This is a genomic window from Rhodospirillales bacterium (genome assembly GCA_016699855.1).
In the GTDB taxonomy this organism is placed as follows: Bacteria; Pseudomonadota; Alphaproteobacteria; order Reyranellales; family Reyranellaceae.
The window spans coordinates 4059442-4174364 of record CP064988.1; the positions used below are offsets into that span (position 1 = coordinate 4059442).

Genomic DNA, 114923 nt, shown 5'->3' on the forward strand with positions numbered 1-114923 from the left:
GACGCTGCTGCCGCTGCTGCTCGACCACATGAACGCCGGCCGGTTGTCGCTGGCGCGGCTGGTCGACCTCACGTCGGCCGGCGCGCAGCGGCTGTTCGGGCTGGCCAACAAGGGCCGCATCGCGCTGGGCTACGACGCGGATTTCACGGTGGTCGACCTCAAGGCGCGGCGCGAGATCACCGAGCGCTGGATGGCGACGAAATCGGGCTGGACGCCGTACGCCGGCATGGTCGTGACGGGCTGGCCGAAGGCGACGATCGTGCGCGGAAACGTCGTCATGCGCGACGACGAGCTCCAGGGCGCGCCGTCGGGGGCGCCGTTGCGGTTCACGGACACGTTGGCGAAGGAAGGATGACTGGAATGGCGACGTTCAGGGCGCTGGTGTCGGAGCAGGGCGCCGACAGGAAGGTGACGAGCTCGATCCAGGAGGTCGACGAGGGCCGGCTGCCGCCGGGCGACGTCACCGTGAAGGTCGAGCACTCGACGCTGAACTACAAGGACGGGCTGGTGCTCACGAGCGGCGGCGGCCTGGTGAAGACGTGGCCGCATGTCGGCGGCATCGATCTGGCGGGCACGGTCTCGGAGTCCGCGTCGCCGTCGTTCAAACCGGGCGACCGCGTCGTCGTCAACGGCTACCGCGTCGGCGAGCTGCGCTGGGGCGGCTACGCCACGACGGCGCGCCTCGAGGCCGGCATGGTCGTCAAGCTGCCGGACGCGATCTCGACGAAGCGGGCGATGGCGATCGGCACGGCGGGGTACACGTCGATGCTGTGCGTCGCGGCCTTGGAGCGCCACGGATTGTCGCCCGACAAGGGCGAGGTGCTGGTGACCGGCGCGGCCGGCGGCGTCGGCAGCGTCGCGGTCGCGATCCTGGCGAAACTCGGATACAGCGTCGTGGCCGCCACCGGCCGGCCGCAGGAGGCCGACTACCTCCAGGGGCTCGGCGCCGGCACGATCATGGAGCGCCGCGAGTTGACGGAGGCGGCCGACCGGCCGCTGTTGAGCGAGCGCTTCGCGGGCGTCGTCGACACGGTCTCCGGTGTGATGCTGGCGCGGTCGCTGGCGATGGTGAAGTACGGGGGCGCGGCCGCGGTGTGCGGTCTGGCCGGCGGCGCCGCGTTCCCCGGCAGCATCATCCCGTTCATCCTGCGTGGCGTGTCGATGCTCGGCATCGAGTCGGTGATGCTGCCGATGGCGCCGCGCGTCGAGGCGTGGCGCCGGCTGGCGACCGACCTGCCGTTCGACAAGCTTGACGCCATGGTGGTCGACGCCAAGCTCGGCGACCTGCCGGCTCTGGCGCCCAGGATCCTGAAGGGCGAGGTGCGCGGCCGCGTCGTGGTCGACGTCGCGGGCTAGTTCCGCCGCGATGCCGCGCCGCCTGCCGCCGCTGGGGTCGATCGAGGCGTTCGCCGCGGCGGCGCGTTCGCTCAGCTTCACCGAGGCGGCGCGGCAGCTCGGCCTGACGGTCTCGGCGGTGAGCCGGCGCGTGGCCGCGCTCGAGGACGCGCTGGGCGCGCGGCTGTTCCACCGTCTCAACCGCGCGCTCCGGCTGACGCCGGCCGGCGAGGCCTACGCGGCCGCGATCGGGCCGGCGCTGGCGTCGCTGCGCGCCGCCGGCGACCGCGTGCGGCCGCCGCACGGCGGCGCCCGCGTCACCGTGTCGATGCCGGCGTCGTTCGCCACGCTGTGGTTGCTGCCGCGCCTGGCCGGCTTCGCCGCGCGGCATCCCGCGGTCGATCTCGCCGTGGTCACCGCCACGCGCGCGCCGGAGGCCGGCCGGGGAGACGTCGACCTCGCGGTGGCGATCGGCACCGGGCGCTGGCCGGGCTGGGCGGCCGAGCGGCTGCTGCCGATGCGCGTGCGCCCGGTCTGCGCGCCGCGCCTGCTGCGCGGCCGCGACGCGCTGCGCACGCCGGCCGATCTACGCCGGTTCCCGTTGCTGGGATTGTCGCAGCCGCGCGGCTTCTGGCGGCGGTGGTGCGCCGAGGCCGGCGCGCCGCCGTTCCGACCGCTGCGCACGCCGCGCTTCGAGGGACTCCATCTGCTCTACGAGGCGGCCGCCGGAGGATTGGGCGTGGCGCTGGCATTTGACGATCTCGCGCGCCCCTATCTCGACGACGGCCGTCTGGTCGAGCCGTTCGATGTGTCCTACGTGCCCGACGAGGCGTGGTGGCTGCTGCGCCGCCCGCGCGACGCGCGGTCGTCGGCCGTGGCCGCCGCGCGCCGCTGGCTGCTGCGCGAGGCCGCCGCCGGATAGTGCCGCCGTTTCGGTTGCGCCGGACGCAACCGAAGCGGCGGCGAATGCGTTTGCGGCGGCGTGCTGCCCGCCGGATTCTGGCGCCGACATGGAGGTCGGCATGGAAACCGCGGCGCCGGCGTTGCCGGCCGGATTCGAACCTTTCGCCTACAGCAGCCCGTTCCTCGACGCGGTCGGGCCGTTGTTCGAGGGCGCCGCCGAGGACGGCGCCCTGCTGCTGGGCCTGCGCATAGAGGCGCGGCACTGCAACCGCCGCGGCTTCGCGCATGGCGGTCTGCTGGTGACGCTCGCGGATCTCACCCTCGGCTACTCGCTGGGCTCGGTCACGGGGCGCCGCGGCTTCGTCACGGCCAATCTGTCGACCGACTTCGCCGGCGCGGCGAAGCTTGGCGAGTGGGTCCAGGCGCGCGCCGACGTGCAGAAGGCCGGCGGCTCGCTGGCCTTCGCCAACTGCTACATCACCGCCGACGGCAGGCGCATCGTGCGCGCCAGCGGCATCTTCAGCGCGCCGCGCGCCGCCTGAGCCGGCCGCGTCACAGCATGCACAGCGACAGCAGCGCCTGCATCGCGGCCTCGCTGCCGCGCAGGTGCAGGCGCAACGGCGGGGCGGCCCGGCCGGGCGACGCCGCCGCGCGGTCGACCACCACGGCGTTGCCCGCCCTCAGGCTGTCGACGACGCCCGGCGACAGCGGCCGCGACAGCCAGTCGCCCCGGTCGACGTGCTCGAGCTCGACCGGCGCCTGCGCGTCGATCCGCGCCGACATCGCGCCGCGCCACTCCCGCGGTCCGTGGCCGATGTCGGGATCGGCGTAGTGCAGGCGCAACGCGGGTTCGCGGTTCTCGACAGAGCAGACGACGTTGAGGATGGCGCCGCCGCGCAGGCCGCGCGGCTCCATGAACGCGGCCGGTCGCGCGACGGCGATCGAGCGCCAGTTGCCCTTGTCGGCCTGGACGGCCGACCACACGTGGTCCGGAGCGGACTGCGCGGCCGCCGCGGAGGAGAGCAGGACGGTCGCCAGGACGGCGAACGTGGACGAACGCGCCGTCGGACGGGTCGGCATGGCGTGCTCCCGGTCTTGACGCCGCGAGGATAGCGCGATTAGCGGCCGGCGGCACGCCGCGACGCCGTCTCGCGCCGGCGGTCGCCGCGGTATAGGATGCCGGCGACCGCCAACCGGAGCCTCGCCAGATGTCGTCCGCCTCTTCCTCTCAGCCCGTCGCCAACAACCTCGACGCGTTCTTCATGCCGTTCACGGCGAACCGCCAGTTCAAGAAGAACCCGCGGTTGCTGGCCAAGGCGAAGGGCGTGCACTACTGGACGCCGGACGGGCGCCGCGTGCTCGACGGCACCGCCGGTTTGTGGTGCGTCAACGCCGGACACGGCCGCGAGGAGATCAAGGCCGCGATCGCCGCCCAGCTCGACGAGATGGACTACGCGCCGTCGTTCCAGATGGGACATCCCCGCGCCTTCGAGCTGGCGGCGCGCCACGCCGCGATGCTGCCGGGCGACCTCAACCACGCCTTCTACTGCAATTCCGGCTCGGAGGCGGTCGACAGCGCGCTGAAGATCGCGCTGGCGTTCCACCGCGCCCGGGGCGAGGGCACGCGCACGCGTTTCATCGGCCGCGAGCGCGGCTACCACGGCGTCGGCTTCGGCGGTATCTCCGTGGGCGGCATGGTCAACAACCGCAAGTTCTTCGGCACGGCGCTGCCGGGCGTCGACCACCTGCAGCACACGCACCAGCCGGCCCGGAACGCGTTCTCGCGCGGCGAGCCGGAGCACGGCGTCGAGCTGGCCGACGAGCTGGAGCGCATCGTCGGCCTGCACGACGCCTCGAACATCGCCGCCGTGATCGTCGAGCCGTGCGCCGGATCGACCGGCTTCCTGCCGCCGCCGAAGGGCTACCTCAAGCGCCTGCGCGAGATCTGCGACAAGCACGGCATCCTGCTGATCTTCGACGAGGTCATCACCGGCTTCGGCCGCCTCGGCACCGGCTTCGCCGCCGACTATTTCGGCGTCATCCCCGACCTGATGACGGTCGCCAAGGGCATCAGCAACGCCACCGTGCCGATGGGCGGCGTGTTCGTGCGCAAGCACGTGTTCGACGGCCTCGCCACCGGGCCGGAGAACGCCATCGAGCTGTTCCACGGCTACACCTACTCGGCGCATCCGCTGGCCTGCGCCGCGGCGTCGGCTGTGCTCGACATCTACAAGAGCGAATCGCTGTTCGAGCGCGCGGGCGAGCTGTCGACCTACTGGGCCGACGGCGTGCACTCCCTCAAGGGGATCGGCGGCGTCGTCGACATCCGCAACCTCGGCCTCGGGGCCGGCATCGACCTCGAAGCGCGCGGGCCGGTCGGCGCGCGCGGCTACGCCACCTTCGTGAAGGCGTTCGAACTCGGCCTGATGGTGCGCCAGACGGCCGACACGCTGGCGATGTCGCCGCCGCTGATCATCGAGCGGACGCAGATCGACGAGATCGTCGACATCGTCGGCAAGGCCATCCGGCAGGCCGCGTGAGACGGAGGCCGACGATGCTCGCGCGCCGCGGCCTCGCCGCCGCCCTCGCCGCCGCGGCCGTCGTCGCCGGCTGCGACCGCCCGCCCACGAAGGCCGACATCCTCAAGAAGGGCGAGGGCGCCAAGACCAAGGCCGAGCTCGAGAAGGCGCTCGGCGCGCCTGGCGAGGTCGACAAGCTGGGACCGATCGAGCGCTGGTCGTACAAGGCGTCGGACGGGTCCGTGACGTACATCATCGTCTCCGACCGGGTCCAGACCAGCGTCACCGACGACCGCAGGAAGTAGCGGCGACGGCGCGGCCCCGCGGTTCCGCGCCGCCGGCGGACCGCAATCGGCGCTTGCGTTCCGCGGCGCGACCCCCTACGATCCTCCCCAATAACGCGATCGTCCGACAACTGGACGCTGAATTGGGAGGAAGACATGGCGAACACGAAGCGTCGCGGCCTGGTCAAGGCCGCTGGTGGCGTCACGGCCGCGCATCTCGGCGGCCTCGCGGGCATCTTCGCGCCCGGCAGCGCGCCCGCGTACGGGCAGACCAAGACCGTCCACTGGCTGAAGTGGAACGACTTCGTCCCGGCCTCCGACCAGCTCCTGCGGCGCGAGATGCTGCCGGCGGCCGAGAAGGCGCTGGGCATGAAGATCAACCTCGAGACCGTGAACGGCAACGATCTCCAGCCGCGCGTCACCGCCGCGATCCAGGCCGGCGCCGGACCGGACCTGATCATGGCGTTCAACAACCAGACGCACCTCTACAGCAACAGCGTCGTCGACCTGAGCGCGCTGGCCGAGGACCTCGGCAAGAAGGAGGACGGCCTCTACAAGTACGCGCGCGCCATCTGCAGCGACGGCAAGATGTTCATGTCGATGCCGTGGGCCGTGATCGGCGGCATGATCGCCTACCGCAAATCGTGGTTCGACGAGGTCGGCGCGACGTCGTTCCCGAAGACCTGGGACGAGTACCGCAAGGTCGGCAAGCTGCTGAAGGCCAAGGGACGGCCGATCGGCCAGACGCTGGGACACACCTTCGGCGACGCGCCCGGCTTCACCTATCCCTACATGTGGTCGTGGGGCGGCAAGGAGGTCGAGGCCGACGGCAAGACGGTCGTGATCAACAGCAAGGAGACCGTCGAGTCGGTCAAGTTCATGACGGCGTTCTGGAAGGAGGCCCACGACGAGGGCGGTCTGGCCTGGGACGACACCAACAACAACCGCGCGTTCCTGTCGCAGACGATCTCGGCGACGCTCAACGGCGCCTCGATCTACATCGAGACGCTGCGCAAGGCCGACCAGTACAAGACCGACAAGGGCGGCCCGATGAACAAGGACATCCTGCACGCGCCGCTTCCGGCGGGACCGGCGGGACAGTACGGCTTCCATCTGCTGCAGTCCCACATGCTGATGAAGTACTCGAAGAACCAGGACGCCGCGAAGGAGTTCCTGAAGTGGATCCACACGGAGTCCAACTACGAGAGGTGGTTCATCTCGCAGAAGGGCTTCGCCACGCCGTGCACCGCCAAGTGGGAGAAGCACAAGGTGTGGGACGAGGATCCGGTGATGACGCCGTTCAAGGTCGCCGCGAAGCTCGGTCAGGCCGTCGGTCACGCCGGTCCGCCCAACGGCAAGGCCGCCGAGGTGCTGTCGAAGTACATCGTCACCGACATGTACGCCAAGGCGGCGCAGGGCATGCCGGCGGAGGACGCCGTCAAGTGGGCCGAGGGCGAGCTCAAGAAGGTCTACGTCTGAGCGCGCCGCGCGTCCGGGGCGGCGACCGCCCCGGACGACGCGCCGTCCGATCCTGACGACTGGCGGGAGTTGACGAGATGGCCGTGACGACGACCGCGGGGACCGGCGGCGTGCGCCCGAGGCCGCGCATCCGCCGGTTCGAGGACGAGCGCTGGCTTGCCTACGCGCTGCTGGCGCCTACGGCGGTGCTGCTGGCGCTGTTCATCGCCTACCCGTTCGTGAAGGGCGTGCTGCTGTCGTTGACCAGCTCCCGGGTCGGCGTCGAGGGCGAGTTCGTCGGACTCAAGAACTTCATCAAGGTCTTCAACGACGGCATCTTCCGCGAGGCCATGTGGAACACGTTCTGGTACACGGGCGTGACCACGGTGTTCAAGCTGGCTCTGGGGCTGTGGTTGGCGCTGCTGCTGAACCGCAATTTCAAGGGCAAGGCGTACCTTCGGGCGGCCATCCTTCTGCCGTTCATCATCCCCACGGTGCTGTCGACCTTCGCGTGGAAATGGATGTTCGATCCGACCTTCAGCGTGATCAACTGGGCGCTGTTCAAAGTCGGCCTGATCGAGCAGCGCATCAACTGGCTGGGCGATCCCGACCTCGCGATGGCGTCGATCATGATCGTCAACATCTGGCGAGGGGTGCCGTTCTTCGCCATCAGCCTGCTGGCCGGCCTCCAGACGATCAGCCCCGAGCTCCAGGAGGCCGCCGCCATCGACGGCGCCCGTCCGCTGCAGCGCTTCTGGTACGTGACGTGGCCGCTGCTTCTGCCGGTGACGATGGTGGTCGTGCTGTTCTCGGTGATCCAGACCTTCGCCGACTTCCAGCTGGTCTACGTCATGACCGGCGGCGGCCCGGCCAACGCCACGCACCTCTTCGCCACATACGCCTATCAGCTCGGTATCGGCACCGGGCTGTTGTCCGAGGGCGCGGCGGTATCGCTGGCGGTGTTCCCGTTCCTGTTCCTGATCGTCGTCGTGCAGCTCCTGTACATCCGCCGAGTGGAGACCCGCTGACATGATCGAGGGAGCCCTCTGGCGGAAGTGGGTGTACTTCTACATCCCTCTCGCGCTGTTCGTGTTCGTCCTGCTGTTCCCGTTCTACTGGATGGGGATCACCACGTTCCGCCCGGACGGCGAGCTCTACCAGCCGTGGAACTCGCCGCGCTATCAGCCGTTCTGGACCAACAACCCGACCTGGGACCACATCGCCTACCTGCTCGAGGAGACGTTGTTCTCGAGATGGATGTGGAACACGATGCTGATCGCGGGCGTGTCCACGATCGTGTCCCTGTTCTGCGGCGTCCTGGCCGGCTACGCGCTGTCGCGGCTCAACTTCCCGTTCGCGGGCAGCCTCGGCACCGTGATCTTCATCACCTACCTGGTGCCGCAGACCCTGCTGTTCATCCCGCTGGCCGAGATCATCCGGAACTTCCAGCTCGGCGACACGCCGTGGTCGCTGATGCTGACCTACCCGACGTTCCTGATCCCGTTCTGCACCTGGCTGATGATGGGGTACTTCAAGGCGATCCCGAAGGAGCTGGAGGAGTGCGCCCGCATCGACGGCGCCTCGCGCTGGCAGGCGATGGTCTACATCATCATCCCGATCGCGGTGCCGGGCATCCTGTCGGCCGGCATCTTCGCCTTCACGCTGTCGTGGAACGAGTTCATCTACGCGCTCGTGTTCCTGTCGTCGCCCGAGCAGAAGACGGTGCCGGTCGGCGTCACCTCGGAGCTGATCCGTGGCGACGTCTTCTTCTGGGGGTCGCTGATGGCCGGAGCGCTGCTCGGCTCGATCCCGGTGGCGTTCGTCTACTCGTTCTTCGTCGAGCACTACGTCGCGGGCCTCACCGGCTCGGTCAAGGGCTGAACCAACGCGCCGCGCCCGCCGCGGCCCCGGGGGAATCATGGCGCAGGTAACCATCCGCCAGGTCAACAAGATGTACGACGGCGCCGTGCACGCCGTGAAGGACGTCAACCTCGAGATCCACGACAAGGAGTTCGTGGTGTTCGTGGGGCCGTCGGGATGCGGCAAGACCACGACCCTGCGCATGGTCGCGGGACTGGAGTCGATCACCTCGGGCGAGATCCTGGTCGACGACGTGGTCGTCAACGAGCTGCCGCCGATGGACCGCGACATCGCCATGGTGTTCCAGAACTACGCGCTCTATCCGCACATGAGCGTGTTCGACAACATGGCCTTCGGCCTGAAGATGCGGAAGTTCGAGCGCGCCGAGATCGAGAAGCGGGTGCGCGAGGCGGCCGACATCCTCGACATCGGAGAGCTGCTCAAGCGCAAGCCGCGGCAGCTCTCGGGCGGCCAGCGCCAGCGCGTGGCCCTCGGCCGCGCCATCGTGCGGCACCCAAAGGTGTTCCTGTTCGACGAGCCGCTCAGCAACCTCGACGCCAAGCTGCGCGTGCAGATGCGCGTCGAGCTCAAGAAGCTGCACGAGCGGCTCGGCACGACCGCGATCTACGTCACCCACGACCAGGTCGAGGCGATGACGCTGGGCGACCGCGTCGTCGTGATGAAGGACGGCGTCGTGCAGCAGGTCGGCGAGCCGCTGACGCTCTACAACGAGCCGGCCAACCGCTTCGTGGCGGGCTTCATCGGCTCGCCCGGCATGAACTTCCTGCCCGTGTCGGTCGAGACCGGCGCCGACGGCGTCTGGGTGGCGGGCGGCGGATTGCGGCTGCGGCTGCCTGAGCCGCTCGCCGGCCGGGCGCGCGCCGCCGGCGTCAAGGCCGGCACGCTCGGCGTGCGGCCGGAGAACCTCCACGTCGCGACCGACGCCGATTCCGACGACCGCTGCTTCACGGCCGAGGTCGAGGTGGTCGAGCGGCTGGGCTCGGAGATCCTGCTCGACATGCGCATCCCCGCCGGCATGGTCGTCGCCAGCGTCGAACCCACGGTGCAGGTGCGCGCCCACGACATGCTCCGCCTGTCGGTGAAGCCCGAGCGGCTGCACCTGTTCAACGGGGCGGACGAGGTCGCCGTCTGACCGTCCGCCGCCGCGCGGCGGCGGCGCGGGGCGATTCCACCGGCGGGGGAAACCATCTAGGCTGCGGCCGTGGCGGCGGCGCGGTGTCGCGCCTGTTCCGATGGAGGGCCGCATGAAGGTCGTGATCACCGGCGGCGCCGGTTTCCTCGGCAAGAAGCTCGCGCGGCGCCTGCTCGCCGGGGAGGCCCTGGTCGGGCCGGCCGGGCGGCCGCAGCGCGTCGGCGAACTGGTGTTGTTCGACGTCGGAAAGGCGGAGGGGCCGGGACTCGACGATCCGCGCGTGCGGACGGTGGCGGGCGACATCGCCAACTTCGCCACCGTGCAGTCCATCGTGCAGGGCGCCGCCACCGTGTTCCATTTCGCCGCCGTGGTCAGCGCCGGCGCCGAGGCCGATTTCGATCTCGGCTACCGCGTCAATCTCGACGGCGCGCGCAACGTGCTCGAGGCCTGCCGCGCGCTGGGCACCGCGCCGCGCGTGATCTTCACCTCCTCGCTCGCGGCCTACGGCGGCGATCTGCCGCCGGCCGTCGGCGACGACACGCCGCTGACGCCGCAGACGTCGTACGGCGCGCAGAAGGCGATCGGCGAGTTCCTGGCGCGCGACTACACGCGCAAGGGCTACGTGCGCGGCACCGCCATCCGGCTGCCGACGATCTGCGTGCGCACGGGCCGGCCCAACAAGGCGGCCTCGACCTGGGCCAGCTCGATCGTCCGCGAGCCGCTGTCGGGCGTCGACGTGGTGTGCCCCGTCACGCCCGACTCCGTGATGGCGGTCCTGAGCCCGCGACGGACGGTCGAGGCGTTCGTGCGCGCGCACAACCTCGATGTCGACGCGTTCGGCCCCGGCCGCGCCCTGCTGCTCAACGGCATCTCGGTCACGGCGCGCGATCTCGAGGCCGCGATGCGGCGCCATGCCGGCAACCGGAAGCTGGGCAACGTCGCGTGGGAGCACGACCCCGCGATCCAGCGGATCGTCGACGGCTGGCCGCGCGGCATCGATTCGGCGCGCGCGCGTCGGCTCGGTTTCGAGACCGACCGCGACCTCGACGAGATCGTTCGGCACTTCGTGGCCGACGACCTCGACGAGCAGATCGCGGGGCTCGCCGTCTAACGGGCGGCGCGGGGGCCGCCCCAGACGCGGCCGAGCGCCTCGCTGAGCAACCACATGCCGAGGCCCCAGAAGGCGTAGACGAGCGGCGCGATGTACACGCCGGGCGCGCGGAAGCCGTTGCCGAGCGCCGCGCCCTTGAGCGGCGCCACGATGAACCAGTTCGCCAGCGTCGGCACGATCATCGCGAACAGGATCCAGCCGACGGCGCCGGTCAGGCCGGCGGGCAGCCGCGGCACGAGAAAGGCGCCGACCACGCCCCAGAGCCCGCCCCAGAACATGTAGGAGAAGATCAGCGGCACGCCGAGCGGCTTCGTCGCCGTCATGGCGTAGGTCGTGGCCTTGATCACGCCAAGCTGCGTCAGGACGAGGAACCCGACCTGGTGGAACGCGACGATGGCGACGGCGCCGGCGAAGAAGCCGATCAACGCCGTGCGCAGGACCTAAGTGTCGTTCATGGTGATAGCCTCCCCCGCGTCGCCCGCGCGGCGGGAATATCGTCGCCGACTTTCCCGCCCGTGGCCAGTCGGCGCACGGGCGACGCGGCGGTGCCTAGGTTACCGTGCCGTCATCTCGTCGCGTTCCGTCGGTGCCGGAACGTCCCGTCGTCAGGGCCGCATCCAGTACCGCGCCTCGCCGCCGCGGACCGGCGCGGCGAGATTGGCGAACTCGCACAGCAACCGGCGCGTGTCGCGCGGATCGACGATCTCCTCGATCCAGAACGCCTCGGCGCTGCGGAAAGGCGAGCGCAGCTTGTTCAGCCGTCCCTCGATCTCGTCGAGTTTCGCCTTGGGGTCGGGCGCGGCGTCGATGTCGGCCCGGTACGCGGCTTCGATCCCGCCCTCCAGCGGCAGCGAGCCCCAGCGGCCCGAGGGCCAGGCGTAGCGCAGCGCGACCCGGCCGGTGTTCTTGTGGGCCGCGCCTGCGACGCCGAAATTGTTGCGCACGATGAAGGTGCACCACGGCACCGTGATCTGGTGCATCGCCGCCATGGCGCGCACGCCGGCCTTGATGACGCCGCTGCGCTCCGCCTCGAGACCGATCAGGAAGCCGGGGCAGTCCTCGAGATAGACGACGGGGATGCGGAAGGTCTCGGCCAGATCCATGAAACGGATCACCTTCTGGCAGGTGTCGGCGGTCCAGGCGCCGCCGTAGTGCGTGGGGTCGCTGGCCATCATCGCCACCGGCCAACCGTCGATCCGGCAAAGTCCGGTGATCACCGAGCGGCCGTAGAGCTTGTTCATTTCGAAGAAGCTGCCCTTGTCGACGACCGAGTTCACGATCTGCCGCATGGCGTAGACCTTGCGCGTGTCGCGCGGGATGATGGACAGGAGCTTCTCGTCACGGCGCGCCGGATCGTCGGTCGCGGCGCCGCGCGCCGGTGGATCGCCCGCCGATTGCGGCATGTACGACAGGAACCTCCGCGCCATCGCGAAAGCCTCCTCCTCGCTGTCGACGGCCTCGTCGACGGCGCCGGCGCGGAGCTGGATCTCCCAGCCGCCCAGCTCCTCCTTGGTCAGGGCCTGGCCCAGCCGCGCGACCACCGGCGGGCCCGCGACGAACATCGCGGACAGTCCCTTGACCATGACGGAGTAGTGCGACGCGGCCAGCCGCGCCGCGCCGAGCCCCGCGACCGAGCCCAGCCCGAGCGCCACCACGGGCACCGCGCCCATGTTCGCGGTGACGACGTCGAAGCCGATCACGCCCGGCACGTTGGCGCGGCCGGTCGTCTCGATGGTCTTGACCGAGCCGCCGCCGCCGGAGCCCTCGATGATGCGGACGATCGGGATGCGGTACTGGTTCGCCATCTTCTCGGCGAGGAGATTCTTCTCCTTGATCGTGGCGTCGGCCGAACCGCCGCGCACGGTGAAGTCGTCGCCCGAGACGACCACGGGGCGGCCGTCGATCGTGCCGCGCCCGGTCACCGAGTTCGACGCCACGAGCTCGACCAGGTCGTTGCGGCCGTCGTATGTGGCCATGCCGGCGGCGCTGCCCCATTCGCGGAAGCTGCCGGGATCGAGCAGGCGGTCGATCCGTTCCCGCACCGTCAGGCGGCCGCCGTCGTGCTGGCGCTTGACCTTGTCCGGGCCGCCCATGCGCCGGACCATCTCCTGGCGGAGCTTGAGTTCGTCGAGTTCCGGTTGCCAGCTCATCCGCGATCCTTCCGTCCCTTGCCGGGTCGGCCACGCCCACGGGGCGGCCGCCGGGGCCGCACCCTAGCATCGCGCCGCCCGATGCGAGTGGCGGCGCCGTTGCGCGGGGAGCATGGCTGCATCGAGCCGGTTCCGCCGGCGCGTCGGGACGGCCGGCCGGGGCCGCGTCGGCCCCGGCGGGCGTGCCGGCCGACTAGGCGGCCGGTGTGTCGCGGCCGGTGTCCGACGGCCCCGTACCGGCCTTGCCGCGCGCCGGATTGGCCAGGAAGAAGCTCAGCACCAGGGCCGAGCCGCCGACGCCGAGGCTGTAGACCAGCAGCATGTTGCGCAGGGCGTTGAACACCACGCGCTCGGGTCCGGGCGTCGGCAGGACCGCCTGCGCGACCGGGAAGGCCAGCAACGACACCGCCGCGGCGAGGAGGCCCCGGCTGAAGACTTGGTGCATCGTCGAGGCGAACGTCACCGACCAGAGTATCAACGCCAGGACCGGCAGCAGCAGGCCGACGCGGGCGATCGGCGCGTCGATCACCAGCCCGTGGGTCACGACCAGCGCCGGTGGCGCGGCCACCATCGTCATCACGAACGCGACGGCGACGCGCATCATGAAGTCAGAGGCCTTCGAATCGTCGAGATGCGACATGTCCATCATTCACTCCATGGTCTGCCGCGGGCGGCGGCGTCCGGCCGCCTCCGGTCGTGGTCGAGGGTCAGGCGGAGGCGGAGGCGGAGGCGGAGGCGGAGGCGGAGGCGGAGGCGGAGGCGGTCTCGGCGGTCGCCTCGGGGGCGGCCGCGTTGGTGGCGCTGCGGTTGACCAGCCAGCCTAGCGCAAGGCAGGCGGAGCCGGCCGCGAGGTCGTAGCTCACCAGGAAATCCTTGCAGACGGCCGCGATGTCGGCGCCGCCCTCGGCCAGCGAACCGGCGTTCGCCAGCACGACCACGACCACCGCCAGCGGGAACAGGATCAGCATGACGCCGGCGGTCAGCAGACCGCGCGCCAAGCCGAGCTCCGGTGTCGGCGCGCGTAGCACGACCACCAGGGGAAACAGCAGAAGCCCGCACAGCAGGATCATCGCCGTGATCGCGGCGTCGTGGATCACCGTGGTGGTCGCGATGACGACCGGCGGCGCCGCGACGAACACCGTCAGGAACGACAGCGCGATGCCGATCGGGCGCTGCGCGGACTGGAATGCCTTCATTCTGGCCATCTGAGAATTCTCCCGCAATATAGATTGGCGCCCTAACTCTTACGGGCAGGCCTTGATCGATCGGATCGATTAGGCGTTCACCCGGAATATTCAGACTAAAATTTTAACTGCTGAAAATTATACTTTAGAATTAACGATTTGCAAAATCTTTTTAATCTCACATATCACGTGATAATTTCTTTTCACGATTATTCTAGCGAAATCAGTTGTCTGTGGCTTTGGCCAAGCGTATAAATAACGTGAAATTATCATTAATTTATTTAACTTCAGAGATTAGTTATGACTCGTAAGTTCATGATCTTGCTGATCTTTGTGTCGCCGATTGTCCTCCTCGCGAAGTTTGGCTCGGAGGTGCGGTATTGGTCGAATAGCGCGCTCTACAGCGTCGAGCAAAAAGTGCGCACGGCGGTGCGTGTGCAATTCTGATTACCGCCCGCTAGTCCCAGCCGGGCATTCCCGGACCGGCGACCCCGCCGATCAGATTGGCGCCATGGAGAGCGGCGAGATCGATGCCGCCGGCCGGGCGTGCCGGCACCAATCCCGCCACAGCCGCCTTGATCCGGATCTCGAGCGCCCGCCGGGCCGATTCGGCGGTCGCCACGTCGACCGCCGTGAAAGTGACGCTTTGCCCCGGCAGCAACCGGCACGTCCGGGGCAGGTCGGCGGAGATCACGGTGGCGATCTTGGTGTAGCCGCCGACGGTCTGGCGGTCGGCCAGCAGGACGATGGGCTGTCCGGCGCCGGGCACTTGGATCGCGCCCGGCGCGATTCCGTCGGACGCGATATCGGCGCCATTGGCATGCTCGACGCGCGGACCCTCCAGCCGGATTCCCATGCGGTCGGCCTCCTTGGTGACGACGTACGGGCCGCTCAGGAAGGCCGCGATGCCGGCGGCGGAGAAGTAGTCGTCCTGGGGGCCGAGCACGACGCGAACCGGTCCGGCGCCGTAGTCGAACGGCGCGCCGAGCCTTAGCTCGCCGCGCGCCGGCGCGTCGGCGAGCGCCAGCGGCAGCGCGTCGCCGTCGCGGAGCTTGCGGCCGTCGAGACCGCCGATCCCCGCGCGAGCGTAGGTCGACAAGCTGCCCATGAACGGCGCCAGCGCGAATCCGCCCGCGACGGCCAGATACCCGACCGGCACACCGTCCACCATGCCAACGCGCACCGTCTGGCCGCGTGTCAGCAGATGCGAGCGGTTCGCTTCGATGGGCCGCGCCGCGCCGCCGTCGACGTCCGTCAGGACCGGCGCCACGGGGCCGACGACGGCGATCCGCGCGCTGTCGGCCTCGATTCGGATCTCGGGGCCCATCACGCCGATCTCGAGGCAGGCGGTGTCGTCCGGGTTGCCGACCAGCGCGTTCGCCAGCCGCAGCGCGACGGAATCCATCGCGCCGGCGGTCGGCATGCCCAGCTCCTGGAAGCCGATCCGCCCGAGATCCTGCAGCGTGTCGAACAGGCCCGCCCGGACGATGCGTAGCGCCGGCGCGGTCATGGCCGGGCTCCCGGCGCCACGCGGAACCGGCCGACATCGAGCGTTCCCGCCTCCTGGGACGCCAGCAGCGCGTCGTACTCGGCGCGGCCGATACGGCGGAACCAGGTCGTGTCGCCCGGTCCGTAGAGCGACGGTTCCGCGCGGCGCGGGTCGAACATCGCCACGGGGGTGCGGCCGATCAGGTGCCAGCCGCCCGGGCTGTCCCACGCGTAGACGCCGGTCATGACGCCCGCGACCGCGACGGAGCCTTTCGGCACCCGCACCCGGGGCTCGCTCCGCCGCGGCAGCTCCAACGCCTTCGGAAGGCCGCCGATATAGGGATATCCCGGCATGAATCCGAGCACGTAGACGGTGAACGTCGCGCCGGTGTGCAGCGCGATCACCTGCTCGACGGTATGGCCGGTGCGCGCCGCCACCTCCGGCAGATCCGGCGCGAACTCGGGGTCGTCGTAGCAGCAGGGCACGATCCACGCCCGGCCGACCGACGCCGCGGCGCGGTTCTCGGCGACCAGCGAGGCGACCAGCGGCTCCAAGGCCGCGCGCGAGGTGGTCAGCGGATCGTAGTGCACCAGCAGGGCGCGGAAGCTGGGAACGGTCTCGACGACGCCGGGCAGGCGGCCGGCGGCGGCCTCGGCCTTGATCGCGGCGTGCAGGCCCATGACGCGCGCGTTGATGGCGGGGTCGATGCCGGTGCCGAACTCGACGCTGAACGCGGTGTCGCCGCAGCTGAGGTACCGCACGCTCAATTCGGCCCGCTCTCGTTTCGCGCACGGTTGACCGGCGCGGCCATGGAGCGGCTAAGATAGCGCCGGCGGCGCGCCGCGCCACATCTATCGCGCCCGCGACCAGGAGCGACGGCCATGAGCAGCGAAGTCAACATCAACGCCGACCTCGGCGAGAGCTTCGGCGCCTGGAAGATGGGCAACGATCCCGACCTGCTGAAGGTCGTCGTGTCGGCGAACGTCGCGTGCGGTTTCCACGCCAGCGACCCGTCGGTGATGGCCGAGACCGTCCGCCTGTCGGTCAAGAACGGCGTCAGCGTCGGCGCCCATCCCGGCTTCCCCGACCTGCAGGGTTTTGGCCGCCGCGTGATGCGGTTCTCGGAGGCCGAGATCGAGGCGATGATCGCCTACCAGATCGGCGCGCTGGCCGGAATCGCGGCCGCCAACGGCGGCAAGGTCACGCACGTCAAGCCGCACGGCATGATGGGCAACATGTCGGCCGAGGACGCCGGCATGGCGGCGGCCATCGCGCGCGCGTCCAAGGCGGTCGATCCGTCGCTGATCTTCCTCGCCCAGGCCAACACCGAGCAGAGCAAGGCCGCCCGCAAGGCCGGGCTGCGGGTCGCCGAGGAGGTGTTCGCCGACCGCACCTACACCGACGCCGGCCTGCTCACGCCGCGCTCGCTGCCCAACGCGATGATCCACGACGCCGACCAGGCGCTGGCGTCGGTCCGCCGCATGGTCGCGGAGCAGGCCGTGTTCTCGACCAGCGGCAAGCGCATCCCCTGCCAGGTCGATTCGATCTGCGTGCACGGCGACGGCCCGCACGCGGTCGAGACCGCGCGCGCCGTGCGCTCGGGGCTGGAGGCGACGCAGATCCGCGTGCTGCCGCTGCCCGCCATGGCGCGCATGGCCTGACGGCGCTCCGCCGCGCCGGTCCCTACCACTTGCCGTAGCGGCCCACCAGCGCGCGCCACAGGGCGTTGCGTTCGCCGGCCAGCGACTCCTTGCCGACCGAGGCGTTGCGCGCCGCCGCCGTGATGACCAGCGCCAGCCGCAGCTCCGGATCGACGAAGATCGACTGGCCGTAGACGCCGAGCAGCGCGAAGCGCCGCTTGTCCGCCGGGAACGTCCAGAACTGGTAGCCGTAGCCGAAGAACGGTGTCGCCACCCGGGGCGCGAACGCGGCGGGCTGGCGGCGCCAGTCCGTCGCCTCCAGCAGCCAGTCGCGCGGCACGATCTGCCGCCCGTCGCGCGCGCCGTCGTCGGCCAGCAGGACCGCGAGCCGCCCCCAGTCGCGCAGCGTGGCGCTGAAATTGCCGCCGGCCCGCTCCGTGCCGGTGGGATCGACCACCCACGTCGCGTCGGCCTCGGCGCCCATCGGCCGCCACAGGCGTTCGCCGATATACGCCGACAACGTCTGCTTCGTCGCGGCGTGCAGCACGACGGCCAACGTCGAGGTCTCGATCGAGGCGTAGTGGAAGCGCCGGCCGGGCGGCGCCTCGCGCGTCGTGAAGGCGCGCAGCCCGGCGACGGTGCCGTCGCGCGCCTGGATGCCGGCGAACTTCGCGGCGTCGTCGCGGCCGTCGTAGCGCTCGCTGAACGCGACTCCCGAGGACATCCGCAGCAGGTCGCGGATCGATGTATCGCCGTAGGGCACGCCGGCGATCGCCGGGACGTAGGCCGACGCCATGTCGTCGACCGAGCGGATGCGGCCCTCGGCCACGGCGAAGCCGACGCCGATCGAGGTGATCGACTTCGCCATCGACTGCGACACGAAGCGGTGCGCGGGCGTGCGGTCGTACTGGTAGCGCTCGGCGAGGACGGCGCCGCCGCGCACGACCATCAGACCGGTCACGCGTTGCCGGGCGAGGAAGTCGTCGATCGAGCGGGCGCCACCCTCGAACGTGTACCGCAGATCCGCGAGGTCCTCGCCGCGCGGCAGCGGGCGCGGCGCCGGCGCGCGCGGCAGCCGGTTGTGCGGCATGATCGCGTCGAGGTTGCTGAACGAGCCGACGCGCACGCGCTCGTCGTAGAACCAGTTCGACCGCGTGCCGACGGGATAGCCCGCGCTCCGCCCGAGCGCCTCCTCGTCCGGGGCGGCGCGCGCGCCCCCGGCGCCGAGCATCGTCGCGCCGGCGCCGATCAGCGCGCGGCGGCGCGTCGTGGTCGCGAGCGTCCGTGCCATGCGCCGAGCCTAGCATGGCGACGCGCGATTTTGTCGCCCGCCGGGCGAATTTCGCTATAGTCCGCGCTCCCGAAAAACGGGGCGCTCGCCGGCGGCGTCGGCGGGCCGCCCGGTATGGATCGAATCCCGGAGGAGTGGACGATGGCGGCGTTCGGCAAGGCCCAGTACATCCAGCGCGTCGAGGACCAGCGGCTGCTCACCGGCACCGGCGGCTTCGCCGACAACGTCGACGCCACCGGCGCGGCCGTCCACGTCGTCCTCGTCCGCGCGCCGCACGCCCACGCCAGGATCCTGGGTATCGACACGTCGGCCGCCAAGGCCGCGCCGGGCGTCGTCGCGGTCTACACCTGGGCCGACCTCGAGGCCGACGGCGTCGGCGATTTCGCCTTTCCCGGCATGTTCCCCAACGCCGACGGCACGATGCCGGAGATGACGCCGCGCCGGTCGCTGGCGAAGGACGTCGTGCGCTTCGGCGGCGAGGCCGTGGCCGCCGTGGTCGCCGCGACCCGCGCGCAGGCGGTCGACGCCGCCGAGCTGGTCGACGTCTCCTACGAGCCGCTGCCGGCGGTGGTCACGATCGAGGACGCGCTGAAACGCGGGGCGCCGCTGGTGTGGCCGGGCGCGCCGGGCAACCTCGCGGGCTTCAACAAGTTCGGCGACCAGGCCAAGGTCGACGCCGCGTTCAAGGCGGCGGCGCACGTCGTGGCGCTCGACATCGAGCACCAGCGGCTGGTGGTCAACGCCATGGAGCCGAGGGCGATCACGGCGGAGTGGGATTCCGCGTCCGGCCGCATCACCGTCAACATCGGCAGCCAGAACCCGTCGGTCACGCGCGACCAGCTCGCCGAGACCGTGCTCAAGATGCCGAAGGAGAGCGTCCGCGTGCTGGTCCGCGACATCGGCGGCGGCTTCGGCATGAAGGTCGGCATCCAGCCGGACGAGGCGGTCGCGGTGTGGTGCTGCAAGACGCTGAAGCGCACCGTGAAATGGCGGGCGGAGCGTGGCGAGGAGTTCCTCGCCACCACCGCCGGACGCGACCAGTTCCACAAGGCGTCGATGGCGCTCGACAAGGACGGCCGCATCCTGGCGCTGCGGGTCGAGGCGTGGGCCAATATCGGCGCCCAGCCGGCGCGGGCCGGCGTCGCCATCCCGCTGTTCGTCGGCCCCAAGGTGTCGACCGGCAACTACGACATCCCCATGGTCGACATGCGCATCAACTGCGTGCTGACCAACACCGCCACGATCGGCGCCTACCGCGGCGCCGGCCGGCCGGAATGCATCTTCAACCTCGAGCGCCTGATGGACACCGCGGCGCGCCAGATGGGGATCGATCCCGCCGAGCTGCGGCGGCGCAATTTCGTCAAGCCGTCGCAGATGCCCTACACGACGGCGATGGGCGAGAAATACGATTCCGGCGATTTCGACCTGTTCCTGACCAAGGTCCTGAAGGCGGCGGACTATGACGGCTTCGCGGCGCGCAAGGCGGCGGCGCGGAAGCGCGGCCGGCTCTATGGCCGCGGCCTGGCCACCTACATCGAATGGACCTCGGCGCTGGTGTTCGACGAGATGGCGCACTACGAGGTGACGGGCGACGGCAAGGTCCGCATCTGGATGGGCACGCAGGGCATGTGGCAGGGGCTGCAGACCAGCTTCACCCAGCTCGCCGCCGAGCTGCTCGACATCGACCCCGGAAAGATCGAGATCGCGATGGGCGATTCCGACCGCGTCGGCGGCGTTGGCTCGATGGGCTCGCGCTCGGCCTATATCGGCGGATCGGCGGTCATGGTCGGCTCGCGCAAGCTGGTCGACCAGGGCAAGAACCTCGCCGCCGACGCGCTCGAGGCGTCGGCCGGCGACATCGAGTACAAGGCCGGCGTCTTCGGCGTGGTCGGCACCGACAAGCGCATCGGCCTGTTCGACCTCGCCGCGCGCCAGCCGGAGAAGCGCATCTACATCGAGAACGTCAACACCGTCGAAGGCATCGCATGGCCCAACGGCGCCCATGTCGCGGAGGTCGAGATCGACCCCGACACCGGCCGCGTCGAGATCAAGCGCTACACCACGGTCGACGATGTCGGACGCCCGCTGCACCGTCCCATCGTGTTCGGCCAGATCCAGGGCGGCTGCGGCCAGGGCCTCGGGCAGGCGCTGCTCGAGGGCGCGGTCTACGACCGCGAATCGGGCCAGATGCTGACGGCGTCGTTCATGGACTACGCCATGCCGCGGGCCGACGATCTGCCGAGCTTCGACAACCAGCTCGACGATTCGGTGCCGGCGCGCAGCAATCCGCTGGGCGCCAAGGGCGTGGGCGAATCGGGCACCGTCGGCTCGACGCCGACCCTGATGAACGCGATCATGGACGCGCTGTGGCCGCTGGGCGTGCGCAACCTCCAGATGCCGGCGACGCCGCTCAAGGTGTGGGAGGCGATCCAGGCCGCGAAGAAATAGGCTCGGGTCGCCGCGCCGACGGCGGTCGCGGGCACGTTCCCGCCACGCCAGTCAGCGCCGCCTCGCCCGCACCTCCGTCATCCCGCGCGCGGCGAGGGTGTGGATTCACATTCGAGGCGCAACAGTTTGTCGAAGAAGACCTCGGCCGGGGACCTGAAGGCGAGGCACTTGCGGGGCGTGTTGTTGTAGGCGGCAATCGCGGCGTCGAGGCGGTCGAGAGTGATCGTGTCGAGGTCGGTCTTGCGTGGCAAGCGTCCGCGCAGGCGTCCGATGGCGTTCTCGACGCCGCCCTTCTGCCACGGGCTGTGGGGTCGCAGAAGAAGGCGCGGAGGCCGAGGGCGTCGGCGAGCGAGCCGTGGCGGGCGAACTCGGTGCCGTTGTCGAAGGTGATGGTGCGTCGCAGGCGGGGATCGAGCCGCTGGAACCAGGCGAGAAGCCGCTCGGCGACGGGTCCGGGGAGCTTGCCGGGCTGGTGCGCCGCCAGGACCAGACGGGACTTGCGTTCGTGGGCGACGAGGATGGTCCGGCCGGGCGTGGCGAACGACATGAGGTCGCCCTCCCAGTGGCCGAAGGTGCGGCGGCCGTCGACGCCGGGGGGCCGTAGATCGATGGGGACGCGGCCCTTGATGAGATCGTCGACGGAGCGTTTGCGCCGTCCGAGCCGGCCGCGGCGGTGCTTGCGGCGCGGCAGGTAGTTGCGCCAGGCGGCGTCGTTGGTGCGACGGCGCTGGGCGTGGATGAAGCGGTAGATGCTCTCGTGGCTGATGCTGGCGGCGCGCTCGCGTCCGAGGCGGCCGGCGACCTGCTCGGGCGACCAGCCCTGGGCGAGGCGCCCGAGGACGAGGCCGCGCAGGTCCGCGTCGCGTTCGAGGCGGGAGCCGGTCCATCGCCGGGCGCGGGCCTGCTCCTGGGCGTAGGCCGGCCTGTAGCCGACCGTGGTCCCGCTGTTGCGCCTCAGCTCGCGCGAGATGGTCGATGGCGCGCGATCCACAGCTGCAGCGATCTGGCGGATCGACTGGCCGGCTTGTCGAAGGCGGGCAATCTCGCACCGCTCGTCGAGGTCGAGGTGGTCGTATCGTGTACCCATGGCAACACCTTAAGCTGGTGTTGCGCCTCGTTTGTGAACTCAGGGGGATCTTTCAGCGGCGGAAAGATCCCTCGCTGCGCTCGACATGACGACCGGGTCTTTCTCGGGGGCGCCCTATCGCCCCTTGCCGCGCTGCTGCGCGCCACTCCCACGGCATCTCGAACTGGCTGTTCCAGATGCCGCGGCGGGCCTCCTTGGCGTCGGCCTCGTCCTTGGCGTAGGCGTCGGTCTGGCGCGTGTTCTGGACCGCCCAGCCGTTGCGCACCATCCAGCGCGACAAGCTCTCGCCGCCCAAGGTGCAGTCGCCGACCGCCAGACGCCGGATCTTGTCGTGGGTGATGACGAGGCAGCGCACCTGCTTGCCGCTGACCAGGCGGTCGAGCGCGCGGGCGGCGTCGCGGCCGCAGGCCCACGGCCGGCCGCCGCGCTGGCACGTCTGCGCCATGTCGGGCGCGTCGATGCCCCACAGCCGGATGCGCTCGCCTTGGACGGCGATCGAATCCTCGTCCAGACCCGCCGCTTGTCCCACGATGAACGTCTCGGCGCGCGCGCCGGCCCCGGCGACGACGACACCGGCGGCGACGCAGCACGCGAACAGGGCGGCCGGGGCGGGCTTTCTCATCGGGGCGGATCGTGGACGGCGCCGGCCGGAGCGTCAACGCGCATGCGCGTGACGGTCGCCTCGCGAGCAGGAAGGAACGAAATGGTGCTGCCGGACAGGATTGAACTGTCGACCTCTCCCTTACCAAGGGAGTGCTCTACCACTGAGCTACGGCAGCGTGCGTCCATGGGCGCGGACGCGGTCCGCCGGACGCGCGGCGGTATGCCATAGGGGGGCGGGGGGTTCAACCCCCGCGCCTTCGGGCGCCGGTATCCGCGTCGGCGGCGGCACCGGCCGGGCCGTCGATGGCGATGGCGTCGGCCCCGGCGCGGCGTTATGCCATATCCTGCCGCGCGCGGACCGCCGGCGCCGCCCCGCTTCGAGGTTTCCGATGAGCTACACGACCTTCGACTACGCCGTGACGGACCACGTCGCCCACATCCGCTTCAACCGGCCGGAGAAGCGCAATTCGATGACCCGGGCCTTCTGGGACGAGATAAAGCGCGTGTTCGCCGAGGACATCGCGGGCGACGCCGCCGTGCGCGTCGCCGTGATCTCCTCGACCGGGCCGCACTTCACGTCGGGGATGGATCTCTCGGTGTTCGGCTCGATCACGGCGAACGAGGGCGATCCGGCGCGCCGGCGCGAGCGCTTCCGCCGCGGCCTGCTGGCCTACCAGGAGTCGTTCTCCGTCATCGAGAAGAGCCGGGTGCCGGTGCTGGCGGCGGTGCAGGGCGGCTGCATCGGTGGCGGCGTCGATCTCGTCTCGGCCTGCGACATGCGCTACTGCGCCGCCGACGCCTTCTTCGTGGTCAAGGAGATCGACCTCGCGATGGTCGCCGATGTCGGCACGCTGCAGCGCCTGCCGCATCTGATCCCGCAGGGCCTCGCCCGCGAGCTGGCCTACACCGGCCGCGACCTGCGCGCGCCGGAGGCGCTGCGGTCCGGCCTCGTGAACGCGGTGTTCGACAGCCAGGCGGCGCTGCTCGACGGCGTCATGGCGGTGGCGCGGACCATCGCCGCCAAATCGCCGCTGGCCGTCTACGGCAGCAAGGAGATGCTCAACTACACCCGCGACCACAGCGTCGACGAGGCGCTGAACTACATGAGCGTGTGGAACGCCGCCTTCATCCACGGTGCCGACATGCCGGAGGCGTTCCGCGCCACGCAGGAGAAGCGGGCGCCGAAATTCGCGAATCTGGCGCTCGATGGCAGCTTGTGAGCGCGAAGGCGCTTGAGTCGTGAGCGTGTGTTCATCTACAGTCCGGTTCCATCCGCGATGGGGGTCGCGCGATGGACACACGGGACCGCCCGCCACATTGTGACGCGGCGGTCGCGGGGGGCCGCGGGGGGATGAAGATGGCGACGCTCTACATCGGCGGGAAGCTGTTCGACGGCGAGACGGCGCGCGACGGCCACGCCGTGCTGGAGGAGGGCGGCCGCGTCAAGCGGGTCGCGCCGGCGGGCGAGTTCGCCGGCTTCGCGGGTCCCCGGATCGACACCTCCGGCGGCACCCTGCTGCCCGGCCTGATCGACTGCCACGTCCATTCGCTGTCCGGCGCCGAGGGCAATCCCGGCCTCGCCCAGGACCGGCTGAGCGCCGCCCAGATCGCCATGCGCGGCCTGGAGTACATGCAGCGCACGCTGCAGGGCGGCATCACCGCCGTGCGCGAATGCGGCGGCAAGGACTACATCGAGTTCGCGCTGCGCGACGCCATCAACGCCGGCCGCTTCGCCGGCCCGACCATGCGCTGCTCCGGCCGCATGATCTGCATGACCGGCGGCCACGGCAACCGCACCGGGCGCGTCGCCGACGGCGTCGACGAGGTGATCAAGGCCGTGCGCGAGCAGATCCACGCCGGATCGGACCTCGTGAAGATCATGGCCACCGGCGGCGTCATGACGCCGGGCGTCAATCCCGAGGACGCGCACTACACCGCCGAGGAGATGTCGGTCGGCATCCGCGAGGCGACGCGCTTCAACAAGACCACCGCCAGCCACGCCCAGGGCGCCGAGGGCATCCTCAACGCCGTGCGCGGCGGCGTCACCTCGATCGAGCACGGCATCTTCATGACCGACGAGTGCGTGCTGGAGATGCAGTCCCGCGGCACCTGGCTGGTGCCGACCCTGTCGGCGGTGCAGAACATCCTCAAGGGCGCCGATTCGGGCGACAAGACCATTCCCGACTACGTCGTCGAGAAGTCGCGGCGGGTGTTCGAGCGCCACATCGACTCGGTGAAGATGTACTACGCGGCGGGCTGCAAGATCGCGATGGGGACCGACGCCGGCACGCCGTACAACCACCACGGCGACAATGCGATGGAGCTGGAATACATGTGCGGCGTCGGCATCTCGACCCGCGACTCGCTGTTCTTCTCGACCGCCAGCGCCGCCGACCTGATGCGGCTGTCCGACCAGGGCCGCGTGCGCGAGGGCAACAGCGCCGACCTTCTGGTCGTCGAGGGCGATCCGCTGCGCGACATCGCCATGGCGGCGCGCAAGGAGAACCACCGTCTGGTGGTCAAGCGCGGCGCGATCGTGCGCGACAACCGCGGCGCCGACGCCGCGATGCGGGTGGCCGCCCAGTAGGGCGGTCCGGCGCGTCGGGGGCGGGGGAACGGGGCGATGGAAGGTTTGATGCTGCTGGGCGTGCTGGTGGTCATCGCCGCCCTGTGCACGCCGATCATCGCGATCATCGCGTTCGCGCGCGCCGGCGACGCGCGCCGCCGCGTCGAGGCGCTCGAGTTCAACGTCGCCGATCTGCGCGCCCGGCTGGCGCGCGGCGAGTCCATGGAGGCGGACCCGGCCGCGGCGGCGCCCTCGATGGTGCCGCCCGAGGCGGTGCCGCTGGGCATGCCGCCGGCCCAGCAGGCGCCCTACGCTCCGCCACCGCAGCCGTATCCGCAGCAAGCGCCCTATCCGGGCACCGCCGCGCCGCCGCCGCCGGTCGCAGCGCCGGGTACGCCATGGGCGCCACCGCCGCTCGCCGCGTCGACGGCCGCGCCGCCGCTCTCCGGCGACATCCCGCCGCCGTTCCCGCCGGGTCCGCCCGCCCCGCCGGTGACACCATCTGCCGGCGGCGGCCGCTCGAGCCTCGAGCGCAAGCTCGGCGCCAACCTCTTCGTGTGGCTGGGCGCCATCGCGTTGGCGCTCTCGGCGCTGTTCCTCGTGCGCTACGCGATCGACGCCGGCTACCTGTCGCCCGCCGTGCGCCTGACCCTGGCGGCGCTGTTCGGCGCCGGGTTGATCGCCGTCGGCGAGAAGCTGCGCGCCAAGGACGCCCGCATCGGCCAGGCGCTGGCCGCCGCCGGCGTCGCCGCCCTGTTCGGCACGTTGTTCGCGGCCGTCGGGATGTACAAGTTCCTCGATCCGCTGACCGGCGGCGTCCTCGCCACCGCGTTGACGGCCGGCGCGGTCCTGCTGGCGCTGCGGCACGGGCCGTTCGTCGCCGCGCTGGGCTTCGTCGGCGGCGTGCTGTCGCCGATCTTCCTCGGCAGCGAAGCGCCCAACGTGCCGGTGCTGTTCGGCTACCTGCTGGCGATCTCGGCCGGCACGTTGTGGGTGATCCGCCTGCGCGGCTGGTGGTGGCTGGGCTGGGGCGTGCTGGCCGGCGACGTGATCTGGTCGCTGGCGTGGATGTTCATGCGCCTGTTCGGTCCCACGGCGCACCGGGGCGAGCTGATCTGGGTCGGGCTGTTCCAGGTCGCCGTCGCCGGTCTGTTCGTGTGGGCGACGTGGCGTCGTGTGTCGGAGGAGGGCGACGCGCCCGCCCACGTCGTCGCCAAGGTGTGGGCCGCGACGCTGACGACCGGCGCGTTGCTGGTGTTCGGCATCGCCGGCGACGCGGCGAACTGGACGGGGTGGCTCTGCCTGCTGCTGCACGCCGGCGGCATCTACGCGCTGGCGCGCTACGTGCCGCGCTTCCAGTGGCTCGCCGTCGCGCCGATGATCCTGTCGCTGGCCGCGTTCGCGCTGTGGCACGGCGCGCTGTGGTTCGACTGGCGCGCGACGCAGACGGAGACCTACGCGCGCACCATCGTCGTGGTCGCCGGCCTGCTCGCGGCCGGCGCCTACGCGCTGATGTGGAACGCCGGGCGGCCGGGGTTCTGGGCGGCGCTGTCGGCCGGCGCCGCCTTCCTGCACTTCGTCCTCGCCTACTTCACGCTGCGCAACCTGATGCCCGACGCGACCTGGGGCCTGATCAGCCTCGGGCTGGCGCTGCCCTACGTCGCCGCCGCCGAGCGTCTGGCGCGCTGGCGCCACTCCATGGCCGGCGCCAACGAGGCGCTGGGCATGGTGGCGGTCGGCGCCACGTTCTTCATCGCCGCGGCGGTGCCGTTCGAGCTGCGGCGCGAATGGATCACGGTGGCCTACGCGCTCGAGCTGCCGGCGGTGGCGTGGATCGCGTGGAAGCTCGACCTGCCGATTCTGCGCCGGCTGTGCTGGATCCTGGTGGCGATCGTCTCGATCCGCCTGGTCGCCAACCCCTACGTGCTCGACTATCCGCTGGGATCGGTCCCCGTCTTCAACTGGATCCTCTACGCCTATGGCGTGTCGGCGGCGGCGTTCTACGTCGGCGGCTGGTTCCTCAAGCTGCAGCGCGACGACGCGTTGACCGTCGCGGTCGACGCCGCCGCCACGCTGTTCCTGTTCCTGCTGGTCACGCTGGAGATCCGCGCGCTGTTCAATCCCGAGGGGATCGAGCGCGGGCCGGCGCTGTTCATGGAGCGCGCCAGCTACGTGGCGGCGTGGGGCGTGTTCGCGCTGGTGGCCCTGTTCAAGGACAGCCAGGCGCCGACGCCGCTGGGCACGTGGACCTGGCGGATCGCCGGCGCGCTGGCGCTGTTCGGCGCCGTCGTCATGCAGTCGCTGCTCGTCAATCCCGCCTTCGTCGGCGGCGAGGCCGGCCGCCTGCCGATCGTCAACGGGCTGATCCTCGGCTACGCCGTGCCGGCGCTGCTCGCCGGCGTCGCTGCGTGGTGGCTGGGCCGCTCGTCGTACAACGTGTCGCGCGTGGTCGCGGCGTCGAGCTCGGTGTTCCTGGTCTTCGTGTTCCTGACGCTCGAGGTCCGGCACTTCTTCCGCCGCGACTTCGCCGGCAACCCGTTCGACGCCGCCGGGACCGAGCTCTACGTCTACTCCGTCGTGTGGCTGGTGTTCGGCGCGGCGACGATGTTCTACGGCATGTGGCGCGGCCTGGCGATCGCGCGCCACATCGGCATGGGGCTGGTCTGCCTCACGGTGTGCAAGGTGTTCCTCGTCGACATGGGCGGTCTCACCGGCCTGCTGCGCGTGTTCTCGTTCATGGGGCTGGGCGGGGCGCTGGTGGCGATGGGCTACCTCTACCGCCGCTTCGTGTTCACCGACGCCGAGGGCAAGGCGCCGCCGGCGTCCTGACGGGGCCGGCCGCGCGCGCGTTGACGGGGGCTCGATGGTGCCGACGCCGTTTCCCGAGATCGGCCTGTCGCTGGACGCGTTGCGGGCGCTGCAGCTCGCGCGCCTCCAGCGCACGCTGCGCCACGCCTACGCCCACCAGCTGCCGTACCGGGCGAAATGCCTGGCGGCCGGCGTCCATCCCGACGATCTGAGGACGCTCGACGACCTGGCGCGGTTCCCGTTCACCGCCAAGAGCGACCTGCGCGACAACTATCCCTACGGCATGTTCGCGGTGCCGCGCGAACGCTGCGTGCGCGTGCACGCGTCGAGCGGCACCACGGGCCGGCCGACCGTCGTCGGCTACACCGCCAACGACATCGCGCTGTGGTCCGACCTGATGGCGCGGTCCATCTGGGCGGCAGGCGGCCGGCCGGGCGACGTCGTGCACGTCGCCTACGGCTACGGGTTGTTCACCGGCGGGCTGGGCGCGCACTACGGCGCCGAGCGGCTGGGCTGCACGGTGGTGCCGATGTCCGGCGGCAACACCGAGCGGCAGGTGCAGCTCATCCGCGAATTCGGCGCCCGCGTCATCCTCGTGACGCCGTCCTACATGCTGGCGCTGGCCGACGAGTTCGAGCGCCAGGGGATCGACGCGCGCGACACCGCGCTGCGCGTGGGGATCCACGGCGCCGAGCCGTGGACGGCGGCGATGCGCGACGAGATCGAGCGCCGCACCGGCATCGACGCGGTCGACGTCTACGGCCTGTCGGAGGTCATGGGGCCGGGCGTGGCGCAGGAATTCGTCGAGACCAAGGACGGCGCCACGATCTGGGAGGACTGGTTCCATCCCGAGATCGTCGATCCCGAGACCGGCGCGCCGGTGGCCGACGGCATGGCCGGCGAGCTGGTGCTGACCTCGCTTGGCAAGGAGGCCCTGCCGGTCGTGCGCTACCGCACGCGCGACCTGACGCGGCTGCTGCCCGGCACGGCCACGGCGATGCGGCGCATGGCCCGCATCACCGGCCGCAGCGACGACATGCTGATCGTGCGCGGCGTCAATCTGTTCCCCAGCCAGGTCGAGGAGCAGATCCTGCTCGATCCCGCGTTGTCGCCGCACTACGTGCTCGAGCTGACGCGCGAGGGGCCGCTCGACGCGGTCAAGGTGGTGGTCGAGGCGCGCGCGCCGATGCACGCCGGCGCGCGGCGCGACGCGGCCGCGCGTCTCGCGGGCCGGATCAAGTCGATGTGCGGCGTGACGGCGGCGGTCGACATCGCCGAGTCCGGCGCCGTCGAACGCTCGATCGGCAAGGCCCGCCGCGTCATCGACCGCCGCGGCGCCTCCTAGGCGGCGGGCGCCGGGATGGGACGCCGTCGATCCGCCAGCGGGGCTCCGACATGACGCGCCGCGCGCTGTTCCGCTGGGTCGTGGCCGCGATCTGCGTCTACGTGCTCTACGGCGCTGCTGGCGTGGTTCAAGTTCGTCGACCGCTTCGACGAGCTCTACACCCTGCTCAAGGACGGCGCGATCTTCGTGTCGGCGCTGCCGGCGGCGTGGCTGGCGGCCTGCTTCCAGCGCCGCACCTCGTTCCTCGAGCAGCTCCGGGACCTGTGGTCGCAGCTCGTCGACGGCGTGCAGGAGGCGATCCAGTACACGCACCTGCCGTCGCCGGACCGCGCCGACTACGCCCGCGTCATGAAGCGCCTCAGCGCCGTGACCGACGAGTTCCGCTCGGTGTTCCGCAATCTCGAGGAGGGCCGCGACGACCCCGGCTCGGGTTTCTACCCGTTCGAGTCGATCAAGGAGATCCAGCGCATCGTCTCGACGCTGGGCTTCGGCGACTCGTTCGACCCGGCGCGCGCCATCGAGGCGCGCGCGGACATCGTCGCGCTGTGGCGGCGCCTGCGCCAGCCGCTGCTGGCGGAGTTCGACCGCCAGAAGCCGTCGCGCACCGACATCGATCCGCCGCCGTAGCCGCTCCGGCTCAGCGTCTCGGCCTCGGCAGGATGTCTCGCGGACGTGGTCGCCGCGCTTCCACTCCGGGTCGGGCGGCTGATGGCCCGGCCTGGGCGAATACACGCTGGGCTCGACCAGCGTCATCGCCGGGATGTAGCGCGGGCAGTTGCCGCAGATGTGCGTGGCGCGCACGCGCACGACCGCGTTGCCGGCGCCGTGGTGCCGCGCGAGGTCGGCCTCGCCGAACAGCAGCTCGGCCCGGCCGTTCACGCGCAGCCGCGTCGAGCGGCCGTCGAATGGCATGAACAGGATCCCGACGGTCGGGCTGGCCGCCATGTTGCCGAGGCTGCGGTACATCGAGTTGCCGTCGTAGTCCGGCCATTCGAGCGTGTCCGGCGCGACGATGCGCACGAACCCCGGCTCGCCGCCCTTGAGCGAGCAGTCGACCGCGCCGTCCGACGCCGTCGCGAGGAAGAAGAACCGGACCGAGCCGATCAGCTACGCGTCCTCCGCCGTGAACGCCGTGCGCATGCGGGCGCCCGCGATCGCGTCGGCGACGCGGCGGCCGTCGAAGCGGTCCTGCAGCGCGCGCATGTCCCCGGTGAAGAACTCCATCGCGGCCTCCCTCGGGGCGGGCGGTCCTCAGGCCCGGGCCACCCGCAGGATGTTGGTCGCGCCGGGCGTGCCGAAGGGCACGCCGGCGGTGATCACCAGACGCTCGCCCTCCTTGGCGATGCCCTCGCTCGACGCGATGCGGCGGGCCTTCTGCACCATGTCGGCGAAATTGTGCGCGTCCTCGCCGTGCACGGCGTGCACGCCCCACACCAGCGCCATGCGCCGCGCCGTGCGCAGCCGGGGCGTCAGGCACAGGATCGGCACGTCGGGCCGCTCGCGCGCGGCGCGGTAGGTGGTCGAGCCCGACGTCGTGTAGGTGATGATCGCGGCCGCCGACAGCGTGTGCGCGACCTGCCGCGCGGCGGCGCTGATGGCGTCGGCCGAGGTCGGCTCCGGCTCGTGCCGGCCCGAATCCGTGATGCTGCGGTAGGTGGGATCGCGCTCCACCCGCGCCAGGATGCGGTTCATGATCGACACCGCCTCGACCGGATAGTCGCCCGACGCGGTCTCGGCCGACAGCATGACCGCGTCGGCGCCGTCGTACACCGCCGTCGCCACGTCGGAGGCCTCGGCCCGCGTCGGGGTCGGCGCGTGGATCATCGAATCCAGCATCTGCGTGGCGACGATCGCCGGCTTGCCCTCGTGGCGGGCGGCCCGCAGCATCATCTTCTGGATCGGCGGCACGTCCTCCGGCGGCAGCTCGACGCCGAGGTCGCCGCGCGCCACCATCAGCCCGTCCGACAGCGCCAGGATCTCGTCGAGATGCTCGACGGCGGCGGGCTTCTCCAGCTTGGCGATGATCGAGGCCTGGTCGCCCACCAGCTTGCGCAGCTCGGCGATGTCCTGCGCCCGCTGCACGAAGGACAGCGCCACCCAGTCGACGCCGAGCTCGAGTCCGGCGGTGAGGTCCTTGCGGTCCTTCGGCGTCAACGGCGACAGCGGCAGGATGACGTCCGGCACGTTGACGCCCTTGCGGTTCGACAGTTCGCCGCCGATCTCGACTTCGGTGTCGATGGTGTCGCTGGTCCGCTTTTTCACCCGCAGCCGGATCTTGCCGTCGTCGATCAGGATCGCGCCGCCCGGCCGCGCGGCGCGGAAGATCTCGGGATGCGGCAGAGACGCGCGCTTCTGGTCGCCCGGCGTCTTGTCGAGGTCCAGCCGGAACGCCGCGCCCTTCTTGAGCGTGACCTTGTCGCCGACGAAGGTGCCGACGCGGATCTTCGGCCCCTGGAGGTCCATCAGGATCGCGATCGGCCGGCCGGTCTCGGCCTCCAGCGCCCGCAGGATGTCGACCCTGGTCTTGTGGTCGTCGTGGGTGCCGTGGCTGAAATTCAGCCGGAACACGTCGGCGCCGGCGAGGAAGACCTCGCGGATGCGCTCCGGCGTCGAGGTGGCGGGCCCGAGGGTGGCGACGATCTTGGTGGCGCGGTTGCGATGCATGGTGCCGCCACTCTACCCGCGCCGTCCGCCGCTGCCAAAGGCCGCGATGCCGGGCCGTCAGGCTCCGGTCTTGCCGGCTTTCGCGGCGATATCGAAGCCGCCGGCCGTCTCGTAGACCTTGACGACGGCGGCGTCGTCGATGCGGCCCCAGCCGGCGGCCGAGGCCATGAGGAACAGCTGGTGCGCGGCCGCCGCCAGCGGCAGCGCCTGCTTCACCTCGCGGCCGGTGTCGAGCACCAGCCCGAGGTCCTTGACGAAGATGTCGACCGCGGAGAGCGGCCGGTAGTCGCCGTCGAGCATGTGCGGCACGCGGTTGGCGAACATCCAGGAGTTGCCGGCGCTGTTGGTGATCACCTCGTAGAGCGCCCGCGGATCGGCGCCCGCCTTCGTGCCCAGCGCCATCGCCTCGGCGGCGGCGGCGATGTGCACGCCGGCCAGGAGCTGGTTGACGGTCTTCACCAGCGAGCCGACGCCCGGCGCGTCGCCCAGCCGGTAGACCTTGGCGGCGACGGCGTCGAGGATGGTCTGCGCCTGGTCGTAGGCGCCGGCCGCGCCCGACGACATGATGGTGAGCTCGCCGGTGTCGGCGCGCGCCCGGCCGCCCGACAGCGGCGCGTCGAGCAGCGGATGGCCCGCCGCCGCGAGTCGTTCTCCCAGCGCCTTGGAGAACGCCGGCGGCACGGTGGCGCACTGGATCACCACGCGCCCGGCCGGCAGCGCGCCGATCGCGCCGTCGGGGCCGAACAGCACCTGCTCGACCTGCTGCGCGTTGACCACGACCACCACCAGCGCGTCGGCCGCCGCGGCGGCCTCGCGCGGCGTCGCCGCCGCCGCGCCGCCGGCCGCCACCAGCGCCGCCCGCGCGTCGGGGTTCATGTCGACGCCTGTGACGGCGTGGCCCTTGGCGAGCAGGTTGCGCGCCATGCCCATGCCCATCGATCCCAGCCCGACGAAGGCGACGCGCGGCGTGTTGGCGGTCATGGCGGTGTTCCCCGTCGGCCCGGATCAGGCGTGGATGCCGTAGCGGCCGGCCCAGCGCAGCCCGGCGGCGGTCGTCGTCTTCGGCTTGTACTCGAGGCCGACATGGCCGTCGTAGCCGAGCCGGTCGAGCGCCTCCAGCGTGTAGAGGTGGTTGGCCTCGCCGATGTCCGGCTCGTTGCGATCGGGATTGCCCGCGACCTGGACATGGCCGATCAGCGGCATCAGCGCCTCGGCCCGGCGCACCACGTCGCCCTCCGTCACCTGGCAATGGTAGAGGTCGAACTGGATCTTCAGGTTCGGCGCGCCGATCTCGCGGATGATCGCGGCCGCCTCCGTCGTCGTGTTCAGGAAATAGCCGGGGATGTCGCGCCGGTTGATCGGCTCCATGCAGACGGACAGGCCTTCCTTCGCCGCGCGCTCGGTCGCGCGCTTCAGATTGTCGACGTAGGTCCGCCGCATCGCCGACAGGTCCATGCCGGTCGCGATCAATCCCGACATCACGTGCACCCTCGGGCATTCCAGCGTCAGGGCGTAGCCGATCGCCGTCTCCAGCGCGGCGGCGAACTCGGCCTCGCGGCCGGGCAGGGCGGCCAGCCCGCGCTCGCCCTTGCTCCAGTCGCCCGGCGGGAGGTTGAACAGCACCTGCCGCAGCTTGCTGGCCTTCAACCGCGCCGCGATGTCGGCCGCCGGGAAGTCGTAGGGGAACAGGAACTCGACGGCGGTGAAGCCGTGCGCGGCGGCGGCGGCGAAGCGGTCGAGGAAGGCGATGTCCTGGTACAGCCACGACAGGTTGGCGGCGAGCTTGGGCATGGCGGCTCCTAGGACGTGAAGGTTTCTTCGAGGTCGCGGACCTGCGCCGCCGTCAGCGCGCGGACCGGGCGTCCGTCGAGCAGCAGATGCAGCTTCGCCGTCTCCTCCAGCTCCTCGATCGCCGCCGTCGCCGCCGACAGCGACGTGCCGGCGACGATCGGGCCGTGGTTGGCCAGCAGCACCGCGCGGTGGCCGGCGGCGTAGTCGCGGATCGCCTCGGCCAGCCGCCGGTCGCCGGGCCGGAAATACGGCACCAGCGGCAGGCGGCCGACGCGCATCACGAAGTACGGCGTGATGGCCGGCAGCACCGAATCGAAGCGATGCGCGGGGTCGGGCGCGGTGGCGGGGTCCTCGGGCTGGTGGGGATGGCGCAGGCACGACACCGCGACCGCGTGGGTCGAATGCAGATGCACCACGGCGCCGTCGCCGGGCCGCACGTCGTAGATGGCGCGGTGCAGGAAGCTCTCCTTGGTCGGCGCGTCGCCCGACACCACGCCGCCGTCGAGGTCGAGCCGCGTCAGCCGCGCCGGCTCGAGCTCGCCCAGCGAGGCGTTGGTCGGCGTCATCAGCCAGCCGTCGGGCAGGCGGACGCTGATGTTGCCGGAGGTGCCCGGCGCCAGGCCGCGCGCCGCCAGCTTGGCGCCGACCCGGCAGATCTCGTCGCGCAGCGCCGTCTCGGTGGGGCTCATGGCGCGGTCGCGAACGCCTTGGAGAAGAAGTCGACGGCGCCGAAATTGCCGGACTTCAACGCCAGCGCCAGCGACCGCCCGTCGGCCAGCGTGGCCGACGTCCACGGCACGCCGGGGTCGATCTCGGCGCCGATGCGCAGCGCCCGCGCGCCCAGCGCGCCGACCACCGCGCCCGACGTCTCGCCGCCGGCGACCACGAGGCGGCCGACGCCGGAATCGACCAGGCCGCGCGCGATCGCCGCCATCGCCTCCTCGATGCGCCGCGACGACTCCTCGACCCCGAACCGCGCCTGCGTCGCCTTCACAGTCTCCGGCGGGGCGCTGGCGGCGACCAGCAGCGGGGCGTCGCCCAGCCGCGCGCGGGCCCAGCCGAGCGCCGGTCCGACCACATCGGCGCCGCCGCACAGCGACATCACGTCGAGCTGGAGCGTCGGCCCCTTGGTCGCGAAATCGGCGACCTGGCCCAGTGTCGCGGTCGAGCACGAACCGGCGATGATCGCGGCGTGGCCGCTGGAGGCCGGTAGCCGCGCGGAGTCGCCTCCCGACGCGAGCAGACCGGCACGCTGGAAATTGGCCGGCAGACCCATCGCGACGCCTGAACCGCCGGTCACCAGCGCGGCGTCGGCGCAGGCCGCGCCGATCGCCAGCAGGTCGGCGTTCGTGGCGGCGTCGACGACGGCGTAGGCGACGCCGTCGCCGCGCAGGCGGGCGAAAGCGGAACGGATCGCGTCCACGCCCGCCAGCACCGTCGGCAGCGCCACGAGGCCGACCTTGCGCCGGGTCTGGCGCTGGAGGACGCGCACGAGGTTGGCGTCGGTCATCGGCGTCAGCGGATGGTCCTTCATCCCGGACTCGCTCAGCAGGACCGGGCCGACGAACAGGTAGCCGTTGAAGATCGAGCGCGCGTTGGCCGGGAACGCCGGGCAGAAGATCGCGAGATCGGCGGCGGTGGCGTCGAACAGCGCGTCGGCGACGGGGCCGATGTTGCCGGCGTCGGTCGAGTCGAAGGTCGAGCAGTACTTGAAGAAGATCTGCCGGCAACCGCGGCGGCGCAGCTCCGCCAGCGCCGCCAGCGATTGCGACACCGCATCGGCGGCGGGGGTGGTGCGGCTCTTCAGCGCCACCACGATGGCGTCGGAACCGTCGAGCGCCACCGCGGCGTCGGGCACGCCGATGGTCTGCACCGTGCGCATGCCGTGCTTGACCAGCATGCCGGCGATGTCGGTGGCGCCGGTGAAATCGTCGGCGATGACGCCCAGCAGGGCCATGGTCCGTCCTTGGAGAGGGTACGCGGTGGCGCAGAGTGTCAGACCGCGAGCGCCTAGGGCAAGCGGCGGCGGTTCCGGGCGCCGCTCACTTGAAGAACGCCGCGATCTTCCCCGCCGCGAGGTCGGGCGCCTCGACATGCGGGAAGTGGCCGGCGAACTCCGCGAACTCCAGACGGTAGTCGGTGAAGAATTCGTGCAGCCGGTCGGTCCATGCCGCGCGCAGGATCGGATCGCGCCGGCCCCACAGGAAGCGGCTACGTGTCGCGATCGGCGGCGGGGTCGGTCCCGCGCCGGCCATGATCGCCAGGCGCGCGCGGTTGATCGAGCGGTACCAGTTGAAGCCGCCCTGCAGGTTGCCGGGCTTCATGAAGTTGTCGACCCAGGTCTCGAGTTCGCCGTCGAACGCGCCCTTGTCGTGCGCCCAGTGGCGCAGGAAGTGGCCGATATAGGTGCGGCACGACCCGCGCGAGGCGCCGACCAGCGCCGCCGCCCAGGGCTGCTGGTTGAACGACTGGTACCAGACCTCGTTGATCTGCGCGCCCTGCGCCCAGCGTGCGCCGATGCCGGGGTAGGGGCAGTCGAAGAAGAACAGGCCCGACAGGCGCTCCGGCCAGCGCCGCGCGAATTCCTGCGCCGCGAAGGCGCCGACATCGTGCGAGACCAGCCCGACGCGGTCGAGGCCGAGCGCGTCGAGCAGCGCGTGGAGATCGGTGGCGAGGATGTCCGGCGCGCAATCCTCGGCGGGTCCCGGCGAGGTCTTCTCGCTGTCGCCGAAGCCGCGCCATTCCGGCGCGATCGTCGTGAAGCGGTCCGACAACCGGTCCATCAGCGGCCGCCACGTCCGCCAGAACTCCGGCCAGCCGTGCAGGAACACCAGGGGCGCGCCCGAACCGCGCGACACGACGTGGTGGCGGACGCCATTGGCGGTGACGAAGCGGCTGTCGTAACCGGCGGGGATCGTCATCGCGTCAACCCGGATCGATCAAGGTGACGCGGAAATCGTTGACGTTGGTGCGCGTCGGGCCGGTGACCACCGAATCGCCCAGCGCCTGGAAGAAGCCGTGGCCGTCGTTGTCCTCCAGGCGCGCCCTCGGATCGATCCCGACGGCGCGGGCGCGCGCCAGCGTGTCGGGCCCGATCATCGCGCCGGCGATCTCCTCGGCGCCGTCGACGCCGTCGGTGTCGGCCGCCAGCGACCAGGCGCCGGGCAGCCCGTCGAGCTCCAGCGCCAGCGCCAGCAGGTATTCGACGTCGCGCCCGCCGCGCCCGCCGCCTTGACCTCGACCGTGGTCTCGCCGCCGGAGATCACGGCCAGCCGCCGGCCCTCCGTGGCGCGCCGGCGGATCAACGCGGCGTGCTCCGCCGCCAGCGCGCGCGACAATCCCTCGAGCCGGTCGCCGAGGATCACCGGCGCGTAGCCGCGCGCCCGCGCGGACCCGGCCGCCGCCTCCAACGCGCGCATCGGCGTCATGATCACGACCGCGTCGCGCGGATCGAAGCGCGGATCGCCGGGCTTCGGCGTCTCCGCGATCCGTCCGGCGGCGCCGTCCGCGAGCCGGCGTCGGATCGACTCCGGCGCCGCGATGCCGTGCTTGGCGAGGATCGCGATCGCGTCGGCGAAGGTCGTGGCGTCGGGCACGGTCGGGCCCGAGGCGATCACGCCGGGATCGTCGCCCGGCACGTCGGAGATCATGTAGGTCGCGACCCGCGCCGGGCGCGCCGCCAGCCCGAGCATGCCGCCCTTGATCGCCGACATGTGCTTGCGCACCGCGTTGATCTCGCCGATCGGCACGCTCTTGCGCAGCAGGTCGCGGGTCAGCGCCTGCTTGTCCGCGATCGGCACGCCCTCGGCCGGCCAGGTCAGCAGCGCCGAGCCGCCTCCGGAGACCAGGCAGATCACCAGATCGTCGGCCGTCAGGCCGCCAACCATCTCGAGGATGCGTCCCGCCGCCGCGCGGCCGCGCTCGTCCGGCACGGGATGGCGCGCCTCGACGCATTCGATCCGCCGCAGCGGCAGGCCGTGGCGCTCGCGGGTGACGACGAGCCCGGAGAGATCGCCGGCCCAAAGATCCTCGACCGTCCGCGCCATCGCCGCCGCCGCCTTGCCGGCGCCGATCACGATCGTGCGGCCGCGCGGTGGCGCCAGCGCCGCGATATGCGGCGCCAGGCATTCGCCGGCGCTTGCGGCCGACACGGCGGTGTCGAACAGCGCGCGCAACTGGGCGAAGGCGGTGTCGCGGTCCATGGGATCCGGCGCGGGAGGAGGGCGGAGGGCTGCCGACGCCATACGCCATCCCGACTCGACTGTCATCCCGCCGCCGCGATTGGCGTCGTCGGCGGTTCCTCGGTAGGGTCCGGGGTCGGACGCGCGCCCGCGCCGACGCCGTACGGGGTCCGACGCGATGCGGTTGCCATCGGCCATCCTGCTCCTGACCGTCCTGTCCGCGCCGGCCGCCGCGCGCGCCGGGACGACCACGGCACGGCCGTGGGGCGACGGCCGCGACGGCGCCTGCGCCCACGCCAACGTCGCCGACACGACCGTGGTCGGCGCCCGGCGTTTCGAGGCGAGGCCCGAGCATTTCGGCTGCGCCGGCGGCCACGCGCACACCGCCCCGGTCGGCCGCTCACCCGCCAACGCGACCGGGCTGCGCGACATGCTCGGCAACGTCCGGGAATGGGTCGCCAACTGCTGGAATCCCAGCTACGCCGGTGCGCCCGCCGACGCGGACGCGCGCCACGACGGCGACTGCGCCAGGCGCGCCGTGCGCGGTGGCGGCTGGTTCACCAATCCCGCGCTCGTGCGCCCGGCCAACCGCTTCGGGGTCGACATCGCCGACCGCGACAGCGACATGGGCTTCCGCGTCGCGCGGGTCGACTAGCGGCCGGCGTCGCGTCCGCTCCCGACACTCCATCGACCGATCGAGATGCCGCATCCCCTGTTGAGTCCGGACGATCCGCCGCCCTTCACCACCAAAGGCGCCGTCGGCCGCCGCCCGTTGCTGCTGCTGTGCGACCACGCCTCGAACGCGGTGCCGCGCTCGCTGGACGGCCTCGGGTTGCCGGCGACCGAGCTCGGCCGCCACATCGGCTGGGACATCGGCGCGCTCGACATCGCGCGCCGCCTCTCCGACCGCCTCGACGCGCCGTTGGTGGCGTCGGGCTATTCGCGGCTGGTGATCGACTGCAACCGCTGGCCCGGCGGCGAGGGCTCGACGCCGGAGGTCAGCGACGGCACCCGCGTGCCGGGCAACGCCGCGCTCGCGCCCGCCGACGTCGAGGCGCGCGCCGCGGCGTGTTTCCGGCCTTACCACGACGAGGTCGAGCGCCGCATCGCGGACTTCGCCGCGGCGGGCGTGAAGCCGGCGTTGTTCGTGGTCCACACCTTCACGCCCGTCATGAACGGCGCGCAGCGGCCGTGGCATCTCGGCGTGCTGTGGCGCGAGGATCCGCGGCTGGCCGTGCCGTTGCTGCGCGAACTGCGGAGGCTGCCGGACACGTTCACCGGCGACAACGAGCCGTACTCGGCGCGCGATCCCTACGAGTACACGCTGACCGCGCACGCCGACGGCCACGGCCTGCCGCATTGCTCGATCGAGGTGCGCCAGGATCTGGTCGCGACCCGCGCCGACGCCGAGAGGTGGGCGGAGCGCATCGCGCCGGCGCTGGCGGCGGCGGTCGACGAGGCGGTGGGGTAGCGCGGCGGCGGGACGACGGGGAATCTACATGCTGTTCATGGTGATCGAGCGTTTCCGCGACGACGACATGGTGCCGGTCTACGAGCGCGTGCGCGACGTGGGGCGCGCGCTGCCGGAGGGGCTGGAATACGTCGATAGCTGGATCGAACCGAATTTCTCGCGCTGCTTCCAGCTCATGCGTTGCGACGACCTGCGGCTGTTCCAGGAATGGGCGCTGCGGTGGCGCGGCACCGGCGCGACGTTCGAGATCGTGCCGGTCGTGCCCAGCAAGGACACCCAGGACGTGGTCGCGCCGTACCTTGCCGCCCGGAAGCCGGATTGACGCGCCCGGCCCGCCGGCCTATCGCATAAGGATCGATGGCCCCCGAAAGGGGCTTGAGGGAACGCCGTGAGGCCCGTGAGGGCCGAATCGGCGGCTGTGCCCGCAGCTGTGAGCGGCGAGCGCAGGTCCATCGCGCCACTGGGTTTCGACCCGGGAAGGCGGACCTGTCGCGACGACCCGTGAGCCAGAAGACCTGCCGTCGATAGCGTCGTCTTCCCCCGGACGGGAACATCCGATGGGACGGTCATCCGCACGATGACGCGCCAACGCGTATGTCGTCGCAGGAGGACCGTCCCGTGAAGCCCCGTTCCATCGACCGCTGTCCCGTACCGCGCCGTCTCGCCATCGCCGCCGCCGGCCTGGCCATCTCCGTCGCGCCGGCGCTGGCGCAGGCCCCGCCGCCGCAATCGGCGGCCGCGCCGGTGACCACGCTGCCCGACACCGTGATCGCGGCCGACCGCATCGAGGTGCCGGCGTCGCAGGTCAACGCCAGCGTCACCGTCGTCACCGCCGCCGAGATCGAGCGCCGCCAGTTCCGCACGCTCAACGACGTGCTGCGCGCGGTGCCCGGCGTGACCGTGTCGCAGTCCGGTGGCGCCGGGAAGATGACGACGGTGTTCACGCGCGGCGCCAACGGCAACCACACGCTGGTGCTGATCGACGGCGTGCGCGCCGGCGATCCCGGCAGCATCAACGGCGCGCCGAACTTCGCGCACTTCATGCTCGACAACGTCGAGCGCGTCGAGGTGGTGCGCGGGCCGATGAGCACGCTCTACGGCTCCGACGCGATCGGCGGCGTGATCAACGTCGTCACCAAGCGCGGCAAGGGCGCGCCGAGCGCGACGGCGTTCGCCGAGACGGGGACGCGCGGCACGGTCGACGGCGGCGCGGCGCTGCAGGGCGCCGCCGGCCGGTTCGACTACAACGTGGCCGTCGTCGCCGCCTCGACCCGGGGGCAGACGGCGACGCCGCCGAGGTTCTCGCCGGGCATCAAGAACGAGCCCGACGGCTACTGGAACGTCGCGCTGAACGCCCGGCTCGGCGTCGCGCTGGCCGAGAATTTCCATCTGTCGTCGTTCACGCGCGCGGGCGTGGCGCGCAACGAGTACGACGCCTTCCCGAGCGAGGACCCGAACCTGCGCGAGAAGGCGAAGCAGGTCTCGCAGCGCCTGCAGGGCGACCTCGAGCTGTTCGACGGCCGCTGGAAGCAGACGCTGGGCCTGTCGTTCCTGCAGGTCACGCGCCGCGACACCGACGGCGAGGACCCGGTGAACTTCACGCCGTTCGCGCCCGATTCGCGCAACCGCGGCCGCCGCTGGCAGCTCGACTGGAAGAACGACCTGCGCGTCGACGACATGCTCGGGGCGGTGTTCGGGATCGACGCCGAACGCACCAGCCTGCGCGGCCGCAACACCTACAATTTCGGCTTCCCCTCGACCGCCGTCGACAAGTCGGTCGGCACCGTCGGCGGCTACGTCAACCTGCGCTGGATGCCGGTGGACGGCACCACGCTGACGGCCGGCGGCCGGCTCGAGGACAACAGCGCCTTCGGCACGGCGGCGACGTTCCGCGTCGGCGGCGCGCACGAGTTCAAGTCGAGCGGCACGCGGGTGCGCGCCTCCTACGGCACGGCGTTCAAGGCGCCCAGCCTCGACCAGCTCTACTACGACTTTCCCGCGTTCGGATTCTTCGCCAATCCGAACCTGAAGCCGGAGCGCAGCCGCGGCGGCGAGATCGGTGTCGACCAGAGCCTCCTCGGCGAGCGCCTGAAGCTCGGCGCCACCGTCTTCCACACCGACATCCGCAACCTGATCGCGTCGGCGCCGTGCGGCGCGTTCTGCACCACGCTGGTGAACGCCCGCCGGGCGCGCAGCCAGGGCGTCGAGACCTACGTCGAGTTCCGGCCGTGGTCGGATTTCACGATCCGCCTCGACTACACCTTCACCAACGCCATCGACCGCACCGCCTCCGAGTCCCTGCTGCGCCGTCCGCGCCACGCGTTCGACGTGACCGCGACGTGGACGCCGATCGAGCGCCTGACGCTCGGCGCCGAGTTCAAGCACCGCGGCGGCAACGTGGACCGCGATTTCACCGCGTTTCCCTCGCCGATCGTCCATCTCGAGGCGTACAGCCTCGTGCGTGTGACCGCGTCCTACGACGTGACCGAGGCCGTGCAGGTGTTCGGCCGCGTCGAGAACCTGTTCGACAAGCGCTACGAGGAGCCGTTCGCCTTCCAGGCGCCCAAGCTCGCCGCCTTCGCGGGCGCCCGCTTCCGCTTCTAGCGGCGGCGCCCGCGCGTACGCCGCGCGCGTAACGGGCGACCCGTCGTCCCGAGCGCGGCGAGGGATCCAGGCGCCGTCGCTGCATCCCCCCGCCGCGCTCGGGATGCCAGGAGTGATGGACCGCGCTGGCGCACCGGTCCGGCCGCCCTGGCCACGCCCCGCGCCGCCGTTGCGTCGGCCGTGCCGGAATGGGACCATGCGCGCCCGTTCCGAACGCGCCACGCATGGACCCGCACCTCCGCACCGACCGCGTCGCCACGCCGTCGCCGCTCGCCGCCGGCGATCTGCTGGCGCGCCATCTCGCCGATCCGCGCGCCGGCTGGAGCGTCGGCGTGTGGGGCGGCATCGCCGAGTTCCAGTACGACGAGGGCGAGGCGGTGACGTTCATCGATGGCGGCCGCGGCGCGGTGACCGCCCGCGGCGGCATCCGGCTGGCGCGCGATGTGGCGCCGCGCGCGCTGGAGCTGCGCCGGACCGGGTCCGACCACGTCGACGAGATCGCGTTCTGCGTGGCGGCGGACGCCGCCGCGGGCGGCGCCACGACCGTCGTCGAGCTCGGCCCCGATGCGGACGCGCTCGATCCGGCGGCGCGCGGCGACATCCTGTTCGATCTCGGACTCGGCGCGGCGCATGTGTCGGGCGGCGTGCGCGTGCGCGCGGGCGACGCGGCGCTGCTGGCGGCGCTGCGCGCGGGCCGCGGTCGCGCCATCCTCGATCCCGCCAATCCCGCCGGCGCGGCGGTCGTCGCCGCCAGCCCCGCGCGCGTGTTCCGCTCGCCCGTGGCGCGCATCGAGGTCTACCAGCCGATCCCGCCGGCCGACGGTCGCGCGCCGCAGGGCCCGCACACGCATCTGCTGCCGGCGCTGCTGCGCGAGCGTCGCGCGCACGCGCCGGACTCGCCGATCCCCGAGGGCTGGCTCTGCGCGCTCAGCCTCTATCCGCGCACGCGCATCTGACCGATCGCGCTACTGCCGGTGCAGCCGCACCGTGAAGCCGGTGGCGCGCTCGCGGGTGATGCCCTGCTCGGGCAGGTGGATGTTGGTCTCGCCGCTGCACTGCGCGACCTTGTCGGCGCCCTGCACGCACACCAGCCGGTCCTGGGTCCATTGCGCGCCGTCGCTGCACGTCGAGTCGGCGTCGACGATCAGCAGCTTGCCGCCCTCGTAGCGCGCCGTCGCCGGCGCCTCGCAGGTCGAGCCGCTCGACCAGTGGAAGGTCAGCTTGCCCTTGCCCTTTTCGTCGAAGCAGTAGGTGTGCGCGCCGGGATTGTGCCGCGGCGTGTAGCGGAACGAATCGCCGCGCCAGCAACCCTTGAGGAACGACATGTCCTGCGTCGGCTTGTCGGGCAGGCGCAGCATGCCGTCCGGCTTGGTCGCGGCGGTGGCCGGCGGCGCCGGCGCGCGCGGCGGCGCGGCGGGCGCCACGCATTGCGCGCGGCGCTTCTGGAGGTCGTCGCGCAGCGACGCCAGGATGGCGCGCAGCCGCGCGTCCTCGGCGCGCGCCCGTTCCATGTCGCGGTTCAATCCGGCGGTCGGATCCGGCGCCGCCGCGCCCGCGACGACGATCGTCATCGGCGACATCTGGCGCAGCACCCACGCCAGAAATAGCCCGAGCAGGAAGGCCAGCAGCCACACCAGCAGCATGCGCAGCCACGGAAACGGCGTCGCCGCGATGGCGGCGGCGCCCGCCGCGGCCGGCGCCGCCGCCGGCATGCCCATGAACGGCGCCGGCGCGAAGGGCGGGGGCACGGCCGGCGCCGCGGCCGCGGCGGGCGCGCCCGCCACGCCCGGCAGAAACGCCGCCGGCAGCACGGCGCCGGCCGCGCCGGTCTCGTAGCCCCAGCACACCACCACCGGCTGGTCGCCGACCATGAACAGATATTCGTCGGCCGGCCGCGTGGCGGCCATGCGCAGCGAACGACCGGCCAGGCGGGCGTCCTCGCCGCTGCCGGCCTCCAGCGTGGCGCCCAGCTTGTCGATATCGGCCATCAGCCGGTCGATGTCGGCGCGCACCGCGTCGCGCTCGTGCGGCGGCAGCTCGGCCAGCGCCCGGACCGGACCCTCGGCGTCGCTGTACCAGTCGATGCGGCCGCCCAGCGCGTGCGGCTCCGGCTCGGCCAGCACGCGGTGGTGCCGCTCGCCGAGACGGCGGCGCACGACGCCGCGGATCTGCTCCTGCGCGTGGTGCAGCGGCTCGCCCCGGACGCCGAGCGGGCGCAGGCCGGTCAGGGTGGTGCGGACGAGGGTCGTACCGGGCATCGCGAGGAAGGTCCGCCGCTGGGAGCGATCACGGCAGAATGCGCCGCGCCGGCCCCGCCGTTAAGCGCCGGCGGCGTCGGTCCCCGGCTCAGTCCGTTCCGCCACCGCCGCGGACCGTCGCGATCGCGACGGCCGCCGTCGCCATCGTCAGCATGCCGGTGACGACGATCAGCGCCGTCGACGCGGAGACCACGGTCAGCGTCGCGCTCGCGATGATGACGCCGGTCGCGTTCGCGGTGCGCAGCAGGGCGAAGACCTCCGGACGCCGGTGCGGTGGCGCCAGCTTGTCGAGGACGAGCGAGTAGTGGGTGCCCAACGGCGCCAGCACCGAACCGATCAACACGGCGCCGGCGACGGTCGCGGCGGCGGACAGATCGAGCGCGCCGAGCGCGGCGCCCGACGTCGCGACGCCGAGCTGGGCCAGCACCGTCCGCCTTCCCGCCATCCGGTTGCGCACGCTGGTCCAGATCCCGCCGGCCACCGAGGCCACGCACAGCGGCACGGTGAAGAGGATCGCGAGCGCCGGTTCGTGCCCGAAGCGCAGCGCCAGCGCGACGGCGCCGACCTCGATGGCCGCGACGGCGGCGCCGCTCGACGCCGCGCACATCAGCCACAGCAGGATCGAACGGTCGAGCGCCGTGCCGCCGGCCCGTCGCGCCATGTCGACCTGCGCGGCGCCGGTGTCCGGGACCAGGAGCGCCGGGAGGGCGCCGATGGCCACGAGCGCGAGGACCGCGAAAACCGGCGAGACGGTGCCCAGGCCCGAGGCCGCCACCGGCGCCAGCACGAAGGTCAGCTCGTTGAGCGTGGCGGCGATGCCGAGCGCCCGGGGCAGCCGCGACGCCGGCGCCAGCCGGCTGAGCACCGCGCGCAGATATCCGAAGGCCGCGCCGTTGACCGATCCGGCGACGGCGGCCGACACGACGAGCCAGGCGAACGACGCTTCGTACGCGATCATCGGGACGATGGACGCCAGGGCCAGCGTCCGGATGGCGATCAACAGCCGCAGGAACGCCGTCGGCGGCAGGTGCGCGCCGAGCCGCACGATCGGCACCGCGCCCGCCACCTGCGCCAGCGTCATCGCCAGCATCATGGCGGCGCCGCCGCGGGTGTCGCCGGTCATGCTCAACGCGACCAGCGCGAAGGCGACAGGCCCCGCCGCCTGCGGCACGCCGAATGTCGCCGAGGAGACGTACCAGCGGAGCAGCGGCCACCGGCCGGCCGGATCCCCGGGCCGGTTCGGGCTTCTGATCATGCCGCGCATGATGCGGACGCGCGCACCGTGCCACAAGCGGCGCGCGGCCGCCGGTCCTCCGCGGGGCTATCGGTTGTGCGGCGTTCTCTTCCCTTCTCCTCCGTCTTCGGGGGGGAGAAGGTGCCCGAAGGGCGGATGAGGGGTTTTCGCTGTCCAGGCTCTTTGGCAGGCGCACGCCGGCGCGACGATCACGTCCAACCGTACCACCGCGCCCCTCATCCGGCGCTGCGCGCCACCTTCTCCCCCGAGGACGCGGGAGAAGGGAGGAGAATACGGAAGATCAGATGCCCCGCCCGCCTACTGCGGGCAGTTGAGCGAGTAGCTCCACTCCGTGCCGCGCTGCGGGCCGATCATCTCGACCGTGACGGAATAGTCGCCGCCGACCGGCACGAAGTTGAACGACAACCCGCCGGTGAAGCTGACCATCCGGTTGGTGCTCGCGACCAGCTGACCCCGGTAGTAGACGTTCATCTGGTCGGGCTGGACCTTCATGTTGTAGCGGATCGTCACCAGGCCGGGCTTGTCGCCGACATAGTGGCGGTTGCGCGTCACGCCCTGGCCGCCGCTGGCGGTCTCGGCGTTGCACGGCAGCATGCCCGGCGGCGGCCGCGTGACCGGCGGCGCGGCCGGCGGCGGCGGCGGTGGTGGCGGCTTGGGCGGGTCGGGTTTGCGCTCGGCGACGACCGGCGGCTTGGGCGGGTCGGGCTTGCGCTCGGCCACCGGCGGCGGCTTGGGCGGCTCGGGCGGTTTCGGCGGCTCCGGCGGTTTGCACAGCGCGCGGCGCGTCTCGAACTCCTCGCGCAGGCCCGCGAGAATGGCGCGCAGCCGGCCTTCCTCGGCCTGCGCCGCGCCGATATCGGCCTGGATGCGCACGCGCGGATCGGGCGGCGCTTCCGGCGGCGGCGGGGCCGGCGGCACCGGCAGGGTCGCGATCTGGAGATCGGGCGGTACCGGCAGCAGGTGGCGCAGACCCCACGCGGCGGCCAGCAGCAGCAGGATGCTGGCCAGACCGATGAGCAGCGCCAGCAGCCATGGAAACGGCGCGCGCCGCGCCGTGGCCGCCGCCGCGACCGGACCGGCCGCCATCGGCGCCCCCGCGAACCCCCCCATGCCGGCGCCGGCGCCCAGCGGCGCGGCCTCGGCGGGCAGGGCTGCCGGTGTCGCCAGCGACGGCAGGAAGGATTTCGGCAGCACCGCGCCGACATGCTCGGCGTCGTAGCCCCAGCAGATCAGCAGCGGCTGGTCGTCGAGCTTGTGGAGATAGGCGTCGTCCTTGGGCCGCGCCGCCGCCAGCCGCAGCGATTTGCCGGCCAGCCGCGCGTCCTCGCCCGGCGCCGCCTCGAGCTGGCGGCCGAGCTTGTCGATGTCGGCCAGCATGCCGTCGATCTCGGTCCGCAGCGCGTCGCGTTCGGCCTCCGGCATGTCCGGCGCCGCCCGGACCACGCCGGCGTCGGCGGTGGTGCCGGGCACGTACCAGTCGATGCGGTCGGTCTCGGGATGCGATTCGGGCTCGGCCAGCAGGGTGGCGTGCTTCGCGCCGAGCCGGCGCCGCACCACGTCGCGCAGCTGCACGTGGGTGTTGTGCAACGCCTCGCCGCGCACCCCCAGCGGGCCGGCGCCCATCCGGGTCGTCGCGATCTTGGTGCCACCGGCGGCCATCTTGCCCTTCGTCTCCGCGCTCCGGCGTCAAGCATGCGGGGCGAGCCGCCATCGCGCAAGCCGGCCGCGCGACCTTGGAAGGGTGGCCGAGCATTGCGGCGAGTCGAGGGCGCGCGCCGGACGTTTTCGCGACGCGCCGCAGTCGGCGTCCGCGCGGCCTACTGTCCGACGCGGTGCAGCGCCACGTTCCAGCGCTCGGTGCGGTTCTCGCCGCGGCAGTCGGCGACGCCGCCGGCGCCGGGGGTGCAGTCCAGCCGGTCCTGCGCCCACGAGCCGCGCGGGTTGCAGGTGGTGTCGGCGTCGACGATGCGCAGCGCGCCGCCGCCGGCGTAGCGCGCGGTGGCCGGGGCGCGGCACACCGTGCCGTCGACGAAGCGGAATTCCATCGTGCCGCGGCCGTTGGCGTCGAAGCAGTACAGCGCGAAGCCGGCCGGCACGCGCGGACCGTGCTTGAACGTGTCGGTGCGCCAGCAGCCCTGCAGGAACGAGTAGTCGTTGGTCGGCGCCTTGGGCATGCGCATGCGGTCGTCCGGCGGCTTGGGCGGCTCCGGCGGCTTCGGCGGCGGCTCGGGTTTCTTCTCCGCCACGACCGGTGGCTTGGGCGGCGGCTCCGGCTTTTTCTCGACCACCGGAGGCGGTTTGGGCGGTTCCGGCGGCTTCGGTGGCGCCGGCGGCTTGCACATCGCCGTCTTCCGCGCGATCTCGTCGCGCAGCGACGCGAGGGTCGCGCGCATGCGGCGCTCCTCCTCCATCGCGCCCTCGAGCGCTTTGGTGAGCCCCGGCGTGGGATCGGGCGGCGCGGGCGCGGCTGGCGGCGCGGGGGGCACGGGCAGCAGCGTGGCGGTCAACTCCGGCGGCACGGGCAGGAAATGGCGCAGCAGCCAGGCGCCGCCGAGCGTGATGAGGATCGCCAGCAACCCCGCCAGCAGCGCCAGCAGCCACGGGAACGGTCGTGCCGCCACGGCAGCGGCGCCCCCACCGGCGAGGACGGGCGCGGCGCCGAACGGGGCCGCCGACGGCGCCATCGCGCCCGGCAGGGTCGCCGGCGCGGCGCCGGGGGCGAACGCGCCGGGCAGCACGGCGCCGGCCGCCTCGACGTCGTAGCCCCAGCACACCGCCACCGGTTGCTCGCCGACGAGGAACAGGTGGTCGTCGCCCGGCCGCTTGGCCGCCAGCCGCAGCGAGCGGCCGGCGAGCTGGGCGTCATGGGTGGTGCCGGCCTCCATGGCCGCGCCGAGCGCGTCGATCGAGGCCAGCAGCGCGTCGATCTCGGCCGCGACCCGCGCGCGCTCGTCGGCCGGCAGGTCGACCAGCGCCCGCACCGGGCCCTCGGCCTCGCTGTACCAGTCGATGCGGCCGCCGGTGGCGTGGGTCTGCGGCTCGGCCAGCAGCAGGTAGGCGCGCTCGCCCAGCCGCCGGCGCACCACGGCGCGCAGCTGCGCCTGGGCGTGGTGCAGCGGCTCGCCGCGCACGCCCAGCGGGCGGACACCGGTCAATGTGGTGCGGACGAGCGTCGCGCCGGCCATCAGCCGCCTCGTTGGATGTCGCGGATGCCACGGGGATACGGCGTCCGCGCCGGGTCCATCCCCGGCGGCGCCAATCTACCGTCGGGATTGTGGCGCGGGGCGGGCGGAGGCCCGTCCAATCGCGCGGCGGTCCGCCGCCGCCGCCGGTCTTGATCTCGGGTCCGGCGCGTGCATTCGTTGCCGGGTCATGATCGAAATACTGGTGACCGTCGGGCTGATCGCCCTCAACGGCCTGTTCTCGCTGTCCGAACTGGCGGTGATCTCCTCCCGCCGCGCCCGGCTCAAGCCGCTGGCCGACCGCGGCAACGCCGGCGCCAAGGCGGCGCTGGCGCTGGCCGCCGACCCCGGCCGTTTCCTGTCGACCGTGCAGATCGGCATCACCCTGGTCGGCATCCTGGCCGGCGCCTTCTCCGGCGCGACGCTGGGCGGGCAGCTGGCCGACATCCTGGCGGGCCACGGGCTGCGGCGCGAGATCGCCGAGCCGCTGGGCTTCGGCATCGTGGTCGCCATCGTCACCTACCTCTCGGTCGTGGTCGGCGAGCTGGTGCCGAAGCGGCTGGCGCTGCGCTCGCCGGAGCGCATCGCGATCTTCGTGGCGCGGCCGATGGCGCTGCTGTCGCGGATCGCGACGCCGGTGGTGGCGCTGCTCGATCTCTCCTCGGCGTTGATCCTGCGCGTCACCGGCGCGCCGGCCGCCGACTCCAAGACGGTGACCGAGGAGGAGATCAAGTCGCTGATCGCCGAGGGCGAGTCGGCCGGCGTGGTCAAGCCCGGCGAGCGGCGCATGATCGGCGGCGTCATGCGGCTGGCCGACCGCGGCGTGCGCGCCGTCATGACGCCGCGCCACGACGTCGAGTGGATCGACGTCGGCGCCGCCGACTCCGCCATCATCGACGCCATCCGCGCCTCGGACCGCACCTGGCTGCTGGCCTGCGACGGCAATCCCGACAACGTCGTGGGCGTGCTGCGCGCGCGCCGCGTGCTGCAGGACCGGCTCGACGGCCACGGCACGCCGGTGCGCGAGCTGATGGTCCAGCCGGTGCCGCTGCCCGAGACGCTCAACGCGCTGCAGGCGCTGGACCGGCTATCGGAGTCGCGCCACGGCTTCGGGCTGGTGATCGACGAGTACGGCCACTACGAGGGCATCGTCACCCGCGCCGACGCGCTGCGCGCCATCCGCGGCGACCATCCCGGCGAGGTCGAGGACGCGCCGATGGTGGTGCGCCGCGAGGACGGCTCGTTCCTCGTCGACGCCGCCCTGCCGCTCGACGCGCTGGCCGACGCGGTGCCGATCTTCCTGCCGCCCGACGCCGACTACCACACCGTCGCGGGGCTGGTGCTGCACGAGATGCGCCGCGTGCCGGCCGCCGGCGACGTCGTGCTGGTCGGCGGCTGGCGCGTCGAGGTGCTCGACATGGACGGCCGGCGCATCGACAAGATCCTGATGAGCCGGGTGGGGTAGGGGGACATTCGCGGGAACGCCGATTCCGGCGTCGCGCGAATCGCGGCGGGGCGATTCGGGACGCCCGTTCCACCGGCATCGGATCGATTTTGGCGCGTCCCGCGGCGGCCCGATTTGGGATTTGTATATTGTATTTTGTATACAATATGCAAAACGGCCGTTTCAGGCCGAATTTCCCTTATCGGAGGCCGGAAAACACTGATTCTCGTTTCCGGAAGCCGCGTGTGGCGTCCGGCCTGCAGAACGGCATTTTCATCTCGCCGCCGGTCGCGGAATTTGCCGTTTTGCAGGCCTGAGCCACTACGCAACGCTTCGTCATATCTCCCAGCAGTTCGCTTCGCGAATTGCCTTCGCGACGACCGGCCCAAAGTATCTAGGACGCGATCCCGGGGGTTGCGGAGTGACAACCGAGGGCTGCGGAGCAACAATACGCATAGGGTCCCTTTGGTTCAGGCCCACCCACGCGTCACAGGCGTACGCGGAGCCGCTCTTCTGAAGCAAAAACACGTCCTGTGGCGCGCTCCAACCCACAACTACATAACCTTGCTGAATCAGCTCTTTTGCTTTGGTCTGATTGAGCGGAGTGGGCGGCGGTGCCGGTATAGGTCCAGCCGGAGCTGGGGTAGTCGACTGCTGCGCCAGAGCCGATGAACTCAAGACGATCAGACAAATAGCCGTCACGGTCAGTCGATACATGGTCCTCTCCCTTCGCGCCGCTTGACTGGGTCAGGCTGACCCCAAGGCCGGGCTAGTGCCGGGTGGGCTTTCTCCGGGCCTTGTTGCGGGCGACGAGCTTCCGGCGCCGTTCGATCTCGCGGATCGCCCGATCCAGGGCCAGGGCGATCACATGCGCGCCGGTGAACTCGTCGGTGCGGAAGGCCGGCCAGATGGCGGACGTCGGGGACCCCCACAGCGGCCGATCCTCGATCGGCTCGGGCGGTCCCTCGCCGCCCCAGAAATCCGACCATTCCGCGGCGCGGTGGTCGGAGTGCTGGACCGGCGGCCCCGTGCGCAGGAACGGCGGCACGGGCCAGCGCGACCGGTCCCAGCCGACGCTCCTGCCGATCACCGGCCAGGGCCGGCGGATCAGGTCGATGCCGTCAAACCGGATGATCTCGATGGCGTCGTCCGGGCGCAGCGCGGCGACCGCGTCGAGCGACGGGACGTCGGCATGCGCGGTCGCGAAGAAGTATCCCATCATCGCCGTCGCGTCCGGCGCGACGCGGGCGATCAGCGCCGGCGCGTGGCGGCGGTCCGGCGGGGGACCGAGCGGCACCGCCACCCACGTCCCTTCGACATACGGATGGACCGGCGCGCCGGCGTGGAGACGGTTCATCAGGACGGCCTCGGGGTGTCCCGGGCCCGCGTAGCCGTCGCCGGGCGGCTCGGTCACGAGGTAGGGCAGCGGCACGCGGCGCCGTGCCGGACCGACACCGGTGCCGGCGGGATCGAACGCCCACGCCCATAGGGCCGCCTCGTCGAACCGTACCGGCGGCGCGAGATGCGTCGGCACCTTGTGCCAGCCCGCCGGCCGTCCGACGAAGGGCCACTCTCCGGAGCGTAGGCGCGAGTCGTCGCAGGCGAAGGTCCGCAGCGCCTGCCGCGGCCGCATGCCCGCGAGATCGAGATGGGTGGGCATTCCGTCGAGGACGGCGGCGAAGATGGCGACGACCATCGTGCGCTCGGCCGACGACGCCGCGAGGACGATCCCGGGGGCGTACCGTCCGCGTCCCAGCGGTACCGCGAAGGCGTCGCCGATCCGGGGCGCGTGCGGCAGCGGCGCGTCCGGCGGCGATCCCGGCCCCGCCACGAGGGCGCGCGGCGGCATGGCGGCGAGGATGCCGGCGATCGCCGTCTCGATGGTCGCGCCCGCCCAGGCGCCGGGCCGCTCCAACGGGTCGCGCTTCAATTCGACGCTCAGCGACTCGACCACGCGCCACAGATCGTCCGGGTCGTGGTCGACGCGCCGCGCCCACCACGCGCCGGGCGACCAGGACATGAACGGCGGCAGCGGCCAGCCCTCCCGGCGCCAATCGGCGCGACGGCCGATGACGGGCCATTCCCCGGCCTTCAGCGCGCGGTTCGAGACGATGTGCGTGGACACCGCCTCCCCCGGCGAGGTGAAGGGGATGTCGGACAGCGCCGGAACGCCGGACCACCGCCCCGCGAAGAAATGCGCGACGACGTGGGGCTTGGCGCGCGGCGCGCGCACGAGCATGCCGACCGTCCACTCGCCGGGCGCGAGCGGCACGGCGAACCAGTCGCCGTCGTCGAACTTTCGCCGCCGCGTGGTCACGGGACGGGTGCGTCGGGGAGGGGGGAGGTCGCCGGTGACATGGCCTCATGGTATCGCGATCTGGCCGGGGCCGCGAAATGGCGTCCACCGTAGTGCCCCGAACCGTCAAATTCGCTGATATTTCGGCCCGATCTTGCTACACCTCGATGCGCTAGCTGAGTGGACAGCGGTAAGAGTGGCTCATATCTGCGCCTGGGCGGGCCAATGAAATTCAAGCAGCGCACCCTCGAAGCAATTGCCAACATGATCTGCGGTGACGACAAGAATGGGATGCTCCCATTCTTCGGCTACCGCAGCAGCAGCTTCCTCACGCAATTCTTCGCTGACTGCGATACGGATTATCGACACGATGGAACGACCCGTTTCTGGTGGGTCACGCTCACGCTCGAGAAAATCCTCAACGAGCCGCACCCTAACGCCACGACGCCTCCGAGTACGTTTAGCCGGGTTGTCGCGACGCTGATGGACCAGGAGGATGCCAAGGACGAGCTGCATGATCGACCGGGCGCCTTGGCAAAACTCAACGCCGAGCTCAAGCGCGAGGGCTTTGAAGCGTTCTACGGCCCAGACCGGAAGTGCTACCTCCGGCATGTCGCGACGAACACCATCGCTATGGCGTCACCGAACCCGCACCGACCATTCTCGGCTGCGGAAATGGAGAAGCGCGAGCGACTCGGCGCGTATCTCGACCAATGTTCGGAAGATGACCTTATCGGCGAAGTGCTGCTGCCCCTGTTCCGGCAGCTTGGCTTCCATCGAATCTCGGCCGCCGACCATGAGGACAAGGCGCTCGAATACGGCAAGGACATATGGATGCGGTTCACACTGCCGACGCAGCACATCCTCTACTTCGGCATCCAGGCGAAAAAGGGAAAACTCGATGCGGCGGGTGTGAGCCGCAGCTCGAATGCCAATATCGCGGAGATCCTCAATCAAGCGACCATGATGCTCGGGCATGAGATCTTCGATCCGGAGCCCGGCCGCCGCGTCTTGGTCGACCATGCGTTCATTGTCGCCGGCGGCGAGATCACGAAGGCCGCGAAGAACTGGCTCGGGAACAAACTCGATGCATCGAAGCGCAGTCAGGTCATGTTCATGGAACGCGACGACATCTTGAACCTCTACGTCGTCACAAACCTCCCTTTGCCGGGCGAAGCGCCGCGACCGAAGCCATCAGCTGATGACGAAATCCCATTTTGAACGGAAAGAGCGGAGCAATTGGTCAGCGGGTCTGTCGTAAACGACGTTTATGGGAGCTTTCGGTCATAATACAATCGGGTCAGGCCTGCAGAACGGCTCTATTGGCGTGCGGACGATCATCGAGTTTGCCATTTTGCAGACCTTGCCCCGCTACGCTACCACATTGGTCTGTAACGTCGTCACTCCGACCGAGCCAAGAGGCCCGGTCGGAGCGAGCAGCTCAGCGCTGCGCGTGCTTCCATTTCACGTCCGTCGATTTCGACGCGCACAAGCCCATCTTCAACCAAAGGCGCGAGGTCGCGTGCGGCGAAGCGTGACAGTAGCTGGGCGGAGACATAGAAATCGTGCCAACGCCCGGCTCTCACGGCCTTGTCCGTAAATCCCCTGGTCCCTTTGAAGCTCGCAGCTCGCTGAATCGCGAACTGCACGATCCAGCGAGTCCGCGTCGGGTGGTCTTGATCGACTACCTTAACCCAAACGTGGTGGTGCCTGCGCTTCGGCACGACCATGCTGTGAACGTGAGGGTTGCCCTTAAGAATATGAATAGTTGCCATGACGTACCCCTTTCGCGGGATGCGTCCTCGATTAAATAAGGTTGGGGCTGGGAGGACGCACAGGCAACCGACAACCTTCGCATCGATCGTGATGCGAACCGTTGGTCGGTCCCCGTTTTCTCGGGGATTCAAGCCTAGTGCCGGGTCTTGCTTTCATCCGACTTCAAGTCGGATGCGCCCTCCGTGCTTGTACTTGGTGTCGATCGCTATTTTTGCAAGGTGCGGGGCTACGCGTCTTTGGGCATCCTTCCCCCTAAAGCGCCTTCGCCCAGTCGCGCAGCACGAATTTCTGCACCTTGCCGGTGCTGGTCTTGGGCAGGTCGCGGAACACCACGGTGCGCGGGATCTTGAAGCCGGCCATGCTGGCGCGGCAATGGGCGATGATCTCCTCGGCGGTGGCGCTGGCGCCGGGCTTGAGCACGACGAAGGCGCAGGGCGTCTCGCCCCATTTCGCGTCGGGCCGGCCGACCACGGCGGCCTCGAGCACGGCGGGGTGCTGGTACAGCGCGCCCTCGACCTCGATGGTCGAGATGTTCTCGCCGCCTGAAATGATGATGTCCTTGGAGCGGTCGCGCAGCTCGATGTAGCCGTCGGGATGCGCCACGCCGAGATCGCCGGAGTGGAACCAGCCGCCCTCGAACGCCTCCCTCGTGGCGGCGGGGTTCTTCAGGTAGCCCTTCATCACCAGATTGCCGCGGAAGAACACCTCGCCCATCGTGGCGCCGTCGCGCGGCACCGGCAGCAGCGTCGCGGGATCGAGCACGGCGACGGCGTCCTCGGCGGCGTAGCGCACGCCTTGGCGCGCCTTGATGCGGGCGCGCTCGTCGCTGGGCAGTTCGTCCCACTCGTCGCGCCAGGCGCAGATCGTGGCCGGGCCATAGACCTCGGTCAGGCCGTAGACATGCGTGATGTGGAAGCCCTGCTTCTCGACGGCCTCCAGCACGGCGGCCGGCGGCGGGGCCGCGGCGGTCATGAACTGCACGGTGCGCGCCAGCCTGCGGCGCTCGGAATCGGCGGCGTTGATGATGAAGCCGAGGATGATCGGCGCGCCGCACATGTGCGTCACGTCCTCGTCGGCCAGCGCGTCGAAGATGTTCTTCGCGGCGACCTTGCGCAGGCAGACGCTGGTGCCGGCGACCAGCGCCAGGGTCCACGGGAAGCACCAGCCGTTGCAGTGGAACATCGGCAGCGTCCACAGGTAGCGCGGGTGCATGCCCATCGCCCATTGCGTGGCGTTGCCGTAGGCCGACAGCGTGGCGCCGCGGTGGTGGAACACCACGCCCTTGGGATTGCCCGTCGTGCCCGAGGTGTAGTTGAGCGCGATGGCGTTCCACTCGTCGGTGGGATAGCGCCACTCGTAGTCGGGATCGCCGCCGGCGATGAAGTCCTCGTAGGTGGTCGCGCCGACCGGCGCGCCGCTCTCGGCGGCGGGATCGTCGATGTCGATCACCAGCGGCTTGACCTTGGCCAGCGCCAGCGCGTCGGCGGCGACGCGGTGGTACTCGCGGTCGACGATCAGAACTTTCGTCTCGCTGTGGTCGAGGATGAAGGCGATCATCGCGGCGTCGAGCCGGGTGTTGAGCGCGTTGATCACCGCGCCGCACATCGGCACGCCGAAATGCGCCTCGTAGATCTCCGGGATGTTGGGCGCCATCACCGCGACCGTGTCGCCCACGCCGATGCCGGCCTTCTCCAGCGCCGAGGCCAGCCGACGGCAGCGCGCGTAGGTGTCGGCCCAAGTGTAGCGCCGCGCGCCGTGCACGATGCTGGGCCGGTCCGGATAGACGCTGGCGGTGCGCTCGAGGAACTGCAGCGGCGTCAGCGCGGCGAAATTGGCGGCGTTCTTGTCGAGGTCGCGCTCGAAGATGTTGGGATTGGGCGCGGCGCCGGAGCGTCCCGCCACCGGCCGCGGCGCGGGATTGCGCGCGACCGAGGGCCGCGCCTTGACCGGCCGGCGTCCGGCCAGCGCCCGCGACGCCACCAGCGCGCGCTTGCCGGCTGATGCGGCGATCGGCTTGGCGGCGGGCTTCGGCGCCGGCTTCGCGGCGGGTCTCGGCGCCGTCTTCGCGGCGGCGACGCGTTTGGCGGACGCGGATTTCGGCGTCGGCTTCGCGGCGACGACGCCTCTGGCGGCGACCTGCTGCGGTGCGGGTTTCGTCGGCGCCGATCTTTTCGGGGCGGGATTCTTCGGCGCTGACGTCTTCGGCGCGGCCTTCCTGAGCGCGGGCTTGCGCGCCGCTGCGGGCGTCGCCTTCGCGGCGGATTTGCGTTTGACGGGGGCCTTCGCCGGCTTCTTCGCGACCTTGGCGGTCGATCCGCGCGCGGCGCCCGTCGCCGCCGTGCCGCCGCGTCCGCTTTTGCCGCCCGCCTTGCGCTTCGCCATCTCACCCACTCCGCGTCCGGTCCACCGCGGCCGCGAATTTCGCACATCGCGGCGGCGCCGTCCAGCGCCGCCGGGGCGGCTGGCGTGTCTTCCTCCCTCTCCGCCCGCTTGCGGGGGAGAGGGAAGGGGCCCATGCGAAGCATGGGAAGGGTGAGGTGGGTCGTCGTGACAGCGAGGCGTTCGATATGGACGTCCGTCGCCCTTCCATCCGCACCGACACGGATACGGCGACCACCTCACCCTCCCACGCCTTCGGCGCGGGCCCCTCCCTCTCCCCCACTTCGTGGCGGAGAGGGAAGAAAGGCGCGCCGCTACTCCAGCTTGAGGTCGAGGTCCTTGATGAGCTTGGCGAAGTAGGCGGTGTCGTCGGACACCTGCTTGGCGAACACCTCGGTCGGCTGGTGGTGGACGGCCTGGGCCACCAGCGCCAGCTTGTCCTTGACGTCGGGCATCGCCGCGATGCGGCCGAGCTCGGTCGAGAGCTTGGCGACGATCGCCGGCGGCATGCCTTTGGGCCCGAACAGGCCGAACCAGCTGCGATCGCGGAAATCCTGGATGTCGAGGCCCAGCTCGCGGGCGGTCGGCGTGTCGGGGATGTCGGGCAGCCGCGCGCTGGTCGCGGCCAGCATGGCGCGCACCTTGCCGGCCTTGGCCTGCGGCAGGAACGAGGGGTCGAACACCATGTGGATGCGGCCCGCCATCACGTCGCCGACCGCGTCGACGATGGTCTTGTAGGGCGCGTGCTGCATCTTGATGCCGGCGACGCTGGTCAGCACCTCGCCGGTGAGATGCGTGATGGTGCCCAGCCCGGACGAGCCGAACCAGAACTTGCCGGGGTTGGCCTTGGCCAGCGCCACGAACTCCGGCCACGTCCTCACGCCCAGCTCGTTGGTGACGTAGACCACCAGCAGCGGCGTCGACAGCCGCGCCACCGGCATCAGGGCGGCGGGATCGTAGGGCACCTTCCGCACGGTGGGCGTGATCGACATGATCGCGGTCGGCGACAGCAGGTAGGTGTAGCCGTCGGCCGGCGCGGCCGCGACCATCTGCGCGCCGACGCCGCCCGAGGCGCCGGGCTTGTTCTCGATCACGACCTGCTGGCCGAAGGCCTGCGTCAGCTTCTCGCCGTAGATGCGCAGCACCTGGTCGGCCGAGCCGCCGGGGCCGTAGGGCACGATCATGCGGACCGGCTTCTCCGGCCACGCCGCCTGGGCGCGGGCGCCGGCGGCGGACGAGAGCAGGGCGAGGCCGCCCAGGGCGCGGTGCGACGACGTATCATCCGGTTTCCTCCGATGGCGGCCTTGGCGGCGGCTTCGCGCGGATGCTATCGCGGCCGCCGCCGGCGGTGGAAGGGGCGCGACAGCACGGCAGTTGCCCCGGCCGCGCCGCGGCTCGTAAATGAGGGCAACGAACACGCGGAACGAGGGAACGACCATGGCCGCAGGCGACATCTACCGGGCGCTGCACGCGCGCTCGCTCGCCGATCCCGAGGGTTTCTGGCTGGAGCAGGCGCGGGAGATCGCGTGGACCAAGGCGCCGACGCGGGCGCTGGACCCGTCGCGGGCGCCGTTCTACCGCTGGTTCCCCGACGGCGAGCTCAACACCTGCCACAACGCGCTGGACCGCCATGTCGAGGCCGGCCACGGCGCGCGCAAGGCGCTGATCTACGACTCGCCGGTCACCGGGACCCAGCGGACCTACAGCTACGCCGAGCTGCGCGACGCCGTGGCCGAGCTGGCCGGCGCGATCGCGGCGCTGGGCGTGGGCAAGGGCGACCGCGTCATCATCTACATGCCGATGGTGGCCGAGGCGGCGATGGCGATGCTGGCCTGCGCCCGGCTCGGCGCCGTCCACTCCGTCGTGTTCGGCGGCTTCGCGGCCAACGAGCTGGCGACCCGCATCGACGATTGCGCGCCGAAGCTGATCATGGCGGCGTCCTGCGGCATCGAGCCGGGCCGCATCGTCGCCTACAAGCCGCTGCTCGACCAGGCGATCGCGCTGGCGGCGCACAAGGTGCCGAAGGTGCTGATGCTGCGGCGGCCGCAGGCCGAAGCGGCGATGACCGAGGGCCGCGACGTCGACTGGGCGACGTTCGTGCCGGGCAAGCCCAAGGCCGCCTGCGTGCCGGTCAAGGCGACCGATCCGCTGTACATCCTCTACACCTCGGGCACGACCGGGCAGCCCAAGGGCGTGGTGCGCGACAACGGCGGCTACTGCGTGGCGCTGCAATGGTCGATGCCCAACCTCTACGGCGTGAAGCCCGGCGAGGTCTGGTGGTGCGCCTCGGACGTGGGCTGGGTCGTCGGCCACAGCTACATCGTCTACGGCCCGCTGATCCACGGCGCCACCAGCGTGCTGTACGAGGGCAAGCCGGTCGGCACGCCCGACGCGGGCGCGTTCTGGCGCGTGATCGCCGAGCACGGCGCGGTGGCGCTGTTCACCGCGCCGACCGCGTTCCGCGCCATCAAGAAGGAGGACCCGCAGGGCACCTTCGTGAAGAAATACGATCTGTCGAAATTCCGCACCCTGTTCCTCGCCGGCGAGCGCGGCGATCCGCCGACCATCGAATGGGCGCAGGGCCTGCTGGGCGTGCCCGTCATCGACCATTGGTGGCAGACCGAGACCGGCTGGCCGATCTGCGGCAATTTCCAGGGGCTCGACCCGATGCCGGTGAAGCTGGGCTCGACGGCGGTGCCGTCGCCGGGCTGGAAGATCGAGGTGCTGGACGAGCGCGGCCATCCCGTGAAGGCCAACGAGATCGGCGCGCTGGTGGCGAAGCTGCCGATGCCGCCGGGCGCGCTGCCGACCTTGTGGAACGCCGACGAGCGCTTCCGGCAGGCCTACCTCGCGGAGTACCCCGGCTACTACAAGAGCGGCGACGCGGGCTTCATCGACGAGGACGGCTACGTCTCGGTGATGACGCGGGTCGACGACGTCATCAACGTCGCCGGCCACCGGCTCTCGACCGGGCAGATGGAGGAGGTGCTGGGCGCCCATCCCGACGTCGCGGAATGCGCGGTGATCGGCGTCGCCGACGAGCTCAAGGGCCAGGTGCCGCTGGGCTTCCTCGTGCTCAAGGCCGGCACCGGACGGCCCGACGCCGAGATCGTCGCCGACGTGGTCAAGATGGTGCGCGAGCGCATCGGGCCGGTGGCGTTCTTCAAATCGGCCGTCGTCGTGCCGCGGCTGCCCAAGACGCGCTCCGGCAAGATCCTGCGCGGCACCATGCAGAAGGTCGCCGACTCGCAGGAGTTCAAGACGCCGGCCACGATCGACGACCCGATGATCCTCGGCGAGATCCGCGAGGCGCTGCGCCCGATCGGCTACGCGAAGGCGTAGGGGGGAGCGGACCGGCCGAGGTGGCGCCGCGTCATTCCCGGCGCTTGCGACCGTCATCCCGAGCGCCGCGAGGGATCTTCCTTTTGCCAAAAGATCCCTCGCGGCGCTCGGGATGACGGGAGGAACGTCGCGCGCATGAACCTCCGCATTGTGTCGATGCGTGTATGTGGGGCTTGGAGCCACACCCGCGACATCGGCTTCCGGAGTCTCGTCGCTATTTCCGGCTCCGCTGTCATCCCGAGCGCAGCGAGCAACCGTGGTCGAAGTCAAGCGGCGAGGCGGGGCGTCCACGGGATGTCGTCGCGGATCATGGCGTTGAGGGTGACGACGATCTTTCGGGCGCAGGCCATGCAGACGAGCTGGAAGGGCTTGCCGTCGGCGCGGAGCCGCTCGGCGAAGGCCTTGATGTCGGGGTTGAAGCGCATGGCGTTGAGGGCGGCCATGTGGAGGACCTCGACGAGACCGTCGCGGCCGCCGCGGACGGTGGCGCGGGCGCGGCCGGCGCCGCTCCTGCGGTCGGCGGGGGCGGTGCCGGCGAGATGGGCGGCCTGCCGGCGGGTCAGGGAGCCGAGCTCGGGCAGCACGGCGAGCACGCTGGCGGCGAGCACCGGGCCGACGCCGCACATCGAGCGCATGAGGGAGGCCTTGCGGCGGCATTCGCCGTCGGCCTCGATCGCGGCGGCGATGTCGGCGTCGAGGGCCTTGAGGCGGCCCTCCAGGCCGGCGCGGTGCGCGAGGACGAGTTCGCGCAACGCCGGCTCGCGCAGGTGCTCGAGCTGGTTGCGTGCGTCGTCGACGGCCTTGCGCAGCATCGCGCGCACGCGCAGGAACTCGGCCAGGCGGCGCCCCGGGCGGCCGGCGGACGACGCCGGCCTCGGGAAGTGCCGGGTGAAGAGGGCGATCACCCGGGCGTCGATCGGATCGGTCTTGGCCAGCACGCCGGCGGCCTCGGCGAAGCGCCGCACGCGGCGCGGGTTGAGCAGGTGGATCCGCCAGTCGCCGTCGGCGAGGCCGTCCAGCACCTCCTGCTCGTACCCGCCGCTGGCCTCCAAGGCGATGTCCGTGACGCCCGCCTCCCGGCAGCGCCCGCGCAGCGCCGCCAGGCCGCGCCCGTCGCGCGGCACCACGAAGGCGCCGCCATCCGGCATGACGACGTCGAGCTTCGCCTTGCTGACGTCGATGCCGGCCACTGCTATCGTCGTGTCCATCTTCGTGACCCCATCTTGCATGCGGTTTGCGACCAGCCAACCGTTCGGGCTTTGCGAAGAAGGCGACGCGCGCACCATGCTCGCTGTCGGGGTCCCTGGGGGCCGCCGGATATCCGTCGGGCTACGCGCCGCCGACGCGCGCCGGGGGTGGCCACCCCCGGCGCGCGTCACCGCCACTCTGGCATCGCCAGCGAGGCGGAAACACCATGCAAGGGATCCAGGGACGGCGCCTGGATCCCTCGCTGCGCTCGGGATGACAGCGGGGGCGGCGCGGCGGAGAGGGCGAAGGCGGCGACGCCGGGATGCGCGGGTCAACTCGCGATCACGGGACGCCCGGGATGCCGCCGCGCGGCGGTGGACGATAGCCGCGGCGTATCGCCGACCATGCTAGGCTCGCGGCCGTTCAACCCTGGAGGAGCGGGCGCATGGCGCGGCTTGAGGATCTACCGGTGGCGATGGCGCAGCGGCTGCGCGATCTCGACTGTCCGGCGTACGACGCGGCGCCGTTCACGGCCGGACCGCCGCTGGCGCGCCGCCGCGTCGCCATCGTCAGCTCGGCGGCGCTGCACCGCCGCGGCGAGGCGCCGATGGCGCCGGGCAGGAGCGAGTTCCGCGCGCTGCCGTCGTCGCTGGCCGCCGGCGACATCGTCAGCACCCACGTCTCGGTCAACTACGACCGCACCGGCTTCATCCGCGACGCCGACACGGCCTTTCCCGTCGAGCGGCTGCGCGAGCTGGCGGGCGAAGGCGCGATCGGCTCGGTGGCCGACACGCACTACGCCGTGATGGGCTCGAACGACCCCGCCGGCTGGGGGCCGATGGCCGACGAGATCGCCGCCGCGCTGCGCGCCGATTCGGTCGACGCGGTCTTGTTCAGTCCGGTCTGACCGTTCTGCACGCGCGCCGTGAGCGCGCTCGCCCATCTGATCGAGAGCCGCGGGATTGCGACCGTCGTGGTCGGCCTGGTCCGCGTCCACATGGAGAAGGTCCGGCCGCCGCGCGGCCTGTGGGTGCCGTTCGAGCTCGGCCGGCCGTTCGGCGAGCCGGGGGACGCCGCGTTCCAGCGCCGCGTCGCGCTGGCGGCGCTGCGGCTGCTGGAGCGGACCGACGGGCCGGTGATCCTCGAGGACTATCCGGAGGAGGCGCCGGGACGGGTGCCCGCCGCGGATTGGACGCCGGCCATCGCGCTGCCGCCCGCGGGCGGCGCGCCCGCCGACGCCGCGGGTTGGGCCGCCGCCCTGCGCGCCGAGATCGCGCGGGTGCGGCCGGCGTGGGAGGCCGCGAAGGCCGCCCGCGGACGCACGACGGTCGGCGTGTCGGGCGTCGATCCCGCGGCGTGGCCGGCGCTGCTGGCCTCGTTCGCCGCCGGAACGCCGGCGGTGGAGAGCCCGATGCCGGGCCTGCGCCCCGTGCAGGCGGCGCGCTACGTCGTCGACGATTTGAAGGCGATGTACCTCGAGGCGGCGATGGCGCCGGGCGACCGGCCGTCGAGCACGCAGGTCCACGACTGGTTCTGGAACGCGACGCTGGCGGCGGCCGCGATCCAGGCGATCCGGCGGAGCTGCCTCGCGAGCGACGACAAGACGCTCAACCTCGTCGGCGGTGGGCAGTTCGTGCCCGGCGCGCGGGTACCGCCGGCGTAGGGCGGATGCCGCGGAGGCGCGCCCGCCTGTCCATCCCGTCATTCCGAGCGCGGCGAGGAATCTTCGCGCCGCGTAAGGATCCCTCGCTGCGCTCGGGATGACGGACGCGCCCGGGATGACGGATGCGCCCGGGATGACGGATGCGCCCGGGATGACGGAGGGCGTTCGGGGCGGCGGCCGCGCTCGGGACGACCCGGCGATCGGACGCGCCTGCCGCGTCGAAACGCACCGCCGACGTGGGATGCTCGAACGTGTCGGCGGCGGGCGGTTCGTGCCGGGCGCGCGGGTGCCCGCCGGCGTAGGGCGGATGCCGCGGAGGCGCGCCCGCCTTTCCATCCCGTCATTCCGGGCGCAGCGAGGAATCCTTCCGCCGCGGAAAGATCCCTCGCTGCGCTCGGGATGACAGGAGGCGTTCGGGGCGGCGGCCGCGCTCGGGATGACAGGATGCGGTCGCAGTGACGGGACGCGCCCGGGATGACCGATCCGCCCGAAGAGGGCGAGCGCGCGCGCCCGCCGCATGGAGCCCGCGCCGACGTGGAAAGGGCCCGGCTTGCGGCCGGGCCCTTTCGTCGTGAAGCGTCGTGGTATCAGATCGCGGTGAAGGCGAAATCCGCGACCGTGATGTTGGCGAGGGTCTCGCCGACGAGGTGGATGAACTGCGTGCCGCCGATGGTGACCAGCACGCCGCCAGCCTCGGCCGCGAGCGTCACGTTGGCGGCGAACGTGCCGGCCGTGATGCCGTAGGCGCCGATGTTGATGCGCTCGTTCGTGCCATCCTCGAAGTCGGTGATGGTGTCGTTGCCCGAGCCGGGGCCGAAGCGGAAGATGTCGCCCGTGCCCGATCCGCCGGTCAGCGTGTCGTTGCCGTCGCCGCCGTTGAGCGTGTCGTTGAGCAGACCGCCGAGCAGCGTGTCGTTGCCGGTGTAGCCGTTGATGAAGTCGATGCCGTCGCCGCCATCGACCGAGTCGTTGCCGCCGAGCGCGTCGATGCGGTCGGCGCCGGCGCCGCCGTAGATCACGTCGCCGCCGTTGCCGCCGAACACCGTCTCGGCACCGTCGGCCAAGGTAAGCGTCAAGCCCGTGTCGGAGTAGATGTACCAGAACTCGGCGTCGTTGTCGGTGTAGCTGTAGTTGTTGACAGACACGTAGACGGTGTCGGTGCCGCCGCCGCCGCCGGCCTCGTCCACGACGTCGCCGACATTGTCGACATAGTGCAGGTCGTCGCCGCTGCCGCCGGTCATCGTGTCGGCGCCGGTGCCGCCGTTGAGGGTGTCGTTGTTGTTGCCGCCGTCCAGCGAGTCGTTTCCGGCGCCGCCGACGATGAGGTCGTTGCCCGTCCCGCCGAACAGGGTGTCGTTGCCGTCGGCGCCGAACAGCGAGTTGTTGTCCGCGCCGCCGGTCATCACGAAGGTCGTGTAGCCCGAGGCGTAGACGTAGCCGACCTCGACGTTGGCATCGAGCGTGTCGCCGGTGATCGAGACGTAGGCGGTGTCGATGCCGCCGGTCGCCGTCGTCGTGTTCTCGGTGACGACGTCGGTCAGCGAGCTGATGAAGAACAGGTCGTTGCCGGCGCCGCCGATCATGGTGTCGTTGCCGGCGCCGCCGTTGAGCGTGTCGTTGCCGGCGTCGCCGGTCAGCGTGTCGTTGCCGGCGTCACCGAAGATGGTGTCCAGACCCGTGCCGGCGCCGCCGAACAGCACGTCGTTGCCGCCGGTGCCGTACATCAGGTTGTCGGTGGTGCCGTTGCCGGTCAGCGTGATCGCCGAGCCGGAATTGGCGATGATGACCTCGACGTTGGACGCCATGGTGGTGCCGCTGACCGACACCCACACCGTGTCGGTGCCCTCGCCGCCGCTCTCGATCACCACGTCCCCGAGCTGGTCGTAGCGGTAGCGGTCGTTGCCGGCGCCGCCGGCCATGCTGTCGACGCCGGCGCCGCCGTCGATCGTGTCGTCGCCGCCCTGGCCGTTCAGCGTGTCGTTGCTGGCGCCGCCGAAGATGGTGTCGTTGCCGTCGCCGGCGTTGAACGTGTCGGCGCCGATGCCGCCCAGATAGGTGTTGGCGGTGGTGCCGACGGCGGTGACCAGCAGGGCCGAATCGGTGTTGGAGACGATGTACTCGACCTCGGCGCCGACCGTGCCGCCGCTGGCCGAGACGTAGACCGTGTCGGTGCCCTCGCCGCCGACCTCGATCAGCGCGTCGCCGACGTCGTCGAGACGGTAGAAATCGTTGCCCGCGCCGCCGGCCATGCTGTCGCTGCCGGCGCCGCCGAAGATCGTGTCGTTGCCGCCGGCGCCGTTGAGCGTGTCGGCGCCGCCATAGCCCAGCAGCGTGTCGTTGCCGCTGCCGCCGGTCAGGACGTCGCCGCCCTCGCCGCCGAGCATGGTCACGTTGACCGTGGCGACCGAGGTGATGGCGATGCCCGCGTCGTTGTTGGCGGCGATGACCTCGACGTGGTTGCTCACGGTGTAGCCGGAGACGCCGACCCAGACCGTGTCGGTGCCGTTGCCCGTGAGTTCGACGATCGTGTCGGCCAGCGAGTCGACGCTGTAAAAATCGTCGCCCTGCCAGCCGTACATCCAGTCGTTACCGGTGCCGCCGAACATCAGGTCGTTACCGATGCCGCCCAGCAGAGAGTCGTCGCCGCCGTCGCCGCGCAGCGTGTCGTTGCCGCCGGCGGAGCCCACCTCGGTGCCGCCGAAGATCGTGTCGTCGTCCGGAGTCCCGGGAAGGAAGTCGTCGAGCGTGTCCGAACCCGTGATAACAGCCATCTGAAGAACCCCCCGGCTCAATCGATAACGCGCCGCCAGCCGGCTGTCCGGCGAAACGACGCCCACAAAAACATCCCCGTCGGCCGCGCGATCGCCCGACCGTATAGAGGGGTATGTTTTTCTGATTTGTGAGCGGACATTAACTTGTGTCGCGGTCGGTTGACAAGCAATTCACGTTATCCGTTCGCGTGAAAAATAGGGTGATCTGCAAGTTTATTGAGAATCAATCCGTTGCGGTGGTTATTGATCTAATCGCTTAAAAAAGGAGACATCCTGGAACGCTCGGATGGGCGGATGGAGTGGTCTTAGGATTAGGATTGTTAATGGATCGTAAGCATCTGAGAATCGGTGGTTTTGACCCGAATTGTATTCCCCGGAGACGCTACGCCGGGCCGGGCGCGCGCGCGATCCGTGCCGACAGCGAAACGGCGGCCTGTGGGCCGCCGTCGTCGTCCATGTCGCGGAGGGCGGCTCGACCGCGTCCGCTCAAACGTCGGGCTGTTCGGCCTCGGACGGGTCGACCGCCGGCGTCGGCGGCGGCGGCGGCGGCGCGCCGCCGGCGGCCTTCTGCTTGGCCGAGGCCTCGCGCGCGGCCTTGCGGCGGGCCTTGTCGAGCGCCTCGTTCAGATCCTTCGAGGCGCACAGGCCCAGGGTCACGGGATCCTGCGGCTTGAGGTTCGAGGCGTTCCAGTGGGTGCGCGTGCGGATCGACTGGATCGTGCTCTTGGTCGAGCCGACCAGCTTGGCGATCTGCGAGTCCTGGAGCTCGGGATGGGTGCGCACCAGCCAGGCGATGGCGTCGGGGCGGTCCTGGCGCTTGGCGACCGGCGTGTAGCGGGGCCCGCGGGCGCGGGTCAGCGGCACCGGCCGGTCGTGCTTGGCCATCTGGATGCGCACGTCCGGATCGGCGATCGCCTTGGCCAGCTCCTCCTTGGTGATCTGGCCGCTGGCGAGCGGATCGAGCCCGACCATGCCGGTCGCGACCTCGCCGTCGGCGATCGCCTGGACCTCGAGGATGTGCAGGCCGCAGAACTCGGCGATCTGCTGGAAGGTGAGCGCCGTGTTCTCGACCAGCCAGACGGCGGTGGCCTTCGGCATCAGCGGCGCGGCCATGGGAGGACTCCTGCGGTTCCGACCCGGAAGCCGCCCGCACCCGCTTGGTGGCCCCCGTCCGAGATGTTCTGAACGAAGCAGCGTATATAGGCGCCGGGGCACCACAGGTCAAAGATTTACGCGGCCACGGGCGCGATTTGAGATGTCGCCGTCATCGTCGCGATCCCATGGGCCCTCCCCCTCAGGCGCCTGGTAAGGCGCCGATGTGGGGGAGGGTCGGGGTGGGGGTGCCGCAGGTCGCGATGATCGCTGGAATGGCGTCGCTGAAGCGAATCTACGAGCGGAATGCGTGCGGTAGCACCCCCCACCCCGGCCCTCCCCCGCAAGGGGGGAGGGAGCGTGAGGTAACGACGCCGACAGCGACCGCTCAGACTTCCCTCTCAACCGCCAAACCTTGATCGCCCCAGATATGGTGCCAACCGGGGCTTCCGTCGCTACCCGTCGTGGATCATCGCGTCGGCGATCTTCTCGGCGATCATCACCGTGGTCAGATGGGTGTTCGCCCGGCAGTCGGCGGGCATGACGGAGGCGTCGACCACCCGCAATCCGGCGGTGCCGCGCACGCGGCAGGCGGTGTCGACCACGCCGTCGGGCCCGCCGTCCGGCGCCATGCGGCAGGTGCCGGCGGCGTGCTGCGCGTCGGCCGCCTCCGCCAGCATCAGCCCGTCCAGGTCGGCGTCGTCCATGGCGGCGGCGCGCGCCAGCGGGGTGCGCGTCAGGCCCATGAGGATATCCTCGGCGATCCCGGCGACGGCGGGGTGGGCCACCATCGCGAACTGGCGGCGCAGGCCGTCGCGCATGCGCGCGACGTCGCGCGGATCGGACAGCATGTTCTCTTCGATCAGCGGGTCGATCCGGGGATCGGCCGCGCCGAGGACGACCTCGCCGCGCGAGAACGCCTCGAAGATCGACACCGACAAGCCGCCGGGCTGGACCCGCGCGGGATCGTCGTCGGCGAAGCCGCGGTGGTTCATCGCCAGGAAGATCATGTCGTTGAAGCCGCCGCCGCCGATGCCCGAGCTGTGGGTGACGCAGACGTTGGTATGGCGCGCGTCGATGTCGCGCTGCCGGTGCGGCGGCTTGAGCCGGAGCTCGGCCCGCACGACGGGATGGTCCATGAAGTGGCGGCCGACCGCCGGCAGGTCGTTCACGACGGCGATCCCCAGCCGGCGCAGGACCGCGGGATCGCCGATGCCGGAGCGCATCAGCACGCAGGGCGAATGCACGGCGCCGGCGCTGACCACGATCTCGCGGCCGCGGTACGTCCGGCGGACACCGCCGTGCAGCACCTCGACGCCGGTGGCGCGCGTTCCCTCGAACACGACGCGGTCGATCAGCGCGTCGCCGACGATGGCGAGGTTGTTGCGGCCGCGCGCCGGCTCGAGATAGGCGTCGTTGGTCGACACGCGGCGGCGCGCGCGGCAGGTGATGGGATAGTGCGCCACGCCGGTGGACCCGGGCGCGTTGAGGTCGTCGCTCCACGGATAGCCCAGCGCCAGCGCCGCCTCGGCGACGGCGCGGTCGACCGGGCCCCATTCCGAGCGCGGCGCGCGCCACACCGGCAGCGGCCCGTCGGCGCCGTGGTGCGGGGACCCGCTGAAATTCTCGTCGCTCTCCAGCCGGCGGAAATACGGCAGCACGTCGGCGGCGCCCCAGCCGGCGCAGCCCAGCGCGCGCCAGCGGTCGAACGCCTCCATGACGCCGCGGATGGCGATCTGGGCGTAGACCGAGGACGAGCCGCCCATGCCGCGGCCGCGCCAGTAGAGCCTCGGCTCCTGGACGCGGGTGCGCCGCGCCATCAGGCCGGGCCACTGGTACTGCGCCTGCAGACGCGGCGGCAGGATGACGCGCAGCGGGTTGACGCTGGCCATCTCCGGCGGCGTCTCCGCCGCGCGGAAGTCGCGGCCGGCCTCGAGCAGCAGCACGCGCCGGCGGCCGTCGGCGCTCAGCCGCGCCGCCAGGGTCGCGCCGGCCGATCCGGCGCCGACCACGACGACGTCGAAGATGTCGTCGCTTCCGATCACGACGCGGCTCCGTGGATCGCGCGCCAGACGCGCTCCGGCGTGGCGGGGGTCTCGATATGCGCCACGCCGTAGGGGCGCAGCGCGTCGACGATGGCGTTGGCGACGGCGGCCGGCGCGCCGTTGGTCGGCAGCTCGCCGACGCCCTTGATGCCCAGCGCGTTGTTGGTCGAGGGCGTCGCCAGCAGGCGCACCGGCAGGTCGGGCAGGTCGTCGGCCCGCGGCATGCCGTAGTCCATCCACGTGCCGGCCAGCAGCTGGCCGCTGTCGGGATCGTAGCGCGCGTCCTCGAACAGCGCCTGGCCGACGCCCGGCGCGATGCCGCCGTGGATCTGGCCGTCGACCAGCATCGGGTTGACGGCGACGCCGACGTCGGCGGCGGTCGCGAAGCGGTCGACGCGCACCGCGCCGGTATCGGGATCGACCTCGACCTCGCACACCATCACGCCGGTCGGCCAGCTCTCGATCCTGTCGGCGAAGCCCGCCGCGCCGTCGAGCGTCCGGCCGGTGGCCTCGGCGCGGGCCGCGACCTCGAACAGCCCGATGCGGCGGTCGGTGCCGACCACCTCGAACGAACCGTCGCGGTAGACGATGTCCTGCGGCGAGGCCTCGAGGAACTCCGACGCGAGATCGCGGCCTTTGACGACCGCCTTGTCGGCCGCGAGCTTGAGCGTCGTGCCGCTGATGATCATCGACGACGAGCCGCCGGTGCCGCCGCCATGGGCGTTGCGCGCGGTGTCGCCTTGCAGCACGCGCACCCTGGCGTAGTCGACGCCCAGCGCCGCGCCGACGACCTGCGCGTAGACGGTCTCGTGGCCCTGGCCCTGCGACTGCGTGCCGGCCTGCGCCTCGACCGTGCCGTCGCCGCGCACGATGACCACGCCGGCCTCGTCGGCGACGCCGCCGCTGCCGTGCAGATGGCAGGCGAGGCCGAGCCCGCGGCGCAATCCGCGGGCCTCGCTGGCGGCGCGGCGCGCGGCGAAGCCCGCGTGGCCGGCCAGCGACAGCGCGGCGTCGAGCAGCGCGCCGTAGTCGCCGCTCTCGTAGGTGTAGCCCAGCGGCGTGGCGTGCGGGAACGTCGCCACGAGGTTGCGGCGGCGGATCTCGACGGCGTCCAGCCCGCAGGCGCGCGCGGCCTCGTCGACCAGACGTTCCACCAGCGCCAGCGTCTCCGGCTTGCCGGCGCCGCGGAAGGCGTCGACCGGCACGGTGTTGGTGAAGGCGCAGCGCATGCGCGTGTGGATCGCCGGGATGGCGTAGAGGCTCGACAGCACCTTGGCCATGCCGGTGGTCGGGATGGTCGGCGCGAACATCGAGACGTAGGCGCCGAAATTCGCCACCGACTCCGCGCGCAGCGCCAGGAACCGGCCTTCGGCGTCGAGCGCCAGCGACATCTCGCACACGAGGTCGCGCGAATGGTTGTCGATCAGGAAGCTCTCGCCGCGCTCGCAGGTCCAGCGCAGCGCGCGCCCCAGCTTGCGCGCCGCCCACGGCACCAGCGCGGTCTCGGGATAGAGCACGAACTTGGGGCCGAAGCCGCCGCCGACGTCGGGCGTCACCAACCGCAGCTTGTCGCGCGGCAGCTTCAGAACGCGCTCGCACAGCAGACGGTGGGGGATGTGCGCGCCCTGAGACGCGAAGATCATGGTCGTGACGCCTGACGCGGCGTCGTGCGTGGCGACGATGGCGCGCGGCTCGACGTAGTTGGCGAGGATGCGGTTGAAGCGCTGCGACAGGGTCACGACCTTGGCGGCGCGCGCGAAGGCGGCGTCGACGGCGGCGCTATCGCCGCGCGCCCAGTCGCACATCAGGTTGCCGGGCGCCTCGGCGTGCAGCAGGGGGGCGCCCGGCGCCAGCGCGGCGTCGCCGGCCACCACCGCCGGCAGCGTCTCGTAGTCGACCTCGACCAGCTCGGCGGCGTCGCGCGCCGCGTCGATGGAGTCGGCCACCACCATCGCCACGATCTCGCCGACGTGGCGGACGATCTCCCGCGGCATCGGCAGGCGCTCGGGCTCGCGGTGCCGGTATCCGGCCGCGTCCTTGATCTCGCTGATCGCCGGCAGATGGCCGACGCCGTCGGCGATGGCGTCGGCCGCCGTGAACACCGCGACCACGCCCGGCGCGCCGCGCGCCGCCACCGCGTCGATCCGCGCGATGCGCGCGTGCGCGTGCGGCGCGCGCAGGAAGTGGACGTGGCACGCGCCGCGCGGCGCCAGATCGTCGGTGTAGCGGCCGGCACCGGTCAGGAAGCGGCGATCCTCCAGCCGCGGGACCGACGCGCCGATGCCGCCCGGCGGCGCCGCGGTCATGCCGCCAGCACGCGCCGGAACGCCGCCAGCGCGGTGTCGATGTCGTCGCGGCTGACATCGAGATGGGTGACCACGCGCACGGTCGTGGCGGAGAAGGCGCCGATGCCGACGTTCTCCGCCTTCATCGCCTGCATCAGCCTCGGCGCCGTCCAGCCGGGCTTGCGCAGCTCGAAGAACACGAGGTTGGTCGGCAGCGCGTCGGGGTCGATCTCGATGCCCGGAATCTCGGCGAGGCCGCGCGCCAGGCGGTTGGCGTTGTCGTGGTCCTCCGACAGCCGGTCCCAGTGGTTCTCCAGCGCGTAGAGGCCGGCGGCGGCGACGATGCCGGACTGCCGCATCGAGCCGCCGAGCTGCTGCTTCACGCGCCACGCCTCGTGGATGAAGTCCTTCGACCCCGCGAGGATGGCGCCGACCGGCGCGCCGAGGCCCTTGGTGAAGTCGATCCACAGCGTGTCGCAGGGCGCGGCGTAGGCCGCCGCCTTGACGCCGCTCTTGGCGCAGGCGTTGGGCAGGCGGGCGCCGTCCATGTGCAGCTTCAGCCCGTGCTTGCGCGCCACCGCGCCGACCGCCTCGATCCCGTCCAGCGGCCATAGCGCGCCGCCGCCGAGATTGGCGGTCTGCTCGATCTCGATCAGCCGGGTGCGCGGCATGTAGCGGTTGTTGGGATCCTTGACCGCCGCCTCGGCCATGGCCGCGGTGAAGACGCCCTGCGGTCCCTCCAGCGGATGGAACATCACGCCGGCATTGGCGCCGGGGCCGCCGCCCTCCGACCGGATGATGTGGGCGGAGCGGTCGCAGATGATCTCCTCGCCCGGCCGGCAGTGCACGCGGATCGCGATCTGGTTGCACATCGTGCCGGACGGCAGGAAGACGGCGTCCTCCTTGCCCAGCAGGTCGCAGACCCTCTCGCGCAGCCGGTTGACCGTGGGGTCCTCGAATTTCTGCTCGTCGCCGACCTCGGCCTCGTACATGGCCTTGCGCATGCCCGGCGTCGGCTTGGTCTTGGTGTCGCTGTAGAGGTCGATGAACTGGTTCTGCATGGTGGCCCGCGTCGGGAGGGAAGGTCGTCGCGGCCATTGAACGCGGTTCGCGGCCGGCGAACAATAGGCCAGCGCCACGTCCAACCGGAGCCCAGCCATGACGCCGCCCGACGCCTCCACCGCCACGCCCGCGACGACGGTCGAGGAGGTGCTCTACGCCGTCGACGGCCACGTCGCGACGGTCACGCTCAACGCGCCCGCGCGCATGAACACGATCTCGCGGCCGATGCTGGAGGCGCTGTCCGCCGCGCTGGTGCGCGCCGGCGCCGACCGCGAGGTGTGGTGCGTGGTGCTGACCGGCGCCGGCGACCGCGCCTTCTGCGCCGGGCTGGACCTGCAGGCGCAGAAGGCCGGCACCGACAGCATCGGCATGGGCAAGGATTTCATGCGCACCACGATCGACCTGCGCGAGACGCCGCCGACCGTGCTGCACCAGCTCGAGAAGCCGGTGGTCTGCGCGCTGAACGGCTCGGCCGCCGGCTACGGGCTGGACATCGCGCTGGGCGCCGACATCCGCATCATGTCGGACAAGGCCAAGCTGGCGGCCAGCTACGCCAAGCGCGGCGTGCTGCCGGAGAGCGGCGGCACCTGGTACCTGCCGCGCCTGCTGGGCTGGTCGAAGGCGGCCGAGCTGATCTTCACCGGCCGCACGCTGAGCGCCGAGGAGAGCCTCGCGCTGGGCCTGGTGTCGCGCGTGGTGCCGGCGGGAGAGGTCGCCGCGGTCGCCCGCGCCATGGCCGACGAGATCTGCGCCAACGCGCCGCTGGCGGTGCAGGCGGCCAAGCGGATGATGCGCATGGCCTGGAACGAGCCCTTCAACGAGCACGTCCACCACGTGTTCCTGCAGCTGCTGCCGCTGTTCGGGACCAAGGACACGAAGGAGGGGATCGCCGCCTTCGTCGAGCGCCGCGCGCCGGTGTTCACCGGCAAGTGACGCGCCTCACCGCGGCGGCGGCGGCGGCGAACGGCGCGACAGGATGATCGCGATGGCGGCGAGCTCGCAGGCGACGCACGCCGCCAGCGCAGCGTCGTAGCCGCCGGCGAAATCCTTGAGCAGCCCCAGCGCCCCCGGCCCCAGCGCGTAGGTGAACTGGTTGACGGCGGCGACCAGCGCCATCAGCGCGCCGAACGAGGCGGCGTCGAACTCGCGCTGCACGATCAGCGACGGCAGGGTGATGAGGTTGCCGACCGACAGGCCGAACACGGCGCTGGCGGTGAACAGGATCGCGGGATCCGTCGTGCGCGTCATGACGAACAGCGCCGCCGCCTGGCTGGCCAGCGAGATCGCGGTCACGCGCCGCTGGTCGAGGCGGTCGATGAAGAAGCCCAGTCCGACGCGGCCGACCACGGCGCAGACCGACGCCACGCCGACCGCGACGCCGGCGGCGTAGCGGCCGATCATCGGCTCGAGGAACGCGATCTGGTGCATCAGGAATCCGACCTGGGCGAACAGCGCCAGCGCGAAGGGCGCCGCCACGGTCCAGAAATGCCCGCTGCGCAGCGCCCGCGGCCGGGTCCACGCCGGGGCCGGCGCGGCGCCGGCGGGAAGCGGACGCGCGGCCGGGACACCCGGCACACCCGGCGGCGGCCGATCGATCCACAGCCACGCCGCGGGAATGACGACGGCCAGCGTGACCAGCGCCGCCACGGTCATGGCGGTCGCGAAACCGGTGGCGCCGATCAGCGCCACCAGCGCCGGCGCGAACAGGATGCCGGCGGCGCTGGCGCCGTTGAGCGCGAAGCTGATCGCCATGCCGCGGCGGGTCGCGAACCACAGGCCGAGGATGTTGTTGATGGCGCCGATGCTGGTGCCGGCCCAGCCGAACGCCATCAGCAGGAAGGCGGCGTAGACCTGCCACGGGCTGGTCACCAGCGCCAGCGCCGCGCCGCTGGCGGCGAGGACCGTCACGCCGGCGATGGTGACGGCGCGCGGTCCGAACCGGGCGATGGCGTCGGCCACCCAGATCACCGCCACCGCGCCGGCGAGGTAGTAGACCGTGGTCGCGGTCGAGACCACCGAGGCGGGCCATCCGTGGAGGCGCTGGAACTCGGCGAGATAGACGGAGTGGCCGTAGAAGCCGAAGCCCCACGCCGCGACCGCCATCAGGAAGCAGGCGAACACGACCTTCCAGCCGCGGTAGCGGCGGGAGGATTCGTCGGTCGTCGGCGCGGCGGCGTCGCCCGTCATCCGCGGACCATAGCGCGGCGCGCGCCGGAACGGTTCGGCGGATGCCGAAGTGTCGGCATGCGCGTGGTCGCGCCGCCTGGCGGATTCACATGTCCCGCTCCCGCGCTGCTCCAGGTTTGTGCCGGTTACCCGGAGCGGCGGACACGGACCCGCGGACGGACGCCCCCTCACCTAGCCTCTCCCCCGGTGGGGGAGAGGAATAAGAAGCATGAGAAATGGGAGAAACGAAAGCCGCGCGTACGCGCTCATGTTCCTCTCCCCCACCGGGGGAGAGGCTAGGTGAGGGGGAGGGGCGTCTCGACGCCGTATGCGAAAGCCCAGCCCGCTACGCGGCGGAGATGGAACAGGCCGCGCCACGCGTCAGATGATCTCGAAGTAGCGCTCGAGCTCCCAGTCGCTGATGTGCTTGCGGAACTCGCGCTCCTCCCACTCGCGGCTGGCGGCGTAGTGCTCGACGAAGGCGTCGCCGAACAGCGTGCGCGCCGGCTTCGACTTCTTCAGGCGCCCGGCCGCCTCCATCAGCGTGCGCGGCAGGTCGAGCCGCGTGGGATGCTTGCGGTCGTAGGCGTTGCCCTCGATCGGGTCGCCGGGATCGAGCTGGTTCTCGACGCCCCACAATCCCGCGCCCACCGCCGCCGCGAGCGCGAGGTAGGGGTTCGCGTCGGCGGCGGCGACACGGTACTCGACCCGCGTCGACTTCGGCGAGCCGGGGATGACGCGCAGCGCCGTGGTGCGGTTCTCGATCCCCCAGGTGGCCGAGGTCGGCGCCCAGAAGCCCGGGATCAGGCGGCGGTAGGAGTTCACCGTCGGCGAGATCATGGCGAGGATCTCCGGCATCAGCGCGAGCTGGCCGGCCACGAAGTGGCGCAGCGTCGGGCTCAGTCCGCGCGGGCCGTCGGGATCGTGGAACGCCGGCGCGCCGTCGTCGCGCTGCAGCGAGATGTGGATGTGGCCGCCGCAGCCCGGCCAGTCCTTGGACCATTTCGCCATGAAGGTGGCGATCCAGTCGCGCCGCTGGGCCGCGACCTTGATGAAGGTCTTGAACAGGGCCGCCTTGTCGGCCGCCGACAGCGCGTCGGACACCCGCAGCGCCGCCTCGAGCACGCCGGCGCCGGTCTCGGTGTGCAGGCCCTCGATGCCGAAATCCATGCGCTCGCCGAGATCGAGCATCTCGCGGTACCACTCCGAGAACACGGAGTTGCGCAGCACGGAGTAGCCGAAGAAGCCCGGCGAGATCGGCTTGAGGTTCCGGTAGCCCTTCTCGCGGATGGAGTGCGCGGTCTCGGCGAACACGAAGAACTCGTACTCGAAGCCGCAGCGCACGCTGAAGCCCATCCGCCGGGCGCGCTCCAGCACGCGGCGCAGGGTGCCGCGCGGGCACAGCGCCTCGGCCTTGTCCGCGAACTCGCACAGGAAGAACAGCCCGCCCGGCTCGCTCGGCAGGTCGCGGCAGCTCTCGGGGATGATGCGCACCATCGCGTCGGGATAGGCGGTGTGCCAGCCGGTATAGGTGACGTTGTCGTAGAGCTGGTCGTTGCTGTCCCAGCCGAGCACGACGTCGCAGAAGCCGAAGCCGCCGTCGAGCGCGGAGTCGAACTTGTCGACGTGCAGGTACTTGCCGCGCAGGATGCCGTCGACGTCGTGGACGCCGACCTTCACGTGCGTCAGGCCGCGCTCGCGAACGATGCGCCGCGCGTCCTCAGCCGTCTTGACCTCGCGCGGATCCATGTCGCCTCCCGCGTTGCGTGATGATCGCCGGCCGCGATCATAGGAAGCGCCCCGGGTGTTTGTCACGGCGCGCGATTCGCGGGTGGTAGAAGAGCGTTCATTCCCTTCTCCCCCGTCATCGGGGGGAGAAGGTGGCGCGCAGCGCCGGATGAGGGGCGCGGTGCCACGTTCACGCGTGGTCTTCGAATGGCGTGGCTACGAAAAGTGACGACGTGAGGACGACGAAGGCGAAGACCCCTCATCCGCCCGTCGGGCACCTTCTCCCCCGCAAGACGGGGGAGAAGGAAAGAGAACGGGGCGGCGTCACGTCGCGGCGAACACCTCGTGCTCGCGGCCGATCCAGATGGGCGAGCGCGCGAGGTCGATGAAGGTCCTCTCGTCGGCCAGCAGGATCTTGCCGGCGGCGCGCGCGGCGGGGTCGCGCATCGAGCGCTCGAACGCCGCCTCGTCGGTCCACCACAGCTCGGCGATGCCGTCGAACGGCTCCGGCGCGCCGCGGCCGCCGCGCAAGCCGGCGTCGAACGGCGAGTCGACGGCGTGGTTCTGGACGTAGCGCGCGATGCCGAGCGCGGCGGCGTGCGCGCGCACCAGCGGGCCGTGGCTGTCGCGCCAGTAGCGCTGGAAGGCGGCGCGGTCGAGATGCGGCAGGCGGCGCAGGCAGAAATTCAGCTTGATCGCGGGCATGGCGGGTTCCTCCGCGCGCGACGATGCCACCGCGCGGGCCGGCCGCAAAGCCGCGCGGCGGCGGACCGGTCCCCGCCGCGCGACGGAATTTGCGCCTTGCCGCGCGCGTCCGCGGCCGGCACACCGGCGGCGATGGACGATCTGCCGATCGAGGAGGCGCTGCCGGCGCTGCGCGCGGCGTTGGCGTCGCGCGACGCCGCCGTGCTGCTGGCGCCGCCCGGCGCCGGCAAGACCACGCGCGTGCCGCTGGCGCTGCTCGACGCGCCGTGGCTGGCGGGCCGCAAGATCGTGATGCAGGAGCCACGCCGCATCGCGGCCCGCGCCGCCGCCCACCGCATGGCGCGCACGCTGGGCGAGGCGGTGGGCGAGACCGTCGGCTACCGCGTCCGTCTGGACAGCCGCGTGGGCCCGCGCACGCGCGTCGAGGTCGTCACCGACGGGTTGTTCCTGCGCCGCCTGCAGAGCGATCCTTCGCTCGACGGCATCGGTCTCGTGATCTTCGACGAGCTGCACGAGCGCGGTCTCGAGACCGACCTGTCGCTGGCGCTGGTGCGCGAGGCGCAGCTCGCGCTGCGGCCGGATCTGCGCGTGCTGGCGATGTCCGCGACGCTCGACGGCGCCGCCGTGGCGCGGCTGCTGGGCGACGCGCCGGTCATCGAGAGCGCCGGCCGCATGTTCCCGGTCGAGACGCGCCATCTCGATCGCGATCCGGACGGTCGGATCGAGGACTACGCCGCGGCGGCGGTGCGGCGGGCGCTGGCGGAGGAGGCCGGCAGCGCGCTGGTGTTCCTGCCCGGCGTCGGCGAGATCCGCCGCGTCGAGGAGCGGTTGCGCGGCGGCCTGGCCGGCGACATCGATCTGGTGCCGCTGTACGGCGATCTGTCGGCGGCGGAGCAGGACCGCGCCATCCGGCCGTCGCCAGCGGGACGCCGCAAGGTGGTTCTGGCTACCTCGATCGCCGAGACCAGTTTGACGATCGATGGCGTGCGCGTGGTGGTCGATTCAGGTTGGCGCCGGGTGCCGAAATTCGCGCCGCGCACCGGCATGTCGCGGCTGGAGACCGTCAGGGTGACGCAGGCCTCGGCCGACCAGCGCCGCGGCCGCGCCGGACGGCTTGAGCCGGGCGTCTGCTACCGGCTGTGGAGCGAGGCGACGCAGCGCGGCCTGCCGGCGTTCGGCGCGCCGGAGATCCTCGAGGCCGATCTCGCGCCGCTGGCGCTGGAGCTGGCGGCGTGGGGCGCGCGCGACGCGATGACGCTGCCGTGGCTGACGCCGCCGCCGGCCGCGGCGCTGGCGACGGCGCGCGCGCTGCTGGCCGATCTCGGCGCGCTCGACGCGGCGGGCGCGATCACCGCCGAAGGCCGCGAGATGGCGACGCTGGGCACGCATCCGCGTCTGGCGCACATGCTGCTGCGCGGCCGCGCCGAGGGCCGCGGCGCGCTGGCCTGCCTGCTGGCGGCGTTGATCGGCGAGCGCGATCCGCTGCGCTTCCCGCCGGGACGGCGCGATCCCGACCTGCGCCACCGCGTCGATCTGCTGCTGAACGCCGACCGTCCCCCGCGCGACGTGGCGGTCGACCGCGGCGCGCTGGCGGCGATCCGGCAGACCGCGCGCGAACTGCGTCGCCGGCTGGGCGTGCGCGACGACGCCGCGATCGATTCGCGCGATTCCGGCCGGCTGGTGGCGATGGCCTATCCCGACCGGGTGGCGCGGCGGCGCACCGGCGCCGGCCCGGGACGCTACGCGCTCAGCGGCGGCCGCGGGGCGGCGCTGCCCGAGGGCGATCCGCTGGGCGCCGAGGACTGGCTGGCGGTCGCCGATCTCGACGGCGGCGCGCAGGACGCGCGCGTGTTCCTCGCCGCGCCGTTGACGTTGGCGGAGATCGAGGAGCTGTTCCCCGACCGGCTGGAGGAGCGCGAGGTGCTGCGCTGGGATCCGCGCGAGCAGACCGTCGCGGCGCGCGCGCAACGCCGGCTCGGCGCGCTTGTCCTGTCGGACCGGCAGCTGGCGTCGCCCGATCCGGAGGCGTTGCGACGCGCGATGATCGACGGCGTGCGCGCGATGGGGCTGGACTGTCTGCCGTGGACCGACGCGCTGCGTGGTCTACGCCAGCGCGTGGCGTTCCTGCGCCGCCACCTCGGCGATGCGTGGCCGGATCTGTCCGATGCCGCGCTGCTGGCGTCGCTCGACGACTGGCTCGGGCCGTACCTCGCGGGCGTCACGCGGCGCGCGCATCTCGCCGGAGTCGATCTCGCCTCGGCGCTGTCGGCGTCGCTTGATTCCGAGATGCGCCGGTCGCTCGACCGGCTGGCGCCGACCCATGTCGCCGTGCCCAGCGGCTCGCGCGTCGCCATCGACTACACCGATCCGGAATTACCGGTGCTGGCGGTGCGCCTGCAGGAGATGTTCGGACTGGCCGAGACGCCACGGCTGGCCGGTGGCAAGGTGCCGCTGCTGATCCACCTGCTCTCGCCGGCGCGCCGTCCGGTGCAGGTGACGCGCGATCTCGCCAGTTTCTGGGCCGACGGCTACCGCGCCGTGAAATCGGAGCTCAAGGGCCGCTATCCCCGTCACTACTGGCCCGACGATCCGCTGGTCGCCGAGCCGACCGCGCGCGTCCGCCGCCGTCCGCCGTCTTAGCCGGCGTCACGGCATCGGCACCGGCGACACCAGGGGCCGGCCGGCGAAGTGGGCCTCGAGGTTGCGCACCACCATGTCGGTCATGGCGGCCACGGCGCGGTCGGTGCCGCCGCCGAGATGCGGCGTCAGCACGACGCGCTCCTGGACCATCAGCTTCGGGTGGATGGCGGGCTCGTTCTCGAACACGTCGAGCCCGGCGCCCTCGATCACGCCCCCCTCCAGCGCGTCGGCCAGCGCCGCCTCGTCGACCATCGAGCCGCGCGAGATGTTGACGACGTGGCCGCGCGGTCCCAGCGCGCGCAGCAGCTCGGCGTCCACCGTGTGGCGGTTGGACGCGTCGGCGCGGCAGGCGACCATCAGGTAGTCGCACCACTCCGCCAGCGCCATCGCCGAGTCGAGGTAGCGGTAGTCGACGTCGTCGCGCCGGCGCCGGTTGTGGTAGCCGATCTCCATGTCGAAGCCGCGCGCGCGTCTGGCGATCAGCTCGCCGATGGCGCCTAGTCCGAGGATGCCCAGCTTGCCGCCGCCGAGGCCGGCGGGGATGCCGAACGAACCCGACACGCGGTGCTTCCAGTTGCCGGCCCGCAGCACGCGGTCGGCGCGCGCCACGTTGCGGGTCGACGACAGCAGCAGCGCCATCGCCATGTCGGCTACATCCGGCGCGTTGGCGCCGGGGCTGTGGGTGACGGCGACGCCACGCCTCTTGGCGGCCGCCAGATCGACCCGCTCGTAGCCGGTGCCGTAGCAGCACACGAGACGGACATGCGGCAGGGCGGCCAGCAGCGCGTCGTCGACCGGCAGGCTGCCGACCGTCACCAGGGCGCGGGCCTTCGCCGCCATCTCCGGCGTCACGAGCGCCGCGTCCGGCCGGTCGAGCGGCCCGAACAATTCGTATTTCGTGCCGTAGATCTCGCGCGTGCGCGCCGCGAACCTGAAACCGAGGACGATCCCCGGACGCTCCGCCGTTGCCACCACGTCAGCCACTCCCACGCCGTTCCGACGCGCGAACCTAGCACGGCGGCGGGCGTGACGACGCGTCGCCGCGTCGCCGGCGGGCGAGGGGTTGGCAAATCGACCCGCGGCGGGGCATGGTGCGGTGCGAAGCCACAGCCACGGGCCGGGGACGATGAAAATTGCCATTCCGAAGGAACGCCGACCGCACGAGACGCGGGTGGCCGCCACGCCGGAAACGGTGAAGAAGCTCAAGGCCTTGGGATTCGATCTTGTGGTCGAGGCGGGGGCCGGCGAGGCGGCGTCGATTCCCGACGCCGACTACGCCGCCGCGGGGGCCGAGATGGCCGCCGACCCGCGCGCGCTCTACGCCGCCGCCGACGTCGTGTTCAAGATCCAGCGGCCGATGATGGCCGGCGAGGGCGAGCTCGACGAGGTGGCCCTGCTGCGGCCGGACAGCTACCTGCTGGCGCCGCTGGGGGCGCTGGTGAACCGCCCGCTGGTCGACGCGCTGGCGGCGGCGCGGGTCAACGCCTTCGCGCTCGAGTTGACGCCGCGCATCACCCGCGCCCAGTCGATGGACATCCTCAGCTCGCAGGCGAACCTCGCCGGCTACAAGGCCGTGCTGGAGGCCGCCGCGACCTTCTCGCGCGCCTTCCCGATGATGATGACGCCGGCCGGCACGATCGCGCCGGCCAAGGCCTTCATCATGGGTGTCGGCGTCGCCGGGCTGCAGGCCATCGCCACCGCCCGCCGCCTGGGCGCCGTCGTCACCGCCACCGACGTCCGCCCCGCGACCAAGGAGCAGGTGCAGTCGCTGGGCGCCAAGTTCGTCGCCGTCGAGGACGAGGAGTTCAAGGCGGCCGAGACCGCCGGCGGCTACGCCAAGGAGATGTCGCCGGAATACCAGGCCAAGCAGGCGGCGCTGGTCGCCGAGCACATCAAGGCGCAGGACATCGTGATCACGACGGCGTTGATCCCCGGCCGCAAGGCGCCGGTGCTGGTCACCGAGGACATGGTCCGGACGATGAAGCCGGGGTCCGTGATCCTCGACATGGCGGTCGAGCAGGGCGGCAACTGCCCGCTCAGCGAGTTCGGCCGCGTCGTGGTCAGGCACGGCGTCAAGATCGTCGGACCGGCCAACCTGCCGGGCAGCCTCGCGACCGACGCCAGCGCGCTGTTCGCGCGCAACCTGCTGAACTTCGTGACGCCGCTGGTCGACAAGGAGACCAGGGCGATCAAGCTCGACATGGAGGACGAGGTGGTCAAGGGCGCCCTCGTCACGCGCGACGGCGCCGTCGTGCACCCGTCGCTGACCTCCGCGGCGTGAGCCGCGTTTCCGAACGATCCGGAGCCAAGCCATGAACGACGAACTCGCCGGCCGCGCCGCCGCGCTCGCCAAGCAGGCGGCGGAATTCGCGAAATCGATGGCCGCCTACGCCGACCAGGCGGTCGCGGCGGCCGCCGCGACGCCGCCGGCCGCGGCCGGGGCGGCCTCGGGCCACATGCCGTTCGTCACGCTGCTGACGATCTTCGCGCTGGCCTGCTTCGTCGGCTACTACGTCGTGTGGCGCGTGACGCCGGCGCTGCACTCGCCGCTGATGGCCGTCACCAACGCGATCTCATCGGTGATCATCGTCGGCGCGCTGCTGGCCGCCGGCCTCAAGGGCTTCGGCGCCGCGCAGGTGTTCGGCTTCCTCGCCGTGGCGCTGGCGGCGGTGAACATCTTCGGCGGCTTCATCGTCACGCAGCGCATGCTGTCGATGTTCCGCAAGAAGACCGCTCCGGCGAAGAAGTAGGCGGACAGGAATTGGCCATGACCCAGGAACTCGCGTCCTACGGCTACCTCGTCGCCGCCGTCCTCTTCATCATGTCGCTGCGCGGCCTGTCGTCGCCCGACTCGGCGCGGGCCGGCAATTTCTACGGCGTCGCCGGCATGGTGATCGCCATCGCCGTCACCATCGCGATGCCCGGCGTGATGAGCTGGTGGCTGATCGCCGCCGGCCTGCTGATCGGCGGCGCGGTCGGCACCTTCATCGCCATGCGCATCCAGATGACGGCGCTGCCGCAGCTGGTGGCGGCGTTCCACTCGCTGGTCGGCCTCGCCGCCGTGTTCGTGGCCGTCGCGGCGTTCCTTTCGCCGGAGGCGTTCGGCATCGGCGCCAAGGGCCGCATCCCGGTCGGCAGCCTGATCGAGATGGGGCTGGGCACCGCGATCGGCGCCATCACCTTCACCGGCTCGATCATCGCCTTCGCCAAGCTGCAGGCGCTGATGTCCGGCGCGCCGCTGGTGTTCCGCGGCCAGCACATCCTCAACGCGCTCATCGGCGTCGCCATCGTGGCGCTGCTCGTGTGGTTCGCGGTCAAGGGCTCGCCGGTCGCCTTCATCCTGCTGATCGTTCTGTCGCTGGCCCTGGGCTTCCTGCTGATCCTGCCGATCGGCGGCGCCGACATGCCGGTCGTCGTCTCGATGCTCAACAGCTACTCGGGCTGGGCCGCGGCCGGCATCGGCTTCACGCTCGCCAACACCGCGCTGATCGTCACCGGCGCGCTGGTCGGCAGCTCGGGCGCGATCCTGAGCTACATCATGTGCAAGGGCATGAACCGCTCGATCTTCAACGTCATCCTCGGCGGCTTCGGCACCGACGGCGGATCGGCGGGACCGGCGGGCGCCAAGAGCGACCGGCCGGTCAAGGCCGGCTCGGCCGAGGACGCCGCCTTCCTGATGAAGAACGCCGGCTCGGTCATCATCGTGCCGGGCTACGGCATGGCGGTGGCGCAGGCCCAGCACGCGCTGCGCGAGATGGCCGACATCCTCAAGAAGGGCGGCGTGCAGGTGCGCTACGCCATCCACCCCGTCGCCGGCCGCATGCCCGGCCACATGAACGTGCTGCTGGCCGAGGCCAACGTGCCCTACGACGAGGTGCTGGAGCTCGAGGACATCAACCGCGATTTCGCGTCGACCGACGTGGCGTTCGTGATCGGCGCCAACGACGTCACCAACCCGGCGGCCAAGACCGACCCCAAGAGCGCGATCTACGGCATGCCGATCCTCGACGTCGAGAAGGCAAAGACCGTGCTGTTCATCAAGCGCGGCATGGCCTCGGGCTACGCCGGCGTCGAGAACGAGCTGTTCTTCCGCGACAACACGATGATGCTTTTCGCCGACGCCAAGAAGATGACCGAGGACATCGTCAAGTCGCTCGAGGCGTCGCACTGACTCGAACGGCGTGCCATTTCCGTCATCCCGAGCGCAGCGAGGGATCTTTCCGCCGTTGAAAGATCCCTCGCTGCGCTCGGGATGACGGGAGGGTCGCGACGACAGCGCGGTCCCGCACGACGTCGGGCGCCTGTCCTCTCCGCCCGCTCACCCGTCCCAGACGTTCGTCGGCATCGGCAGGTCGGTGAAATCGGAATCGACCAGCGGGCGGTGGTGGGCCACGCCCTCGCGCTCCAGCAGCATCATCCACTGCCGCGCGTGCTGGCCGTGGTGCCAGGTGGTGCGCTCCAGCAGCTCGTGCAGGCTCTGCGCGCCGTAGTAGGTCGACAGCGTCTTCGCGCCCGATCTGTCGGCGCCGGTCTCCCACCAGCCGCGGAACCGCGCCCGCACGGCGTCGGCATGGGCCACGAGCTGCGCCGTGGAGGTGTCCTCGGGCGGGCTGTCGGCGAAGACCTCGCGCACCAGCGTCGCGCCGCCGTCGGCGTCGAGGAAGGCGTCGACCACCTTGAACATGTGGTGGCCCAGCTCGCGATAGCTACGCGGCCGGCCGGGCACGTGCGTGGCCAGCCGGTCGGCCGGCATCAGCGGCAGCAGTTCGATCGACGCCGACATGAATTTGTCGAGCCGGTCACGCAGCTGGAGCGGCGACAGGGCCGGGCCGGCGCTCTCGGCGAGACCGAGGAAGGCCACGATCTCCTTCTGGCTCTGCGCGTAGATGAAGCGCTCGCCGCGCGCCAACACCGGCACCGAGCGCGCGCCCAGCGCCGTCAGGGCGGCGAGGCCGGCCGGATCTTCGACGATGTTGATGGAGACGTGGTCGATCGCACGGATCGATAGAAACTCTTTGAGCCTCAGGCAGCTGGTTCAACCCGGCTGCCAGAACACCCGCAACGGCTCGGCCATGGACCCCTCCATCCGGCCGACGCGGCCGGTAGATCGACCGCAGCGTGCGGCCCCCGCCGCCGTCCGACAAGGGAAAACCCGGCGCGTGGAAATCTGTGCAAAACAAAAGCCCCCGGCGGACGGGGGCTTTGGTCGGGACGCCGTCGTCCACCGGGTGGACGGCGGCGCGGGCGCGGGGCCTAGTAGCCCTCGCGCTCCATGCGCTTGCGCATCAGCTTGCGGACGCGGCGCACGGCCTCGGCGCGCTCGCGGGCGCGGCGCTCGGACGGCTTCTCGTAGTTGCGCCGCAGCTTCATCTCGCGGAAGACACCTTCGCGCTGCAGCTTCTTCTTCAGCACGCGCAGCGCTTGATCGACGTTGTTGTCGCGAACCAGTACCTGCACTTTGCGTCGCGCTCCTGCTCTGGACGGGCGGTCGGGCCACCGGCCCGGCGTTTGGAAGGTGCGGGGATTAACACAGGCTCCGGCCGATGGGAAGCCCGCAAGCGCCGTTCGGCGGGGGCGGAACGGGGCGATTCGCCGCTCGTGGCCGCCGCCCGGCGACACTATATGTTGGGTCCATAGGAGGGGTCCGGCCATGGTCACGCCTGAATCGACCAATCCATCCGCCAAGTCCGCCGGCGGGGCCGACGAGGACGTCGCGCGGCGCGACCGCGTGCTCGACGCCGTCCTGCCCCATGTCGCGTTCGACGGCTGGGGGCAGGCCGGCGTCGCATCGGCGGTGCGGGAGGCGCCATCACCCGCGACGAGGCGCTGGTGGCGTTCCCCGGCGGCGCGATCGACATGGTCGCCTACCACAGCCGGCGCGCCGACCGGCGCATGGTCGAGGAACTGGACGCCGCCGGGCTGGCGGCGATGAAGATGCGCGAGCGCATCGCCACCGCGGTACGGACCCGGCTGGCGCGCAACGCCGAGCACCGCGAGGCGGTCCGGCGCGCGCTGACCCTGCTGGCGCTACCCCACAACGCGCCGCTGGCGGCGCGGCTGCTGTACCGCACGGTCGACGCGATGTGGTACGCGGCGGGCGACACGTCGGTCGATTTCAGTTTCTACACCAAGCGCGCGACCCTGGCGGGCGTCTACACGACGACGCTGCTGCACTGGCTCGACGACCGCTCGCCGGACGGCGAGGCCACCTGGGCGTTCCTCGACCGCCGGGTCGAGGACGTGATGCGCTTCGAGCGCCTCAAGGCCCGGGCGCGCGACTACGGCGCGCGCTGGCGCACCCGGCCGGCGCGTTGACGCGCGGCGGTCTCAGCGGGTCCGGCCACCGCCGGTCGACTGCGGAACGTTGGTCTGTGGCGGTTGCTGCTGCGGTTGCGGCGGCGCGCTGGTCACCGGTGGCGGTGGGGGAGGCGGCGGCGGCACGTTGATCTTGGCCGGCGGCGTCGGCGCGGGCGGGCTGGTGATCGTCGGCGGTGGCGGCGCGATCGATCGCGGCGGCGGAGGCGGCGGCGGCGCGTAGGCGGGCGGCGGAACGACGCCGGACGACGGCGGCGGCAGATTGCGCGGTGGCGGCGCCACCGAGGCTGGCGGCGGGACGATCTGCGATGGCGGCGCGCCGATCACCACCGGCGGCACGGGGCGCGGCGGCGGGGTCGGCTGTGGACCAGCGACCGGCGGCGGCGCCCCCGGAGCCCCGATCTTCGGCGGGGGAACGATCGGCGCGGGCATGCCGGGCCGGTACACCGGCGGCGTCGGTTGCGGGCCGACGACGGGCGGCGGCACGACGGGCGGCGGCGTGCCCGGCGGGCGCGGATGGGGATGCGGGTGTCCGTCGTGGCGGTGGCGCCAGCGCCGCAGCCGCTGGTCGCGCCAGTAGTAGTTGTCGTCGTACCAGTACGGCGCGGAGAAAACGATGACGGCGGGCGGCTCGACCGCGTAACCGGGCGCGGCGGGCGGGATCGGCGCGTAGGTGCCCGGCGTGCCCCGCACGACGCTCGGACCGCCGGCGGCCAGCAGCGACATCGTCAGCTCGCACATCTGCACGGCGCCGCCGGTCTCCGGCACCACCCGGCCCGAGGCCCGCAACATGCCGCCGGCTATCGTGCCGTTGAAGCTGATGTAGGCGGGTCGGCCGTCGCCGCCGGTCGCGCGCCCCGCGAAGACGACGGTGCCGGCCGGATCGATCGTGCCGACCAGCACGTCGGCGGCGTTGGCGCCGGCGCGGGTCACCTTCACCCGGCCGGCGTTGATGGTGCCGATGGCGGTGTCGGCGAAGGCCGGCGCGGCGGCGCTGGCCTCGCAGCGCCACGCGCCTTCCCAGTCGCCGTCGGCCGCGGCGTATTGCTGCGCGTGCGCGGCGGCGGCCGACAGCGTGATCGTCACGGCGAGCGCTGAAAGACGGATTGCCGGGCGCATCGCGGCGGCTCCTCGGGATGGCGGTGTGGCGCGGACGCCTCTCCACCAGCGTCGGGCGCCTTTGCGGCGCCGCTATGGCGACGCCGCGCTCAGACGCGCCAGCGGTTGACGTGGCCCATCTTGCGGCCGGGCCGGGAGTCGCGCTTGCCGTAGAGGTGGAGTTTGGCGTCCGGTTCGGCAAGGAAGCGGCGCCACTCCGCCGCCTCGTCGCCGATCAGATTGGTCATGCTGGCGCCGGCGCCGCGCATCGTCACCGGGCCCAGCGGCAGGCCGCACACCGCGCGCACGAGCTGCTCGAACTGGCTGGTGACGCAGCAATCCTGCGTCCAGTGGCCGGAATTGTGCGGCCGCGGCGCCATCTCGTTGGCCAGCACGCCGCCGTCGCGGGTCACGAACAGCTCGACGCAGACCAGCCCGACCAGGTCGAACGCCTCGGCGGTGGCGCGGCCGATCTCCTCGGCGCGACGCAGCGTGGCCGCGTCGAAGCCGCCGGGCAGCGTGGTGGTGTGCAGGATGCCGTCGCGGTGGACGTTGCGGCCGACCGGGAAGCACGAGGTCGTCCCGTCGACGCCGCGGGCGGCGATCACCGACGCCTCGGCCGCGAAATCGACGAAGCCCTCGACGATCAGCTCGCGTCCACCGAGCCGCGCCCACACGGCGGGCAGGTCGCTGGCCGCGTCGATGCGCGCCTGGCCCTTGCCGTCGTAGCCCTCGGTCGTGGTCTTGGCGACGCAGGGCGCGCCGACCGATCGCACGGCGGCGACGAACTCCGCCTCCGTCGCCGCCAGCGCGAACGGCGCCGTGGCGACGCCGATGCCGGCGAAGAACGTCTTCTCGCGGCCACGGTGCTGCGCCACCCGCAGCAGTTCCGCGCCGGGGCGCACCGGCACGCGCGGCGCCAGGAACTCGGCGCAGGCCACCGGCACGTTCTCGAACTCGTAGGTGACGACGTCGACCGCCGCCGCGAACGCCGCCAGCGCGTCGTGGTCGTCGTAGGCCGCGCGCGTCCATGCCGCCGACACCGCGGCGGCCGGCGATTCCGCGTCCGGCGCGAAGACGTGGCAGCGGTAGCCGAGATTGGCGGCCGCCAGCGCCGTCATGCGGCCGAGCTGGCCGCCGCCGAGGATGCCGATGGTCGCGCCGGGAGGGACCGGGTTCGCCGCCGTCACGTCGGCGCCTCAGCCGGCCGGCGCGTCGACCGGCCGCGCCGCCACGGCGCCGGTCTGCTTCGCGCGCCACGCCTCGACCGCGGCCATGATCCGGGCGTCTCCGAGACCGACGATGCTGCCGGCGAGAAGCGCGGCGTTGATCGCGCCGGCCTTGCCGATCGCCAGCGTGCCGACGGGGATGCCGCCGGGCATCTGCACGATCGACAGCAGGCTATCCATGCCCTTGAGCGCCTGGCTCTCGACCGGCACGCCGAGCACCGGCAGCGGCGTCATCGACGCGGTCATGCCCGGCAGGTGGGCGGCGCCGCCGGCGCCGGCGATGATCACCTTCAGGCCGCGCTTCCGCGCGCCGGTCGCGTAGTCGACCATCCGCTTCGGGGTGCGGTGGGCCGACACGATGCGCGTCTCGAACGGCACGCCCAGCGCCGCCAGCGTGTCGGCGGCGTGTTTCATGGTGGTCCAGTCGGACTGGCTGCCCATGATCACGCCGACCATCGGCGCGGTCCTCGGGGTCGCTTTGCGGGCCATCTGCGGCGGCTCTCCATGGCGCGGGCGCGCGAGTATAGGGACGTCGACCCGCCGCGCAAGGCGCGGCCAACGCGGTTAACGCCGCGCGGAGACCAGCAGGAACATGGGCCGGTCCAGCTCCTCGGCCAGCGCCGGCAGCGCGGCGATCTGGGCGTCGGTCGGGCGGAACTCCTCGACATGTGCGATCGTGAAGCCGGCGGCGATCAGCAGGTTCAAGGTCGTGCCGATCGTGCGGTGGTGCTTCACCACGCCCTTGGCGAGCCAGTCCGTCGTGCGCGGCCCCTCGACCAGATAGCGGTCGACCGGCCAGATCCGCCGCCCCTCGGCGTCGCTCGCCCATCCCGGCCGGGTCGGCGCCATGTAGATCGGGTGCTCGGTCGAGAACACGAAGGCGCCGCCGGGGACCAGCGCGCGGTGGATCGTCGCGATCAGGCGCGCGGCGTCCCCGACGTAGTGCAGGGCGAGCGAGCTGTAGGCGAGGTCGAACGCGCCGGCCGGCAGCTCGAGCGCCGCGAGGTCGGCCCGCCTGTAGGCGACGGCCGTGTCGGAGGCGGCCTCGCGCGCGCGGGCCAGCATGTTCTCGGATAGATCCAGACCCAGCACCGATGTCGCGCCGTTGTCGCGCGCCCAGCGGCAGAACCAGCCCATGCCGCAGCCGAGATCCACCACCCGCGCGCCGCCGATCGGCGGCAGCATGGCCCGCAGCGCCGGCCATTCGGGCGCGCCGTCCAGCCCCTCGACCGAACGCGCCAGCCGGCCGTAGCCCTCGAAGAAGCCGGGATCGTCGTAGATGTTCTGCGCCATGCCGCCTCCGGGCGCCGCCGGCGCGGCGGCCGTCAGGCGATGATGTTGGGGATCAGGCGGCTCTCGAGCGCCAGCATCTGGTCCTTGAGCGCGAGCTTGCGCTTCTTCAGCCGCTGGAGCTGGAGCATGTCGAACGGCGCCTTCTCGACGAGGCGCGCGATGACGTCGTCGAGATCGCGGTGCTCCTGCTGCAGCGCCGCCAGCTTGGCGCGGATCGCGTCGAGATCTTCCATTTCGGTAAGGTCGCCCTCCGGCGCGCACCCTAGCAAAGGACGGTGGCGCGGTGTACGGGGATTCAGCCGCGGCGCCCCCGCCGGGCGGCTTTTCACGCGTTGGCGCCGGATGAGCGACTTCCTGCCGCATCCCTTCTGGAATTTCTCGCTCGAGGTCTACGCCGCCGACGGCGTCGCCCGCGGCTGCCTCGAGCTCCAGGACCGCCGCGCGATCGACGTCAACGTGCTGCTGCTGTGCGTCTGGCTGGGCGCGTCGGGCCGCGGCACGCTGACGGCGGAACGGCTGCGGGCGCTGCTGGCCGAGGTGGCGCCGTGGCGCGACGGCGTCGTGCTGCCGGCCCGCCAGATGCGCCAGCGCATCAAGGCCGGGGCGTGGAACACGGCGCCGCACATCCCGGTCGAGGCGGCGCGGCGGCGCGTCGCGGAGACCGAGCTGGCGGCCGAGCATGTCGAGCAGCTCATGCTGGCGGCGCACTGGCCGCTGCCGGGCGACCGCGACCGCCCGGTCCGGGCGCGGCTGCGCGCCGCCGTCGGCAATCTCGGCGTCTACGCGGTGTGCCTCGGCGTGACGCCCGACGACAAGGACCGCGAGAGCCTGGCGCCGCTGCTGGCGGCGGCCTTCCCCGGTCTGCACCGCCTCGAGGTCGAACAGGCGCTCGGGCTGGTGCCGGCCTGACGACCGCCGCGATGCCCACCGCGAGCTGGAGCATGCGCGGCGAGGGTCCGCCGGCCGCGCCGTCGCGCGTGCTGGTGGTCGGCGCCGGCATGGCCGGGCTGGTGGCGGCGCGTCTGCTGCGCGACAGCGGCATCGCGGTCATCGTGGTCGAGGCGCGCGACCGGATCGGCGGACGGCTGTGGACCGACGAGTCGATGGGCGCGCCGCTCGACCTCGGCGGCTCGTGGATCCACGGCGCCGACGACAACCCGCTGTCGGAATGGTGCGCCGCGCTGGGCGTCGAGCTGGTCGAATCGGCGGCGTGGCGGCGCTTCATCGAGCCCGGTACCAGCCTCGCCGACTACGCCGACGCCGCGCGGCGGGCGTGGCGCGGGCGCTGGGCGCTGGCGGTCGCGATGCACCTCGGCGCGCTGCGCGCCGCATGGGCCGCCCGCCGCGGCCGGCCGCGCGCGGTGTCGCTGGCCGACGTCGTCGAGCCGCTCCTCGACGCGTGGTGGCTGCCGGAATTCGACCGCCGCCTGGTGGCGCAGATCGTGTCGAGCGGCGAGGGCGTGCAGGGCGCGCCGGCGGCGCGGCTGGCGATCGAGGAATGGTTTCCGGCCGACGCCTTCAAGGTCAACGCCATGCCGCGCGGCGGCTACCGCGCGCTGCTCGACGACGCCGCGCGGGGGCTCGAGATCCGGTTGTCGACGCCGATGACGCGGCTGGAATGGGACGGCGCCGGCGTGGTCGCGTCGACGCCGTCGGGGGAATTGCGCGCCGACCGCGCCATCGTGACCCTGCCGGTCGGGCTGCTGCGCGACGGCGCGATCGCGTTTTCGCCGCCGCTTCCAGACGACCAGCGCGCCGCGCTGTCGCGCATCGGCTATGGCGGCGACGCCGTGCTGGGCAAGATCTTCCTGCGTTTCGAGCGGCGGTTCTGGCCGGCCGACGCCGAGCGGTTCCAGAGCCTGCCGCCCACGCCGCGCGGCCGCGGCGTGTTCACGACGTGGCTGTCGCTGGAGCGCGAGACCGGCGCGCTGATCCTGAGCAGTTTCGCCAACGGCGCGGCGGCGGCGCGCTTCGACCTCGACCGCTCCGAGGAGGAGGTGCGCGACGCCGCCCTCGTCTCGTTGCGCCGCCTGTTCGGTTCGGACGTGCCGATGCCGTCGGCGTGGCGCTACACGCGTTGGCTGAGCGATCCCTGGGCGCGCGGATCGTACTCCTACCCCGCCGTCGGCAGCCCGCCGGAGGACCGCGCGCTGCACGCCCGGCCGCTGGGCGGGCGCGTGTTCTTCGCCGGCGAGGCGACGGAGACGGGGGACTACGGCACCGTGCAGGCGGCGCTGAAATCGGGCGAACGCGCCGCCGAGGCGGTGTTCCGCGCCGGCGGCGGCGTCGAGCCGGACCGGGCCGCGCGGCCGTGGCGCTTCCGAGGCTGAGGCAACGCCCGTCGGTCGCGCGCCGGCGCGTGTGCGCATCGATATGCGCGCCCGCGCGCCGCGGCGCTTGTCCGCGACGGGCGCGGCGGGCCAGCATGCGCGCCGGACCCGGGGGAGGATTCGCGAGATGAAGATCAAGGGCAAGGTGTGCGTCGTCACCGGCGCGGCCAGCGGCATCGGACGGGCGCTGGCGCGGCGCTTCGCGGCCGAGGGCGCGAAAGGCGTCGCGGTCGCCGATCTCGATTCGACGGCGCTGGACGCGGTGGCGGCGGAGATCGGCGGCCTGGCCGTGCGCACCGACGTGGCGAAGGAGGCCGACATCCAGAGTCTCGTGCGCGAGACCGAGGCGCGGTTCGGGCCTATCGACGTGTTCGTGTCCAACGCCGGCATCGCGCGGCTGGGCGGCGAGGACGCGCCGGACGAGGTCTGGCGCCTGAACTTCGACGTGCACGTGATGGCGCATGTCTACGCCGCCCGCGCCGTGGCGCCCGGCATGGCCGCGCGCGGAAGCGGCTACCTCGTCAACACCGCCTCGGCCGCCGGCCTGCTGACGCACGTGAACTCCGCGACCTACTCTGTGTCGAAGCACGCCGCCGTGGCGTTCGCCGAATGGCTGGCGATCGAATACGGCGACAAGGGCGTGCGCGTCTCGGTGCTCTGCCCGCAGGCCGTGCGCACCGCGATGACGGCCAACGGCGGCGTCGTGTCCTCGGTCGACGGCATGCTGGAGCCGGAGCAGCTCGCCGACTGCGTGATCGAGACGATGGACACCGAGGGTTTCCTGATCCTGCCGCACCCCGTCGTGCTCGACTACATGCGCCGCAAGATCGGCGACTACGACCGCTGGCTGACGGGCATGCGCCGCTTCAAGCGCAAATCCGGCGGCGGAGTGTGACGGGGTTCGGTTGAATGTCATTCTGAGCGAAGCGCCGTAGGCGCGCAGTCGAAGGATCTTGGCCGTCCACCGACCGCGGAAAGATCCTTCGACTACGGCGCTACGCGCCTCCGCTCAGGATGACGTCGGAGCGGATATCGGCGGGGACATCACCCGCCCCAGCGTTTGACCACGCCGGCGTCGAGGTCGAACAGGTCGAGCGCGCGGCCGACCGTGTGGTCAACGATGTCGGCGATCGTCTTCGGCCGGTTGTAGAACGCGGGCACCGGCGGCGACACGACGGCGCCGAGATCGGCCACGGTGGCCATGTTGCGCAGGTGCACCGCGTGCAGCGGCGTCTCGCGCACCAGCAGCACCAGCCGCCGGCGCTCCTTCAGGACGACGTCGGCGGCGCGCGTCAGCAACGTGGTGGAGATGCCCGCCGCGATCTCGCCGAGGCTGCGCATCGAGCACGGCGCGACCACCATGCCCAAGGTGCGGAACGAGCCGCTGGAGATGGCCGCCGCCAGATCGTCGGGGGCGTGGACCACGTCGGCCAGCGCCTTCACGTCCTTGACCTTCCAGTCGGTCTCGTGCGCCAGCGTCACCTCGGCCGTGCGCGTCATCACGAGATGCGTCTCGACCTCCATCGGCCGCAACAGCTCGAGCAGCCGCACGCCGTAGACGACGCCCGAGGCGCCGGAGATGCCCACGGTGATTCTTGAGAGAGCGGTCATCCCGGCAGCTTACCCCGGCATCGGGGAAAAGTCGCGCCGGGCCACTGGAAAGCCTCCCCGGAGCGTCCCATGTCGGATATACTACAGTCGGCTGATGGAGGAGGAACCGATGAGCGTTTTGGATCGGGTCGATGCCCTCAAGACGCGCCACGCGGCGCTGGAGCAGGCCATCCACGAGGAAGCCGTCCGACCGCATCCGAACGAAGAGACCCTCCAGGAACTCAAGCGCAAGAAACTCAAGCTCAAGGACGAGATCGAGATTCTCGCCACCCGCCACTGACGCCCGGCGCGGCCTAGGCCGCACGGCGGGGTTGGCGGCAGGCCGGTTCGAAGGCCGGGACGGATTCTTGCGTGCCGGTGAGGTGGCCCGCGACGCGCGGTGGTGCGTCTCGGCCCATGCGTTCGGATTCAGGTCTCGTGATGGTTCAGCCATCCGCCAAAAGCGCATGCGAGCAGCAGGCCCTCCGATTGGGCGTCGATCTGCCATGAATAGCCGCCGGCTCTCGTTGGCCATGTCGGCCGGACGACGGCCGCGATGACTTCCACCACCGCGCGAGCCGTTTCCTGGTCGCATTCGTAGTCGACGGTCGCGGCGACGTAGAGTTTGCCGTAGCCATGGTTCTGGGTTGAGTAGAGATTCAAGATGCGCGGGTCGCGCACCGCGTCGAGCTTCGCCCTGACCGCGGCGTAGGCCGCGTCGAAGTTGTCTTCGGGCGCTTGGCTCATGGTGACCTCCGCACTGAAATCCGACGTGGAATGCCGGCCGGCCGAGGACATACGTGCCCGCGGTCCTTTCATCGATGCCATCCTCTCCGCCGAAACGCTGAGAATTGAGTTCGGGCACGACTCATACACAGTCTGCAAATACGCCTTCGTCATCGTGGACGAACCCATGTGTTGATCGCGAAGGTGAGCGCGCCTAGGGCGGCGAAGTAGAGCGCCGCCACGAATCGTTCCGGCCAGCCCACGGGCATCGGCGTCGGCGTGTGGACGCAAGTCACGTGCGGAGTGTCGTCGTCGACAGCTTGTTCCGCCACGGGATAGGCGAGCAAGGGACCAAAGTCGACGCGCCAGATATCGATCTCGAAGAGATCGTCGAAGACGTCGAGGAGGATTCCAACGGATACCGCCATTCCGTCCGAGTCGGTGAACCAGGCCGACGCGATCGTGCTTCCATAGCGTCGGATGTTCTCACCGCGGCCGCTCAGAAAACGGACGCCGCTCATGCCGCCGTCGTTCATGTCCTCGACCCGATAGTCGGCGAGCCGGGCGAGCATCGCGGCGGCCTCGGGCTTGTCCGCGAGAAGGCCGCGCAGCAACGCCGCTTCATCCTCCCGCAACGGACGTCCGCTCATATCGATCTCCGGTAGACCGGGCGACGCCTTGCGCGCATCGCCGTGCGAAGATGACTCTACTCTGGAAACACCTCGACTTCGAATGTCGCGCCGAGGTCGACCATCGTCTTGAGGAGCGCCGTGTCGACGGAGTCGCCGTTGTTGATCCAGCCGACGAGTTGCACATAGACCTCCAGCCTGCCGCCGGTCGACAACAGATCGTGCACGACGTCGCTGCGCCGCGAGAGTCGCTCCAGTGCCGCCGCGAGCGGGGCCTTGAATCCGTCCGCGGGCTCGAAATCCGCCGACGATGTCCAAAAGCTGTCCTTGTAGACGCCGGACAGCGGCGTGCCCACGGGGGTTTGCCGCGGCGCGCCCACGGTCCATGTACGTAATGGCGTAAGCCCGAGCGCGTCGGAGAGAAACGTCAGGGCGCGGGTGGGGTGGCGGAACCGAATGCAGACGGAGCCTTGGTCCATTGACGTCTCCAACCGACGGCTTTCGGGTGACGCGTGGCGCACGATCCGCTGTGCGAGTCCGCCGCTGGTAACAGGACCCTATTGCGCCGGCAGCGCGCCGACGATGCGCGCGACGCCGTTGGCGACGCGGATCGCGACGGCCTCGGCGTCGCCCATGTGCAGGCCGGTGACCGCCAGGATGTTGACGTGGTGCGTGACCAGCGCGCGCACGGCGTCGCGCGGCGGCGGATTGGCGGCGATCCAGGCGATCAGCGCCTTGGCGCGCGCGGCGCCCGCCTCGAGTCCCAGCCCGACCGCCGAGTCGAGCAGCGGCAGCGGCTCGCCGGCGCCGAACGCCTCGCGCGCGGTGTCGCGGCAGCGGCACCAGCGGCTCGACCGCACCTCGGCGACGCGCACGCCCCGGGCCGTCAACGCCGCGCCGAGGCGGCGGGCCTGGGCGCGGCCCTCGTCCGAGAGGTTGCGCTGCGTGGCGCAATCGTCGAGCCGGAAGCCCGGCGGATCGTAGGTGCCCGGCGCGCGGGCGTGGCGGATCAGCAGATCGACGCCGCCGGCGCGCAGCGCCACCCATAGCGCGTCCTGCGCCGCCACAGGTCGTGCCGCGAGCGCGCCCAGCGCGCCGAGGGCGAACGCGCGGCGCGCGATCATGGCGCGGCGACCACGCCGTCGCGCAGCAGGGCCGCGATCTCGTCCCCGGCGTAGCCGAGCTCGGCCAGCACGGCCGCGCTGTCGCCACCGGCCGCCGGCGCGGGACGGGTCGCCGCCGGCGCGGCGCCGTCGACGCGGAAGCCGGCGCCCAGCGCCTCGACCGGCTTGTCGTAGCCGGGCTGGTCGTCGATGCGACGGTGAACGCCCGGCGTGCGGCGGTACGGCCCGTCGATGAATTCGTCGACCGTGCGGATCTTGGCGCAGGCGACGCCGGCGGCGCTGAGGTCGCGCTCCCAGTCGTCGGCGGTGCGGGTGCGCAGGATGGCGGCGAATTCCGCCGTCGCCACCGCCTGGTCGGCGACCACGAAGAAGCCGCCCTTGCCGACCGGCGCGAAGCGCGGATCGCTTTTGAGCTCGCCGCGGCCGGCGACGTCCAGCGCCTTGTGGCCCTGGTCCATCGTGTTGGCGGCGATCGACAGCCAGCCGTCGGCGGTGGGGAACACGCCGGAGGTCGGGCTCGAGGTCAGCGGCCGGTTGCCGAAGCGCTCCGGCGCGATGCCGCCGACCATCCAGTTCGAGGCCGGGCCGATCATCAGCATCAGCGCCGAGTCGGCCATGCCGATGTCGATGCGGCAGCCCTTGCCGCCGTTGCGCTGGCGCTCGAGCAGGGCGGCCATCACGGCGCAGGCGCCGTTCATGCCGGTGGCGATGTCGATGGCGGGGAAGCCGATCTTCATCGGCGGATCGCCGGGATCGCCCTGCATCATCATGACGCCGGCGGCGGCCTGGATCGCCTGGTCGTAGCCGGCGCGGCCGGCCATCGGGCCGGACTGGCCCCAGCCGGACACCGAGGCGTAGACCAGGCCGGGGTTGGTGGCCGATAGCGTCGCGTGGTCGAGGCCGGCCTTGGCCAGCTCGCCCGGCCGCTGGTTCTCGACCAGCACGTCGGCGCGCGTGGCCAGACGCAGCGCGATCTCGCGGCCGCGCGGCGTCTTGAAGTCCAGCGCCAGCGAGCGCTTGCCGTGGTTCAACCCGACGAACTGCGCGGCGAAGCCCGGTGGCGACTGGCCGGGCTTGCCCGTGCGCATGACGTCGCCGGCGCCGGGGCGCTCGATCTTGACGACGTCGGCGCCGAGCTGGGTCAGCACGTGCGTCACGTAGGGGCCGGCCAGCACGTGCGTGAAATCGAGCACGCGCGTGCCGGCGAGGGGAGCGAACATCCTGTGGTCTCCGCGGGCGGGTTTCAGCGTCCGCCGATTTGAACGCGTTTCCGGCGGCGGAGTCGATGGTGGTCCGGCGAAGACCCCTCATCCCCGCCGCGGCTGCCGCGGCGTACCTTCGGGCCCCTTCTCCTCGAAGACGGGGGGAAGGGGATGCATGGGCGACGGGCGCGTTCTTCCCTTGTCCCCCGTCTTCGGGGGAGAAGGTGGCGCGCAGCGCCGGATGAGGGGCGCTTTCTGTGCGGCAGCCGCGGCGGGGATGAGGGACGCTTTTTCAGCGCGGCATCTTGCGACGCCAGCGCAGGGCGTCCTCGATCTGGCGGTCGAGGTCGCGGGTCGGGCGCCAGCCGAGCTCGCGTTCGACCAGCGCGGTGTCGGCGACCAGCCGCGGCGGATCGCCGGCGCGGCGCGGACCGACGGCGTGCGGCACCGGGCGGCCGCCGATGCGCGCGGTGGCGTCGATCAGCTCGCGCACACTGTAGCCCGCGCCCGAGCCAAGGTTGAACGCCGGCGCCGCGCCGCCGCGATCGAGGTAGTCCAGCGCCGTCGCGTGCGCGTCGGCAAGATCGGCGACATGCACGAAGTCGCGCACGCAGGTGCCGTCCGCGGTGTCGTAGTCGGTGCCGAACAGGGTCAGCGGCCGGCCGAGCCCGAGCATGGCGTCGATCGCCAGCGGCATGAGATGGGTCTCGGGGTCGTGCGCCTCGCCGATCTCGCCGTCGGGATCGGCGCCGGCGGCGTTGAAGTAGCGCAGGCAGACCGCGCGCATGCGCCGGCCCGGCGCGCGCAGCATCTCCTCCACCGCCAGCTTGTTCTCGCCGTAGACGCTGACCGGCCCGAACGGATGCGTCTCGGCCAGCCGTGGCGTGCGGGGCGTGCCGTAGATGGCGCAGGTGCTCGAGAACACGAAGGCGCCGACGCCGCGCGCCTCGGCGGCGTCGATCAGCACGCGGGTGCGCTCGACGTTGTTCTCGCGGTAGCGCGCCGGTTCGCGCATCGACTCGCCGACCTCTATGTAGCCCGCGAGGTTGATGACGGCGTCGATCCGGTGGGCGCGGATCACCTCTGCCACGCGGGCGGCGTCGCCGATGTCGCCGCGCTCGAACGGGCCCCATTTGACGGCCCAGTCGTGGCCCCTTCTCCAGCGTGTCGTAGGCGACGGGGATGTCGCCGCCGGCGGCCAGACGCTTGCACACCTGGCTGCCGATGAACCCGGCGCCGCCGGCGACCAGCACGCTGCGCGCCATCACGCGACCTCGCGCGCCGGCCGCCGATGGCCTTCGACGACGTCCGCGTACATGGACTCCAGCGCGGCGGCGACGTTGTCCCAGCGGTACAGCCGGTTGACGGTGTCGCGCGCCTTGCGGCCCATGTCGGCGGCGAGCGCCGCGTCGCGCAGCAGCGTGCCCAGCGCCATCGCCACCTTCTCCTCGTCGGCGCGCACCACCAGCGCGCCGCCGCCGGCCTGCAGCTCGCGCCAGATGTTGACCTGGTCCGAGACCACGACCGGCAGCCCGGCCGCCATCGCCTCGACGGCGGCGATGCCGAAATTCTCGCTGTAGGACGGCAGCGCGAACAGCGAGGCCGCCGCGAACGCCGCCAGCTTGTCGTCGCCGCGCAGCATGCCGGTGAAGGTGACGCGGTCGGACACGCCGTCGCGCCGCGTCCACGCCTTGCACTGGTCGAGCATGCCGTCGTCCGGCCCGGCGACCACGAGATGCGCGTCGGGGTCCTGGCGCGCGGCGCGCGCGAAAGCGGGGATCAGCAGATCGAGGCCCTTCTTGAAATGCAGGCGGCTGAGGAACAACGCCACGCGCCGGCCGCGGGTCTCGGGATGGGCGGCGAGGAAGCGCTCGGCCGGCGGCAGCTTGTCGAAGCCGGCGAGGTCGACGCCCAGCGGCACGATCCGGGCCGGCGCGCCCATCGCGAACGGCGCGCTGATCTCGCGCTCGACGTCGCTGGTGTAGTGGATCGCCGCCGCCCGCCGCAGCACGCCGTTCTGGAACAAGAGCTCCATCAGCTTCTTGCGACCGCGGTGGCGGGCGCGGATGTAGGGATCGAGCATGCCGTGCGGCCGCACGATGTAGGGCACGCCGTGGCGCCGGCACAGCCGCGCGCCGATCCAGTCGTGGTAGAGGTAGATCGAATGCAGGTGCACGACGTCGAATTTCGGCAGTTCGACCGCCAGCGCCCGGCCCATCGCCCGCGACGCCTTCCAGAAGCGCGGCGCGTGCACGGGATGGTAGGTGACCGTGAAGCCGTCCTGCGCCAGCGCCACGCCCGTGGGCACGTTCTCGACACCCTCGGCCGACCAGTTGGTGGTATGGATCGCGACCTCGTGACCGCGCGCGGCGACGGCCTTCGCCATCTCCACGCAGGCTTGTGCCGGCCCGCCGCTCTCGCGGCTGAGGGTGGCGATAAGGTGTAGGATCCGCATGAACGCCGGGGAGGACCGCCTGAACGGGCATGTTGCTTAAATGAAGTTTTTATCATAACTTGTTCAAAATACTAGAGTTATTCGTTTCAACTTGATGTCGCCGGCGGATCGGACCGGTTGGGAGACCAGAGGTGTGCGGCATCGCCGGCCTGTTCCACTACGGCCCGCTCCGTGTCGGTCCCGAGGACCGCGCCGAGATCGGCCGGATGTCGGACGCGATGATCGCGCGCGGGCCGGACAGCGTGGGCGTATGGGAGGACGACGACGGCCGCGCCGTGCTGGCGCAGCGGCGGCTGGCGATCATCGATCCCGGTCCCGGCGGCTACCAGCCGATGGTCCACGACGGCGGCCGGCTGGTCGCCGACTACAACGGCGAGATCTACAACTACCGTGAGCTGAAGGCGGAGCTGGAGGCGCAGGGCCGCCGCTTCGTCTCGAACTCCGACACCGAGGTGCTGCTGCATCTCTACGACCGCGACGGGGCCGGCATGGTCAAGTCGCTGCGCGGCATGTTCGCGCTGGCGATCTGGGACCGCGACCGCCGGCGCATGTTCCTGGCGCGCGATCCGTTCGGCATCAAACCGCTCTACCTCGCCGACGACGGCGCCACGCTGCGCTTCGCCTCGCAGGTCAAGGCGCTGCTGGCCGGCGGCCGGATCGCCACGACGCCGGAGCCGGCGGCCGATGTCGGCTTCCTGATGTGGGGGTCGATCCCGGAGCCGTTCACCCTGCACCGCGAGATCCGCGCCCTGCCGGCCGGCCACACGCTGACGATCGACGCCGGGAAGGTCGGGACGCCGGCGCGCTACCACTCGATCGCCGCGACGCTGGCGGAGGCCGAGGCGTCGCGTCCGGCGCCGGCCGGCGCCGCGCGTCTCGAGGCGCTGCGCGCGGCGATCGACGACACGGTACGCCACCACATGGTGGCCGATGTGCCGGTCGGGCTGTTCCTGTCCGGCGGCTTCGATTCCTCGCTGGTGGCCGAATTCGCCACCCGCGCTCGCCGATCCCGACGCGCACGGTGACCTTGGGCTTCGAGGAGTACCGCGGCAGCCTCGACGACGAGACCGGCATCGCCGGGCGCATCGCCGCGCACCACGGCACCGACCACAGCACGGTGTGGGTGCGGCGCGCGGAGTTCGCGGCGGCGCGCGACCACCTGATGGCGTCGATGGACCAGCCCAGCATCGACGGCACCAACGTCTATTTCGTCAGCAAGGCGGCGGCCTCGACCGGGTTGAAGGTGGCGCTGTCGGGCATCGGCGGCGACGAGGCGTTCGCGGGCTATCCCAGCTTCCGGCAGGTGCCGGAGATGGTGCGCCTGGTCGGCCGCGCCGGGCCGCTGGCGGCGCTGGGCCGCGGCTTCCGCGTCGTCAGCGAGCCGGTGCTGCGGCGGTTCACGTCGCCGAAATACGCCGGCGTGCTGGAATACGGCGGCACCTATGGCGGCGCGTATCTGCTGCGCCGCGGCCTGTTCATGCCGTGGGAGCTGCCGGCGTTCCTCGACGCCGACTATCTGCGCGCCGGCATGGCGGCGCTCGACACCGAGGCGACGCTGGCGGCGGCGATCGACGGGGTGCGCTCGGCCAACGGCCGCGTCGCGGCGCTGGAACTGTCGTTCTACCTGCGCAACCAGCTGCTGCGGGACGCCGACTGGGCCGGCATGGCGCATTCGCTGGAGATCCGCACGCCGTTCGTCGACGCCGGCTTCTTCCGCGACATGGCGCCGCTGATCGTGGCCGACCGGCCGGTGACCAAGGCCGAGCTGCCGCCGCTGCTGTCGGAGCCGGTGCGCGCCATGCTCGAGGGTCTGCCGAAGCGCGGCTTCCAGGTGCCGGTGCGGGACTGGCTGGGCGCGCCCGCCGGCGACGCCCGCACCCGCGGCTGGCGCGCCTGGGCGCTCGACGTGCTGTCCGGGTTCCGCCCCGGCACGTCCTTCGCGAGGCGCGCCGCGTGACCGGCCGCGCGCACCGGTGGCGCCGCCGCGTAGCCACGGACGGACGGAGCTGAGGCATGGAGACCGCCCTCCTTCTCGGCGCCCCGGTGCTGGTCGCGACGTGGGTCGTCATCGCGCTCGACTGGCGCCGCGGCGTCTACGGCCTGATCCTGTTCACGCCGTTCACCGGCTTCGTCGTGGCGGCGCTGAGCCCGTCGCCGATCGGCGCGCTGGTGCGCGACGTGCTGATCGTGGCGCCGCTCTATCTCGGCTTCTTCCTGCTGTCGGGCCAGTTGCGCGGCGACCGCCTGCCGTTCGCGCTCTACGCGGTGTTCGGCGTGTTCGCGCTGCTGGTGCTGTTCGGCATGGCCAATCCGAACGTGCCCAACATGATGGTGGCGGGCATCGGCGCCAAGGTGTGGCTGTTCTACATCCCGATGCTGCTGGTCGGGGCGGCGATGCCGCGCACCGAGGACGAGCTGCGCCGCGTGCTGCGCCTGTTCGTGGTCTGCGCCTGGATCCCGTGGGGCGTCGGCATCACGATGTTCCTCGGCGCCACGCTCTACGACTACGAGGCGACGATCCGGTTCTTCTACGGCGACTACGCGCTGCACGCGACCCAGCGCTTCGGCACCTTCCAGGGCCTCGGCGCGACGCTGTTCCGCATCCCCGGCTCGTTCCAGTTCAACTCGCAGTACGGCGTGTTCTGCTTCTTCATGATGTTCCCGATCTTCATGCTGCTGGAGATCGAGACCGACCGCCGCTGGCGGACGTTCATCTGGATCAGCCTGACGGTCGCGCTGATGGCCGCCTTCACCAGCGGCGCGCGCGGCAACTTCGTGTTCATCCCGCTGATCTTCGTGCTGATCCAGTTCTTCCGCTTCCGCGCCGGCGGCCTGTTGCAGGGCGTGCTCGGGATCGGCGGCGGCATGGCGATCGCGCTGGCCTTCGCCGGCCTCGACGGCGAGAAGATCGCCAGCCAGACCGGCACGCTGATCGGCAACTACACCGACGAGATCGCGGTCGGCGGCATGCTCGACGGCCTCAGCAAGGGCGGCATTTTCGGCATGGGCGTCGGCGCCAACACCGGCGCCGCCCGGCACGGCCAGGACGCGGCCGTCCAGGCGCTGATGTTCGAGAAGGGCACGCTGATCGAGAATTTCTTCGCCAAGGCGATGGTCGAGCTCGGCGCCATCGGCTTCTTCATCGTGCTGGCGTGCTACGGGCTGATGTTCCTGTTCACGCTGCAGATCCGGCGCGACCTGCGCACGACGCGGTTCAAGGGCGTCGCGGCGTGCGGCGTGGCGATGGTGGTGTTCGTCACGCTGACGTCGTTCAAGGGCTGGGCGCTCGATACCGATCCGCTCAACTACTACTACTACCTGACGCTCGGCTTCGTCTTCGCGCTGCCCCACATCGAACGCCAGACGATGGGCGCCGCCGCGCCGGCGCGGCCGGCGCCGGCGGCGCCGGGGCTGCAGCGGCGGCCGCTGATCGGCCGTCCCGTCGGCTTCGCGCCGCGGCCCGGCTCGTTGCCGCGGCTGGGGCCGCTGCCGCCGGCGCCGCGCGGCGGCAGCGCGTTCGATCCCACGCCGCGCGCGGAGCCCGCGCCGCCGCCGGGGGCGGCGCTCGATCCACAACCGCGGGACTGACGGCGGTCAGCGGACCGGAAGCCGGCCGAGCAAGGTGTCGAGCGCGCGCGCGTAGGCCGGCCAGTCGTGCGCCTCGGCGCGGGCGCGGGCGGCGCGTCCGAGCGTGGCGCGCAACGCGGGATCGCTTGCCAGCGACGCCAGGCGCCCGGCGATGGCGCCGGAATCGCGGATCGGCACGATGAAGCCTTCGACGCCGTCGCGCAGGATGGCGCCGGCGTTGGGCGTGACGACCGCCGGCAGGCCGGACGCCAGCGCCTCGTTCACCGCCATCGCCGAGCCCTCGTGCAGCGAGGGGAAGACGAACACGTCGGCGGCGCGGAACAGGTCGGGCATCTCGGCGTAGGGGACGTTCGCGACGTGGCGGTAGAGGCCGGCGTAGGGTTTCAGCCACGCCTCGCCGTCGACGATGCCGCCGACCAGCGTCAGCTCGATGTCCGGCCGCGCCAGCGCGCGCATCGCGTCGAGCGCGTAGCGCACGCCCTTGCGCATGCCGATCTGGCCGACGAACAGCGCGCGCAACCGGCCGTCGTCGCTCCGCGCCGGGCCGGGCGCGAAGCGTTCGACGTCGATCGGGAACGGCAGCAGGTCGATGCTCGCCGGATCGCGGCCGTTCTCGACCATGGTGTCGCGCACGTACTGCGAGGGCACCACGATCCGGTCGGCCAGCTCCGCCTCCCTGACGTTGCGCGCGATCCACGCCTCGCTGGTGTCGCCGAGCGAGACGTCGGCGAACGCCGGGTGCAGGCGCCGCTCCTCGTCGAGGATGCGCAGGCCGCTGCGCAGATGGCCGATGGCCTGGTAGAGCAGCGACACGGTGCCGGTCTCGCGGCAGGCGCGGAACGAGCGCTCCGACGAGCCGTCGAAGCCGATGAACACGTCCGGACGCTCGCGCCGCACGCGCGCCGCCACCAGCGCGTCGAAGCGGGCGTTGCGCCAGCGCATCAGCCGCGCCGCCAGCGCCGGCGGGCCGGCGCGCGCCGCCAGCACCTGCGCGATCTCCGGCAGCGGATGGGTCGTGATGCCGGCCGGATCGATCTCGGGATGCCGGCGCCGGCCCAGCTCGCGCGCCAGCCGCGCGCGTGGACCGGCGGGCAGGCGGCCGATCAGCCGCTCCAGCGGCGCGCCGGGGCGGGCGTAGAACGAGGTCTCGAACGCGACGTCGAGGTCCAGCCGCTGCAGCAGCGCGACCAGCGGATAGAGCAGCGAGGTGGCGCCGGGATGGGCGATCAGGACGCGGCGGCGCGCCATCGCGGCCTCAGCGCGGCTTCACGACGGCGGCGAGCGCCGCCTTGAGGCCGGCGACGTCGGCCTCGAAATCCCACGCCTCGATCACGGCGCGCCCGGCGCGCCCCATCTCCGCCAGCCGCGCCGGATCGGCGAAGCAGTCGCGCAGCCGCGCCGCCAGCGCCTCGACGTCGCCGTGCGGATGGACGTAGCCGGTGACGCCGTGGCGCACGAGGTCGCGCGCCGCGCCGACGCGGTCGCTGGCGACCACGGCGCGGCCGGCGTTCATCACCTCGTTCACCACCAGCCCCCAGGTCTCGCGTTCCGACGGCAGCGCGAAGACGTCGCACAGATCGTAGAGCGCGGCGAGCCGGCGCTGGCTCTGGAACCCGAGAAGCCGGATGCGTTCGCCGACGCCGAGCGCGGCGATCCGCGCCTCGACCGCGGGCCGCAGATCGCCGTCACCGGCCATCAGCAGCGCGGGCCCCGCGCCGTCGGCGGCGCCGTCGACGGCCCGCGCGAAGGCCTCGACCAGGTCGAGCGGCGCCTTGCGGTCGATCAGCTTGGCGGCGTAGAGCGCGATCGGCCGGCCGGGCGCGACGTCGAGCTCGGCGCGCAGGGACTCGCGAGTCGCCGCGGCCTCGTCCATGCGGGCGCGGAACCAGAGATTGTCGACGGCGTAACCCATGCGGAAGAACTTGCGGCGGTCGACGCCGAGGCGCTCGAGATGCTCCTCGTTGGCCGTGCCGATGGTCAGGTAGGCGTCGACGAGCGGATCGATGCCGCGGAACAGCAGACGCTTCACCACTTGCCGGGCGCCGGCGCGCGGGCGGCCGGCGTCGCTGGTCTCGTCGCGCAGCAGAACCTTCGCGCCGGCCATCCGCGCCGCCATCATCGCCCAGACATGCGGCGCGCGGGCGTAGCCGTGGACCCACAGGGCGTCGAAGCCGCCGGCGCGCAGCCGCGACCGCAGGCCGGTGCTGAACGGCCGCCACGCGTCGAAATAGGTGTCGCCGGGATAGCCGCTGCCGGGCAGGCGCGGCAGCACCTCCGACTCGTAGCCGTCGAGCAGCGGCACGTCCCACGCGATGGACTGGCCGAACTCCGGATCGACGTAGTCGCGGGCCGAGAAATCGGTGGCGAAGAACGCCTTGAACGCGATCTCCGGATCGGCCGCGATGCGGCGGAACAGCGGCGCCTGGTATTGGATGGGATGCGTCACCAGGCAGGCGAGGCGGTATCTCTTGCGCTCGGCGTCCGGCACTGGCGTCTCGCTGGAACGTGGACCGACGGGTGGCCGGTGTCGTCGTCGGCCGATGGAATGGTGCCGGGTGAGGGGATTGAACCCCCGACCTTCGGTTTACAAAACCGCTGCTCTACCGCTGAGCTAACCCGGCGTCGTCCGCCGGGAAGGTTTAACCGCAGCCGCGTCGGCCGGCAACGCTCACCACGGGCGGTCGTCGGCGATGACGACCACGGCCGCCGCCTCGCGCGCGTGGGCGATGGACTGGCCGGAGGTGTTCATCACCACGACCCGGTCGAAGGCGCGGCGCACGATCGGCAGGTCGTCGAACACCGAGTAGGAATAGGCCAGCCCGTCGCCCTCGGTGATGGTGTAGCCCTTGCCGCCGGTGCGCATCCGGTCGACCGCCTTCCACAGCCCGGCGGCGCGCAGCGCGCGCTTGGCCAGGCGCGCGGCGCGGCCGCCCTGGCCGTAGTTGTTGCAGTCCGAGATGAAGACGGCGCGGCGCGCGACGCGGCACATCTCGGCCACCGCCTGCGAGGGGTTGCGGATGTGGTGCAGCACGCCGAACTCGGTCACCACGTCGAACGAATCGTCGTCGAACGGCAGGCGCGTGGCGTCGCCGTCGAGGAGTTCGCCGGACGACAGCCCGAGACGCGCATGGCCGATCTCGCGGAACGCCGCCGAGGGCTCGACACCCTGGACGCGCAGGCCCGGCCGGCGCTCGCGCATCAGTTTGAGGGCGCGGCCGCAGCCGGCGCCGACGTCGAGCGCCGATTCCGGCCGCGTCAGGTCGAGGTAGCCGAGGAGCATCGACAGCGCGAAATCGTGCTCGGCCGCGCCCCACGGCTCGATCACGTGCGCGCGGGCGCGGGCGGCGTAGAAATCGTGCTGGATCCGCGCCTCGGTCGCCGGCTTGTCGGCCGGAGCGCCGGAGTCGCCACCGCCGCCGCCGTCGGGTGGCGGATGCCGGTCGCGCGCGGCGCGCGCGTTCGGGGCGCTCGTCATCGCCCGGAAATGTACAGGATGGGCGCGCCCGTTCAAACGCGCCGGCCGGTGGATTAAACCCGCGCCAGCTCGTAGAGCGCCACGGCGGCGGCGTTGGAGACGTTGACGCTGGGCATGGACGCGCTCATCGGCAGGCGGGCCAACAAATCGCAGCGCTCCGCGGTGAGCCGGCGGAGGCCGTCGCCCTCGGCGCCGAGCGCCAGGACGACGCGGCCGCTGGGCGCTGTCTGCGCGAGCGTGCGTTCGCCGCGCTCGTCGAGCCCTACGACCCAGAATCCGGCCGCCTTCAGCTCGTCGAGCGCCCGCGCCAGGTTGACGACCCGCACCAGCGGCACGCGCTCGAGCGCCCCGGACGCCGCCTTGGCGAGCGCGCCGGTCTCCTCCGGCGCGTGCCGCGCGGTGACGATCACGCCGGCGCCGCCGAACGCCGCGGCCGAGCGCAGGATGGCGCCGACGTTGTGCGGATCGGTGACCTGGTCGAGCGCCACGACATGGGCGCGCTCGCCGCAGCGGGCGAGCAGATCGTCCATGCCGGCCTCTGGCAGCGGCCCGACCAGCGCGGCGATTCCCTGGTGGACGGCGCCGTCGGTCAGGCGGCGGGCGATCTCGTCGCGCGTGGCGTTCTCCGGCGGCGGTGGCGCCGCGCCCTTGGCGCGGGCGACGGCGATCTCCTGGCCGTGGCGCTCGATGAACTCGGCCGACGCCAGCAGCCGCCGCACGGCGCGGTCGGGATTGGCCAAGGCCGCGAGCACGGCGTGCCGGCCGTACAGCCACACCTGCCCGTCGTTGCCGCCGCGGCCGGGACCGCGTCGCGGCGGCGGCGCATCGCGCTCGGGCGCGCGCTCGCGCGGCGGGCCGGCGTCGCGGCGCGGGTCGCCGTCGCGCCCGGCGCGTGGCGGTCCGGAATGGCGGGATGGGCGCTGCGCGTCGCGGTCGCGCGGGGGCGGTGTCTGCTCACGAGCGTCGTATACGGTCGCGCGACCCGCGTTGGCAAACCGCGCGGCCGGAATTGGGTTGACACGCCGGAGCGGATTCACATAGTGCGCGTCGCCCGAACGATGGGCCGAAAGGCGTCTCCGCCGGCCGGTTTCCGTAGGTAAGGGGGAGTGTCCCGAGCGGCAAAGGGGGCGGACTGTAAATCCGCTGGCTATGCCTTCGTAGGTTCGAGTCCTACCTCCCCCACCACGGACGCCCCGGCGGACCGGCCTCGGCGGGCTCGCGGGTGTAGCTCAATGGTAGAGCAGAAGCCTTCCAAGCTTACGACGAGGGTTCGATTCCCTTCACCCGCTCCAGTTTTCGCGAGGCCGCGCGGCGCGGCGCGCCCCGCGTCGATCGTAGTCCCGTCGCGCGGCGCGTTACAAAGAGGTCGGTGAAGCCATGACGAAGAGCAAGTTCGAGCGGACGAAGCCGCACTGCAACATCGGGACGATCGGTCACGTCGACCACGGCAAGACGTCTCTGACGGCGGCGATCACGAAGATCCTGGCGAAGACGGGCGGGGCGACGTTCACGGCGTACGACCAGATCGACAAGGCGCCGGAGGAGCGGGAGCGGGGGATCACGATCTCGACGGCGCACGTCGAGTACGAGACGACGAACCGGCACTACGCGCACGTGGACTGCCCGGGCCACGCGGACTACGTGAAGAACATGATCACGGGCGCGGCGCAGATGGACGGGGCGATCCTGGTGGTGTCGGCGGCGGACGGTCCGATGCCGCAGACGCGCGAGCACATCCTTCTGGCGCGGCAGGTTGGCGTGCCGGCGCTGGTGGTGTTCATGAACAAGGTCGACATGGTGGACGACCCGGACCTGCTGGAGCTGGTGGAGCTGGAGGTGCGTGAGCTTCTGACGTCGTACCAGTACCCGGGCGACAAGATCCCGGTGATCAAGGGCTCGGCGCTGTGCGCGCTGGAGGACAAGCAGCCTGAGATCGGCGAGCAGGCGGTGCTGAAGCTGATGGCGGCGGTTGACGAGTACATCCCGCAGCCGGAGCGGGCGAAGGACCGTCCGTTCCTGATGCCGATCGAGGACGTGTTCTCGATCTCGGGCCGCGGCACGGTCGTGACGGGGCGCGTGGAGCGCGGGATCGTGAAGGTGGGCGAGGAGATCGAGATCGTCGGGCTGAAGGCGACGACGAAGACGATCGTGACGGGCGTGGAGATGTTCCGGAAGCTCCTGGACCAGGGCGAGGCGGGGGACAACATCGGGGCGCTGCTGCGGGGCACGAAGCGCGAGGACGTGGAGCGCGGGCAGGTGCTGGCGCATCCCGGCTCGATTACGCCGCACACGAACTTCGAGGCGGAGGCGTACATCCTGACGAAGGAGGAGGGCGGGCGCCACACGCCGTTCTTCACGAACTACCGTCCGCAGTTCTACTTCCGGACGACGGACGTGACGGGTGTGTGCACGCTCCCGGAGGGCACGGAGATGGTGATGCCGGGGGACAACGCGCGGATGGCGGTGGAGCTGATCCAGCCGATCGCGATGGACGAGGGTCTGCGCTTCGCGATCCGCGAGGGTGGCCGCACCGTCGGCGCCGGCGTCGTCACCAAAATCATCAAGTAGGGGCTGTTTCGGGCGCCCCGCCGGTGCTACGGAGGGCGCCCATCTAGGAGTGTAGCTCAGCTGGTAGAGCATCGGTCTCCAAAACCGAGGGCCGGGGGTTCGAGTCCCTCCACTCCTGCCAATATCGCCGCGATTCCGGTCGGCGGCCTCCGGGACCCCGGAGGCCGCCGACTGGACTTTGGCCTTGGGCATCGCTAGGAAGCCGCGACGCCCGAACCGGAAGACGCCACAACCATGAAGAATCCCGTCGAATTCGCCCGCGAGGTACGCCAGGAGGCCGGCAAGGTCACCTGGGCGGGTCGCCGTGAAACGATGGTGACCACCGCGATGGTGTTCGCCTTCGTGGTCATCTCGTCGCTGTTCTTCCTCGCGGTCGACCAGATCATCAAGACCGTCGTGCAATTCCTGCTCAGCCTGGGGGCGATCTAGCCATGGCGCTCCGCTGGTACGTCGTCCACGCCTACTCGGGCTTCGAGAAGAAGGTCGCCGAGTCGATCCGCGAGCAGGCCCGCAAGAAGGGCATGGACGCCATGATCGCCGAGGTCACGGTTCCGGTCGAGGAGGTCGTCGAGGTCCGCCGCGGCGCCAAGGTCGCCGCCGAGCGCAAATTCTTCCCCGGCTACGTGCTGGCGAAGATGGAGCTGACCGACGAGACGTGGCACCTCGTCAAGAACACGCCGAAGGTCACCGGCTTCCTCGGCGGCGGCAAATCCGGCCGGCCGGTGCCGATCTCTCAGGCCGAGGCCGACCGCATCCTCAAGCAGGTCCAGGACGGCATCGAGCGGCCGAAGCCGTCGGTGATGTTCGAGATCGGCGAGCAGGTGAAGGTGTCCGACGGCCCGTTCGCGACCTTCAACGGAACGGTCGAGGACGTCGACGAGGAGAAGCAGCGCCTCAAGGTGTCGGTGTCGATCTTCGGACGCTCCACGCCGGTCGAGCTGGACTACGGCCAGGTCGACAAGATCTAGCGACGAAAAGGTTTGCGCGCCGTCCGGTTTGTGCTAGACGGCGCCCACTCGAAAGGCTGGCGGGTTCCGCCGGCCTTTCGGTTTTGGCGTCGGTGGAAGCCATATCTGTTGATAAATCAACGGGTTGGCCGCCAGCGCCCCGGTCGGGAAACCGCCCGGACATCGCGTGGGAGGTCGGCCATGACCGCACCACGCGCCCACAGGAGGGTCGAGGATGGCCAAGAAAGATCCAGGCCTACGTCAAGCTGCAGGTGCCGGCTGGCAAGGCCAACCCGTCCCCGCCGATCGGCCCCGCGCTCGGTCAGCAGGGCGTGAACATCATGGAATTCTGCAAGGCGTTCAACGCCCGGACGCAGAAGCTGGAACAGGGCATGCCGATCCCGGTGGTCATCACCGTGTTCCAGGATCGCAGCTTCACCTTCGTCACCAAGACGCCGCCGGTGAGCTTCTTCATCAAGAAGGCGGCGGGCATCGAGAAGGGCGCCAAGACCGTCGGCACGCAGATCGTCGGCAAGGTGACGCTCGCGCAGCTCCAGGAGATCGCCGCGACCAAGATGCCCGACCTCAACTGCCATTCGATCGACGCCGCCGTCAGCATGCTGCGCGGCTCGGCCCGGTCGATGGGCATCCAGGTGGAGGGCTAGGCGATGTCGACGAAGGGCAAGCGCTACAAGAAGTCGTCCGACGGCCTCGACCGCGACAAGGCCTACGCGGTCGTCGACGCGGTGAAGATGGTCAAGGCGCGCGCCAAGGCCAAGTTCGACGAGACCATCGAGATCGCGATGAACCTCGGCGTCGACCCGCGCCACGCCGACCAGATGGTCCGCGGCGTCGTCGTGCTGCCGCACGGCACCGGCAAGACCGTGCGCGTCGCCGTGTTCGCCCGCGGCGAGAAGGCCGAGCAGGCCAAGGCGGCCGGCGCCGACCTGGTGGGCGCCGAGGATCTGGCCGAGAAGATCACCGCCGGCGAGATGAACTTCGACCGCTGCATCGCGACCCCGGACATGATGGGCGTGGTCGGCCGGCTCGGTAAGGTGCTGGGCCCGCGCGGCCTGATGCCGAACCCGAAACTCGGCACCGTGACCGCCGACGTGACCGCCGCGGTCAAGGCGGCCAAGGCCGGCCAGGTCGAGTTCCGCGCCGAGAAGGCGGGCATCGTCCACGCCGGCATCGGCAAGGCCAGCTTCAGCGAGCAGGCGCTCGCCGAGAACGTGAAGGCTTTCGTCGGCGCGATCGGCCGCGCCAAGCCGACCGGCGCCAAGGGCACCTTCATCGAGAAGGTGTCGATCAGCTCGACCATGGGACCCGGCGTCAAGCTCGACGTCGCCACCCTGCAGGGCTGAGCCAACGAGATTGGCCGGCGGGTCCGCCCGTCGGTCGATGGAGACCGGGCCTCGCGTCCGGTCTCCAACCTGTCCGAGACCGCCGGCGCCCCGCCTTCCGGGTGGGGTTTAATGGGGCAACCCGCCTGCGCAGACGGGAGAACGGGATTGAAAGGGCCGGACATGTTCCGGCCACGGATGCCCCCGACCTTCCGGGACGGGAAACCGGGCCGCTGGCTCGGTCCCCCGGGACCGAACGCGGCCTTAGTGTGGAGGGTCCGCCGGCGCGCGAGCGTCGATGGACCGTTTCTGGAGACGACAAGTGGACCGCTCTGAGAAGTCGGAGCTGATCGCCTCGCTCAAGAAGAGCCTCTCCGCCGTGGACCTGGTGGTGGTTACCCGCCAGTCCGGTCTCACGGTGGCCGAGGTTTCGGACCTGCGCAACCAGGTCCGCAACGCGGGCGCCAGCTACAAAGTGTCTAAGAACCGGCTCACCCGTCTCGCGCTGGAGGGCACGGCGTTCTCGGATATCGGACCCATGCTCACGGGTCCGACCGCGATCGCCTCGTCCAAGGATCCGGTCGCCGCGGCGAAAGCCGTCGCGACCTTCGCCAAGACCAACGAGAAGCTGACCATCGTCGGCGGCTCGCTCAACGGCCAGACGCTCGACGCCGCCGGCGTCCAGCAGCTGGCCTCGCTGCCGTCCCTGGACGAGCTGCGGGCGAAGCTGCTGGCGCTGCTGCAGACGCCGGCCACCCGCATCGCGGGCGTGGTGCAGGCGCCCGCCGGCCAGCTCGCGCGGGTCTTCGGCGCGTATGGATCCAAGGAAACCTCCGGTCAGGCGGCGTAAGCCGATCTCTCACCTACACGCAACGTTCGGGACATCTGGAGAAAGACAATGGCCAATCTGGATCAGATCGTGGATCAGCTCTCGGCGCTGACCGTCATCGAGGCGGCGCAGCTCTCGAAGCTCCTCGAGGAGAAGTGGGGCGTCTCCGCCGCCGCGCCGGTCGCGGTCGCCGCGGCGCCGGGCGCCGCCGCCGCGCCGGTCGAGCAGAAGGACGACTTCACCGTCCTGCTCGCCGCCGCCGGCGACAAGAAGATCAACGTCATCAAGGTCGTGCGCGAGCTCACCGGACTGGGCCTGAAGGAGGCCAAGGACCTGGTCGAGGCCGCGCCGAAGGCGGTGAAGGAAGGCGTGCCGAAGGCCGACGCCGAGAAGATGAAGGCGAAGCTCGAGGCCGAGGGCGCCAAGGTCGAGCTCAAGTAGCGTTTTTCCGTCCGGGACCGGCGCGCCGGTCCCGGACGGGCCCCTTCATCGGGCCGGCGCGCGCCGCCGGCCCGGTCAAGTGGCCCTCTGCGACGTATGGGGCCGGCGACCTAGCGGATCGCCGGTTCCGGGACAGCAGCCGGGTAGACCGCCCCGCCCTTCCGCGCCCCTTCCGGGCGCACGTCGGATCGAGGATGAGCATGGCCACGTTCAACGCCCGCACCCGGATTCGCCGTCAGTTCGGCCACATCGCCGCCGCCGCGCCGATGCCGAACCTGATCGAGGTCCAGAAGAGCTCCTACGACGCCTTCCTGCAGATGGACGTGGCGCCGGAGAAGCGCGTCAACGTCGGCGTCCAGGAGGTGTTCCGGTCGGTGTTCCCGATCAAGGACTTCGCCGAGCGCGCCAGCCTCGAGTTCGTGAAGTACGAGTTCGAGGAGCCCAAGTACGACGTCGAGGAGTGCCAGCAGCGCGGCATCACCTACGCCGCGCCGCTCAAGCTGACGCTCCAGCTCGTCGTCTGGGACGTCGACGAGGAGACCGGCTCGCGCTCGATCCGCGACATCAAGGAGCAGGACGTCTACATGGGCGACATGCCGCTCATGACCGCGAACGGCACCTTCATCGTCAACGGCACCGAGCGCGTGATCGTCTCGCAGATGCACCGCTCGCCGGGCGTCTTCTTCGACCACGACAAGGGCAAGACCCACAGCTCGGGCAAGTACCTCTTCGCCGCCCGCATCATCCCCTACCGCGGCTCGTGGCTCGACTTCGAGTTCGACGCCAAGGACCTCGTCCACGTGCGGATCGACCGCCGGCGCAAGCTGCCGGTCAGCACGCTGCTGCTGGCGCTCGACAACGACGCCACCGCGCGCAAGCGCGCCGAGCTCGAGACCAAGGAGAAGTCGCTCGAGCCGACCGAGGCGGTCGGCATGTCCCACGAGGACATCCTGTCGGCGTTCTACGCCAGCGTGCCCTACCGCCGCGACAAGGACGGCTGGCGCACCGATTTCCGCCCCGAGTCGATGCGCAGCGGCAAGCTGGTGCACGACCTCGTCAACGCCAAGACGGGCAAGGTGGTGGCCGAGGCCGGCGCCAAGGTCACGCCGCGCCTGGCGACGCGCCTGGTCGAGCAGGGCCTCAAGGAGGTCCGCGTCCTCGACGAGAGCTGGCCGGCAGCTATCCCGCCCGCGACATGATCGACGAGAAGACGGGCGAGATCCACATCGAGGCCGGCCACGAGGTCACCGAGGCGACGCTGAAGACGTTCGCGGAGAAGAAGATCGACCTGCTCGAGGTGCTGGCGATCGACCACCAGTCGGTGGGCGCCTACCTGCGCAACACGCTGATCGCGGACAAGAACCAGACGCGCGAAGAGGCGCTGATCGACATCTACCGCGTCATGCGCCCGGGCGAGCCGCCGACGCTGGACACCGCCGACACGCTGTTCCACGGCCTGTTCTTCGATCCCGAGCGCTACGACCTCTCGGCGGTCGGCCGCGTCAAGATGAACATGCGGCTGGGCTTCACCGGCGTCGCGGACTCGATGCGCGTGCTGCGCCGCGAGGACATCATCGCGGTCGTCAAGACGCTGCACGACCTCAAGGACGGCCGCGGCGAGATCGACGACATCGACCACCTCGGCAACCGCCGCGTGCGCTCGGTGGGCGAGCTGATGGAGAACCAGTACCGCATCGGCCTGCTGCGCATGGAGCGGGCGATCCGCGAGCGCATGAGCTCGGTCGACATCGACACCGTGATGCCGCACGACCTGATCAACGCCAAGCCGGCGGCGGCGGCGGTGCGCGAGTTCTTCGGCTCCTCGCAGCTCAGCCAGTTCATGGACCAGACCAACCCGCTGTCCGAGGTGACGCACAAGCGCCGCCTGTCGGCGCTCGGACCGGGCGGCCTGACGCGCGAGCGCGCCGGCTTCGAGGTGCGCGACGTGCACCCGACGCACTACGGCCGCATCTGCCCGATCGAGACGCCGGAAGGCCCGAACATCGGCCTGATCAACTCGCTGGCGACCTTCGCGCGCGTCAACCAGTACGGCTTCATCGAGAGCCCGTACCGCAAGGTGGCGGGCGCCCGCGTCGCCGACGAGGTGGTCTACCTCTCGGCGATGGAGGAGGGGCGCTACACCATCGCCCAGGCCAACGCCGAGCTCGACGCCAAGGGCAAGCTCTCTTCCGACCTCGTCTCCTGCCGGCGCGGCGGCGAGTACATCCTGGCGCGCCCCGAGGAGGTCGACTTCATCGACGTGTCGCCGAAGCAGCTCGTCTCGGTCGCGGCGGCGCTGATCCCCTTCCTCGAGAACGACGACGCCAACCGCGCGCTGATGGGCTCGAACATGCAGCGCCAGGCGGTGCCGCTGCTGCGCGCCGACGCGCCGCTGGTCGGCACCGGCATGGAGGAGATCGTCGCGCGCGACTCCGGCGTCACCATCGTCGCGCGCCGCGCCGGCGTGGTCGACCAGGTCGACGCCACCCGCATCGTCGTGCGCGCCACCGAGGAGGCCG

96 protein-coding genes, 5 tRNA genes, 6 pseudogenes and 1 riboswitch (2 of these 108 only partly in view) are annotated in these 114923 nt (G+C 71.5%); of the genes and pseudogenes, 51 read left to right on the top strand and 56 right to left on the bottom strand.

All coding sequences use genetic code 11. The features are described from left to right. From IPK81_19175 to IPK81_19190, 4 genes are all read left to right on the top strand, one after another. Positions 1 to 355 carry the 3' portion of a dihydroorotase gene (locus IPK81_19175; GenBank protein ID QQS11666.1) on the top strand. Its footprint begins 989 nt before the window's first position, so only the last 355 of its 1344 coding nucleotides appear in the window; its start codon lies off the left edge, out of view; its stop codon occupies positions 353 to 355. Continuing rightward, entirely contained in the window at positions 352 to 1356 is a 1005-nt protein-coding gene (locus IPK81_19180; GenBank protein QQS11667.1) for an oxidoreductase, read from the top strand. Before IPK81_19175 ends, IPK81_19180 begins: the two co-directional genes overlap by 4 nt. 10 nt (positions 1357 to 1366) lie before the next feature. Further along, positions 1367 to 2257 carry a LysR family transcriptional regulator gene (locus tag IPK81_19185; protein QQS11668.1) on the top strand — a complete coding sequence of 297 codons (891 nt, stop codon included), beginning with the start codon at positions 1367 to 1369 and terminating at the stop codon, positions 2255 to 2257. 100 nt (positions 2258 to 2357) lie between these two features. Next, entirely contained in the window at positions 2358 to 2780 is a 423-nt protein-coding gene (locus IPK81_19190; protein ID QQS11669.1) for a PaaI family thioesterase, read from the top strand. 10 nt (positions 2781 to 2790) lie between these two features. Here IPK81_19190 and IPK81_19195 read toward each other — a convergent pair whose 3' ends face one another. Continuing rightward, positions 2791 to 3318, bottom strand: coding sequence for a hypothetical protein (locus IPK81_19195; protein QQS11670.1), 528 nt, complete (start codon positions 3316 to 3318; stop codon positions 2791 to 2793). Positions 3319 to 3446: 128 nt separating this feature from the next. On the opposite strand from IPK81_19195, the gene IPK81_19200 reads away from it, so the two are divergent. From IPK81_19200 to IPK81_19230, 7 genes are all read left to right on the top strand, one after another. Next, a complete protein-coding gene (locus IPK81_19200) occupies positions 3447 to 4778 on the top strand; it encodes an aspartate aminotransferase family protein (GenBank protein ID QQS11671.1) in 1332 nt (443 codons plus the stop codon). A gap of 14 nt (positions 4779 to 4792) precedes the next feature. Further along, positions 4793 to 5062 (top strand): hypothetical protein, encoded by a 270-nt coding sequence (locus IPK81_19205; protein QQS11672.1) that lies wholly within the window; start codon positions 4793 to 4795, stop codon positions 5060 to 5062. Positions 5063 to 5197: 135 nt separating this feature from the next. Next, entirely contained in the window at positions 5198 to 6520 is a 1323-nt protein-coding gene (locus IPK81_19210) for an extracellular solute-binding protein (protein ID QQS11673.1), read from the top strand. 77 nt (positions 6521 to 6597) lie between these two features. Next, positions 6598 to 7527, top strand: a complete 930-nt coding sequence (locus IPK81_19215; GenBank protein ID QQS11674.1) for a sugar ABC transporter permease — start codon at positions 6598 to 6600, stop codon at positions 7525 to 7527. A 1-nt stretch (position 7528) separates the two neighbouring features. Further along, positions 7529 to 8380, top strand: coding sequence for a carbohydrate ABC transporter permease (locus IPK81_19220; GenBank protein ID QQS11675.1), 852 nt, complete (start codon positions 7529 to 7531; stop codon positions 8378 to 8380). A 37-nt stretch (positions 8381 to 8417) separates the two neighbouring features. Further along, on the top strand, positions 8418 to 9512 hold the full coding sequence (gene ugpC / locus IPK81_19225) for a sn-glycerol-3-phosphate ABC transporter ATP-binding protein UgpC (GenBank protein QQS11676.1): 1095 nt from the start codon (positions 8418 to 8420) through the stop codon (positions 9510 to 9512). 112 nt (positions 9513 to 9624) lie between these two features. After that, on the top strand, positions 9625 to 10623 hold the full coding sequence (locus IPK81_19230) for an SDR family oxidoreductase (protein QQS11677.1): 999 nt from the start codon (positions 9625 to 9627) through the stop codon (positions 10621 to 10623). Here the strand turns inward: IPK81_19230 and IPK81_19235 are convergent. The 6 genes from IPK81_19235 to pxpB all read right to left on the bottom strand — a co-directional run bounded on the left by IPK81_19235 (position 10620) and on the right by pxpB (position 16213). Beyond that, entirely contained in the window at positions 10620 to 11048 is a 429-nt protein-coding gene (locus tag IPK81_19235) for a hypothetical protein (GenBank protein QQS11678.1), read from the bottom strand. The genes IPK81_19230 and IPK81_19235 overlap by 4 nt on opposite strands. Positions 11049 to 11228: 180 nt before the next feature. Then, the gene (locus IPK81_19240) at positions 11229 to 12773 is read right to left on the bottom strand and encodes a methylmalonyl-CoA carboxyltransferase (protein QQS11679.1); all 1545 of its coding nucleotides are present in this window, start codon (positions 12771 to 12773) and stop codon (positions 11229 to 11231) included. 193 nt (positions 12774 to 12966) lie between these two features. Then, positions 12967 to 13419, bottom strand: a complete 453-nt coding sequence (locus tag IPK81_19245) for a hypothetical protein (protein QQS11680.1) — start codon at positions 13417 to 13419, stop codon at positions 12967 to 12969. A 61-nt stretch (positions 13420 to 13480) separates the two neighbouring features. Continuing rightward, a complete protein-coding gene (locus tag IPK81_19250; protein ID QQS11681.1) occupies positions 13481 to 13978 on the bottom strand; it encodes a hypothetical protein in 498 nt (165 codons plus the stop codon). A gap of 436 nt (positions 13979 to 14414) precedes the next feature. After that, complete coding sequence (locus IPK81_19255; GenBank protein QQS11682.1) at positions 14415 to 15467, bottom strand: biotin-dependent carboxyltransferase family protein; 1053 nt, start codon at positions 15465 to 15467, stop codon at positions 14415 to 14417. After that, positions 15464 to 16213: a 5-oxoprolinase subunit PxpB gene (pxpB, locus tag IPK81_19260; GenBank protein ID QQS11683.1), complete on the bottom strand. Its 750-nt coding sequence runs from the start codon at positions 16211 to 16213 to the stop codon at positions 15464 to 15466. Before pxpB ends, IPK81_19255 begins: the two co-directional genes overlap by 4 nt. Before the next feature lie 114 nt (positions 16214 to 16327). Here pxpB and IPK81_19265 point away from each other — a divergent pair, with 114 nt between their 5' ends. Continuing rightward, positions 16328 to 17107, top strand: coding sequence for a 5-oxoprolinase subunit PxpA (locus tag IPK81_19265; protein QQS11684.1), 780 nt, complete (start codon positions 16328 to 16330; stop codon positions 17105 to 17107). A gap of 22 nt (positions 17108 to 17129) precedes the next feature. Here the strand turns inward: IPK81_19265 and IPK81_19270 are convergent, their stop codons facing one another. Then, complete coding sequence (locus IPK81_19270; GenBank protein ID QQS11685.1) at positions 17130 to 18377, bottom strand: serine hydrolase; 1248 nt, start codon at positions 18375 to 18377, stop codon at positions 17130 to 17132. A 141-nt stretch (positions 18378 to 18518) separates the two neighbouring features. Between IPK81_19270 and IPK81_19275 the strand changes: the two genes are divergently transcribed. Beyond that, positions 18519 to 20825: a xanthine dehydrogenase family protein molybdopterin-binding subunit gene (locus IPK81_19275; protein ID QQS15177.1), complete on the top strand. Its 2307-nt coding sequence runs from the start codon at positions 18519 to 18521 to the stop codon at positions 20823 to 20825. 77 nt (positions 20826 to 20902) lie between these two features. Here the strand turns inward: IPK81_19275 and IPK81_19280 are convergent. The 3 genes and pseudogenes from IPK81_19280 to IPK81_19290 all read right to left on the bottom strand — a co-directional run bounded on the left by IPK81_19280 (position 20903) and on the right by IPK81_19290 (position 22691). Then, positions 20903 to 21912: pseudogene (locus IPK81_19280) on the bottom strand (IS30 family transposase). Between the two features lie 52 nt (positions 21913 to 21964). Next, positions 21965 to 22534: a thermonuclease family protein gene (locus IPK81_19285; GenBank protein QQS11686.1), complete on the bottom strand. Its 570-nt coding sequence runs from the start codon at positions 22532 to 22534 to the stop codon at positions 21965 to 21967. 82 nt (positions 22535 to 22616) lie between these two features. Beyond that, positions 22617 to 22691, bottom strand: a tRNA-Thr gene (locus tag IPK81_19290). A 213-nt stretch (positions 22692 to 22904) separates the two neighbouring features. On the opposite strand from IPK81_19290, the gene IPK81_19295 reads away from it, so the two are divergent. From IPK81_19295 to IPK81_19315, 5 genes are all read left to right on the top strand, one after another. Then, entirely contained in the window at positions 22905 to 23735 is an 831-nt protein-coding gene (locus tag IPK81_19295) for a crotonase/enoyl-CoA hydratase family protein (protein ID QQS11687.1), read from the top strand. Positions 23736 to 23872: 137 nt separating this feature from the next. Then, on the top strand, positions 23873 to 25102 hold the full coding sequence (locus tag IPK81_19300) for an amidohydrolase family protein (GenBank protein ID QQS11688.1): 1230 nt from the start codon (positions 23873 to 23875) through the stop codon (positions 25100 to 25102). Positions 25103 to 25138: 36 nt separating this feature from the next. Next, positions 25139 to 27910, top strand: a complete 2772-nt coding sequence (locus tag IPK81_19305; GenBank protein QQS11689.1) for a DUF2339 domain-containing protein — start codon at positions 25139 to 25141, stop codon at positions 27908 to 27910. A 34-nt stretch (positions 27911 to 27944) separates the two neighbouring features. Further along, positions 27945 to 29234, top strand: coding sequence for a phenylacetate--CoA ligase (paaF, locus tag IPK81_19310; protein ID QQS11690.1), 1290 nt, complete (start codon positions 27945 to 27947; stop codon positions 29232 to 29234). Between the two features lie 186 nt (positions 29235 to 29420). Further along, positions 29421 to 29861: a hypothetical protein gene (locus tag IPK81_19315; GenBank protein ID QQS11691.1), complete on the top strand. Its 441-nt coding sequence runs from the start codon at positions 29421 to 29423 to the stop codon at positions 29859 to 29861. 222 nt (positions 29862 to 30083) lie between these two features. Here the strand turns inward: IPK81_19315 and IPK81_19320 are convergent. From IPK81_19320 to IPK81_19355, 8 genes and pseudogenes are all read right to left on the bottom strand, one after another. Further along, positions 30084 to 30341: pseudogene (locus tag IPK81_19320) on the bottom strand (pyridoxamine 5'-phosphate oxidase family protein). Positions 30342 to 30485: 144 nt separating this feature from the next. After that, a complete protein-coding gene (gene pyk / locus IPK81_19325) occupies positions 30486 to 31898 on the bottom strand; it encodes a pyruvate kinase (protein QQS11692.1) in 1413 nt (470 codons plus the stop codon). 57 nt (positions 31899 to 31955) lie between these two features. Next, positions 31956 to 32879: an NAD-binding protein gene (locus IPK81_19330; GenBank protein QQS11693.1), complete on the bottom strand. Its 924-nt coding sequence runs from the start codon at positions 32877 to 32879 to the stop codon at positions 31956 to 31958. Between the two features lie 24 nt (positions 32880 to 32903). Continuing rightward, positions 32904 to 33689, bottom strand: a complete 786-nt coding sequence (locus IPK81_19335) for a hydroxypyruvate isomerase family protein (GenBank protein ID QQS11694.1) — start codon at positions 33687 to 33689, stop codon at positions 32904 to 32906. Between the two features lie 8 nt (positions 33690 to 33697). Further along, on the bottom strand, positions 33698 to 34378 hold the full coding sequence (locus IPK81_19340) for an aldolase (protein QQS11695.1): 681 nt from the start codon (positions 34376 to 34378) through the stop codon (positions 33698 to 33700). Then, positions 34375 to 35646: a four-carbon acid sugar kinase family protein gene (locus tag IPK81_19345; protein QQS11696.1), complete on the bottom strand. Its 1272-nt coding sequence runs from the start codon at positions 35644 to 35646 to the stop codon at positions 34375 to 34377. Before IPK81_19345 ends, IPK81_19340 begins: the two co-directional genes overlap by 4 nt. An 85-nt stretch (positions 35647 to 35731) precedes the next feature. Beyond that, positions 35732 to 36610 carry an alpha/beta hydrolase gene (locus tag IPK81_19350; GenBank protein ID QQS11697.1) on the bottom strand — a complete coding sequence of 293 codons (879 nt, stop codon included), beginning with the start codon at positions 36608 to 36610 and terminating at the stop codon, positions 35732 to 35734. Positions 36611 to 36614: 4 nt separating this feature from the next. After that, positions 36615 to 37891: pseudogene (locus IPK81_19355) on the bottom strand (glycerate kinase). A 157-nt stretch (positions 37892 to 38048) separates the two neighbouring features. Between IPK81_19355 and IPK81_19360 the strand changes: the two are divergent. The 5 genes from IPK81_19360 to IPK81_19380 all read left to right on the top strand — a co-directional run bounded on the left by IPK81_19360 (position 38049) and on the right by IPK81_19380 (position 42901). After that, positions 38049 to 38525, top strand: coding sequence for an SUMF1/EgtB/PvdO family nonheme iron enzyme (locus IPK81_19360; protein ID QQS11698.1), 477 nt, complete (start codon positions 38049 to 38051; stop codon positions 38523 to 38525). A 45-nt stretch (positions 38526 to 38570) separates the two neighbouring features. Continuing rightward, positions 38571 to 39341 carry an N-formylglutamate amidohydrolase gene (locus IPK81_19365; protein QQS11699.1) on the top strand — a complete coding sequence of 257 codons (771 nt, stop codon included), beginning with the start codon at positions 38571 to 38573 and terminating at the stop codon, positions 39339 to 39341. A 28-nt stretch (positions 39342 to 39369) separates the two neighbouring features. Next, entirely contained in the window at positions 39370 to 39663 is a 294-nt protein-coding gene (locus IPK81_19370; protein ID QQS11700.1) for a DUF3303 family protein, read from the top strand. A 19-nt stretch (positions 39664 to 39682) separates the two neighbouring features. Beyond that, positions 39683 to 39879, top strand: a riboswitch (cobalamin riboswitch). 80 nt (positions 39880 to 39959) lie between these two features. Then, complete coding sequence (locus IPK81_19375) at positions 39960 to 41945, top strand: TonB-dependent receptor (protein QQS11701.1); 1986 nt, start codon at positions 39960 to 39962, stop codon at positions 41943 to 41945. Between the two features lie 224 nt (positions 41946 to 42169). Then, positions 42170 to 42901: a hypothetical protein gene (locus IPK81_19380; protein QQS11702.1), complete on the top strand. Its 732-nt coding sequence runs from the start codon at positions 42170 to 42172 to the stop codon at positions 42899 to 42901. 9 nt (positions 42902 to 42910) lie between these two features. On the opposite strand, the gene IPK81_19385 is transcribed toward IPK81_19380, so the two are convergent. The 4 genes from IPK81_19385 to IPK81_19400 form a co-directional block, all read right to left on the bottom strand. Next, positions 42911 to 44203 carry a hypothetical protein gene (locus IPK81_19385; GenBank protein ID QQS11703.1) on the bottom strand — a complete coding sequence of 431 codons (1293 nt, stop codon included), beginning with the start codon at positions 44201 to 44203 and terminating at the stop codon, positions 42911 to 42913. 88 nt (positions 44204 to 44291) lie between these two features. Then, positions 44292 to 45467 (bottom strand): MFS transporter, encoded by a 1176-nt coding sequence (locus IPK81_19390; GenBank protein QQS11704.1) that lies wholly within the window; start codon positions 45465 to 45467, stop codon positions 44292 to 44294. 288 nt (positions 45468 to 45755) lie between these two features. Next, entirely contained in the window at positions 45756 to 47117 is a 1362-nt protein-coding gene (locus IPK81_19395; GenBank protein QQS11705.1) for a hypothetical protein, read from the bottom strand. Positions 47118 to 47275: 158 nt separating this feature from the next. After that, positions 47276 to 48643 (bottom strand): hypothetical protein, encoded by a 1368-nt coding sequence (locus IPK81_19400; protein ID QQS11706.1) that lies wholly within the window; start codon positions 48641 to 48643, stop codon positions 47276 to 47278. A 187-nt stretch (positions 48644 to 48830) separates the two neighbouring features. Here IPK81_19400 and IPK81_19405 point away from each other — a divergent pair, with 187 nt between their 5' ends. Next, complete coding sequence (locus IPK81_19405; GenBank protein ID QQS11707.1) at positions 48831 to 50105, top strand: HlyC/CorC family transporter; 1275 nt, start codon at positions 48831 to 48833, stop codon at positions 50103 to 50105. Between the two features lie 748 nt (positions 50106 to 50853). On the opposite strand, the gene IPK81_19410 is transcribed toward IPK81_19405, so the two are convergent. Then, positions 50854 to 52401, bottom strand: a complete 1548-nt coding sequence (locus IPK81_19410) for a hypothetical protein (protein QQS11708.1) — start codon at positions 52399 to 52401, stop codon at positions 50854 to 50856. 204 nt (positions 52402 to 52605) lie between these two features. On the opposite strand from IPK81_19410, the gene IPK81_19415 reads away from it, so the two are divergent. Continuing rightward, complete coding sequence (locus tag IPK81_19415) at positions 52606 to 53601, top strand: hypothetical protein (protein QQS11709.1); 996 nt, start codon at positions 52606 to 52608, stop codon at positions 53599 to 53601. 807 nt (positions 53602 to 54408) lie between these two features. Here IPK81_19415 and IPK81_19420 read toward each other — a convergent pair. Together IPK81_19420 and IPK81_19425 are read right to left on the bottom strand one after the other, a co-directional pair. Next, positions 54409 to 56538, bottom strand: coding sequence for an AMP-binding protein (locus tag IPK81_19420; protein ID QQS11710.1), 2130 nt, complete (start codon positions 56536 to 56538; stop codon positions 54409 to 54411). A 311-nt stretch (positions 56539 to 56849) separates the two neighbouring features. Then, positions 56850 to 57719 (bottom strand): tripartite tricarboxylate transporter substrate binding protein, encoded by an 870-nt coding sequence (locus IPK81_19425; GenBank protein QQS11711.1) that lies wholly within the window; start codon positions 57717 to 57719, stop codon positions 56850 to 56852. 253 nt (positions 57720 to 57972) lie between these two features. Between IPK81_19425 and IPK81_19430 the strand changes: the two genes are divergently transcribed. After that, positions 57973 to 59877 (top strand): propionyl-CoA synthetase, encoded by a 1905-nt coding sequence (locus IPK81_19430; protein ID QQS11712.1) that lies wholly within the window; start codon positions 57973 to 57975, stop codon positions 59875 to 59877. A 266-nt stretch (positions 59878 to 60143) separates the two neighbouring features. Here IPK81_19430 and IPK81_19435 read toward each other — a convergent pair whose 3' ends face one another. Beyond that, complete coding sequence (locus IPK81_19435; GenBank protein ID QQS11713.1) at positions 60144 to 61106, bottom strand: IS110 family transposase; 963 nt, start codon at positions 61104 to 61106, stop codon at positions 60144 to 60146. A gap of 566 nt (positions 61107 to 61672) precedes the next feature. Between IPK81_19435 and IPK81_19440 the strand changes: the two genes are divergently transcribed. Next, a complete protein-coding gene (locus IPK81_19440; GenBank protein ID QQS15178.1) occupies positions 61673 to 61972 on the top strand; it encodes a hypothetical protein in 300 nt (99 codons plus the stop codon). A gap of 18 nt (positions 61973 to 61990) precedes the next feature. Beyond that, the gene (locus tag IPK81_19445; GenBank protein ID QQS11714.1) at positions 61991 to 62728 is read left to right on the top strand and encodes a hypothetical protein; all 738 of its coding nucleotides are present in this window, start codon (positions 61991 to 61993) and stop codon (positions 62726 to 62728) included. Positions 62729 to 63315: 587 nt separating this feature from the next. Here IPK81_19445 and IPK81_19450 read toward each other — a convergent pair. The 5 genes from IPK81_19450 to IPK81_19470 form a co-directional block, all read right to left on the bottom strand. Then, a complete protein-coding gene (locus tag IPK81_19450) occupies positions 63316 to 65499 on the bottom strand; it encodes a hypothetical protein (protein ID QQS11715.1) in 2184 nt (727 codons plus the stop codon). A gap of 486 nt (positions 65500 to 65985) precedes the next feature. Next, positions 65986 to 66612 (bottom strand): DUF1013 domain-containing protein, encoded by a 627-nt coding sequence (locus tag IPK81_19455; GenBank protein QQS11716.1) that lies wholly within the window; start codon positions 66610 to 66612, stop codon positions 65986 to 65988. A gap of 434 nt (positions 66613 to 67046) precedes the next feature. After that, a complete protein-coding gene (locus IPK81_19460; protein ID QQS15179.1) occupies positions 67047 to 68618 on the bottom strand; it encodes a GMC family oxidoreductase N-terminal domain-containing protein in 1572 nt (523 codons plus the stop codon). Positions 68619 to 68632: 14 nt separating this feature from the next. Next, complete coding sequence (locus tag IPK81_19465; GenBank protein ID QQS11717.1) at positions 68633 to 70942, bottom strand: xanthine dehydrogenase family protein molybdopterin-binding subunit; 2310 nt, start codon at positions 70940 to 70942, stop codon at positions 68633 to 68635. Further along, on the bottom strand, positions 70939 to 71982 hold the full coding sequence (locus IPK81_19470) for a threonine aldolase family protein (protein ID QQS11718.1): 1044 nt from the start codon (positions 71980 to 71982) through the stop codon (positions 70939 to 70941). The genes IPK81_19465 and IPK81_19470 overlap by 4 nt, the downstream gene beginning before the upstream one ends. 97 nt (positions 71983 to 72079) lie before the next feature. Between IPK81_19470 and IPK81_19475 the strand changes: the two genes are divergently transcribed. Next, positions 72080 to 72916 carry an enoyl-CoA hydratase/isomerase family protein gene (locus tag IPK81_19475; GenBank protein QQS11719.1) on the top strand — a complete coding sequence of 279 codons (837 nt, stop codon included), beginning with the start codon at positions 72080 to 72082 and terminating at the stop codon, positions 72914 to 72916. 6 nt (positions 72917 to 72922) lie between these two features. On the opposite strand, the gene IPK81_19480 is transcribed toward IPK81_19475, so the two are convergent. The 3 genes from IPK81_19480 to IPK81_19490 all read right to left on the bottom strand — a co-directional run bounded on the left by IPK81_19480 (position 72923) and on the right by IPK81_19490 (position 76582). Beyond that, a complete protein-coding gene (locus IPK81_19480; GenBank protein ID QQS11720.1) occupies positions 72923 to 74170 on the bottom strand; it encodes an MFS transporter in 1248 nt (415 codons plus the stop codon). Positions 74171 to 74530: 360 nt separating this feature from the next. Beyond that, the gene (locus IPK81_19485) at positions 74531 to 75898 is read right to left on the bottom strand and encodes a glutamine synthetase (GenBank protein QQS11721.1); all 1368 of its coding nucleotides are present in this window, start codon (positions 75896 to 75898) and stop codon (positions 74531 to 74533) included. A 303-nt stretch (positions 75899 to 76201) separates the two neighbouring features. Next, the gene (locus IPK81_19490; protein QQS11722.1) at positions 76202 to 76582 is read right to left on the bottom strand and encodes an EthD domain-containing protein; all 381 of its coding nucleotides are present in this window, start codon (positions 76580 to 76582) and stop codon (positions 76202 to 76204) included. Between the two features lie 132 nt (positions 76583 to 76714). Here IPK81_19490 and hrpB point away from each other — a divergent pair, with 132 nt between their 5' ends. Next, positions 76715 to 79222: an ATP-dependent helicase HrpB gene (hrpB, locus tag IPK81_19495; protein QQS15180.1), complete on the top strand. Its 2508-nt coding sequence runs from the start codon at positions 76715 to 76717 to the stop codon at positions 79220 to 79222. A gap of 6 nt (positions 79223 to 79228) precedes the next feature. Here the strand turns inward: hrpB and IPK81_19500 are convergent, their stop codons facing one another. Then, the gene (locus tag IPK81_19500) at positions 79229 to 80197 is read right to left on the bottom strand and encodes a 2-hydroxyacid dehydrogenase (protein QQS11723.1); all 969 of its coding nucleotides are present in this window, start codon (positions 80195 to 80197) and stop codon (positions 79229 to 79231) included. A gap of 151 nt (positions 80198 to 80348) precedes the next feature. On the opposite strand from IPK81_19500, the gene IPK81_19505 reads away from it, so the two are divergent. From IPK81_19505 to IPK81_19515, 3 genes are read left to right on the top strand one after another with little or no spacing between them, the layout of a single operon-like run. Continuing rightward, positions 80349 to 81503 (top strand): Re/Si-specific NAD(P)(+) transhydrogenase subunit alpha, encoded by a 1155-nt coding sequence (locus tag IPK81_19505; GenBank protein ID QQS11724.1) that lies wholly within the window; start codon positions 80349 to 80351, stop codon positions 81501 to 81503. Between the two features lie 31 nt (positions 81504 to 81534). After that, positions 81535 to 81972 (top strand): NAD(P) transhydrogenase subunit alpha, encoded by a 438-nt coding sequence (locus tag IPK81_19510; protein QQS11725.1) that lies wholly within the window; start codon positions 81535 to 81537, stop codon positions 81970 to 81972. A gap of 17 nt (positions 81973 to 81989) precedes the next feature. Further along, positions 81990 to 83393 (top strand): NAD(P)(+) transhydrogenase (Re/Si-specific) subunit beta, encoded by a 1404-nt coding sequence (locus tag IPK81_19515; GenBank protein QQS11726.1) that lies wholly within the window; start codon positions 81990 to 81992, stop codon positions 83391 to 83393. A 147-nt stretch (positions 83394 to 83540) separates the two neighbouring features. Here IPK81_19515 and IPK81_19520 read toward each other — a convergent pair whose 3' ends face one another. Then, on the bottom strand, positions 83541 to 84140 hold the full coding sequence (locus tag IPK81_19520) for a hypothetical protein (protein ID QQS11727.1): 600 nt from the start codon (positions 84138 to 84140) through the stop codon (positions 83541 to 83543). 335 nt (positions 84141 to 84475) lie between these two features. After that, a complete protein-coding gene (locus tag IPK81_19525) occupies positions 84476 to 84679 on the bottom strand; it encodes a 30S ribosomal protein S21 (protein QQS11728.1) in 204 nt (67 codons plus the stop codon). A 372-nt stretch (positions 84680 to 85051) separates the two neighbouring features. Here IPK81_19525 and IPK81_19530 point away from each other — a divergent pair, with 372 nt between their 5' ends. After that, complete coding sequence (locus IPK81_19530) at positions 85052 to 85537, top strand: COQ9 family protein (GenBank protein ID QQS11729.1); 486 nt, start codon at positions 85052 to 85054, stop codon at positions 85535 to 85537. A gap of 12 nt (positions 85538 to 85549) precedes the next feature. Here IPK81_19530 and IPK81_19535 read toward each other — a convergent pair whose 3' ends face one another. The 5 genes from IPK81_19535 to IPK81_19555 all read right to left on the bottom strand — a co-directional run bounded on the left by IPK81_19535 (position 85550) and on the right by IPK81_19555 (position 89390). After that, a complete protein-coding gene (locus IPK81_19535; protein ID QQS11730.1) occupies positions 85550 to 86656 on the bottom strand; it encodes a hypothetical protein in 1107 nt (368 codons plus the stop codon). 89 nt (positions 86657 to 86745) lie between these two features. Next, positions 86746 to 87825, bottom strand: coding sequence for a 5-(carboxyamino)imidazole ribonucleotide synthase (locus IPK81_19540; protein QQS11731.1), 1080 nt, complete (start codon positions 87823 to 87825; stop codon positions 86746 to 86748). Between the two features lie 9 nt (positions 87826 to 87834). Further along, entirely contained in the window at positions 87835 to 88353 is a 519-nt protein-coding gene (gene purE / locus IPK81_19545; protein QQS11732.1) for a 5-(carboxyamino)imidazole ribonucleotide mutase, read from the bottom strand. Positions 88354 to 88428: 75 nt separating this feature from the next. Then, positions 88429 to 89157 carry a class I SAM-dependent methyltransferase gene (locus IPK81_19550; GenBank protein ID QQS11733.1) on the bottom strand — a complete coding sequence of 243 codons (729 nt, stop codon included), beginning with the start codon at positions 89155 to 89157 and terminating at the stop codon, positions 88429 to 88431. 32 nt (positions 89158 to 89189) lie between these two features. Then, complete coding sequence (locus IPK81_19555) at positions 89190 to 89390, bottom strand: DUF465 domain-containing protein (protein QQS11734.1); 201 nt, start codon at positions 89388 to 89390, stop codon at positions 89190 to 89192. A gap of 109 nt (positions 89391 to 89499) precedes the next feature. On the opposite strand from IPK81_19555, the gene IPK81_19560 reads away from it, so the two are divergent. From IPK81_19560 to IPK81_19570, 3 genes are all read left to right on the top strand, one after another. Then, the gene (locus IPK81_19560; GenBank protein QQS11735.1) at positions 89500 to 90066 is read left to right on the top strand and encodes a TIGR02444 family protein; all 567 of its coding nucleotides are present in this window, start codon (positions 89500 to 89502) and stop codon (positions 90064 to 90066) included. An 11-nt stretch (positions 90067 to 90077) separates the two neighbouring features. Continuing rightward, entirely contained in the window at positions 90078 to 91487 is a 1410-nt protein-coding gene (locus IPK81_19565; protein QQS11736.1) for an FAD-dependent oxidoreductase, read from the top strand. A 127-nt stretch (positions 91488 to 91614) separates the two neighbouring features. Beyond that, entirely contained in the window at positions 91615 to 92382 is a 768-nt protein-coding gene (locus tag IPK81_19570; GenBank protein ID QQS11737.1) for an SDR family oxidoreductase, read from the top strand. Between the two features lie 149 nt (positions 92383 to 92531). On the opposite strand, the gene IPK81_19575 is transcribed toward IPK81_19570, so the two are convergent. Next, positions 92532 to 93098, bottom strand: coding sequence for a UbiX family flavin prenyltransferase (locus IPK81_19575; protein ID QQS11738.1), 567 nt, complete (start codon positions 93096 to 93098; stop codon positions 92532 to 92534). 109 nt (positions 93099 to 93207) lie between these two features. On the opposite strand from IPK81_19575, the gene IPK81_19580 reads away from it, so the two are divergent. Further along, the gene (locus tag IPK81_19580) at positions 93208 to 93378 is read left to right on the top strand and encodes a DUF465 domain-containing protein (protein ID QQS11739.1); all 171 of its coding nucleotides are present in this window, start codon (positions 93208 to 93210) and stop codon (positions 93376 to 93378) included. Positions 93379 to 93506: 128 nt separating this feature from the next. On the opposite strand, the gene IPK81_19585 is transcribed toward IPK81_19580, so the two are convergent. The 7 genes and pseudogenes from IPK81_19585 to IPK81_19615 all read right to left on the bottom strand — a co-directional run bounded on the left by IPK81_19585 (position 93507) and on the right by IPK81_19615 (position 99144). After that, positions 93507 to 93824: a hypothetical protein gene (locus IPK81_19585; GenBank protein ID QQS11740.1), complete on the bottom strand. Its 318-nt coding sequence runs from the start codon at positions 93822 to 93824 to the stop codon at positions 93507 to 93509. Positions 93825 to 93973: 149 nt separating this feature from the next. Further along, positions 93974 to 94453 (bottom strand): hypothetical protein, encoded by a 480-nt coding sequence (locus IPK81_19590; protein ID QQS11741.1) that lies wholly within the window; start codon positions 94451 to 94453, stop codon positions 93974 to 93976. Positions 94454 to 94509: 56 nt separating this feature from the next. Further along, positions 94510 to 94911: a DUF4279 domain-containing protein gene (locus tag IPK81_19595; GenBank protein ID QQS11742.1), complete on the bottom strand. Its 402-nt coding sequence runs from the start codon at positions 94909 to 94911 to the stop codon at positions 94510 to 94512. Positions 94912 to 94989: 78 nt separating this feature from the next. Then, the gene (locus IPK81_19600) at positions 94990 to 95556 is read right to left on the bottom strand and encodes a histidine phosphatase family protein (protein ID QQS11743.1); all 567 of its coding nucleotides are present in this window, start codon (positions 95554 to 95556) and stop codon (positions 94990 to 94992) included. Beyond that, on the bottom strand, positions 95553 to 96776 hold the full coding sequence (locus IPK81_19605) for a CoA transferase (GenBank protein QQS11744.1): 1224 nt from the start codon (positions 96774 to 96776) through the stop codon (positions 95553 to 95555). Before IPK81_19605 ends, IPK81_19600 begins: the two co-directional genes overlap by 4 nt. A gap of 274 nt (positions 96777 to 97050) precedes the next feature. Further along, positions 97051 to 98023 (bottom strand): annotated as a pseudogene (galE, locus tag IPK81_19610) (UDP-glucose 4-epimerase GalE). Continuing rightward, positions 98023 to 99144 (bottom strand): glycosyltransferase, encoded by a 1122-nt coding sequence (locus tag IPK81_19615; GenBank protein ID QQS11745.1) that lies wholly within the window; start codon positions 99142 to 99144, stop codon positions 98023 to 98025. The pseudogene galE and the gene IPK81_19615 overlap by 1 nt, the downstream one beginning before the upstream one ends. 275 nt (positions 99145 to 99419) lie before the next feature. Here IPK81_19615 and asnB point away from each other — a divergent pair. Further along, a pseudogene (gene asnB / locus IPK81_19620) lies at positions 99420 to 101170 on the top strand (asparagine synthase (glutamine-hydrolyzing)). 56 nt (positions 101171 to 101226) lie between these two features. Next, positions 101227 to 102801: a hypothetical protein gene (locus IPK81_19625; GenBank protein ID QQS11746.1), complete on the top strand. Its 1575-nt coding sequence runs from the start codon at positions 101227 to 101229 to the stop codon at positions 102799 to 102801. A 6-nt stretch (positions 102802 to 102807) separates the two neighbouring features. On the opposite strand, the gene IPK81_19630 is transcribed toward IPK81_19625, so the two are convergent. From IPK81_19630 to rlmB, 5 genes are all read right to left on the bottom strand, one after another. Beyond that, positions 102808 to 104049: a glycosyltransferase family 4 protein gene (locus IPK81_19630; protein QQS11747.1), complete on the bottom strand. Its 1242-nt coding sequence runs from the start codon at positions 104047 to 104049 to the stop codon at positions 102808 to 102810. Between the two features lie 7 nt (positions 104050 to 104056). Beyond that, the gene (locus tag IPK81_19635; GenBank protein ID QQS11748.1) at positions 104057 to 105289 is read right to left on the bottom strand and encodes a glycosyltransferase family 4 protein; all 1233 of its coding nucleotides are present in this window, start codon (positions 105287 to 105289) and stop codon (positions 104057 to 104059) included. Between the two features lie 58 nt (positions 105290 to 105347). Next, a tRNA-Thr gene (locus IPK81_19640) sits at positions 105348 to 105422 on the bottom strand. A gap of 47 nt (positions 105423 to 105469) precedes the next feature. Next, on the bottom strand, positions 105470 to 106276 hold the full coding sequence (locus IPK81_19645; protein QQS11749.1) for a class I SAM-dependent methyltransferase: 807 nt from the start codon (positions 106274 to 106276) through the stop codon (positions 105470 to 105472). Positions 106277 to 106329: 53 nt separating this feature from the next. Next, positions 106330 to 107286, bottom strand: a complete 957-nt coding sequence (gene rlmB / locus IPK81_19650) for a 23S rRNA (guanosine(2251)-2'-O)-methyltransferase RlmB (GenBank protein QQS15181.1) — start codon at positions 107284 to 107286, stop codon at positions 106330 to 106332. A gap of 90 nt (positions 107287 to 107376) precedes the next feature. Here rlmB and IPK81_19655 point away from each other — a divergent pair. From IPK81_19655 to rpoB, 11 genes and pseudogenes are all read left to right on the top strand, one after another. Next, positions 107377 to 107461, top strand: a tRNA-Tyr gene (locus tag IPK81_19655). A 33-nt stretch (positions 107462 to 107494) separates the two neighbouring features. Continuing rightward, positions 107495 to 107568 (top strand) — tRNA-Gly (locus IPK81_19660). Positions 107569 to 107653: 85 nt separating this feature from the next. Beyond that, positions 107654 to 108844 carry an elongation factor Tu gene (tuf, locus tag IPK81_19665; protein QQS11750.1) on the top strand — a complete coding sequence of 397 codons (1191 nt, stop codon included), beginning with the start codon at positions 107654 to 107656 and terminating at the stop codon, positions 108842 to 108844. A 45-nt stretch (positions 108845 to 108889) separates the two neighbouring features. Beyond that, a tRNA-Trp gene (locus IPK81_19670) sits at positions 108890 to 108965 on the top strand. A 113-nt stretch (positions 108966 to 109078) separates the two neighbouring features. Further along, positions 109079 to 109273 carry a preprotein translocase subunit SecE gene (secE, locus tag IPK81_19675; GenBank protein ID QQS11751.1) on the top strand — a complete coding sequence of 65 codons (195 nt, stop codon included), beginning with the start codon at positions 109079 to 109081 and terminating at the stop codon, positions 109271 to 109273. A 2-nt stretch (positions 109274 to 109275) separates the two neighbouring features. Beyond that, positions 109276 to 109812 carry a transcription termination/antitermination protein NusG gene (gene nusG, locus IPK81_19680; GenBank protein ID QQS11752.1) on the top strand — a complete coding sequence of 179 codons (537 nt, stop codon included), beginning with the start codon at positions 109276 to 109278 and terminating at the stop codon, positions 109810 to 109812. 161 nt (positions 109813 to 109973) lie between these two features. Then, entirely contained in the window at positions 109974 to 110456 is a 483-nt protein-coding gene (gene rplK / locus IPK81_19685) for a 50S ribosomal protein L11 (protein QQS15182.1), read from the top strand. Positions 110457 to 110459: 3 nt separating this feature from the next. Then, on the top strand, positions 110460 to 111155 hold the full coding sequence (rplA, locus tag IPK81_19690) for a 50S ribosomal protein L1 (GenBank protein ID QQS11753.1): 696 nt from the start codon (positions 110460 to 110462) through the stop codon (positions 111153 to 111155). Positions 111156 to 111456: 301 nt separating this feature from the next. Continuing rightward, positions 111457 to 111984 (top strand): 50S ribosomal protein L10, encoded by a 528-nt coding sequence (rplJ, locus tag IPK81_19695; GenBank protein ID QQS11754.1) that lies wholly within the window; start codon positions 111457 to 111459, stop codon positions 111982 to 111984. 48 nt (positions 111985 to 112032) lie between these two features. Continuing rightward, positions 112033 to 112404, top strand: coding sequence for a 50S ribosomal protein L7/L12 (gene rplL, locus IPK81_19700; protein ID QQS11755.1), 372 nt, complete (start codon positions 112033 to 112035; stop codon positions 112402 to 112404). A 200-nt stretch (positions 112405 to 112604) separates the two neighbouring features. After that, positions 112605 to 114923, top strand: a pseudogene (rpoB, locus tag IPK81_19705) (DNA-directed RNA polymerase subunit beta) (it continues 1853 nt past the right edge of the window).

Coding starts and splice junctions, on each gene's coding strand:
- IPK81_19555 (QQS11734.1), bottom strand. CDS start 89,390: ATGGAAGATCTCGACGCGATCCGCGCCAAGCTGGCGGCGCTGCAGCAG.
- IPK81_19195 (QQS11670.1), bottom strand. CDS start 3,318: ATGCCGACCCGTCCGACGGCGCGTTCGTCCACGTTCGCCGTCCTGGCG.
- IPK81_19250 (QQS11681.1), bottom strand. CDS start 13,978: ATGGCCAGAATGAAGGCATTCCAGTCCGCGCAGCGCCCGATCGGCATC.
- IPK81_19205 (QQS11672.1), top strand. CDS start 4,793: ATGCTCGCGCGCCGCGGCCTCGCCGCCGCCCTCGCCGCCGCGGCCGTC.
- IPK81_19505 (QQS11724.1), top strand. CDS start 80,349: ATGAAAATTGCCATTCCGAAGGAACGCCGACCGCACGAGACGCGGGTG.
- IPK81_19515 (QQS11726.1), top strand. CDS start 81,990: ATGACCCAGGAACTCGCGTCCTACGGCTACCTCGTCGCCGCCGTCCTC.
- IPK81_19485 (QQS11721.1), bottom strand. CDS start 75,898: ATGGATCCGCGCGAGGTCAAGACGGCTGAGGACGCGCGGCGCATCGTT.
- IPK81_19210 (QQS11673.1), top strand. CDS start 5,198: ATGGCGAACACGAAGCGTCGCGGCCTGGTCAAGGCCGCTGGTGGCGTC.
- IPK81_19295 (QQS11687.1), top strand. CDS start 22,905: ATGAGCTACACGACCTTCGACTACGCCGTGACGGACCACGTCGCCCAC.
- IPK81_19645 (QQS11749.1), bottom strand. CDS start 106,276: ATGACGAGCGCCCCGAACGCGCGCGCCGCGCGCGACCGGCATCCGCCA.
- IPK81_19285 (QQS11686.1), bottom strand. CDS start 22,534: ATGAGAAAGCCCGCCCCGGCCGCCCTGTTCGCGTGCTGCGTCGCCGCC.
- IPK81_19465 (QQS11717.1), bottom strand. CDS start 70,942: ATGACCGCGGCGCCGCCGGGCGGCATCGGCGCGTCGGTCCCGCGGCTG.
- IPK81_19395 (QQS11705.1), bottom strand. CDS start 47,117: ATGGCCGCCGGTGGCACCAAGATCGCGACGACCCGGATGGGCGCCGGC.
- IPK81_19220 (QQS11675.1), top strand. CDS start 7,529: ATGATCGAGGGAGCCCTCTGGCGGAAGTGGGTGTACTTCTACATCCCT.
- IPK81_19185 (QQS11668.1), top strand. CDS start 1,367: ATGCCGCGCCGCCTGCCGCCGCTGGGGTCGATCGAGGCGTTCGCCGCG.
- IPK81_19550 (QQS11733.1), bottom strand. CDS start 89,157: ATGGCGCAGAACATCTACGACGATCCCGGCTTCTTCGAGGGCTACGGC.
- IPK81_19360 (QQS11698.1), top strand. CDS start 38,049: ATGCGGTTGCCATCGGCCATCCTGCTCCTGACCGTCCTGTCCGCGCCG.
- IPK81_19215 (QQS11674.1), top strand. CDS start 6,598: ATGGCCGTGACGACGACCGCGGGGACCGGCGGCGTGCGCCCGAGGCCG.
- IPK81_19405 (QQS11707.1), top strand. CDS start 48,831: ATGATCGAAATACTGGTGACCGTCGGGCTGATCGCCCTCAACGGCCTG.
- IPK81_19450 (QQS11715.1), bottom strand. CDS start 65,499: ATGGCTGTTATCACGGGTTCGGACACGCTCGACGACTTCCTTCCCGGG.
- IPK81_19510 (QQS11725.1), top strand. CDS start 81,535: ATGAACGACGAACTCGCCGGCCGCGCCGCCGCGCTCGCCAAGCAGGCG.
- IPK81_19440 (QQS15178.1), top strand. CDS start 61,673: ATGGCGCCGGGCAGGAGCGAGTTCCGCGCGCTGCCGTCGTCGCTGGCC.
- IPK81_19590 (QQS11741.1), bottom strand. CDS start 94,453: ATGAGCGGACGTCCGTTGCGGGAGGATGAAGCGGCGTTGCTGCGCGGC.
- IPK81_19575 (QQS11738.1), bottom strand. CDS start 93,098: ATGACCGCTCTCTCAAGAATCACCGTGGGCATCTCCGGCGCCTCGGGC.
- IPK81_19335 (QQS11694.1), bottom strand. CDS start 33,689: ATGCCCAAGCTCGCCGCCAACCTGTCGTGGCTGTACCAGGACATCGCC.
- IPK81_19330 (QQS11693.1), bottom strand. CDS start 32,879: ATGACCGCCAACACGCCGCGCGTCGCCTTCGTCGGGCTGGGATCGATG.
- IPK81_19415 (QQS11709.1), top strand. CDS start 52,606: ATGAAATTCAAGCAGCGCACCCTCGAAGCAATTGCCAACATGATCTGC.
- IPK81_19385 (QQS11703.1), bottom strand. CDS start 44,203: ATGCCCGGTACGACCCTCGTCCGCACCACCCTGACCGGCCTGCGCCCG.
- IPK81_19340 (QQS11695.1), bottom strand. CDS start 34,378: ATGAGCCCCACCGAGACGGCGCTGCGCGACGAGATCTGCCGGGTCGGC.
- IPK81_19245 (QQS11680.1), bottom strand. CDS start 13,419: ATGGACATGTCGCATCTCGACGATTCGAAGGCCTCTGACTTCATGATG.
- IPK81_19565 (QQS11736.1), top strand. CDS start 90,078: ATGCCCACCGCGAGCTGGAGCATGCGCGGCGAGGGTCCGCCGGCCGCG.
- IPK81_19305 (QQS11689.1), top strand. CDS start 25,139: ATGGAAGGTTTGATGCTGCTGGGCGTGCTGGTGGTCATCGCCGCCCTG.
- IPK81_19570 (QQS11737.1), top strand. CDS start 91,615: ATGAAGATCAAGGGCAAGGTGTGCGTCGTCACCGGCGCGGCCAGCGGC.
- IPK81_19430 (QQS11712.1), top strand. CDS start 57,973: ATGGCCGCAGGCGACATCTACCGGGCGCTGCACGCGCGCTCGCTCGCC.
- IPK81_19345 (QQS11696.1), bottom strand. CDS start 35,646: ATGGCCCTGCTGGGCGTCATCGCCGACGATTTCACCGGCGCCACCGAC.
- tuf (QQS11750.1), top strand. CDS start 107,654: ATGACGAAGAGCAAGTTCGAGCGGACGAAGCCGCACTGCAACATCGGG.
- IPK81_19180 (QQS11667.1), top strand. CDS start 352: ATGACTGGAATGGCGACGTTCAGGGCGCTGGTGTCGGAGCAGGGCGCC.
- IPK81_19350 (QQS11697.1), bottom strand. CDS start 36,610: ATGACGATCCCCGCCGGTTACGACAGCCGCTTCGTCACCGCCAATGGC.
- IPK81_19490 (QQS11722.1), bottom strand. CDS start 76,582: ATGCCCGCGATCAAGCTGAATTTCTGCCTGCGCCGCCTGCCGCATCTC.
- IPK81_19535 (QQS11730.1), bottom strand. CDS start 86,656: ATGCGCCCGGCAATCCGTCTTTCAGCGCTCGCCGTGACGATCACGCTG.
- IPK81_19370 (QQS11700.1), top strand. CDS start 39,370: ATGCTGTTCATGGTGATCGAGCGTTTCCGCGACGACGACATGGTGCCG.
- purE (QQS11732.1), bottom strand. CDS start 88,353: ATGGCCCGCAAAGCGACCCCGAGGACCGCGCCGATGGTCGGCGTGATC.
- IPK81_19400 (QQS11706.1), bottom strand. CDS start 48,643: ATGGCCGGCGCGACGCTCGTCCGCACCACATTGACCGGTGTCCGCCCG.
- IPK81_19425 (QQS11711.1), bottom strand. CDS start 57,719: ATGATCGTGCCCTACGGCCCCGGCGGCTCGGCCGACCAGGTGCTGCGC.
- IPK81_19605 (QQS11744.1), bottom strand. CDS start 96,776: ATGTTCGCTCCCCTCGCCGGCACGCGCGTGCTCGATTTCACGCACGTG.
- IPK81_19475 (QQS11719.1), top strand. CDS start 72,080: ATGACGCCGCCCGACGCCTCCACCGCCACGCCCGCGACGACGGTCGAG.
- IPK81_19420 (QQS11710.1), bottom strand. CDS start 56,538: ATGGCGAAGCGCAAGGCGGGCGGCAAAAGCGGACGCGGCGGCACGGCG.
- IPK81_19365 (QQS11699.1), top strand. CDS start 38,571: ATGCCGCATCCCCTGTTGAGTCCGGACGATCCGCCGCCCTTCACCACC.
- IPK81_19380 (QQS11702.1), top strand. CDS start 42,170: ATGGACCCGCACCTCCGCACCGACCGCGTCGCCACGCCGTCGCCGCTC.
- IPK81_19585 (QQS11740.1), bottom strand. CDS start 93,824: ATGAGCCAAGCGCCCGAAGACAACTTCGACGCGGCCTACGCCGCGGTC.
- IPK81_19455 (QQS11716.1), bottom strand. CDS start 66,612: ATGGCCGCGCCGCTGATGCCGAAGGCCACCGCCGTCTGGCTGGTCGAG.
- IPK81_19200 (QQS11671.1), top strand. CDS start 3,447: ATGTCGTCCGCCTCTTCCTCTCAGCCCGTCGCCAACAACCTCGACGCG.
- IPK81_19480 (QQS11720.1), bottom strand. CDS start 74,170: ATGACGGGCGACGCCGCCGCGCCGACGACCGACGAATCCTCCCGCCGC.
- IPK81_19275 (QQS15177.1), top strand. CDS start 18,519: ATGGCGGCGTTCGGCAAGGCCCAGTACATCCAGCGCGTCGAGGACCAG.
- IPK81_19560 (QQS11735.1), top strand. CDS start 89,500: ATGAGCGACTTCCTGCCGCATCCCTTCTGGAATTTCTCGCTCGAGGTC.
- IPK81_19240 (QQS11679.1), bottom strand. CDS start 12,773: ATGAGCTGGCAACCGGAACTCGACGAACTCAAGCTCCGCCAGGAGATG.
- ugpC (QQS11676.1), top strand. CDS start 8,418: ATGGCGCAGGTAACCATCCGCCAGGTCAACAAGATGTACGACGGCGCC.
- IPK81_19600 (QQS11743.1), bottom strand. CDS start 95,556: ATGATCGCGCGCCGCGCGTTCGCCCTCGGCGCGCTGGGCGCGCTCGCG.
- IPK81_19265 (QQS11684.1), top strand. CDS start 16,328: ATGAGCAGCGAAGTCAACATCAACGCCGACCTCGGCGAGAGCTTCGGC.
- hrpB (QQS15180.1), top strand. CDS start 76,715: ATGGACGATCTGCCGATCGAGGAGGCGCTGCCGGCGCTGCGCGCGGCG.
- pyk (QQS11692.1), bottom strand. CDS start 31,898: ATGCATCGCAACCGCGCCACCAAGATCGTCGCCACCCTCGGGCCCGCC.
- IPK81_19435 (QQS11713.1), bottom strand. CDS start 61,106: ATGCAAGATGGGGTCACGAAGATGGACACGACGATAGCAGTGGCCGGC.
- IPK81_19390 (QQS11704.1), bottom strand. CDS start 45,467: ATGCGCGGCATGATCAGAAGCCCGAACCGGCCCGGGGATCCGGCCGGC.
- secE (QQS11751.1), top strand. CDS start 109,079: ATGAAGAATCCCGTCGAATTCGCCCGCGAGGTACGCCAGGAGGCCGGC.
- rplL (QQS11755.1), top strand. CDS start 112,033: ATGGCCAATCTGGATCAGATCGTGGATCAGCTCTCGGCGCTGACCGTC.
- IPK81_19300 (QQS11688.1), top strand. CDS start 23,873: ATGGCGACGCTCTACATCGGCGGGAAGCTGTTCGACGGCGAGACGGCG.
- IPK81_19255 (QQS11682.1), bottom strand. CDS start 15,467: ATGACCGCGCCGGCGCTACGCATCGTCCGGGCGGGCCTGTTCGACACG.
- IPK81_19470 (QQS11718.1), bottom strand. CDS start 71,982: ATGCAGAACCAGTTCATCGACCTCTACAGCGACACCAAGACCAAGCCG.
- IPK81_19625 (QQS11746.1), top strand. CDS start 101,227: ATGGAGACCGCCCTCCTTCTCGGCGCCCCGGTGCTGGTCGCGACGTGG.
- IPK81_19270 (QQS11685.1), bottom strand. CDS start 18,377: ATGGCACGGACGCTCGCGACCACGACGCGCCGCCGCGCGCTGATCGGC.
- paaF (QQS11690.1), top strand. CDS start 27,945: ATGGTGCCGACGCCGTTTCCCGAGATCGGCCTGTCGCTGGACGCGTTG.
- IPK81_19190 (QQS11669.1), top strand. CDS start 2,358: ATGGAAACCGCGGCGCCGGCGTTGCCGGCCGGATTCGAACCTTTCGCC.
- IPK81_19595 (QQS11742.1), bottom strand. CDS start 94,911: ATGGACCAAGGCTCCGTCTGCATTCGGTTCCGCCACCCCACCCGCGCC.
- IPK81_19615 (QQS11745.1), bottom strand. CDS start 99,144: ATGGCGAAGGCCGTCGCCGCGCGCGGTCACGAGGTCGCGATCCATACC.
- IPK81_19580 (QQS11739.1), top strand. CDS start 93,208: ATGAGCGTTTTGGATCGGGTCGATGCCCTCAAGACGCGCCACGCGGCG.
- IPK81_19230 (QQS11677.1), top strand. CDS start 9,625: ATGAAGGTCGTGATCACCGGCGGCGCCGGTTTCCTCGGCAAGAAGCTC.
- nusG (QQS11752.1), top strand. CDS start 109,276: ATGGCGCTCCGCTGGTACGTCGTCCACGCCTACTCGGGCTTCGAGAAG.
- rplA (QQS11753.1), top strand. CDS start 110,460: ATGTCGACGAAGGGCAAGCGCTACAAGAAGTCGTCCGACGGCCTCGAC.
- IPK81_19630 (QQS11747.1), bottom strand. CDS start 104,049: ATGGCGCGCCGCCGCGTCCTGATCGCCCATCCCGGCGCCACCTCGCTG.